Origin of the sequence: Paenibacillus sp. 2TAB23, from assembly GCF_052115165.1 — a bacterium.
GTDB lineage: Bacteria > Bacillota > Bacilli > Paenibacillales > Paenibacillaceae > Pristimantibacillus.
The window spans coordinates 403329-518671 of the sequence record NZ_JBFRGD010000001.1; the positions used below are offsets into that span (position 1 = coordinate 403329).

107 protein-coding genes and 2 pseudogenes (2 of these 109 cut by a window edge) are annotated in these 115343 nt (G+C 49.5%); 25 read left to right on the top strand and 84 right to left on the bottom strand.

Features of this window, described 5'->3' with window-relative positions:
• Both AB4Z29_RS01795 and AB4Z29_RS01800 read right to left on the bottom strand, forming a co-directional pair.
• Positions 1 to 1264 carry the 5' portion of a B12-binding domain-containing radical SAM protein gene (locus AB4Z29_RS01795; RefSeq protein WP_441941439.1) on the bottom strand. It extends 629 nt beyond the left edge of the window, so the window shows 1264 of its 1893 coding nt (coding positions 1-1264); its start codon is at positions 1262 to 1264; its stop codon lies beyond the left edge, outside the window.
• Positions 1265 to 1420: 156 nt separating this feature from the next.
• A complete protein-coding gene (locus AB4Z29_RS01800) occupies positions 1421 to 2968 on the bottom strand; it encodes a stalk domain-containing protein (protein ID WP_441941440.1) in 1548 nt (515 codons plus the stop codon).
• 187 nt (positions 2969 to 3155) lie between these two features.
• Here AB4Z29_RS01800 and AB4Z29_RS01805 point away from each other — a divergent pair, with 187 nt between their 5' ends.
• Together AB4Z29_RS01805 and AB4Z29_RS01810 are read left to right on the top strand one after the other, a co-directional pair.
• Positions 3156 to 4094, top strand: coding sequence for an RluA family pseudouridine synthase (locus tag AB4Z29_RS01805; protein ID WP_441941441.1), 939 nt, complete (start codon positions 3156 to 3158; stop codon positions 4092 to 4094).
• Positions 4095 to 4186: 92 nt separating this feature from the next.
• Positions 4187 to 4522, top strand: a complete 336-nt coding sequence (locus AB4Z29_RS01810; protein ID WP_441941442.1) for a DUF1904 family protein — start codon at positions 4187 to 4189, stop codon at positions 4520 to 4522.
• 99 nt (positions 4523 to 4621) lie between these two features.
• On the opposite strand, the gene AB4Z29_RS01815 is transcribed toward AB4Z29_RS01810, so the two are convergent.
• The 3 genes from AB4Z29_RS01815 to AB4Z29_RS01825 form a co-directional block, all read right to left on the bottom strand.
• Entirely contained in the window at positions 4622 to 6592 is a 1971-nt protein-coding gene (locus AB4Z29_RS01815; protein WP_441941443.1) for a glycosyltransferase family 39 protein, read from the bottom strand.
• Complete coding sequence (locus AB4Z29_RS01820) at positions 6592 to 7884, bottom strand: MFS transporter (protein WP_441941444.1); 1293 nt, start codon at positions 7882 to 7884, stop codon at positions 6592 to 6594. Before AB4Z29_RS01820 ends, AB4Z29_RS01815 begins: the two co-directional genes overlap by 1 nt.
• 107 nt (positions 7885 to 7991) lie before the next feature.
• Complete coding sequence (locus tag AB4Z29_RS01825; RefSeq protein WP_441941445.1) at positions 7992 to 8528, bottom strand: GNAT family N-acetyltransferase; 537 nt, start codon at positions 8526 to 8528, stop codon at positions 7992 to 7994.
• Between the two features lie 70 nt (positions 8529 to 8598).
• On the opposite strand from AB4Z29_RS01825, the gene AB4Z29_RS01830 reads away from it, so the two are divergent.
• Positions 8599 to 10833 carry a UvrD-helicase domain-containing protein gene (locus AB4Z29_RS01830; protein WP_441941446.1) on the top strand — a complete coding sequence of 745 codons (2235 nt, stop codon included), beginning with the start codon at positions 8599 to 8601 and terminating at the stop codon, positions 10831 to 10833.
• Positions 10834 to 10850: 17 nt separating this feature from the next.
• The gene (locus AB4Z29_RS01835) at positions 10851 to 11849 is read left to right on the top strand and encodes an HD domain-containing phosphohydrolase (protein WP_441941447.1); all 999 of its coding nucleotides are present in this window, start codon (positions 10851 to 10853) and stop codon (positions 11847 to 11849) included.
• 116 nt (positions 11850 to 11965) lie between these two features.
• On the opposite strand, the pseudogene AB4Z29_RS01840 reads toward AB4Z29_RS01835, so the two are convergent.
• The 4 genes and pseudogenes from AB4Z29_RS01840 to AB4Z29_RS01855 form a co-directional block, all read right to left on the bottom strand.
• Positions 11966 to 12453: pseudogene (locus AB4Z29_RS01840) on the bottom strand (DinB family protein).
• 124 nt (positions 12454 to 12577) lie between these two features.
• Positions 12578 to 13081, bottom strand: a complete 504-nt coding sequence (locus AB4Z29_RS01845) for a ferritin (protein ID WP_183567685.1) — start codon at positions 13079 to 13081, stop codon at positions 12578 to 12580.
• 95 nt (positions 13082 to 13176) lie between these two features.
• Positions 13177 to 13398, bottom strand: coding sequence for a DUF1450 domain-containing protein (locus tag AB4Z29_RS01850; protein ID WP_183567629.1), 222 nt, complete (start codon positions 13396 to 13398; stop codon positions 13177 to 13179).
• Positions 13399 to 13466: 68 nt separating this feature from the next.
• Positions 13467 to 14891, bottom strand: a complete 1425-nt coding sequence (locus AB4Z29_RS01855; RefSeq protein WP_441941448.1) for a S41 family peptidase — start codon at positions 14889 to 14891, stop codon at positions 13467 to 13469.
• Between the two features lie 332 nt (positions 14892 to 15223).
• Here AB4Z29_RS01855 and AB4Z29_RS01860 point away from each other — a divergent pair, with 332 nt between their 5' ends.
• Positions 15224 to 16030, top strand: a complete 807-nt coding sequence (locus tag AB4Z29_RS01860; protein ID WP_441941449.1) for a Cof-type HAD-IIB family hydrolase — start codon at positions 15224 to 15226, stop codon at positions 16028 to 16030.
• 186 nt (positions 16031 to 16216) lie between these two features.
• Entirely contained in the window at positions 16217 to 16426 is a 210-nt protein-coding gene (locus tag AB4Z29_RS01865; protein WP_441941450.1) for a cysteine-rich CWC family protein, read from the top strand.
• Between the two features lie 31 nt (positions 16427 to 16457).
• Here AB4Z29_RS01865 and AB4Z29_RS01870 read toward each other — a convergent pair whose 3' ends face one another.
• From AB4Z29_RS01870 to AB4Z29_RS01895, 6 genes are all read right to left on the bottom strand, one after another.
• Positions 16458 to 18908: a bifunctional diguanylate cyclase/phosphodiesterase gene (locus tag AB4Z29_RS01870; RefSeq protein ID WP_441941451.1), complete on the bottom strand. Its 2451-nt coding sequence runs from the start codon at positions 18906 to 18908 to the stop codon at positions 16458 to 16460.
• A gap of 133 nt (positions 18909 to 19041) precedes the next feature.
• Positions 19042 to 19263: a hypothetical protein gene (locus AB4Z29_RS01875; RefSeq protein WP_441941452.1), complete on the bottom strand. Its 222-nt coding sequence runs from the start codon at positions 19261 to 19263 to the stop codon at positions 19042 to 19044.
• Between the two features lie 32 nt (positions 19264 to 19295).
• The gene (locus tag AB4Z29_RS01880; protein ID WP_441941453.1) at positions 19296 to 19475 is read right to left on the bottom strand and encodes a hypothetical protein; all 180 of its coding nucleotides are present in this window, start codon (positions 19473 to 19475) and stop codon (positions 19296 to 19298) included.
• Positions 19472 to 19945, bottom strand: coding sequence for a hypothetical protein (locus tag AB4Z29_RS01885; RefSeq protein WP_441941454.1), 474 nt, complete (start codon positions 19943 to 19945; stop codon positions 19472 to 19474). The genes AB4Z29_RS01880 and AB4Z29_RS01885 overlap by 4 nt, the downstream gene beginning before the upstream one ends.
• A 122-nt stretch (positions 19946 to 20067) precedes the next feature.
• Positions 20068 to 21267: a GTP-binding protein gene (locus AB4Z29_RS01890; RefSeq protein WP_441941455.1), complete on the bottom strand. Its 1200-nt coding sequence runs from the start codon at positions 21265 to 21267 to the stop codon at positions 20068 to 20070.
• Positions 21268 to 21397: 130 nt separating this feature from the next.
• Positions 21398 to 22204 (bottom strand): AAA family ATPase, encoded by an 807-nt coding sequence (locus AB4Z29_RS01895; protein ID WP_441941456.1) that lies wholly within the window; start codon positions 22202 to 22204, stop codon positions 21398 to 21400.
• 112 nt (positions 22205 to 22316) lie between these two features.
• On the opposite strand from AB4Z29_RS01895, the gene AB4Z29_RS01900 reads away from it, so the two are divergent.
• Positions 22317 to 22556 (top strand): ester cyclase, encoded by a 240-nt coding sequence (locus tag AB4Z29_RS01900; RefSeq protein WP_441941457.1) that lies wholly within the window; start codon positions 22317 to 22319, stop codon positions 22554 to 22556.
• A gap of 277 nt (positions 22557 to 22833) precedes the next feature.
• Here AB4Z29_RS01900 and fur read toward each other — a convergent pair whose 3' ends face one another.
• The gene (fur, locus tag AB4Z29_RS01905; RefSeq protein WP_441941458.1) at positions 22834 to 23313 is read right to left on the bottom strand and encodes a ferric iron uptake transcriptional regulator; all 480 of its coding nucleotides are present in this window, start codon (positions 23311 to 23313) and stop codon (positions 22834 to 22836) included.
• 227 nt (positions 23314 to 23540) lie between these two features.
• Between fur and AB4Z29_RS01910 the strand changes: the two genes are divergently transcribed.
• Entirely contained in the window at positions 23541 to 23789 is a 249-nt protein-coding gene (locus AB4Z29_RS01910) for a type B 50S ribosomal protein L31 (protein ID WP_183569118.1), read from the top strand.
• An 80-nt stretch (positions 23790 to 23869) separates the two neighbouring features.
• Here AB4Z29_RS01910 and AB4Z29_RS01915 read toward each other — a convergent pair whose 3' ends face one another.
• The 9 genes from AB4Z29_RS01915 to AB4Z29_RS01955 all read right to left on the bottom strand — a co-directional run bounded on the left by AB4Z29_RS01915 (position 23870) and on the right by AB4Z29_RS01955 (position 32794).
• Complete coding sequence (locus tag AB4Z29_RS01915; RefSeq protein ID WP_441941459.1) at positions 23870 to 24652, bottom strand: SDR family NAD(P)-dependent oxidoreductase; 783 nt, start codon at positions 24650 to 24652, stop codon at positions 23870 to 23872.
• Positions 24653 to 24683: 31 nt separating this feature from the next.
• Positions 24684 to 25094, bottom strand: coding sequence for a hypothetical protein (locus tag AB4Z29_RS01920; RefSeq protein WP_441941460.1), 411 nt, complete (start codon positions 25092 to 25094; stop codon positions 24684 to 24686).
• Positions 25095 to 25134: 40 nt separating this feature from the next.
• Entirely contained in the window at positions 25135 to 25431 is a 297-nt protein-coding gene (locus AB4Z29_RS01925) for an antibiotic biosynthesis monooxygenase family protein (protein WP_441941461.1), read from the bottom strand.
• A 158-nt stretch (positions 25432 to 25589) separates the two neighbouring features.
• The gene (locus tag AB4Z29_RS01930; protein ID WP_441941462.1) at positions 25590 to 26456 is read right to left on the bottom strand and encodes a sugar phosphate isomerase/epimerase family protein; all 867 of its coding nucleotides are present in this window, start codon (positions 26454 to 26456) and stop codon (positions 25590 to 25592) included.
• On the bottom strand, positions 26453 to 27460 hold the full coding sequence (locus AB4Z29_RS01935) for a DUF6005 family protein (protein WP_441941463.1): 1008 nt from the start codon (positions 27458 to 27460) through the stop codon (positions 26453 to 26455). Before AB4Z29_RS01935 ends, AB4Z29_RS01930 begins: the two co-directional genes overlap by 4 nt.
• Positions 27457 to 27750 (bottom strand): petrobactin biosynthesis protein AsbD, encoded by a 294-nt coding sequence (locus tag AB4Z29_RS01940; RefSeq protein WP_441941464.1) that lies wholly within the window; start codon positions 27748 to 27750, stop codon positions 27457 to 27459. The genes AB4Z29_RS01935 and AB4Z29_RS01940 overlap by 4 nt, the downstream gene beginning before the upstream one ends.
• On the bottom strand, positions 27744 to 29018 hold the full coding sequence (locus tag AB4Z29_RS01945) for an AMP-binding protein (RefSeq protein ID WP_441941465.1): 1275 nt from the start codon (positions 29016 to 29018) through the stop codon (positions 27744 to 27746). Before AB4Z29_RS01945 ends, AB4Z29_RS01940 begins: the two co-directional genes overlap by 7 nt.
• Entirely contained in the window at positions 28996 to 30906 is a 1911-nt protein-coding gene (locus tag AB4Z29_RS01950) for an IucA/IucC family protein (RefSeq protein ID WP_441941466.1), read from the bottom strand. Before AB4Z29_RS01950 ends, AB4Z29_RS01945 begins: the two co-directional genes overlap by 23 nt.
• Before the next feature lie 31 nt (positions 30907 to 30937).
• Entirely contained in the window at positions 30938 to 32794 is a 1857-nt protein-coding gene (locus AB4Z29_RS01955) for an IucA/IucC family protein (RefSeq protein ID WP_441941585.1), read from the bottom strand.
• Between the two features lie 302 nt (positions 32795 to 33096).
• Between AB4Z29_RS01955 and AB4Z29_RS01960 the strand changes: the two genes are divergently transcribed.
• Positions 33097 to 33444, top strand: a complete 348-nt coding sequence (locus AB4Z29_RS01960; RefSeq protein ID WP_441941467.1) for a hypothetical protein — start codon at positions 33097 to 33099, stop codon at positions 33442 to 33444.
• Positions 33445 to 33577: 133 nt separating this feature from the next.
• Here AB4Z29_RS01960 and AB4Z29_RS01965 read toward each other — a convergent pair whose 3' ends face one another.
• Complete coding sequence (locus AB4Z29_RS01965) at positions 33578 to 35689, bottom strand: transglycosylase domain-containing protein (protein WP_441941468.1); 2112 nt, start codon at positions 35687 to 35689, stop codon at positions 33578 to 33580.
• A 245-nt stretch (positions 35690 to 35934) separates the two neighbouring features.
• Positions 35935 to 36168, bottom strand: a complete 234-nt coding sequence (locus AB4Z29_RS01970) for a hypothetical protein (RefSeq protein ID WP_441941469.1) — start codon at positions 36166 to 36168, stop codon at positions 35935 to 35937.
• Between the two features lie 234 nt (positions 36169 to 36402).
• Here AB4Z29_RS01970 and AB4Z29_RS01975 point away from each other — a divergent pair, with 234 nt between their 5' ends.
• Positions 36403 to 36564 (top strand): hypothetical protein, encoded by a 162-nt coding sequence (locus AB4Z29_RS01975; protein WP_183569095.1) that lies wholly within the window; start codon positions 36403 to 36405, stop codon positions 36562 to 36564.
• A gap of 266 nt (positions 36565 to 36830) precedes the next feature.
• On the opposite strand, the gene AB4Z29_RS01980 is transcribed toward AB4Z29_RS01975, so the two are convergent.
• A complete protein-coding gene (locus AB4Z29_RS01980) occupies positions 36831 to 37976 on the bottom strand; it encodes an MFS transporter (protein ID WP_441941470.1) in 1146 nt (381 codons plus the stop codon).
• 152 nt (positions 37977 to 38128) lie between these two features.
• On the opposite strand from AB4Z29_RS01980, the gene AB4Z29_RS01985 reads away from it, so the two are divergent.
• The gene (locus tag AB4Z29_RS01985; RefSeq protein ID WP_441941471.1) at positions 38129 to 39286 is read left to right on the top strand and encodes an acyl-CoA dehydrogenase family protein; all 1158 of its coding nucleotides are present in this window, start codon (positions 38129 to 38131) and stop codon (positions 39284 to 39286) included.
• 4 nt (positions 39287 to 39290) lie between these two features.
• On the opposite strand, the gene AB4Z29_RS01990 is transcribed toward AB4Z29_RS01985, so the two are convergent.
• From AB4Z29_RS01990 to AB4Z29_RS02025, 8 genes are all read right to left on the bottom strand, one after another.
• Positions 39291 to 40019 carry a PIG-L family deacetylase gene (locus tag AB4Z29_RS01990; protein ID WP_441941472.1) on the bottom strand — a complete coding sequence of 243 codons (729 nt, stop codon included), beginning with the start codon at positions 40017 to 40019 and terminating at the stop codon, positions 39291 to 39293.
• Positions 40016 to 40327 (bottom strand): DUF1806 family protein, encoded by a 312-nt coding sequence (locus AB4Z29_RS01995; protein ID WP_441941473.1) that lies wholly within the window; start codon positions 40325 to 40327, stop codon positions 40016 to 40018. Before AB4Z29_RS01995 ends, AB4Z29_RS01990 begins: the two co-directional genes overlap by 4 nt.
• A gap of 528 nt (positions 40328 to 40855) precedes the next feature.
• A complete protein-coding gene (locus AB4Z29_RS02000; RefSeq protein WP_441941474.1) occupies positions 40856 to 41926 on the bottom strand; it encodes a sulfate ABC transporter substrate-binding protein in 1071 nt (356 codons plus the stop codon).
• A gap of 34 nt (positions 41927 to 41960) precedes the next feature.
• Positions 41961 to 43025: a sulfate/molybdate ABC transporter ATP-binding protein gene (locus tag AB4Z29_RS02005; protein WP_441941475.1), complete on the bottom strand. Its 1065-nt coding sequence runs from the start codon at positions 43023 to 43025 to the stop codon at positions 41961 to 41963.
• Positions 43026 to 43028: 3 nt separating this feature from the next.
• Positions 43029 to 43826 carry a sulfate ABC transporter permease subunit gene (locus AB4Z29_RS02010; RefSeq protein WP_183569143.1) on the bottom strand — a complete coding sequence of 266 codons (798 nt, stop codon included), beginning with the start codon at positions 43824 to 43826 and terminating at the stop codon, positions 43029 to 43031.
• On the bottom strand, positions 43826 to 44587 hold the full coding sequence (cysT, locus tag AB4Z29_RS02015) for a sulfate ABC transporter permease subunit CysT (RefSeq protein ID WP_441941586.1): 762 nt from the start codon (positions 44585 to 44587) through the stop codon (positions 43826 to 43828). The genes AB4Z29_RS02010 and cysT overlap by 1 nt, the downstream gene beginning before the upstream one ends.
• A gap of 288 nt (positions 44588 to 44875) precedes the next feature.
• Positions 44876 to 45508, bottom strand: coding sequence for a YigZ family protein (locus AB4Z29_RS02020; RefSeq protein ID WP_441941476.1), 633 nt, complete (start codon positions 45506 to 45508; stop codon positions 44876 to 44878).
• A gap of 36 nt (positions 45509 to 45544) precedes the next feature.
• Complete coding sequence (locus AB4Z29_RS02025) at positions 45545 to 46894, bottom strand: glucose-6-phosphate isomerase (RefSeq protein ID WP_441941477.1); 1350 nt, start codon at positions 46892 to 46894, stop codon at positions 45545 to 45547.
• A 168-nt stretch (positions 46895 to 47062) separates the two neighbouring features.
• Here AB4Z29_RS02025 and AB4Z29_RS02030 point away from each other — a divergent pair, with 168 nt between their 5' ends.
• A complete protein-coding gene (locus tag AB4Z29_RS02030; RefSeq protein ID WP_441941478.1) occupies positions 47063 to 47968 on the top strand; it encodes an NAD(P)-dependent oxidoreductase in 906 nt (301 codons plus the stop codon).
• A gap of 93 nt (positions 47969 to 48061) precedes the next feature.
• Here the strand turns inward: AB4Z29_RS02030 and AB4Z29_RS02035 are convergent, their stop codons facing one another.
• The 11 genes from AB4Z29_RS02035 to AB4Z29_RS02085 all read right to left on the bottom strand — a co-directional run bounded on the left by AB4Z29_RS02035 (position 48062) and on the right by AB4Z29_RS02085 (position 62157).
• A complete protein-coding gene (locus AB4Z29_RS02035) occupies positions 48062 to 48562 on the bottom strand; it encodes a DUF420 domain-containing protein (RefSeq protein WP_441941587.1) in 501 nt (166 codons plus the stop codon).
• Between the two features lie 236 nt (positions 48563 to 48798).
• Positions 48799 to 50250, bottom strand: coding sequence for a family 43 glycosylhydrolase (locus tag AB4Z29_RS02040; protein ID WP_441941479.1), 1452 nt, complete (start codon positions 50248 to 50250; stop codon positions 48799 to 48801).
• Positions 50251 to 50260: 10 nt separating this feature from the next.
• Positions 50261 to 51892, bottom strand: a complete 1632-nt coding sequence (locus tag AB4Z29_RS02045) for a response regulator transcription factor (RefSeq protein ID WP_441941480.1) — start codon at positions 51890 to 51892, stop codon at positions 50261 to 50263.
• Positions 51885 to 53633 (bottom strand): cache domain-containing sensor histidine kinase, encoded by a 1749-nt coding sequence (locus AB4Z29_RS02050; RefSeq protein WP_441941481.1) that lies wholly within the window; start codon positions 53631 to 53633, stop codon positions 51885 to 51887. The genes AB4Z29_RS02045 and AB4Z29_RS02050 overlap by 8 nt, the downstream gene beginning before the upstream one ends.
• Positions 53634 to 53723: 90 nt before the next feature.
• Positions 53724 to 55424, bottom strand: coding sequence for an extracellular solute-binding protein (locus AB4Z29_RS02055; protein WP_441941482.1), 1701 nt, complete (start codon positions 55422 to 55424; stop codon positions 53724 to 53726).
• A gap of 40 nt (positions 55425 to 55464) precedes the next feature.
• Complete coding sequence (locus tag AB4Z29_RS02060) at positions 55465 to 56346, bottom strand: carbohydrate ABC transporter permease (protein WP_441941483.1); 882 nt, start codon at positions 56344 to 56346, stop codon at positions 55465 to 55467.
• Between the two features lie 14 nt (positions 56347 to 56360).
• Positions 56361 to 57218 (bottom strand): ABC transporter permease, encoded by an 858-nt coding sequence (locus tag AB4Z29_RS02065; RefSeq protein WP_441941588.1) that lies wholly within the window; start codon positions 57216 to 57218, stop codon positions 56361 to 56363.
• Between the two features lie 307 nt (positions 57219 to 57525).
• Entirely contained in the window at positions 57526 to 57843 is a 318-nt protein-coding gene (gene ppnP / locus AB4Z29_RS02070; RefSeq protein ID WP_441941484.1) for a pyrimidine/purine nucleoside phosphorylase, read from the bottom strand.
• 49 nt (positions 57844 to 57892) lie between these two features.
• Positions 57893 to 59911: a transketolase gene (gene tkt / locus AB4Z29_RS02075; protein ID WP_441941485.1), complete on the bottom strand. Its 2019-nt coding sequence runs from the start codon at positions 59909 to 59911 to the stop codon at positions 57893 to 57895.
• A gap of 157 nt (positions 59912 to 60068) precedes the next feature.
• On the bottom strand, positions 60069 to 60971 hold the full coding sequence (gene purU, locus AB4Z29_RS02080) for a formyltetrahydrofolate deformylase (RefSeq protein WP_441941486.1): 903 nt from the start codon (positions 60969 to 60971) through the stop codon (positions 60069 to 60071).
• A 55-nt stretch (positions 60972 to 61026) separates the two neighbouring features.
• Positions 61027 to 62157 (bottom strand): deoxyribonuclease IV, encoded by a 1131-nt coding sequence (locus tag AB4Z29_RS02085; RefSeq protein WP_441941487.1) that lies wholly within the window; start codon positions 62155 to 62157, stop codon positions 61027 to 61029.
• 100 nt (positions 62158 to 62257) lie between these two features.
• Between AB4Z29_RS02085 and AB4Z29_RS02090 the strand changes: the two genes are divergently transcribed.
• The 3 genes from AB4Z29_RS02090 (at position 62258) to AB4Z29_RS02100 (ending at position 64283) form a co-directional block, all read left to right on the top strand.
• Positions 62258 to 62695: a DUF2621 domain-containing protein gene (locus AB4Z29_RS02090; protein ID WP_441941488.1), complete on the top strand. Its 438-nt coding sequence runs from the start codon at positions 62258 to 62260 to the stop codon at positions 62693 to 62695.
• A 158-nt stretch (positions 62696 to 62853) separates the two neighbouring features.
• On the top strand, positions 62854 to 63354 hold the full coding sequence (locus AB4Z29_RS02095; RefSeq protein ID WP_441941489.1) for a hypothetical protein: 501 nt from the start codon (positions 62854 to 62856) through the stop codon (positions 63352 to 63354).
• A gap of 26 nt (positions 63355 to 63380) precedes the next feature.
• Positions 63381 to 64283, top strand: coding sequence for a TIGR01777 family oxidoreductase (locus AB4Z29_RS02100; protein WP_441941490.1), 903 nt, complete (start codon positions 63381 to 63383; stop codon positions 64281 to 64283).
• A gap of 2 nt (positions 64284 to 64285) precedes the next feature.
• Here AB4Z29_RS02100 and AB4Z29_RS02105 read toward each other — a convergent pair whose 3' ends face one another.
• The 16 genes from AB4Z29_RS02105 to AB4Z29_RS02180 form a co-directional block, all read right to left on the bottom strand.
• Positions 64286 to 65956: a DUF6382 domain-containing protein gene (locus AB4Z29_RS02105; protein WP_441941491.1), complete on the bottom strand. Its 1671-nt coding sequence runs from the start codon at positions 65954 to 65956 to the stop codon at positions 64286 to 64288.
• Positions 65957 to 65987: 31 nt separating this feature from the next.
• Positions 65988 to 66266, bottom strand: coding sequence for a hypothetical protein (locus tag AB4Z29_RS02110; RefSeq protein WP_441941492.1), 279 nt, complete (start codon positions 66264 to 66266; stop codon positions 65988 to 65990).
• Position 66267: 1 nt separating this feature from the next.
• Complete coding sequence (locus AB4Z29_RS02115) at positions 66268 to 66501, bottom strand: prepilin peptidase (RefSeq protein ID WP_441941493.1); 234 nt, start codon at positions 66499 to 66501, stop codon at positions 66268 to 66270.
• A gap of 33 nt (positions 66502 to 66534) precedes the next feature.
• Positions 66535 to 67506, bottom strand: a complete 972-nt coding sequence (locus AB4Z29_RS02120; RefSeq protein WP_441941494.1) for a TadE/TadG family type IV pilus assembly protein — start codon at positions 67504 to 67506, stop codon at positions 66535 to 66537.
• Positions 67472 to 69733: a hypothetical protein gene (locus tag AB4Z29_RS02125; protein WP_441941495.1), complete on the bottom strand. Its 2262-nt coding sequence runs from the start codon at positions 69731 to 69733 to the stop codon at positions 67472 to 67474. Before AB4Z29_RS02125 ends, AB4Z29_RS02120 begins: the two co-directional genes overlap by 35 nt.
• A 21-nt stretch (positions 69734 to 69754) precedes the next feature.
• The gene (locus tag AB4Z29_RS02130) at positions 69755 to 70489 is read right to left on the bottom strand and encodes a TadE/TadG family type IV pilus assembly protein (protein ID WP_441941496.1); all 735 of its coding nucleotides are present in this window, start codon (positions 70487 to 70489) and stop codon (positions 69755 to 69757) included.
• An 18-nt stretch (positions 70490 to 70507) separates the two neighbouring features.
• Positions 70508 to 70693 (bottom strand): Flp1 family type IVb pilin, encoded by a 186-nt coding sequence (locus AB4Z29_RS02135; RefSeq protein ID WP_183569043.1) that lies wholly within the window; start codon positions 70691 to 70693, stop codon positions 70508 to 70510.
• 26 nt (positions 70694 to 70719) lie between these two features.
• Complete coding sequence (locus AB4Z29_RS02140; RefSeq protein ID WP_441941497.1) at positions 70720 to 71604, bottom strand: type II secretion system F family protein; 885 nt, start codon at positions 71602 to 71604, stop codon at positions 70720 to 70722.
• Between the two features lie 16 nt (positions 71605 to 71620).
• A complete protein-coding gene (locus AB4Z29_RS02145; RefSeq protein WP_441941498.1) occupies positions 71621 to 72490 on the bottom strand; it encodes a type II secretion system F family protein in 870 nt (289 codons plus the stop codon).
• Positions 72487 to 73725: a CpaF family protein gene (locus AB4Z29_RS02150; RefSeq protein WP_441941499.1), complete on the bottom strand. Its 1239-nt coding sequence runs from the start codon at positions 73723 to 73725 to the stop codon at positions 72487 to 72489. Before AB4Z29_RS02150 ends, AB4Z29_RS02145 begins: the two co-directional genes overlap by 4 nt.
• Entirely contained in the window at positions 73715 to 74878 is a 1164-nt protein-coding gene (locus AB4Z29_RS02155) for a hypothetical protein (RefSeq protein WP_441941500.1), read from the bottom strand. The genes AB4Z29_RS02150 and AB4Z29_RS02155 overlap by 11 nt, the downstream gene beginning before the upstream one ends.
• A gap of 207 nt (positions 74879 to 75085) precedes the next feature.
• On the bottom strand, positions 75086 to 75484 hold the full coding sequence (ndk, locus tag AB4Z29_RS02160; protein ID WP_183569034.1) for a nucleoside-diphosphate kinase: 399 nt from the start codon (positions 75482 to 75484) through the stop codon (positions 75086 to 75088).
• A gap of 34 nt (positions 75485 to 75518) precedes the next feature.
• Entirely contained in the window at positions 75519 to 76319 is an 801-nt protein-coding gene (locus AB4Z29_RS02165; protein ID WP_183569032.1) for a pyruvate, water dikinase regulatory protein, read from the bottom strand.
• Entirely contained in the window at positions 76316 to 76987 is a 672-nt protein-coding gene (locus AB4Z29_RS02170) for a CBS domain-containing protein (RefSeq protein WP_183569030.1), read from the bottom strand. The genes AB4Z29_RS02165 and AB4Z29_RS02170 overlap by 4 nt, the downstream gene beginning before the upstream one ends.
• Before the next feature lie 87 nt (positions 76988 to 77074).
• Positions 77075 to 77968, bottom strand: coding sequence for an NAD(P)-dependent oxidoreductase (locus AB4Z29_RS02175; RefSeq protein WP_441941501.1), 894 nt, complete (start codon positions 77966 to 77968; stop codon positions 77075 to 77077).
• A 129-nt stretch (positions 77969 to 78097) separates the two neighbouring features.
• Entirely contained in the window at positions 78098 to 79882 is a 1785-nt protein-coding gene (locus AB4Z29_RS02180) for a M3 family oligoendopeptidase (protein ID WP_441941502.1), read from the bottom strand.
• A 113-nt stretch (positions 79883 to 79995) separates the two neighbouring features.
• Here AB4Z29_RS02180 and AB4Z29_RS02185 point away from each other — a divergent pair, with 113 nt between their 5' ends.
• Together AB4Z29_RS02185 and AB4Z29_RS02190 are read left to right on the top strand one after the other, a co-directional pair.
• Positions 79996 to 80166, top strand: coding sequence for a YycC family protein (locus AB4Z29_RS02185; RefSeq protein WP_441941503.1), 171 nt, complete (start codon positions 79996 to 79998; stop codon positions 80164 to 80166).
• Positions 80163 to 80393, top strand: a complete 231-nt coding sequence (locus tag AB4Z29_RS02190) for a hypothetical protein (RefSeq protein ID WP_183569022.1) — start codon at positions 80163 to 80165, stop codon at positions 80391 to 80393. Before AB4Z29_RS02185 ends, AB4Z29_RS02190 begins: the two co-directional genes overlap by 4 nt.
• A gap of 8 nt (positions 80394 to 80401) precedes the next feature.
• Here the strand turns inward: AB4Z29_RS02190 and AB4Z29_RS02195 are convergent, their stop codons facing one another.
• The 3 genes from AB4Z29_RS02195 to AB4Z29_RS02205 form a co-directional block, all read right to left on the bottom strand.
• Entirely contained in the window at positions 80402 to 81142 is a 741-nt protein-coding gene (locus AB4Z29_RS02195; protein ID WP_441941504.1) for a DUF2225 domain-containing protein, read from the bottom strand.
• Between the two features lie 4 nt (positions 81143 to 81146).
• Positions 81147 to 81536: a globin domain-containing protein gene (locus AB4Z29_RS02200; RefSeq protein WP_441941505.1), complete on the bottom strand. Its 390-nt coding sequence runs from the start codon at positions 81534 to 81536 to the stop codon at positions 81147 to 81149.
• A 120-nt stretch (positions 81537 to 81656) separates the two neighbouring features.
• Positions 81657 to 82049: a hypothetical protein gene (locus AB4Z29_RS02205; RefSeq protein WP_441941506.1), complete on the bottom strand. Its 393-nt coding sequence runs from the start codon at positions 82047 to 82049 to the stop codon at positions 81657 to 81659.
• Between AB4Z29_RS02205 and ylbJ the strand changes: the two genes are divergently transcribed.
• Complete coding sequence (gene ylbJ / locus AB4Z29_RS02210) at positions 82033 to 83043, top strand: sporulation integral membrane protein YlbJ (RefSeq protein ID WP_441941507.1); 1011 nt, start codon at positions 82033 to 82035, stop codon at positions 83041 to 83043. The genes AB4Z29_RS02205 and ylbJ overlap by 17 nt on opposite strands.
• 99 nt (positions 83044 to 83142) lie before the next feature.
• Positions 83143 to 83940, top strand: a complete 798-nt coding sequence (locus tag AB4Z29_RS02215; RefSeq protein WP_183569015.1) for an NAD kinase — start codon at positions 83143 to 83145, stop codon at positions 83938 to 83940.
• 29 nt (positions 83941 to 83969) lie between these two features.
• On the opposite strand, the gene AB4Z29_RS02220 is transcribed toward AB4Z29_RS02215, so the two are convergent.
• Both AB4Z29_RS02220 and lipA read right to left on the bottom strand, forming a co-directional pair.
• On the bottom strand, positions 83970 to 84695 hold the full coding sequence (locus AB4Z29_RS02220) for a YutD family protein (RefSeq protein WP_441941508.1): 726 nt from the start codon (positions 84693 to 84695) through the stop codon (positions 83970 to 83972).
• Between the two features lie 26 nt (positions 84696 to 84721).
• Positions 84722 to 85666: a lipoyl synthase gene (gene lipA / locus AB4Z29_RS02225; protein WP_441941509.1), complete on the bottom strand. Its 945-nt coding sequence runs from the start codon at positions 85664 to 85666 to the stop codon at positions 84722 to 84724.
• A 234-nt stretch (positions 85667 to 85900) separates the two neighbouring features.
• On the opposite strand from lipA, the gene AB4Z29_RS02230 reads away from it, so the two are divergent.
• A complete protein-coding gene (locus AB4Z29_RS02230) occupies positions 85901 to 86905 on the top strand; it encodes a M23 family metallopeptidase (protein WP_441941589.1) in 1005 nt (334 codons plus the stop codon).
• 70 nt (positions 86906 to 86975) lie between these two features.
• Here AB4Z29_RS02230 and yunB read toward each other — a convergent pair whose 3' ends face one another.
• The 4 genes from yunB to AB4Z29_RS02250 all read right to left on the bottom strand — a co-directional run bounded on the left by yunB (position 86976) and on the right by AB4Z29_RS02250 (position 92311).
• A complete protein-coding gene (yunB, locus tag AB4Z29_RS02235) occupies positions 86976 to 88091 on the bottom strand; it encodes a sporulation protein YunB (RefSeq protein WP_441941510.1) in 1116 nt (371 codons plus the stop codon).
• A 393-nt stretch (positions 88092 to 88484) separates the two neighbouring features.
• Positions 88485 to 90011, bottom strand: a complete 1527-nt coding sequence (locus tag AB4Z29_RS02240; protein WP_441941511.1) for an S-layer homology domain-containing protein — start codon at positions 90009 to 90011, stop codon at positions 88485 to 88487.
• A 136-nt stretch (positions 90012 to 90147) separates the two neighbouring features.
• A complete protein-coding gene (locus AB4Z29_RS02245; RefSeq protein ID WP_441941512.1) occupies positions 90148 to 90840 on the bottom strand; it encodes a response regulator transcription factor in 693 nt (230 codons plus the stop codon).
• A gap of 10 nt (positions 90841 to 90850) precedes the next feature.
• On the bottom strand, positions 90851 to 92311 hold the full coding sequence (locus AB4Z29_RS02250; RefSeq protein WP_441941513.1) for a sensor histidine kinase: 1461 nt from the start codon (positions 92309 to 92311) through the stop codon (positions 90851 to 90853).
• 139 nt (positions 92312 to 92450) lie between these two features.
• On the opposite strand from AB4Z29_RS02250, the gene AB4Z29_RS02255 reads away from it, so the two are divergent.
• Positions 92451 to 92666 (top strand): hypothetical protein, encoded by a 216-nt coding sequence (locus AB4Z29_RS02255; RefSeq protein ID WP_441941514.1) that lies wholly within the window; start codon positions 92451 to 92453, stop codon positions 92664 to 92666.
• Between the two features lie 74 nt (positions 92667 to 92740).
• Here AB4Z29_RS02255 and AB4Z29_RS02260 read toward each other — a convergent pair whose 3' ends face one another.
• Positions 92741 to 99403: an S-layer homology domain-containing protein gene (locus AB4Z29_RS02260; protein ID WP_441941515.1), complete on the bottom strand. Its 6663-nt coding sequence runs from the start codon at positions 99401 to 99403 to the stop codon at positions 92741 to 92743.
• A gap of 544 nt (positions 99404 to 99947) precedes the next feature.
• On the opposite strand from AB4Z29_RS02260, the pseudogene AB4Z29_RS02265 reads away from it, so the two are divergent.
• Positions 99948 to 100085, top strand: a pseudogene (locus AB4Z29_RS02265) (YiaA/YiaB family inner membrane protein); the annotation flags it as partial.
• A gap of 84 nt (positions 100086 to 100169) precedes the next feature.
• Positions 100170 to 100370 carry a YiaA/YiaB family inner membrane protein gene (locus tag AB4Z29_RS02270; RefSeq protein WP_308997254.1) on the top strand — a complete coding sequence of 67 codons (201 nt, stop codon included), beginning with the start codon at positions 100170 to 100172 and terminating at the stop codon, positions 100368 to 100370.
• Positions 100371 to 100419: 49 nt separating this feature from the next.
• On the opposite strand, the gene AB4Z29_RS02275 is transcribed toward AB4Z29_RS02270, so the two are convergent.
• The 9 genes from AB4Z29_RS02275 to AB4Z29_RS02315 all read right to left on the bottom strand — a co-directional run bounded on the left by AB4Z29_RS02275 (position 100420) and on the right by AB4Z29_RS02315 (position 112622).
• On the bottom strand, positions 100420 to 101874 hold the full coding sequence (locus AB4Z29_RS02275; RefSeq protein WP_441941516.1) for an ABC transporter substrate-binding protein: 1455 nt from the start codon (positions 101872 to 101874) through the stop codon (positions 100420 to 100422).
• A 111-nt stretch (positions 101875 to 101985) separates the two neighbouring features.
• Positions 101986 to 102858 carry a carbohydrate ABC transporter permease gene (locus AB4Z29_RS02280; RefSeq protein WP_441941517.1) on the bottom strand — a complete coding sequence of 291 codons (873 nt, stop codon included), beginning with the start codon at positions 102856 to 102858 and terminating at the stop codon, positions 101986 to 101988.
• On the bottom strand, positions 102855 to 103778 hold the full coding sequence (locus tag AB4Z29_RS02285; RefSeq protein WP_183568997.1) for a carbohydrate ABC transporter permease: 924 nt from the start codon (positions 103776 to 103778) through the stop codon (positions 102855 to 102857). Before AB4Z29_RS02285 ends, AB4Z29_RS02280 begins: the two co-directional genes overlap by 4 nt.
• Before the next feature lie 105 nt (positions 103779 to 103883).
• The gene (locus AB4Z29_RS02290) at positions 103884 to 105221 is read right to left on the bottom strand and encodes a response regulator (RefSeq protein ID WP_441941518.1); all 1338 of its coding nucleotides are present in this window, start codon (positions 105219 to 105221) and stop codon (positions 103884 to 103886) included.
• A 31-nt stretch (positions 105222 to 105252) separates the two neighbouring features.
• Positions 105253 to 107055, bottom strand: coding sequence for a sensor histidine kinase (locus tag AB4Z29_RS02295; RefSeq protein ID WP_441941519.1), 1803 nt, complete (start codon positions 107053 to 107055; stop codon positions 105253 to 105255).
• A gap of 491 nt (positions 107056 to 107546) precedes the next feature.
• Positions 107547 to 108563 carry an HD-GYP domain-containing protein gene (locus AB4Z29_RS02300; RefSeq protein ID WP_441941520.1) on the bottom strand — a complete coding sequence of 339 codons (1017 nt, stop codon included), beginning with the start codon at positions 108561 to 108563 and terminating at the stop codon, positions 107547 to 107549.
• A 105-nt stretch (positions 108564 to 108668) separates the two neighbouring features.
• Complete coding sequence (abc-f, locus tag AB4Z29_RS02305) at positions 108669 to 110606, bottom strand: ribosomal protection-like ABC-F family protein (RefSeq protein WP_441941521.1); 1938 nt, start codon at positions 110604 to 110606, stop codon at positions 108669 to 108671.
• A gap of 233 nt (positions 110607 to 110839) precedes the next feature.
• Positions 110840 to 110983, bottom strand: coding sequence for an RAxF-45 family protein (locus tag AB4Z29_RS02310; protein ID WP_441941522.1), 144 nt, complete (start codon positions 110981 to 110983; stop codon positions 110840 to 110842).
• A gap of 79 nt (positions 110984 to 111062) precedes the next feature.
• On the bottom strand, positions 111063 to 112622 hold the full coding sequence (locus tag AB4Z29_RS02315) for an SMI1/KNR4 family protein (protein WP_441941523.1): 1560 nt from the start codon (positions 112620 to 112622) through the stop codon (positions 111063 to 111065).
• Positions 112623 to 113087: 465 nt separating this feature from the next.
• On the opposite strand from AB4Z29_RS02315, the gene AB4Z29_RS02320 reads away from it, so the two are divergent.
• Positions 113088 to 113618: a superoxide dismutase family protein gene (locus AB4Z29_RS02320; RefSeq protein ID WP_441941524.1), complete on the top strand. Its 531-nt coding sequence runs from the start codon at positions 113088 to 113090 to the stop codon at positions 113616 to 113618.
• Between the two features lie 185 nt (positions 113619 to 113803).
• Positions 113804 to 114904 (top strand): GerAB/ArcD/ProY family transporter, encoded by a 1101-nt coding sequence (locus AB4Z29_RS02325; protein ID WP_441941525.1) that lies wholly within the window; start codon positions 113804 to 113806, stop codon positions 114902 to 114904.
• Here AB4Z29_RS02325 and AB4Z29_RS02330 read toward each other — a convergent pair.
• Positions 114893 to 115123 carry a hypothetical protein gene (locus AB4Z29_RS02330; RefSeq protein ID WP_441941526.1) on the bottom strand — a complete coding sequence of 77 codons (231 nt, stop codon included), beginning with the start codon at positions 115121 to 115123 and terminating at the stop codon, positions 114893 to 114895. The two genes, AB4Z29_RS02325 and AB4Z29_RS02330, sit on opposite strands and share 12 nt — an antisense overlap.
• On the bottom strand, positions 115120 to 115343 hold the 3' end of the coding sequence (locus AB4Z29_RS02335) for a Ger(x)C family spore germination protein (protein WP_441941590.1). The gene runs 958 nt beyond the window's last position; the window shows 224 of its 1182 coding nt (coding positions 959-1182); the start codon falls outside the window, past its right edge — the gene reads right to left on this strand; its stop codon occupies positions 115120 to 115122. Before AB4Z29_RS02335 ends, AB4Z29_RS02330 begins: the two co-directional genes overlap by 4 nt.

Below are 115343 nucleotides of genomic sequence, written 5' to 3' on the forward strand. Positions count from 1 at the left end.
GAGTATGGTCCATCCGATGAGCATTCCAGTATTTCTCAAGCACATCCTCTACCCGCTTAATGCGAACGATATCGCCGAATGGCATGAGATCATTCCCAAGCATTTCGTAGGGCGAGCGGTCCATATAAATATAGCCCCATTTGTCTGCTTCCCGCCTCAAACCGGTGCCTCGAAGCATTTTGAGAAAGCCAAGCTGGAGCTCTTCCGGCCTTAGCTCGAACACATCGTTGAACGTGCCTCTGAACGTATCGTAGTTCTCAAGCGGCAAGCCTGCAATCAAATCGAGATGCTGATCGATCTTCTGCGAGTTTTTCACCTTCATGACTGTACGTACAAGCTTCATCCAGTTTTGGCGGCGCTGTACCGCCTCGTTTGTTGAATCGTTAGTCGACTGCACGCCGATTTCGAAGCGGAAGATGCCGGGAGGCGCATGCTCTGCCAGGTAGTCCAGCACCTCAGGGCGCATAATATCCGCTGTTATCTCGAATTGAAAAACACAGCCCTGATGGTTTTTGATCAGAAACTCAAAAATTTCGAGCGCGTAATCTCGTTTAATGTTAAAGGTTCTGTCTACAAACTTAATGAGCTTGGCACCTTTCTCAATCAAGTACAAAATATCTGCCTTCGTACGCTCCATATCGTAGTACCGAACGCCGACCTCGATGCTCGATAAGCAGAACTGGCAGCTGAATGGACAGCCGCGGCTTGTCTCGAAATACACCACACGGCTGCCAAGATGGGGAATATCCTCCTCGAAGCGATGCGGGGAAGGCAGCTCGTTCAGGTTCAGCTTCGGGCGTGGAGGGTTAATAAGCACCTCAACGCGATCCTCGCGCTGCTTTCTGTAGGTAACGCCGAATACCATATGGTACTTGCCGTCCCCCTCAATCTCCGTCAGCAGATGATGGAAGGTTTCTTCGCCTTCTCCAACCACGATAAAGTCGACTTCCTTCACACGTTCCATCCAATAGTCCATATCGTAGCTGACTTCCGGGCCGCCGAGAATAATTTTGATTTCCGGCATAATTTTGCGCAGCATGTTAATGACCGTTATCGTTTCCTCGATGTTCCAAATGTAACAGGAGAAGCCGACGACATCCGGCTTGCGCGAATAGATATCCGAGACAATGTTCATCACCGGGTCTTTGATGGTATATTCCGCGATTTCAATATCGAATCGGTCGCCGCTGAATGCCTTCAGGCATCGCAAGGCAAGCGATGTGTGTATAAATTTAGCGTTTAAGGTGGACAGTACCACTTTCATAGCATAACCTCTCTAACTTAAGCATTTGCTTTCTGTGCGGAATCACGTAACGCACTCCCGCATCGAGCAAGATGCCTTCTATTGTACCGAAAAAAAGAAAAAAAAAGAAGAGGCATCAAACGGGCGCTTATCTCGCCAGCTCATGCCTCCATCCTTTTACACGCGTACTTTAATAAATAACTCGTTTTTGAGCTGCATATCAATGACAGGGAAACGCACCTGCCACTTGTTCCCGCCAAGCGAGGTCACCTCGCCCGAGGCAAAGCCTCGCGGCTCGAAGCCGTATTCGCGCTCGTAGTTAATCAATACCTGAATTTTTTCGTCGGGCAGCATTTCATGGAATTCATGACCCAAATTAATGGCCCATAAGCGAAGCTCCTGAGCGGAGGCAGCGCCGTAATACATGTAGAATAAAGGATCAATCTCAGCCGTGAGCACCAGCCAGCCCGAGGAATCGCGTTTTGCCGCCCACTTCGTGAAGGCTGCGTCGCCCTCTGTCGTTGAGAGCAGGCCATAGTGATCCTTAAGCAGCTTCTCGATGTCGGTCAATGGCGCTCCTACTAGGGTTGCCGGCAAGCTCGAAGGCAGAAACTTCGCGTCTGCGATATCCGCGTCTGTAATTTCGCTGTTCAAGCTTGCCGCATGAATGACGGAAACGGCAAAATTGAGGTCAGCGCTTGTACCTGAATAGCCTAGCGTAGTGATCCCCACTAGATCTCCGAATTCATTAAACAACGCGCCGCCAGAGCTTCCGTGATCAATTGGTGCACTCGTTTGTATATATCTAATGCCATCCTGATACGTAATATTGCTGATCAAACCGTCAGAAACCGTGTTCTGCAGTCCAAGCGGGCTGCCGATTGCTACGACCTTTCCGCCTTTGTACGAATTGAGTCCGTAGCCTAGCGTGACAGGATCGATTCCGATCGCACCTTTCGTTCTAACGATTGCGAGATCGGCATCCTCATCATATTTCACAACGCCATCAATCGTAAGCTGCTTGCCATTGATCGTTACTGCTGTTGCGGATGCAGCATCTGCGATGACGTGGTAATTAGTGAGAATTAAGTTTTCGCCGATCACAACGCCGCTTCCCTGTGCTTGGTTCGTCATGATTAGAACGACGCTTTCATCGAATTTATCTACAATTTCTCTGCTTGTCAGCGTAGGCAGATTTTTCTGCGAATCCAGCCATTCCTCATATTCAGCATTCTCCGCGGCCTCTTGGGAAGTAATCCGCACCGCGCTTGTAACTTTATCCCATTTCACCGTAGCGTTAAGCGATTCTGCTATAAAGCGGGCCGGCACGAAGGTAACGCCCTTCCGAATGAGGGCAGGTGCATCCAGCTTAACCGTTTTGCCGTTAATCACAGCCGTCTTCTTGCCAACTTGAAGAGAAATAGATAGATACCCTTTTCGTGCGATAATCGTCTGTGTCTTGCTTTCCCAGGTAACCGATGCGCCTAGTGCCTTGAAAATATCGCGCATGGGAACGTATGTAACGCCATTCTCCGCATAAGCAGCCGCCGATAGAGAGATTTTCTTCCCGTCTACGATGACTTGCAATTGCTGCGCTGCGGCAGCAGTCGCTTTTGTCGTAACGCTTGCTGCTGCGGCATGGCCGCTTAATCCCGGAAGCGGAGCTAACAATAAGCCTGCTACCAGCAAGGGACTGAGCAAGGAATGAAACAGTTTTGTTTTCACGCGTTGATTTCCTCCAACCTTTTCCATTTTCACCATATGGTATATCTATGAATAATCCTACCATTCCTCATGATGCTTTGTCTATTAAACCGGAATTCATAGAATATGAGTTTAACGTAAATAGAAGATTAGAACAGAGCCGCTCACTCGTGGTATAGTAGGAGCATTGAATCTAGGAGGGTTTTACATGCAAAGAGGGAAAAAGCGAAGAGCTCCTCAAACACAAGCAGACAAGAGCAAGTCCTATCCGGTCACGGAACCGATGGAGCTGCTGCCTTTTCTCTTACAAAATATATCCGGTGCAGGCCGCAACGTCGTCAAATCCATACTTGCGCACGGACAAGTTTCGGTTAGCGGCAAATCAACCACTGCATACAATTATCAGCTCCAGCCCGGTCAGACCGTCACGGTAGGCAAGGATCGGCCTCAGGAGAAGCTTCCCCTTGAAGGCCTCGCGATCCTGTTCGAAGATGAACATATTATCGTCATTAAGAAAGAGTCCGGACTGTTGTCTATTTCATCCGACTCTGCGCCGGAGAATGAAGTGACCGCTTATCGCCAGCTTACCGCTCATGTCAGGCTTGAGAATTCGAAGAACCGCATATTCGTCGTGCACAGGCTCGACCGCGATACTTCAGGGGTTATGATGTTCGCCAAAAGCGAGGCCGTACAGCAGCAGCTGCAAAACAGCTGGCAGGGCACCGTTCAAGAGCGCATTTATGTCGCGCTCGTCGAAGGGGCAGTCAAAAAGGAGAAAGGTACGATCTCCTCCTGGCTTAAGGAAAGCAAGACGCTCAAAATGTATTCCAGCTCCTACCCGAATGACGGCTTGCACGCCGTTACCCACTATAAGGTGCTTCGTTCGAATAAAAGCTTCTCCTTACTGGAGGTTCAGCTCGAAACTGGCCGAAAAAACCAAATTCGCGTGCATATGGAGGATATCGGCCATCCTGTTGTTGGAGACAAAAAGTATGGCGCCAAATCACGGACCATCGGCCGTCTCGGCTTGCATGCCCGCGTACTCGCCTTCACGCATCCCGTTACAGGCAAGCTGGTCCGGTTCGAAACCGACATTCCGAAGCTGTTTCTCCGGCCGTTCCATGTCGTTGAGGGAGAAGAAAACTAAAAAGCATCGGCTGCTGGTCACAAAGCGGCCGATGCTTTTTTCTGATATACTACAAACAGCATTTATTCTAGCTCGTATTGGAGGAATAGCATATGCCTCATTTAGTTTTCCGCGGTGTTGCCGCTGATCAATTGGTAGCCGTTACTTCTACCCTTGCCGCAGAGCTTGCGGATATATGCGAATGCGGAACCGATAATTTCACGATGGCATGTCTGCACGCGACGAATGTTTATGGCGGAATGCCCGGCGAGCCTTCCTTCGCCTTTATCGAAGTAGGCTGGTTCGAGCGCGGTCAGCTCGTGCAGCGCCGGTTCGCAGAAACAGTCAACCGCCACGTCGCGCAGCTCGGGATTCAGGAAATCGAGATTGTATTCCATGCCTACCGCGAGGATAGCTATTACATTAACGGTAAGCCAGTAGTAGGTTAGAGACAGGAATCAGCCCGAAACGATCAAAGATACGGAATAAGCGTATGCATATCATTAACCAACCACTTGCTTACAGTGGTTCCGCATATGTTCATTCCGTTATTTCTGAAGCGTCCATTCCACGTCATCGATGTTCACCCAGCCGGAGCCACCCTGAACATATACCGTCACTACATCCTGTTCCGCAATCGAAACGGCGGGCAGCTGGATTTCCGCATATTCTTCTCGAACATCAATTTCCTGCTCCAGTATCTTTCTTCCGTTAACCAACACGCCTATTGCTCCACCTTCCGCATTAGCGCTTGCCATAGCCGACAACGTGTATTCACCTGCCGCGGGGTTTACGAAGGTCTGTGACGCACGCTGTTCCTTGCCTGGATCCAAGTACATCAGCTTCGTGCCGCCGAATGGCCGATTTCCAGCAACACCCGCGCCTATCGTAAACCTCCAATATGGCTGCCCTTCCTCGAAGCCGCCGTTCTGGAACGAAACGTGAGCATCCGTTTCCTCCTGCTTGCCTATTCCGCTCACAACCGTGTAGTTTTTGAACTTTTTGATTTGGTAACCTAATTGTTCGTCAGGAAGAGGCGCGCTGTTCGAAACAATATAGGCAGCTTCCACCCCCGATTGAATCGCAGGCTTCCCGAATTGATACCGGCCAAAGGAGCGGACAAACTGAAAGGCTCCACCCGGGTTAATATAGTCCACCGTATCCAAATACAGCTGTGGGGAGATTCGTTCATAAAACAACACATAAATATATGGCATCATGACCTCATCCGTCACGAAGACGGTACCCTCGGTCGCATCGGATGCATACTGAATCGCCTCCCCAAAGGACTCATAGAACATCGGACTGATCTGCTTTGAGTAGGAAGTGAAGTATTGCCCGCAAAACAAGCCGAAATACACGGAGAATGCGGCAATTGCAATAGCGAGTGAATGCTTGATATGCTTATGCAGCCAACCCAAGCCCGCTGCAGCCGCAAATACCGTCGGGTAAAAGATGATATTGATGCGGTTGATATTAACGTCTGTTATCAGCGTCATGAGCAGCGCCGTTCCGAGCCATAGTGCTATGACCGCGGTTTCCACACGGAATCGGACGAAGAGCCGATATACCCCATAAATGATCCCCATGCCGATAATCGGCAGAGCCAAAGGATACATATAACCGAATGTCGGAATCGCATTCCACAATAGTCCATCATTTTGCGTCAAATACAGCTGTAAGAACGACTTGAAATGATGCGAGAACATCGACAGCGGCTGACCCTCGAACGCGGATGAAACCTCCTCAACGCGAGGGACAGTCAGCTTCGGAATCGAAAATAAAAATTGCATCATCGGCCAATCCAAACGATTCACCAGCAGAAACAAACCGATCGGCACCGCGAGAACAAGCAGCAGTACACTGTTCCATACCAGCACACTCCGCTTGATCGTTTGTTTCACGGCAAGCAGCGCAAGCACGCTCAATCCAAACACAGGTACAAAAAAATAAGCGGTCCCGTATGCATAGAGCGAAAAGGCAAGCGTAATCGTAAAGCCAACGAGCCATCTTGGCTGCTCAAACGCCTTGAACAAGAAATAGACAGCCAGCAGCACAAGGGTAGGAAAAATATTGGACTCCAGCGCCCATCTGGACATCATAATATGCCAAGGACAAATGACAATGAGGAACGCTGACGATAAAGCAACTGCTTCCTTCTGAAAGACGCGTTTCGCAATGAGGTAAAACAATACCATTCCGATCAAGCCAAACAGCATACTGACCATTCGGACGCTTATCGGATTCAAACCGAACAAGTAAACAAACGGAATGGATAGATAGGCATATAGCGCGTTTTGTCCGCTCCCCCATGCGATCAAATGAATCGGCAGCGTTACACCGTTGCGATCCATTCCATAATGTAGAATCGAGTAGGCCTCGTAGCCTATCGATGCCTCATCCTGGTTTAAGCCGCCCGGTATCGCTCCTGCGTAAAGCACCCGCACGGCTGCACCAATAATAAATAATAAAAGAAGCAATCTATTTCGTTGGATCCATTCCTTAAGTCGAAGAAGCATTAGTTGCGATCACCATCTCCAACTATGGATTTAGTCTGTCTAATTGGATACAAGAAGAAGAATATAAGAGCGATTAGCAATGCGATAAACGGGATAATGCTCAGCATGGAGCGGATGCCCCATACAGCGGCCTCGGCTTGCACTGCATCCTTCACGTACCCGCTGGCCTCCAGAATTACGCCTAATACGACAGCCTGGAGCGACACTCCCCATTTGACGATAAATCCGTTCATTCCGAAATACATGCCTTCCCTGCGCACGCCCGTCCGCCGTTCATCCTCGTCAATGATTTCGGATAAAAGAACATCCAGCAGCACGAGAAGCCCGGCAAGACCGATCCCGATTGCTGCCGCAGCAACAGCAGCAGCTGCAACGCTTTGCACGAATAGAAAAGGAATCATAGCAAGCGCATAAATGCTGACCGCAACGATGACCGTTTGGCGCGGTCCCCATTTCTGTACCAATCTGCCCCATAAGTAGACGCAGGGGATAGCTGCTATAAAAATCGCGCCAAGCAATACCGTATTGCTCTCATCTCCTGCGGCAAGCACGTATTTGGTGAAAAACGGAATCGCTGCCGGCAGCATCGCAAACGTGAATTGCACGAAGAAGCTGCCGACGACAAACCATACGAACGCCTTATTCGAAAACGTGAATTTCAAAGATTGCACAAAGCCGATCTCTTCGCGCTTAACGACTCGCGTCTCTTTGCTTGCAGATACCATAATGATCAAGAATACTAACGCAATGCCTGCAAATATGGCTCCCATTGGCCCCCAGCCCAGCTTGCCGTAAACGAGCGGCGGCAGAGCCACGCCGATAATCATCCCGACAATCCCGAACATTTGCCGCCACGAGGATACGGAAGCACGCTCCTTCATCGTCGTGAACATCTCCGGGAATAGTGCAGAATAATTCAGTACGACCATAACGAACAAGATATCATATAGCAGCACGATCGTTAAAAAATACCAAAACAATGCCATTCCGGTTCCCACAGGAAACCAAATGGCCGTAAATAAGGCCGCGAGCGGCACCATGCCGAACAGCATATACGGAACGCGCCTTCCGAAGCGGCTTCTGGTCCGGTCCGAAATATGACCAAACAACGGATTTAATACTGCATTCACGATGCCATGAATGACCATTGCTGCGCTGATAAGCGTCGGTTTCACCCCAAGCACGTCTACATAATAGAAGACGATGTAGGAGGCAAAGGCTTGCGCAATCAGGTTTACCGATAAATTGCCTGAGCTGTAAGCCAATTTCGATTTAAAGCTTGTACTAGCCATGCACAACACGCCCCCGGTTACGATGAAAGTCTATTATTAATAAGGTTAATAACTCTCTCATCTTACCGTAAAAACCCTTATTATTCCATAATTAACTTTTGGATCAATTACAGCTGTTTAACCATGCGGATATAACGGCTGCCGCTTACCTGAATCGAGCCGTCTTCCTCGTAATTCAGCTTGTTGTACAGCGCGTAAGCTCTTGCATTATTCGGCTCGACAATGAGCGAAAGCTTGCTATAGCCTTGCTCCTGTCCCTTGCTCTCGAATGCGCTGATCAACGCTTTGGCGATGCCTTGCCCTTGATAATGCTCATCGACGGCGATCGAGTCCAAATAATACTCTCCCTCCCTCGCCTCCACCGCAATGGCATCTCCGCCACGCGCTGCAAAGGGCAAATCCAGCGCCGCAGCGCCATCTCCCGGATAGCTGAGCAGCATGCCGGCAATTTTATGTTCGCGCCTGTCTACGAGTACATGCTTATAGCTGATTCGGTTGTCTTCCCGCTTATAAAAGCCAATGAGAATGCGCCTAGCTTCCTCTAAATCCTCCGTACCTGCCAGCGTATAGGCAATATGGCCAATAGCAGCCAGCACCAGCGGCATTACCTCTTCTGCGTCTTCTATGTTGGCTGATTCTATCATGATGACATCCCTCATTCTGATTAAGGTTCTGTTATAATAAACAATTATAATTACTGAAGGTGATGAAGCAATGGGCAACAACTATTATACATTTCCTATCGGGGTCAAGGACAGAGAGGTTCCCTTCGCTCCAACCGCAGAGGCCAAGACGAGCCGCCAGCTGGTCGGGGCCGATGAGCAGGATGCCGGTTTCTTCCGCTCATTGGAGCAATACGGCATATCCCTCAACAGACCGCAGCTGGCTGCCGTTCGACATAATCATGGACCGGCGCTTACGCTGGCGGGTGCTGGATCGGGTAAAACCTCCGTGCTCGTATGCCGGACTGCTTACCTGCTCGCTGTAAGGCGCGTGCAGCCTCAGCATATACTATTAATGACCTTCTCCAAAAAAGCGGCCGACGAGATGCGGGGACGCATCCGTTCTCTTCCCGCGCTTAACCCGCAAGCAGCAAGCGGGGTTGAAGCACGCACCTTTCATTCCTTCTGCCTCCAGCTTCTAAGAGGACGAGGCTATCGTCAAGGCATACTTGGCGAAACCGGTCAGAAGCATATCTTTTTCAAAAGGCTGATGCGTGAGCTGATGCTGAAAAATGAATACGAACCCGAGACGCTGCTTGCCCAGCTCTCGGCAATTAAGCTGCAAATGATCAACGTCAGCGACCTTCCATCAGCGACAACGGAGGAACGTGAGCTGAAGCTGCTGTTCACCCGTTACGAGCAGTGGAAAAAGGACATGGACAAGCTGGATTATGACGATCTGCTTCTGGAGGCCTATAAGCTGCTGAAGGATGACGAGGCACTGCTTGCCGCACTCCAGAACCGATTCCGATATATCATGATCGACGAGTTTCAGGATACGAACCAGGTACAGTACGTGCTGGTGCAAATGCTGGCGGACAAGCATCGCAACCTGATGGTGGTTGGCGACGACGATCAGACGATCTATTCTTTTAACGGTGCCAAAAACGATTATATCTTGAACTTTGAGCATCAATATCCTGGAGCGGTTACCTATGTCCTTGATATTAACTACCGTTCAACGAGCACGATCGTAGGACTGGGCAATGCCATTATTCAATACAATAAGCTGCGCAAGGAGAAGACGCTGCTGGCGGTGAAGCCCAAAGGCGTTAACCCGGCTTACGCCCGGCTCAAATCCACGCAGGAAGAAGCCATGCTGATCGTCGACACGATTGCAAATCAGGTGAATACAGGAAAGCGCGCTTACGGCGACTTTGCCGTCCTATTTCGAACGGCAAGCAGCAGCCGGGCACTGACAGAACTGCTTCTGACAAAGGAGCTCCCGTTCATCGACTTTGGAGACGGCCAGCTCTTTTATGACCAATGGGCGATCAAGCCGCTGCTTGCGCATCTGCGGCTCGTGCAGGACCGCCGCAACTTCGATGCGATGGAAACGCTGCTGCCCTCCTTGTATGTCAATCGCGAGCAAGCCATGGCATTTATTTGGAACCAAGACAAGCAAAGGGCCAAGAAATGGCCGCTTATCCATTTGCTTGAATTCCCTCAGCTTAAGGAATTCCAGAAGGACAAGATCAAAGAGCGGATCAAGCTGATCAAATCGTTGACCGATCTTAAGCCTGCTGCCGCTATTATGCAGCTTCGCCAAGCATTTTATGACCAATTTCTTGAAACGAGCAAAAAACATGAAATGACCGAGCACAAAGAAGGCTTGAAGGAAGTGCTGGATGAATTTGAAGCAGCAGCCGGTACATACGACACCATCGAGGCGTTTCTTGCATACATTGATGATATTACAGACAAGCATGCGGCGCTGCAAAAGCTTCAAAAGCACGAGCATAACCGCAGCGCGATATCGCTTATGTCCATACACAAATCCAAAGGGCTCGAATTTCCCGTCGTGTTCGTCATCGGTGCCTCGGAAGGCATCCTTCCGCACAGCTCCGCGCTTGCCGCAGACAAGCATAGCGATCGGACCTCCATTCAAACAGGCGAAGACTCGCTTGCCGAAGCGCTCGAGGAGGAAAGACGCCTTGCTTATGTTGCGGTTACGCGGGCCCAAGAGGAATTGTATATAAGCTCTCCCGCGCTTTATCGGGGGAAGCCGGCGGAATTATCCCGTTTTATTCGCTCCGCTTTCTCCAATGGTGAGGAGGAGGAAGCAGATTCCGAATCTGTTCTCGCGTGGCTGTGTACAAGCTCCACTTGCCAAGTATGGCAACGCATCATTACGTATGAGGATTCTCAAACCGAAACAAGGTCTTGCCCGCTGTGCGAGGCACCGATGGAGCAAGGGACGAAGATACTGCCCAAGAAGAAGAAATAAGGAGAAGCGATCGCAGCATGAGTACCCTACACGAACATCTGATGCCATACCTCAAGCTAGCCGATGCCGTTATCATTACAGACATCAATCATGTCATCCTTGCCGTGAATGCTCCCTATGAGAAAATAACTGGATATGGAGAATCCGAAATTACCGGCAAAAAAGCAAGCGTTCTGCGAACGTCCTATACCCCCAAAGAGACGCATGACCAGATGAAGCGAGCGCTCAGTCTTGGTTTATCGTGGTCTGGCGTATTTACGAATCGCAGGAGAGACAGCAGCATTTGGCATTCGTCCATTACGATTACGGTAATGGAGATTGACGAGGTGTTCTACTACATCGGGATCTTCCGCGAGCTGGAGAAGCTGAAAAGCGGTTTTTATTTGCCAGAGGAGCGCATCGGCTCCATACAAAGCTCGATGCTGAAGGTACTCGCGATTTCATGCGAGATAAGAGATCCCGGCATTGAGCAGCATCTCGTACGCGTTCGCGAATTAACAGAGCGTCTGACCCATTTCCACAACGAACGGCTTCAGTTGAACTGGCCGGAGGAGCTTGTCAATCGGATCTCGCATGCCAGCATTTTGCACGATATCGGCAAATCGGGCATACCCGAAGGTATTCTGTACAAGCCGGGCACCTTAGCTTATTATGAGCGGCAGATTGTCGAGATGCACACTCAGATCGGCGTTGACATCATCGACAAAATTTATGCGGAGCTGAATGACGATCTCTTCCGCCAAGAGCTTGAAATGGGTAAAAACATCATTCTCTACCACCACGAGAAATGGGACGGAAGCGGCTATCCCCATCAGCTTGCAGGAGAGGATATACCGATTGAAGCACGAATTGTCAGCGTCGTTGACGTGTTTGATGCGCTTACCAGCATCCGGCCGTACAAAGAGAAGTGGTCCGAGGAGCATGCGCTGGCCTTTATTACCGAGCAGCGCGGTCTCCACTTCGACCCGGAGCTGGTCGATTCTTTTCTTGCACTCATTCAGAATCAATCCAACTAAAATAACGAAGCAGCAGCCCTTGCATATGGACATGCAGGGGCTGCTGCTTCGTTACACTTCTTTTATATGTGCCTATTTCCGACCAAAGAACAGCTTCAGTTCTGTCATATCCGCCTTCATTCAGCCGCTATTTCCATAAGACCTCTTCCAATAACGTTAGCGGATACCGGCTTCTTGCCCATCTCCCTTGCCCATACCGATAATTGTCCAGCGTGATGAATATGATGGGCAATAACATGACGCATAATCTCGCCCCAGGTGTCAACGGCTACTTTCCCATTCGGCTGGGGATCCAAGTGTGGGCGGTGCTCCATGCTGTTGTCCCAGGCGATTACGAAGCTCTCCACATCCTGTCTAAAGGCGCGGTCAAGCTCGCGTACCTTTGCCAAGCTGTCATTATCATTGAAGCTTTCTTGAAAATCCGGCTTTCCTTGAAGCGCACGAATCCAGTTCCATTCTACGTCGACCATATGGAAGAGCGTATGTAAAATTCCACCAACCCCGCCTGTCCGGGCACGCAGCAGTTCAGTCTCAGACACACGTCCTCACACCATCTGTACCAATCATCGCGCACCAACCAATTGTAACGAAACATCGTTTGCAAAAAAATCATTCCTCCCGCTTGCAAATCATGAAAAATTACGTCCTTGTCTATCGTGAGCAAAAAAGCCATCCGCACATTCTACTGTGCAAACGGCTTTCGGATAATGATAGTTGCGCTAATTATATTACAAAGCCGGCGCAGTAAAGGATCGTCCGGCAAACTCGGCATCCAACATGTAGAATGCGTTGCTGTCCTTATCGATACGCTTCAGCTTATGGATGATATTATCGAACAATGCTTCTTCTTCCACTTGCTCGTCAATAAACCATTTGAGGAAGTTGATTGTCGCGTGCTCGCGATCGCTGATGGCAAGGTCAGATAAATTGTAAAAACGTTTCGTATTTTGCTGCTCATGTCCGTAGCCTTGCTCGAATGTGTCCAGAATGGACGAATATTCGTTATTGGGCTCGCCAAGCGCCGATAGCGTGGCACGACGGCCGCGGTCGTTCAGAAACTTGTATATTTTCATAGCGTGAAAACGTTCTTCCTCAGCTTGCACGATGAAGAAGTTTGCAAACCCGTCCAGACTCTCGCCCGAACAATACGCTGCCATTGCCAGATACACATGCGCTGAATAAAACTCAAAATTCATCTGTTCGTTTAATGCTTCTGCTAGTCCATCATTCATGCTCATGCACCTCAGCTTTCCTAGATTGTACTTATTCTAACATAAAAATAAAGAACGGCAAATGCCGTTCTTGTAAATGTATCCAAATATAAGGGTTAACCGATCATTTTCTTCAATCGTTTGTAAAGCTTTTCTGCCGACGGCGCGCTTACCGTCTTCGACTTTATGACGACAAAGCATTCCAGCTTACAGGTTTTGCAATCGCCTAGGCAATCGCTCTTCTTTTGTTTAATATCCGGATATCGATTCTTCATCGCCTTATAAATCGGCTCTGAACCGTTCTTTAAATTCCGTCTGCAATATTTAATCTTCTTCAACCGATTCACCCCGCAGCGCAACGAAGGATTTGCTTCCTACTTGATGATAATGATTATCATCCCCGTTGTCAACCGCGATTTTTAAGGACATCCAATCCTTTCATCAGCTGGCTGTCTTCTTTGGCGAGCTTCTCCCGAAGCTTACTCAGCAGCTGATAGCCGGTTTTGTCATTGAAGCTGCCCGTAGCCTCCAGCTTTTCTGCCGTTTGGAATTTCCGCAGCGCTTCAGCAGTATCCTTATCGAACATGCCCTCTTGTCCAGTTGATGTATAACCTAGCTCCTTCAGCATCAGCTGCAACGTTTTGACATCCTCACCATAGCTGCCAACCTTCATCTCCGTTCCGATCGCGAGCGGCCGCAGCTGAGTATAGGCTGGAAGCTCCACTGCAAAATCAGGAGATACCCCTGTTTTATTGATCCAAGTTCCTCCCGGTGTTTTCCACTGTGCCTCCGTTAAGCTTAAGACTGATCCATCTTTAAATTGATTAAAAGCTTGAACGACACCTTTGCCGTAGGTTTTCTCCCCAATAACCGTTGCGCCTGCGGATTCCTTCAGGGCTGCGGTGAGCACCTCGCTCGCACTAGCGGACTGCCCATTCACGAGTACCGCAACCGGTACTGTCCATTCCTTCTCTTGCTTCGATTTGTAGGAAATCGTCTGCCGCTCGTTTTTGTAGACGACATTCAGAATGACCTTATCCTTCGGGATCAGCGTGCTTGCAATTTTAATCGTCGGCTGAAGCAGCCCTCCTGGATTAGAGCGCATATCGAGCAGCAAGCCTTTGAGCGGCTGCTTCTCTTGAAGCTCTTTGATCGCCGCCTCGAATTCATCCGCCGTTTTCTCTGCAAAGCGGCTGATCGTTACATGCCCGATGCCATCTTCCAGCAACTCGGATGTGACGGTATGTACAGGTATCGCTTCGCGCTTCAGCGTGATGGAGATCAGCTCAGCTTGATTCGCTCTTTGAACCTCAAGCGAGACGTTTGTTCCTTCCTCTCCTCTGACAAGTCCTAACAGATCATCGAAAGTCTTGCCGCTCAGCTTTTGATTATCTACGGAAATGATGATGTCCTCAGGCAGCAAGCCCCCACGTTCGGCAGGAGCTCCTTTCGTAAGCGCCGTAATGACGAACTCGCCCTCTTCTTCTCGCAGCTCAGCTCCGATGCCGAATATTTCACCTTCGTAGGACTGCGTGTAGGCATCTCCCTTTTCTTCCACCAAATAGCGGGAATAAGGATCCTCGAGCGAGCTGACCATGCCAACTGCCGCCCCGTTGATCAGCTTTTTCGGCTCGGCGCCGTTCAAATAATCTTTAATAATTTTGTTATAGGACACAGTAAATTGCTTAAACGCAGGCTCCTTGAGCATCGGATAGCGATTTCCCATCCATAGCACGCCTACCGTGAAGCCAATGGCCGCGAATAAAAAAGCCCCGAGTACGCAAAAGGAAAGAAACCGTTGTTTTGCAGCCGCTGATGTGAAATAGTTCATTTGTTCATCTCCTAAAAAGATTTGTGAAGCAAAACTTGCATCGTAAGCATACGCTCCGTTTTGTGAAGCAAAACTCACATCGTAAGCATACGCTCCGTTTTGTGAAACAAAACTTACTTCGGAAGCATTCACTCCGTTTGTGAAGCAAAACTTGCATCGCAAGCATACGCTCCGTTTTGTGAAGCAAAACTTACATCATAAGCATACGCTCCGTTTTGTGAAGCAAAACTTGCGTCTAAAGCGTGCGCGCTGTCTTGTATGTACGCGCCATTTTCGCTACAATCAACCTATTCTTAACTATAAAGAGCTTGGAGAGGAGCTTTACCGCTAGTATGTATAAACTTATCGCAATTGATGTTGACGACACGTTATTAACGGATGACCTTATCGTAACAGAAGGAACGAAGCGCGCGATGGAGGCTGCCATTGCAAAGGGTGTAACGGTTACGCTGGCAACTGGCCGCATGTTCGCTTCCGCTCAAAAGATCGCTAAACAAATCGAGCTCAATGTTCCTATTATTACTTATCAGGGAGCCCTCGTCAAAACGCTGCTCGACGGCCAAGTGCTGTATGAACGAAATGTCCCGATTGACGCGGCCAAACAGCTTCACGCCTTTGCCGAGGAAAACAGCCTGCATTTGCAGCTTTACGTTAACGACGAGCTTTACGGGACAGAGGATAATGACAAAATAAAAGCCTATTCCAAGCTCTCGAATATCCCTTACAAAATCGAGCCTGATTTCAACAAGCTGCTTGACTTTCCGATGAACAAAATGCTTATCATTGACGATCCTGCCCGCCTCGATATTATTGCCGAGGAGCTGAAGCTGCTGATAGGCGACCGCGTCCACATTACCAAGTCGAAAGCACATTACCTGGAGTTCATGCACAAAGAAGGCACGAAGGGCCACGCGCTTACTTTCATGGCTGAGCACTTGGGCTGTACAATGGAGCAGACCATCGCTCTCGGCGATGCATGGAATGACAATGAAATGATTCTGGCTGCCGGACTTGGCGTGGCTATGGGCAATGCGATCCAATCGCTCAAGGATATCGCTGATTATGTGACGCTATCCAACAATGAAGAAGGCGTTCGCCACGTCATTGAGAAATTTGTGCTCAATGCATCGGCCGAGTAATCGAATCGAATCATGCCTTGCACAAGAAGAAACGGCTTCGCCGTCCTCTGCAGGAGGGCATCCGTTTCTCGTAGAAATAGAAAAATAATTTATCGCGTGAAACATATAAAGTCTTATATTTAAATAAAAGCCAGCCCTTCGCTGAATGCGAATGAGCTGGCTCTTCAAGATAAGGAGGTTGTATGATTGAATTGTCCCCTATGCGGCCAACCGAATGCCTGCGGAATCAAAGCTGTCCAGGAAGTTCAATCCGATTGCTGGTGCTTTCACGAAAAATTCCCAGAGGATTTGCTCCAGCAGCTGCCGGAGGATTTGCGCGGCAAAGCTTGTATATGCAAATCATGCTTACATAACCATTTGCGCCTGCCAGTGCGTGAAGAGGAACAACCACACTAAACGTCCAAGCTTACTTCCAAGTAAAACCCGCTCATTTCGTAGAGCTCGATGCTTCCTTGCGCTCCGGTACAAAAAATGCCTGCTCTACGTCTAATGCGGGCAGCGGCTTGCTGAAGTAATAGCCTTGAATCTTCTGGCAGGAGTTATCCGTCAAAATATCAAGCTGGTCCTTCGTTTCAATCCCCTCCGCAATGACCTCCATGTTCAAATGCTGCGCCATGGCAATGATCGTCGATACGATTGCTCGATCATTATTGTTTTCTGTAATATCCCGAATGAAGGAACGATCAATCTTCACCTTGTGGATAGGGAACATTTTGAGATAGCTAAGCGAACTGTACCCCGTCCCGAAATCATCAAGGCTAATCCGAATGCCATATTCATTGAGCTGATTCAGAATGCTGCTGGAGATGGATGCGTCCATCATCATGCTCTCCGTTATTTCCAGCTCAAGAAACTCAGGCTTCAAGCCTGTTTGCTCTAGTATGGCCATAATATACTCCGCAAGCTTCGGCTGATGGAACTGCTGTGAAGACAGGTTTACAGAAATGGGGATAAGCGGACCGCCCTCATCATGCCATCTTCTCATTTGCTGACAAGCTTCACGCAGCACCCAAGTCCCCATTTCATAAATAAGGCCCGTTTCCTCGGCAATGGGGATAAAGAGACCGGGAGACAACAAACCTTTTGTCGGATGCTCCCAGCGCACGAGTGCTTCAATGCCGATCATCGCATGATCCTCCGTGCGAATCTGAGGCTGGTAATGGAGCAGCAGCTCGCCCCGTTCGATTGCTTTTCTAAGATCGCTTTCCAGCTCTATCTTTTCCAGAAGCTGCTCATCTAGCTCGTTCGAGAATAACAAATAATCGTTTTTCCCTTTTTTCTTTACCTCGTACATGGCCGTATCGGCGTTTCTCAGCAATTGGGCGGCATCCTGCCCATGTCTTGGGAATATAGAGATGCCTATACTTGCAGAGACATAGAAATCACTTTCTTTTAACCGATATGGCGCTTGGATTGCGATAATGATTTCTTGCGCCAGCTGCTCGATTTCGGCAAGCTCACCATAATGGCTGCATAGAAGTGTAAACTCATCTCCGCCTATGCGTGCAAGCATGGCCCTGCTTTCCATGGCTGCTTTTTGTATACGCTTGCTAACTTCCTGGAGAAATTGGTCGCCTACCGTATGTCCCAGCGAGTCATTAATCATTTTGAAGCGGTCAATATCGAGTACCATTACTGCAAAGGGCTCCTTAGTACTGCTGTTCGCTGAGATAGCCTCAGCTATGGCTTGGTTAAACATCCTGCGGTTTGGCAAGCCTGTCAGCTCATCATGAAACGCTAAGTGGTTAATTCTAAGCTTTGCCTGCTTCTCTTGCGTAATATCCTTGAAGATAATGTAGATGCCGACAACGCTTCCATCCACGACAACCGGAACGTTCGCAACGCTGAGCTCTACCCTCATTCCGTCATGCCTAATAATGGAGGTTTCGTGATTGAGCGTCTCGCCATCAAAGCATCGTTGAAACATCTGATATACGCGTTCCTGATCCTCGGATACGATAATGTCTTTCAATGTGGATATCGGTTGGTTCATAACCTCTTTGCTGCTGAAGCCCGTAATCTGCAAAGCGATCGGATTATGGCTAATGACATTGCGCTGCAGATCAACGGATACGATTCCATCCTGGCTGTTCTCGTACAATGACTTATACCACTTCTCGTTTTGCTCCATTTCCGAATCCTTGCGAGCCAGTCTTTTGGCGATGTATATGCCGAATAATGACAGCCCAAGCGTGAAGAAGATGCCTCCAGCAATAATATAGGCAAGCCACTTGTGATCCAGTGTCACACCATAGAACAAGGCTGATTTACCGCTGTTGTGGAAATTCGCAGCTGTCATTCCTGTATAATGCATGCCGGATATGGCCGCCCCCATAATTGCCCCGCTTCCTAGCTTCTTATAGAACTCGCCTTTCCGATCCCCTTTTCGGAAATAAAACGAAAGCCAAAGTGCGGCTATGGATGCGCCAAACGCAATGAGAACGGAGAGGATAAATATAAGCGGATTATAGGTAATAGGAACAAGCATCGCAGCCATTCCAACGTAATGCATGACGGATATTCCGATTGCAAGCAGTATGCCCCCAATAAGCAGCTGAGTACCTGTAAGCTCGCTTCTTCCGACTACGAATAAAGCGATAAATGCTGCCCCAATCGCAGCAAAGACCGAAAGCAGTACGATAACCAAATCATATTCGACCACAATTGGGAGATTCAATGCAAGCATGCCGACGAAATGCATCGACCATATTCCCATCCCCATCGATGCTGCGCCGAACGTCAGCCATCTTAATCGAGTCGTCCCTTTGGAAGTGCTTACTCGCCCTGCTAAATCAAGAGCCGTATAAGAGGCCATTACCGCAATAATGTATGAAAAAAGGACTAACAAACTATCATAAGACCCATGAACATGCTCCATTTAATCCCCTCGATCCTGTGTATATTAATGTTTTGTAAGAGCACATTTCTATTATACAGTATACGAGATTCATTTTTTAATAAATTATTGAATAATAATGGCAATACTTTTTTTGAAATAACGGCTATTCATTTCATCGTTTTCGATGCTTTAGCCCGCAGTCTCGATAAGGAAGCAGCAGGCTGCGCACCACAATGAAAAAGGAGCAGCCTGGCAGGTTCATAACGCCGGGCCGCTCCTTTTCATGCTCTTTCATTACGATTAAACGGATAAATACAGCAAGTAATAGGAAAGTGTCTGTCACTATGGCAAAGTTGGCGTCAGAGCCATAAATGATTAACGCTTTTTTATCCATTGGCGCTTTCTGCTTCGCTGCTTCGAGCTTGGCTAGGAGCGCATCACCAGCAGCCTTGCCTCATCCGTTCTGCCTGTCGGTTTTCCTACCGTTTCGAGAATGGCGATGGAATCCGCATATGTTATTGGTTGTGCCAGATAGATGGGAGCAACGCCGTTCATGCCTTCTCGCAGCGCATCATGTACACCCAATTTGCTTATTAACAAATTCAAACACGGGATTGCTCTGCGAACGCTTCAGCACAACGATGCATAAGCAGGCAAAAGGATCGGTTATGCCCAATAAAAAAAGAGGACAGATCATAGCGCTTGCAAGCAGGCTCATAGGTAACCAACACACGGTGCTTCATATAATTCGCCGCGAACTCGACGAACGACTCCGTCTGCTTACTCGCATGGAAAGTCATGTACGCATATACGGAATGATCGAATGGATCATCCAGAACGCTAACTCCTGCACAGCAATATTCTGTCGGAATCTGTATTCGTCTCAGCACGACCAAAGCCGGATACAGCTCCGCGTCGACAGAAAAGGAATCCAGCATCATCGCCAGCTTATCCTTCTTCTTCACTTTATCCCGGTCCGCCCATGCTTCAAGCTCCAACGCCCTTCGTTCCCATAAAGCTTCGCTCTGAGAACTGATTACCTGCTCATCGTCTTCTTCAAGCGTTATGTATCCCATTGCCCTTCCCTTCCTGCTCTTCAAGAAGAAACAGCTTTACCGTCCTCTGCAAGAGGAGCGTATCCGTTTCTCATAGAAATAGAACAATTCTTTATCACGTGAGACATTTAAAATCTTTTATGTTATGAAAAACTCGGAATCGGGTCTTTCAAATCTCGCCAATTTCCTGCCATTTCCTCCGGAGTCAGCAGCGCCATATCAAGTTTGCGAGAAATTTCATCCCGGTTCATCTCCATCCCGATGAAAACAAGCTTCGTCACGCGATCTCCCCACTTATCGTCCCAGTCAGCCGTTTTCTCGAATTCGCTTCCGAAATAAGAGAACCGCTCTTCTTCCGATAAGGCCGCGACCCATAGCCCCGCCGGAGACAGCTGCCTCGACACGCCTGCTTGGCTAAACGTGATTGCCATATTATTGCGTGTAGCGATCCATACCAGTCCTTTCGAACGAACGACAGCCTTAGGCCACTTGGCCAGCCACTTCAGGAAACGTTCCGGATGAAACGGAATTTTCCGCTTATACGTAAAGGTCGCTATGCCGTATTCTTCTGTCTCTGGTTTATGCTCCTCCTTCGCCAGCTCTTTTATCCAGCCTGCAGACTGGCTCGCTGTCTCGAAATCGAACAGCTGCGTGTTCAGAATATCCCGCGGGCTCACTGCACCATTGCTTGCTCTTACAATCCTTGCCCTTGGCTGTAAGCTTCTTAACGTCTGCTCAAGCTTCTCCAGCTCGTCAGCGCGCACCATATCGCATTTATTAATTACGAGGACATCACAGAACTCGATCTGTTCAATCAAAAGATGAACGACGCCTCTCGTATCTCCCTCGCCTGCTTCCTGTTCCCTGTCGGCCAGCGTTTCCTTCGTATGATAATCGTTCCAGAAATTAACCGCATCCACTACTGTAACCATCGTATCAAGCCTCGTCAGCCTCGATAAGTCGATGTTCTGCTCCTCATCCACGTAGGTGAACGTCTGCGCGACAGGGACCGGCTCTCCGATTCCCGTCGATTCGATTAGAATGTAGTCAAACCGATTCTCCAGCGCCAAGCGCTCAACCTCCTGCAGCAGGTCATCGCGGAGCGTGCAGCAGATGCAGCCATTAGACATTTCTACGAGCGATTCTTCTGTGCGGCTTAGTCCGCCTCCGTCACGAATAAGGTCAGCATCTACGTTTACCTCGCCCAAATCATTGACAATAACGGCGACCTTAAGTCCTTCTCGGTTGTTCAGAACATGGTTCAGAATCGTCGTTTTGCCCGCACCTAGATAGCCGCTAAGTACAGTTACCGGGATACGACGATCTTCTATTGCATTTTTCATCAGAAAAGCACCTCTTTGCCTTTTGATTTCCCTTAATTAAATCGTAATTATTACTATTAAACACTAGCATATAAATGTGCTTTTGGCTAATAAAGGTTAAACTACGCCTATCGATTTCACAAGTCAGCCATTATGCCATCACATGCGGCTTGTATTCCTCTAAAGAAAAATGAATGTGGCGAGCAGTCAGCATAGAGCCCTCAATGATTGCTTTCCGCTTCGCTTTCAGAACGATTTGCTCCATGTCTGCAAAGCTGCAGCCCTTTAATAACGCAGCAGCCTGCTCCTGCGTTCCTTCCTCCTGTCCGAATTCTCCAATGAGCAGGCGTATATATTCATTTCTCGTTGCATCATCCGGCATGCCGTAGGTCATCTTCGTATCAAATCTCCGCCATACGGCATGATCGAGCTCCTCCTGCAAATTCGTCGCCGCCATAAACACACTGCCGCATTCGAATTCGTCCAAGCACTGCAGCAGCGTATTAACGACCCGAGCCATTTCTTTCACTTCGTCGTTGTTTTCCCTCGTTCTTGCAATCGCGTCAAATTCGTCAAGAAACAAAACGCATGGCGATGCTTTTGCGTATTCGAATATTTTACGTACATTGCTCGCGGTTTCACCAAGATGGCTGTGGATAATGGTGTCCAGACGTACGAGCAAGAGCGGAACGTCAAGCTGCTGCGCCATATAGAATGCCGTCAAGGTTTTGCCCGTCCCGGGTGGGCCGTACATGACGATTTTGTTCGGAATCGGTACGTCATGCTCCTCGAATTTGTCTTTCATGGCGAGAATGATGAGAAACTCCTCTATAATCGTCCGATTCTCCGATTGAAATACGATACGCTTCACTTTGCGCGCGCAGTCCTTAGCTGTATAGTAGGTTGCCATCTCTAAGCCTTTTGCTCTCGGTAGGCGGTTATTATTGTTTTTGCTCATTGCTGATAAGACTCCTTTAGGTTTGTTTTTTAAACGTAATAATTACGGTTAAAAGTATATCATAATTATTACGATTTAAAAACCTAAAGCAAGGCGAAAAAAGACAACGATCTTGGAGGCATTTCCAGATAAACGCTATACCGTGGAAGAGATCATCGGTCAAGGGGATAAAGTGCTCGTGAGAATGATTGTGAAAGGGACACTTCAAGGTATGTTCTTTGGGACCGCGCCCAAGGGCAATATAATTGATGTCACGCTCTACCGTCAATATCGTGTCGTGGACGGTAAGATAGCCGAGCATCGGGGCTGGATCGATATGGTGACCATGTGGAGCCAAATTCAAGGCAATTAGCTACTTATCGAATGTTTGCGGAAATTTCTGCTGCCGTAGCTTAATGAAGCGTCCTTAATCTAATACTTTATGTTCTGCTGACACATGGCGAATCGATTACTCCATAAAAAAGCCCCTCAAGCTGCAGTGTTGAACTGTGACCCATAAGAAGGACACTTTGAAAAAAGTGACCCTCTTATGGGTCACAGTTCAGTGGTTGCCCAATAGGGCTTCGCAATGTTTGCTCTCGGGGGCTTAAACGATCCGTCGAAGCAAGCGTCCTTGTTTCCAGCTTAGCTTACGATACGGCTTTCCGGCCTCGCTTGCAGCCACCTTTGCTGCAGGACTTATACGTGCCCGTGAAATCCAGCCGGTGGTCCGTTACCTTAAATCCGAATTCGCGTTCAATGCGCTGCTCGATCTCGCAGAGCCAGTCCTCCTTGATTTCTGTGAGCGAGCCGCACTCGTCGCAGATAAGGTGGTGATGCATATGCTCATGCCCTTCCTCCCGAAGATCATAGCGCGCTACGCCGTCGCCGAAATTCATCTTCTCCACGACATGGAGCTCAGCGAGCAGCTCAAGCGTGCGATAGACCGTTGCAAGCCCGATCTCGGAATATTTCTGTTTGACGAGCATGAACACGCCTTCTGCGCTCAAGTGGTCCATTTCGTTCTCGAGCAGTACTCGCAATATAATTTCACGCTGAGTCGTAAGCTTATATCCATTTGCCATCAAATGCCGGTTTATTCGGTCCATTTCTGCGGTGACGTTTAACATGCAGAGATACCTCCTCATATTCAAAGCCTTGACATCATTGAGTTTTACCAATGAAAAGGCTTACTTTTAGAATGATTATAATTTAATGGTAGTATACTTTTGCGAAATTAGCAAATACCATATTTTAATACGTGTCGCAGCACGTTCCTTGACATGCCAAACGTTTATCGTCTATGATACAACTACAGTATTTCGTAAGTATTACTAATAAAGGACAGGTGAATATAATGAAGCAAGGCATACATCCCGCATATCATCAGGTTTTGTTTTTTGACGTGAGCAGCGGCTTCAAAATGTTGACGGGCTCGACCAAATCGTCGAATGAGAAAATGGAATGGGAAGACGGCAACAGCTACCCGGTTATCCGCGTAGATACTAGCTCAGCCTCGCATCCGTTCTATACGGGCAAACAGCGCAATACGGATAAAGGCGGACGCGTTGACCGGTTTAACCAACGTATCCAACAAAAGAAATAAGCATATCAACTTCAAAAAAGCTCTTAACGTCCGCTTAGCCATAAGCCGGCTCGTTAAGAGCATTTTTCTATTTATCGTTCTTATAAGACGGCTGATATGCCCCCATCAATATTCACCGAAGTTCCTGTAACAAAAGATGCGGCCTCCGATACTAGGAATCCGATGACATTCGCCGCTTCCTGTGCATGGCCGATTCGTCCGAGCGGTATGCCGTGACGCGGATCGGCGGCAAACGCTTCCCAGCTTAGCTCTGGTGACTTAGCTTGCCACATGCGCTCAATCTGCGCGCTTCGAATGAGTCCGATGCAGACGGCGTTCACTCGTATGCCAGCTCCAGCGAGATCCTTGCTCATGGCCTTCGTAAGCGCCAGTCCTGCTGCACGGCTGACAGAGGTCGGCAAAGACGATGCTCCCGGCGTTTTGCCGCCAATCGCAGTGACGTTGACGATCGCTCCTCCGCCAGCTTGCCGCATATACGGCAGCGCTGCCTGGGAGAATTGAACGGCACCGAGCAGCTTTAAATCCAGATCCGCTGACCAGGCTTCTTGGTCTACCTGCTCGAACGGCTTGGCTGCCGATGTTCCCGCATTGTTCACAAGAATATGTACGCTGCCAAATCTATTAACGGTTTCCTCGATCACGCGAGCCGCCTCACCTGTCTTCGAGACGTCCGCGCTAATAGCAAGCACTTCTTTACCCGTCTGTTCGTTAATCTGCTCCGCTGCTCTGCGTAGCGCTGCCTCTTCCCTTGCGACAATTGCAACCTCAGCACCCTCTGAGGCCAGCAGCAGTGCCGTAGTAAAGCCGATGCCTTTGCTCCCGCCTGTTATGACCGCAATTTTTCCTTTAAGCCCAAGCTCCATCTTATTTCCTCCCCTGCTGCCGCGCAGCTGTTTATTTCTGAACCGTTCGAATCACCTTCTGAACCTCTTCGTTAATATCCACTTCGGTATGCGCAGGCAAATTCACTATGAAGATGCCGCCGAACACTTGCTGGGATTTGCCTTGCCAATCACGTATTTTGTTTTTGAGCACCTTTAGCTCAAGCGAATAGATGACCTCTTTGCTGAGCAGCCAATTATGGCGCGTAAATGTCGATTTTTCAATGGTTTCGATATAGATGGATACATCCTCTAACGTTTTTACGCGAATGACATCCCCGAATGCTACATTTTCCGTAAAAACAGGATTTTCTTCTATTCGATAGATATCCGTATCAAGCTGAATGACATCTAGTACTTCAACCTCTTGGCCTGCTCCGTCGAAGCTAAGATGCAACGGTATAAAATCTTGAATGCTGCTCACCCTCTATATCTATTTTCAGTGAAGCTTCAATAAAACGGTTTTAGCTGATGGCCACATTGGCGAAATGCTCTACGGTTGGGAATGGATCGTAGTAATGATGCAAGTATTTCTTCCAAGTCAAATATTCCTCTGATTGGCGAAAACCTTCTGTGTGGTCCTCGAGCGTTTCCCATCTTACTAGCAATAGGTATTTATGGCTCACCTCTATACATTTCTGAAGCTCATGCCCCTGGTAGCCCTTCATACTCGAGATAATTGCCGAAGCGCGCTTGAAATCACGCTCGAACGCTTCTGCCAGGCCCTCTTTGACCTGCAGCACTGCAGCCTCCAGAATCATTGTACCAGCTCCTTTATATAAATCTAGCATATACGAATTGCCATTAAAACGCTACATGATGTCTATTGGACACGGCAAAGAAGCAACCCCCAGCGGAGCTTGCTTCTTTTTAGGCTATTGCGATGTCGTACAACAGAATCGTTCACCCTAATGGAAGATTATCCAATAGGCTGCACAGCATGTGCTTTTCGAATAAACGCGATATCTTGGGCCAATACTGCTTGGCTGTTCGCACCGAACCACTCGAGCGAGGCGAAACGGTCCGCTTGTGCGCCATTTGCATCCCTTTTTATTTGCTCCAGCACGGGTCGGTAATCGATGGCCCCCTCGCACAGCGGAACCATTCCGCTGCGGTCTCCGCTCGGCGAATACACATTATGCGGCTCAAACAGCTTGGCTTGCTGAAGTGAAGCACTATTTTTCAAGTGATAGTAGTCGACCCATGGGTTAAGCAGTGCTAGCGATGCTAGCGGGTCAGCTCCCGATTCCCACATATGGAATACGTCCAGGTTAAGCCGAATGGCAGGATGGTCAAGCTCCTCCATCAATCGCAGCGTGCTGTCCAATCGGTCGGCCAGCGTATTCGGATGGGTCTCTAGCAGCAGCTTTTTGCCTGCACTTGCGCACAAATCGCCGATGAACCGCAGCCGTTCGAGATATTGCGTCCATTCCGCCCTTCCTGCTTCCCCGCTTGGCCGTTCGCCTGCAAACGTGCGGATACGGCTCACGTTAAACCAATTAGCGAGCGCAATCACTTGCTTGGTCTGCTCCGCAATCCGGGAATAGTCTACATCAAGAGCAATATTCAAGTAATCGCTTAGCATCGATACTTCCAGTCCGTGCTTTGTGATCTGCGCTCCCGGATCTTCCATTCGGCCATAGCTGCCCTTAGCCTCATAAATGCTGCGGGCATGCGTTCCCCATAGCTCGATGCCGTTAAACCCATTCGCAGCAGCGAATGCAATCAATTCATTCATAGAAATTAACTGATGGCGGAACGAGATCGTGCATAACGCGATTTTCATATCGGACCTCCTGCTTCGACAGCTGCATGCTCGCGCCATCGGAAGAAAAACTGCTCAAGTCCCTGTTTAATCTGTTTTTCAACGTCGTCAAGGCGGTCCAAGTGTGTGTGAATGGTTTCAACAAGCTCCATTCGGTACGTAGTGGCCAGCTTAATCGCTAAATACTGGACCGTCGTATAGCCCTGCACCAGCTCCTCGACCAGGTCACTGTAGCGAATGAACGCAGAATCACTTGGATCCCGCTCCGGCATCAAATACATAAAAGCATGCTCATAGCCGTATTTTCTTATGGCGAGCACCTTCAGCTGGCGCAGCGAAGGCGTAAGGCGACGCAGCTGTTCTGCTTCGCCGCCTGCCGACAGCCTTGCGACAATGCCTCTGATTTGTGCGGTCAGTTCATTACGGTCCCCCTTGAAGGTGGCCAAAAACAGCTGCTCCACGTTCTCCCTGGCAGGCTCTTGAATACGGATGGCGTCTATATAATAACCACCGCCGAATGCATTGCCTCTTATCGCCTCAAGCACGCGCTCGCGGCGCACGATGCCCTCCCAGCGAAAATCCGGATCGCACATGAACCATTCGTCCTCATTATCTGTTTTCTCAATCATGAGAAAATGCGGAAACGGCTTCTGGTGAAATTTATTTTCACGCTCCGGCATAAGCGCCATGTCAATGTGAACGATAATGGACCGATGCGCAGGCTTCTCCTCCAGCAATTGGAGCAGCACCTCGACATTGTATGCCTTGCTGCGCGAGAAATCATACCATTCTTTTACCGGCAGTCCGAACAGCTGCGTGTACCAATTCAAATAAGCCTCATGCGTGATGTCCTTCGAGAAATAAGACAGCTCCTCGTTCTCATTTACGACAAAGTCCCCGTCCCATACTCCAAAATAAAATGGCCTGTAATCAACAGAGCTGTTTCGTTTCACAATTTCACATAAACAGCTGATTAAGCAATGGACCTTTATCGACTCTTCTCCCTCAAGCGGCTGATTCATCATCGTCCAAGATCACCTGCCACGTTCAAGTCGAGTGATTCCAGCTTCATGATAAAATCCAGCAAAGAGCCAACCGTCCCAAACACGCTTGGGTCTACCTCGTCCTCCGGCACAAAAAGCCTCATATCTTCTTCGATAAATACGATAAGCTGCAGAATCATGACCGAATCCAAATATAAATCCTCATTTAACCGAATGCTTTCTTCCAAGGGCTGCAGCTTCCTTACCGTTTCCGATTCCAAACGATGGATGAGGAGCTGCTCCAGCTTTTCCTTGGCCTCTGCTCTTAACATTGCACAACCTCCTCCAGCTCCAATTGACGCCTGCTTATTTTACCGGTAGCACCTTTTGGGATTTCGCTCACGAGAGCAATATCAAGCGGAGCCTTGTAGGCAGGAAGCCGCTTCAAGCACCATTCCCGCACCGCCTCAGGCTGTATCGTCTCCTCGGCGACAGCCAGGCATCTGACCTTATCGCCTGCAATCGGATGGTTCCCGCGATAAATGACATTCTCTTTGATCCCTGGCATTAAAGCGATAACCGCCTCTACCTCGAGAGGGTACACCTTAAGGCCGCCAACGTTGATCACATCATCAAGCCTCGATACATAGGTAAGCGTTCCATCGGCATGTACAAGTCCGAGATCGCCCGTTCTCACCTTTAATTCGGAAGACTCGGCAACGAGTTCAGCTGGCGTCCCCTTCATCAGCGGCTCACCGTCAGCCGAAGCAGCACTAACCTTCCATTTGCGAAGCGGCAATCCTAAATCATGCACCGATTTCATTCTCGTGCTCAAGCTGATGCAGCCTGCCTCCGAGCAGCCATATTGCTGCAGCAGGGTGCTTCCCGTTTGACCGAGCTGCTCGAATTGGCGGACAGACATAGGCATCCCCGAGCTCATCAGCCTATTCAGCTTCACTTGCGCATGGCTTAAAGCGGCAATGGTTTGCAGCTGGGCCGGTACGCCGTATACGATATGATCCGGAAAGTCGCGTATGAGCCCTAGCGTAAGCTTCGGATTTGCATTCGTCACGACAATAGGCTCTGCTCCTCTGGATAGGGAAGCTAACACACCGCATAATAAGCCGTATGAATGGGTGACAGGCGTCAATACGATCGGCGTGGTTTCGGCACTTAGCCCGATTGCATCGTTGTAAGACGCGATTTCATCCTGTATCATGTGCCAGCTCCGGCCGAGGAGCTTCGGGTAGCCCGTCGTCCCCGAGCTGAACTGGTATACCATCGCTTCGTTGTCCGTGATAACGGCTGCTGAGCCATGATTGGCGAAATATGTTGCCGGCTCCTGATAGATCAATCCCGCGCATCCAGCTTCCTCCATCGTTGAGAGCGCTGCTTCAAACGGCGTACCGCCATGCATGAGCAATATGGAGCCTCCATATTCCTTCAGATACAGCACTAACGATATCAGCTGCGCGGCATCGGAGATGCATAAAGCGAAACGCTTCCCCTGCGGTTTTTGCAGATGCGGCAATCTCAAATAGGCATGCCAGTTCCGTTCATGCTCCGCCACGGATATTTTATTTCGATTGACCTGAAGCATAGCTGTGCAGCTCCTCTCTATTTTTTTTCTCACCAAGCGCTATCCGTTCTTCGCGTACCAGCTCTTCCATCGCCGAATACAACGGATTCTCAACCATATGGCAGTGCTCGATTGCTTCCGATTGCAGCCTGCTGTTCGCGAGCTGCTCGACGGGACAGCTTGGCACGAAAAGGTCGAATTGCTTGAAGCGCTCGCACTCGTCTTGATATTGCTTCTGATGCGCGGAGAGAACCTTAACGGCAAGCTTCCAGAAATCTTCCTCCCTGAAGCCGTACCGATCATGAAGCAGGAGTGCCAGCTCGCCTAAATTAATCATGAACAAAGCGTCAAGCGTCATTGCGACAAGCGATGAGCATTCCTTCATCTCGTAGTAATCATCCAGCTTCCCTTGGGCGTAGACGGGATGGATTTCTGTGAATCGAGGAGGCGGAACGATGGAGCTTGCCCAAGCCTCGCAATATTCGACGCCTTCATGGAAATCTTTGAGCGCTACCCTAGCCGGCAAGCCGTTTTGATGCACAAGAATCATGTTCTGCGCATGTGATTCTAGAGCTATTCCGTGCATAACGAGCAAATGAACGACAGGCAGCATCGCGACTTCAAGCAGCTTCTCCAGCCATACCGTAATGCCGATTCGCTGTATCCACGGATCGATAAACGGCGTCCCGTCAGATTCAAGCGCATACAAGGCGTGGAATGGAACTGCTTGCTCATCGGCTGCCAAATACCTATGCACGCTCTCTCGCCAAATCGTTCCCAGTGCTCCGTAACGCTCAATCTCCCGTGGATCGCTGCATTCCGCCTCTGCGTCAGCTTGAAAGGTCACACCGGCGAATTCCTTCAAAATAATGACGCGTGCCTCGTTATTGAAATAGCTGTCTGCCTGGGCGATTCTGCTCAACCATTCTGAAACAGCTGGCGCGCTGACGACTGAATGAGGAGTAAGCGAGCGAACGGATGACGTGTTTCGGATATGCAAGGAAAGCTTCACGCTGGCCTTTTGGGGATGGGATGCATTGGATAGCGTTCGTATCGACTGCTGAGCCAGATAAGCGTCCGTGCCGCTGCCCAAGAGGACAATTTGCTTATCATGCAGTTCATTTATGAAAGCGGGGACAATTTTGTTTCTCCATTGCCAGGGGTGCACAGGCAGCCATATGTATCGCAGCGGATCGCAGCCAGCCTGCACCAGCCGATCGCGGAACGCAGCCATTTGCTCTTCGCCCAGCTCTTCAACAAGCAATTGCTCAAAGCTCGCCCCGCCTATGATCGCTGATTTAGCGATCTTTTTGTCGATAGCCACCCACAAGGGGCGAAGCTCTTGCTTGTACTCCGGGCCGTAAGCATAATTGTCCTCATAATGAAAGCCCATCCTTGACTTGTAGCATGGATGGTATGGATGTCCGTCCATCACTTCCCTCTCCAGCTCATCAAAAGATAAACCTTTTAACGGTAAGAAGCGCATCGCTCGCTCATATTGCGCGAGAACGTCCTTGAGCCGCGTTTGTTCGAGCTCCTCAGCCATCGCCCTAAGATTGCCGCTGCCGTTTCCTTCTCCATTGCCTGCTAGAAGCTCGAACAGCACCTGTCCTGGCTGCAAATCCTGATATACAGCATTGTTCACTGTCCGAATGACAGAATCTCGTTCAAGTTTAATTCTCCCGAACGTATAGGCCCTTCTGCCTGAGCAGCTGTAGGTCACCATTTGCCCGAATGCATCCTTGCCATCCATCCTAAAGACGAGCTTTTCCCCGTTTTTTTCCTGACGAGGCATAACAATCTGTTCGTAGAGCAGCGATTCCAACAGCTGCCTAACGATTCTTTCCGTAACCTGTTTGTAAATAGGCGAAGCGATTGCCTCGCTAACCTGATGCGCCTGCCGAAGCAATGTTGCTCCCTCCTTTTGCTTGCCTATTGGATCATAACGCAGCTGTCAGCTTTCGTGAGGCTTCCAGGCTTGAGTCCTGAACGGTACGATAGACGGGATTATCTATTTGAACATAGATAGCCGGGGTCTCATGGCTTCCCGCAAGCTCATCCACGTCATGGAAGCGAGTCAGCAGATTCGCTTTGCAGGGCAGCTTATCATTCTCCAGCAGCATCTCAAGCAAAGCGGAGCCGTCACGGCTGAGCGGAAGATGGGCAACAAGCACAGTGACTAGCTCCATCAGAAGCTCGCTTTCCGCGATTAAGCCTTCTGAGCCAAAGCCCTGTATCAAGCCAAACATATGATTTATGATGACGTAATAGCAAAATCGCTCATCGACGACTTGATCTTCATAGAAATTGCCTGTCGCATCCCCAATACCCGGTAAAGCCTGCTGCAGCACCGCCCTCATCGATTCGCAGAAATAATAGCCTTGATTATCGCGGTAATAATAATGAGCCGGGTAGCCTTCCTCTAGCCGAATCACGCTATTCTGCTGATGAGCTTCTAGCGCCACTCCGTATTTCATGTATAGCCACAGCATTGGGCAAAGGGAGAGCTTCAAATAGCGTTTGAACCAGTCCTTGCTTACTTCGGCAGCCGATCTTCCTTCACGCAGTGCGATTGCTTCAATGATGTTCGCCAATCGTGATCTGCTGCCAGGCATGGCCTGCTGCACAAGCGCCGCGATTAACGTGACTTGCTCCGCTTGCTTATTCATGAATGGGTTCATGCGAAGCACGACCTCAAAGCCGGATTCAGCTTTCAATTGTGACTGAAGCGTAATGAATGCAGGATCATGAACGATGGTAAAGCCAGGATAATGCCTGCTCACATCACCAACCGCGGTGCCAAAGAGCCTCATGACTTCCCCGCCGCAGCCAAGCTCCCTTGTTTTGTTGATCCGAAGCGAATTCGTTACTTTTATGGGGGCAGATACCTTTATCATGAATGGGGCTCTCGCATGATAGAGCGTGCGTATGGAAGAGGTAGCATAATATTCCTCGCCCAGCTGCCCTAGATTGAGCAGCATGCCGGAATCCAGCCAGCCATGAACCTCCGGCGCGCTCAGCATATGTTCTGCTTGCAAGGGATGCACGGGGAGGATTGACCACTCGTTAGAGCGGACATAGTTTTGAATCGGATGGGACTTCAATTGTTCCTGCTCGGATAGATGCTTTTTGATCCAAACCGTTGCTGATTGCTCTAAACAAGAGCCTTCCTTGACGATCTGGGTTCTAGCCGCAAAATAATGCATGCGCAGCTTTCCCTTCAGCTCAGGGGAATAATCTATTTTTCTTGTATCGGGAATGCCTTGCCTGCTTTTGGGAGTCGGATGCATTGAATGGCCAAAAATCAATGATTGCTCCGCGTCGATGAAAGTGAACAATGTTCCGTAAAGGCTATCGCAATCGTCTAACCTCGCTTCGATGAATGACTGAATATGATGGCAGCTCTGGATAACCCGATAAACGAATTCCCCGGCGAATTGGCCATTCTCATAAATGATGGATAGCTCCTTCACCAGTAATGCCGTTAACGTCAAATAATCAGCCTCTAGCATCGTCCCTTGCGGAGAGTTGCGGTAGAACAGAGGAAACTCGTATCGATGCACTCCGGTAGCGGATACGTATTGGACTGCGGCATACACATCAACTTGCTGGCGGCACAGATGAATGTGCAAATAATGGATCGAATCGAATCGATTCCTTTTTACAGGAAGCTCAACAGAAAGGAGAGGCCCGATGCAATGATCAATACCCGTCTCACGCAAATAACAGTTGAGAACATTCGTTATAGTAGCTTCTTCGGCGAATCGCTTCGCATCGGAATGAGCTTGATCATGTATCGATAGCTTGCGAGTCTTTCCCTTCGCCTCATCACTCGTTTGCGACGTGTTAACGATAAAATTACCTCCCTGTTCGAACGTTTGTGTGCTGCGGCATTTACTTCATTTGATATCGTAAATGATTATCATTATCAATACAACCATCTGGATAAAAATGGTTCTTTTTAACTACGAAGCCTTCTTCCCTTGTTTTTGTTCGTCACCATTCGACATAAATCCGTTTTGTTTTTTTTGCTCATTCATAAATATGTTGCTGTGTGGAAACATTATTTACATAAGACAAAAACGGTTGGAGGCCCTTCTTGCATTACATCTACAGCTCAGCTCTGCTGCTTACGGGATTGCTTGTCGTCAATGCGGTATATTCGTATCAGAACAAGCACATTGATCCCCATTTCTGGACAACCCTCAAATTTCAACTGCTGGCTTTACCGTTGTTTCTCATCGCTAATCTATGTATTGGCTATGGCATTAAATGGGGGTATAAGGCGATAGGTAGCTTAGGCTACGTGTTGCTTGCCTCCAAAGGAATTGAGCTGTTTGTATCACTGCTTATGGGCTTCATCTTTATGAGGGAAACGCCTTCGTGGCGAACATGGACAGGGCTTGCTATTATCCTGATCGGTTTTTTTGTAGCCAAAGGAAAATAGCCGGCAGGGATCTAGGAAAAACCGCTCAAGCCAAAAGAACGGTCTCCCGTTAAGCTGCGCTCGGGGAGACCGTTCTTCTCTATCTATAGAACTATGACGTTAAACCTTTGTCTATTTAGTCGTTTTCCTAGTCTTAATCCCTGCCCCTATCCCTATCCCTATCCTTCTGTTCGCCATCCCTGTCTCTCTCTTTGTTCTCCCTACTTTTTCGGTCCTTCTTCTCTTCTCTTTCACGTTCTTTTTTTGACTTCTCATTTTTTTTTTCTTTTTCACGCTTTTCCTTTTCGTTCTTTTTTTTGTCCTCAGCCTTATCGTTGTCTTTATCCTTATTGCTTTCTTTCTTCTTATTCAATATAAGCTCAGGAGTGTCCGGGAAAGAAAGTACCGGCTCATTCTTCAAAGCTGCTGTAAACAACGCTTGGAATACGGATGCTGCCGCTTTAGAGCTTGTGGACAAATAATGGCTGCTGTCGGTCTGATCGTAACCTAGCCACACCGCCCCAACCAGCTGAGGCGTATAGCCTACAAACCAGTTATCCTTCGCGCCGTAGCCTTCAGTCCCCGGCATTTGCGTCGTTCCGGATTTGCCTGCAAGCACGCGACCTTCTAAAGCTGCCGAAGTCCCCGTTCCCTCCCCAATAACGCCCTGCAGCATGGCAGTCATCATGCGGGCAACGGCTGGCTCTGTCACCTTCGAGCTGCGCTTATCCTGCTCGAATAAACCTAATACCTCGCCCTCTGCGGATTCGATACGAGTTATCGCATGCGCGTTGATCCTTACGCCGTCATTGGCAAACACACCGAATGCCTCAGCCATATGGACCGGTGCCACGCCTTCGTGAAGACCGCCAAGCGCAAGTCCCAATGATTGATCTTCCTTTGACAATGGAATGCCGAATCTGTCAGCAGCATCCATTCCTTTTTGAATTCCCATTTCATTCAATAGCTTCACGGCTGGAATATTGTAGGAATGAATAAGCGCTTCGTACAATGATACCTTTCCGTGAAAGGAACCGTCTGCATTCTGAGGCTCATAACCGTTTATGTTGACTGGTTCGTCTACCAGCTCATCCGCAGGCATATATCCAAGCTCCAATGCAGGCGTATAGACGACTGCCGGCTTAATCGTAGAGCCTGGCTGACGCTTCAACTGCGTGGCTCTGTTAAAGCCTCGGAAGGGCTGCTCGCCTCTCCCGCCAACAAGCGCGCGAATGCCGCCGTTTCGCGGATCTACAAGGACAGTGCCGCTTTGGATAAGCTGATCCTTCGCGCTCTCGGGAAATAGTGAATTCTTCGCATATACCTGCTCCGCTGCTTGCTGCATGTCCGTATTCAATTCCGTATAAATGCGCAGACCGCCCTGAAGCACCTCATTCTCTGATAGGCCATACTCAGCCATTGCTTCACGGATAATTTGATCGACATAATATGGATAATGGATGTCATCGACCCGGTTAGGCTTCGCGCTCAATAGGACAATCGGCTCTTCCAAGGCGCTTCTGTAAATCGCTTCGGTAATCAGTCCCTGCTCCTTCATAAGCTGAAGCACAACATTTCGCCTCTCCAGTGCCTTCTCTTTATGCTTATAGGGGGTTAGTGCGGATGGAGCTTTAATTAATCCCGCCAGCAAGGCTGCCTCTGCTACGGTCAACTGCTCGGCCTCCTTGCCGAAATACGTGCTAGCAGCCCGATTAATTCCCCATGCGCCTTCCCCATAATAAATTTGGTTCAGATACATCTCCATAATCTGCTGCTTGCTGTAATGCTCCTCAATTTTTTGCGCCAGCAGCAGCTCGTTCCACTTCCTCGACCACGTCCGCTCCTGCGACAAGAAGACATTTTTGGCTAGCTGCTGCGTAATCGTGCTTCCGCCTTGAACGGTTCCGCCCGATGTAAAGTTGGTCACGACAGCTCGGCTAATGGCGCGCACATCCATGCCGTCATGCTTGAAAAACCGCTTGTCCTCAACCGCCACAACGGCATCGACCATATGTTTTGGAATATCCGAATAATTCATTTCTTCTATTTTGTTGAATGCAATGCGTGTTGCTTCTTTACCATCCTTGTCATATACGACCGTCGCAGCCGGCAGCGGCACATCGAGCCGCTTGATGTCCTGTGCGTCAATCATTAGCCGAAAGGTCGTCCAGCCGCCCAGCATCATAATGAGCAGGACCGCTGCAGCCAAAATCATTAACATTTTTATTGTTTTTCTTTTCTTTGATAATCCAGATTTCTTTTTCATGCTGTTTCCCCCATGTTGATACTATTCTTCTTTTTACACTATTCGCAGGCTGCACCATTTTTCAGCGCATGTGTGTCCACTATGCAACCCGCTCATAAAAAAATGCCAGAGCGCAGCAGCCTGCTCTCTAGCATTTCTTAGACCATTTCAAACAAGTATAAACATTCTTCTGCCGCATATAGGTCCACTTCGAAGCATCAAGCTGCGAAGCCTGTCCTTAAAGTCGTCATCTTTGATCTATTGGATTACGCCTGCATCATCAGATGAGTAAACTCCCCATATGCCTCCGCCAGCAGCAGATTGTAATTGGCCCGCTTGTTCAGAAATTGCTTGTACTGCACCCATGCAATTTCATCCTCCGGGTTCGCTTCCAAATAGGTTTCAAGCTCCTCGATCGTCTGCTCAATTTCATAGTATACTTCGCCGTTTATCACATTTGCTTCGCCTCTCCTGCTCAACTGATTCCAATCCTCAATCAACTTATTGGCCTCCTGCCGCCCAATTCTATGATTTTGCAAAGCTACGTGCGAACTTGCAGCAATAGGGCTTCGTTAACTACTATATGCAGCCATACACCGATGAGAACCTTTTTTCTAAAAAGCTGGTTTTCGATTATTTCCCAAGAAATGATCGAATTCTGACTAATCTTGCTGATTCACAATCGATTCATGTGGGTATTTGAGACTATCCAAATCACTAAAGGAGTGGTTCAAATGGCAACGGGACATCGCAATGTGGAAATTGAAGAACGTCATGTTGAGAAAAAATCCGATTCCAGCTTGGTCGCGTCCACGTTTATTAAATACGCAGCTTACATCATTATATTTTTTGGGGCGTTATACTTCCTTGTACGGTACGTCTTCCCCATGTTCTAAAAGCATCATCATGAGCTGTTTCAAAAGCAGCGCTTGAAAATTTCAGCCTCTACGTTGTACGAACTATGGGATAAAAAATAACCTTCAGCTCCACTCTAATGATATGCTCCCATCAAGTTAGAAGTAGAATTTTTGTTTTTTCTACTGTCTACTATGATGGGAGCACTTCACTAACGTGGCGTCGAAGGTTATTTTTTGCTTTTTGGAGGATTGGCCGATACTGTTTCATCCTTTTGAGAAACCCATTCACTTGAAAAATATGTCCGCTATATTTCAACCTTGCTCTCTTGCGCAAATTTTCTCGTTACGGCATAGAGAATGGAGGCTGTCGCGCAGAATATGCCAAGAATGAGATACAAGGACTGGACGCCAAGATGATCCACCATTACTCCCCCGGCTGCATTGCCGACAATACCGCCTAATCCCCATGTAATCGCCGCAAATACGGTTTGCAGCGTTGCTCTTGTTCGCTCGCTGGAATAGCTCTCCACCACTTCGACTGCCGTCCCTGCCACAAAGGCAAACGCTATACCGTCCAGCAGCTGCAATACGAGCGTTAAATAAACATCCGCAAATGCAAACAGCATCAAGTATTTGAGCGCATAGATGGCTGCGGCAATGCATAGCACCTGGTAATGCCCTATTTTTCTGCTGAGTCTCGCCGAAACCCAGAACATCGGAACCTCGATAATAGCCGCTACCGCAAAAGCACTGCCGAGCAAGCTTTTATCAAATCCAAGCTCCTTGAAATAAATCGGAAGAAACGAGAAATTTATCGATACGGACATAAAAGCCAGCATGCTGATTCCGACAAATATGAGAAAAGGCTTGTTTCGGCTTACCTCGCTAATTTGTTCGATAATGGTTGCTTTTTTGAAGACAGGCTTCGCTTTGGGCAGCAGGAATATGAATAGCGTCAGCACGGCATTCACTCCGAGATAGTACCAGAAGATATGCTCGTAGCCGTATCGTTCATATAAGAAGCCTGTCACAAAGGCGCCAATCGCATAGCTGAGCGCACCCCAAAGCCGCACGCTGCCGAATGAAAAACCTTCTCTATTCCCGATATCGACCGCTATGGAATCGCTAAGCGGTCCCATCGAGGATTGGAACCATACGAAAAAAACAGAGATGACGATAATGGCACCGAGACTATCAAAGTAGAGAAAGCCAATTCCAATAAGCGGTGCCGCAATCGCTGACACGAGCAGAATTTGCCGCGGATTGCTGAGCCGATCGTTAAGCATGCCCATGATCGGCTGCGATACTACGCTAATCAGCGCCCATAACGATAAGATAAGCCCCACGACTGTATTGCTAAATCCTTTTTCGCTGAAAAAAAGACTCGTATAAGGCATTACGACCGACACGGCCAGATATAGCAGAAAATAATAGCTTGCTAGGCTTCTCACGGCTTTTCTCCCCTATGTCATAGAATCATGCTGTCTTTCCAAACGTCGATTACCTTTAACCTCCGGAGCTATGGTACTATTATTTCTATCCGCACACTATCGTCTATTCCTATACAATAAGCATTTATCGAAAATATAAGGAGTGCATATAGATGGGACGATTAATCGACCAATACATACGCAGCGCAGAAGAACAGCATCTGGCCGATAAAACGGCTGAGCTTGCTGCACGTTTTGCCGCAAGAGCGGATAAACATGACAAGGCAGGCAGCTTCCCACATGACAATTTCGCCGACCTGCTGGAGGCCGGATATTTGAAGCTCACGGTTCCTGCCGAGTATGGCGGTGGCGAACTATCACTGCACGAGCTCGTCACGCAGCAAGAGCGACTCGCCTACGGCGATGGATCTACGGCACTCGCCGTTGGCTGGCATCTGGGCCAGATGCTCCATCTCCGAACAACACGGAAATGGCCAGAGCCGCTATTCGCAGAGCTCTGCCGAGACGTCGTCTCGAAAGGCGCCATGATCAATACGTTCGCCAGCGAAGCAGGATCTGGAAGCCCAAGCCGCGGCGGCAAGCCCGAAACGACGGCCATCCAAGCGGAAGGAGGCTGGCTCATCTCCGGACGCAAAACGTTCAGTACACTTTCGCCGATACTTGATCGCTTCGTCGTAACGGCCTATATACCCGAGGAGGAAACGGCAGCTGATTTTCTTGTTTTCAGGAACGAAAACGTAACCGTTCATGAAACCTGGGATACGCTTGGCATGCGCGGCACAGGCAGCCATGACGTCGTGTTAAGCGAAGTTTTCGCCGCGGACGAGCATCGACTTACAGGCAAAGGGGTAGATGACGGAGGCGGCTGGCTCCTGCATATTCCGGCTTGCTACATTGGCATTGCGCTTGCCGCGCGGGATTTTGCAATTTCCTTCGCGCAATCCTATCGGCCTAACCACCTGCAAGGTCCCATAGCAGAGCTTCCGACCGTCCAGCAATCGATCGGGCAGATGGAAGTCGAGCTGCGGACGGCTCGTTCTCTACTCTACGAAGCAGCTGGGCGCTGGGATCGTGAACCGGCAAATCGTCCCCATCTGAGGCCAGAGCTAGGCGTAGCCAAATATGTAGCTACCAATCATGCGATTAAGGTAGTGGATATCGCCATGCGAATCGTAGGCGGATCAAGCTTATCCAGGAGCCTGCCGCTTGAGCGCTATTACCGCGATGTGCGGGCTGGCCTGCATAACCCGCCTATGGACAATACCGTGCTGCATACACTCGCAACGAGTGCTTTGAACGAGCAGCGTTAATCCGTTAACGACCTTGCTGCGCTTGGAATAAATCGCCTGAGACAAGCGGCTCATGGCTTCGATTGCCTGCTATGAAGTATTCATACGCGCCGAGCCTTGCAAGCGCATCGCGATCAGGCAGCCAAACCCACTCATCGATCTCCGTCTGGCAGCGATGCGCCCTGAAAGCGGCAAGCTTGGCCGGCAAATTCTCTCGGACATCGATTCGAATGATATCCTGCTTCGTATAGCCGAATAGCTCCGGTGTTTTCATCGCATCGCCGAAGCTGATGTAAAAAAGTGACCCCTTCTGCTGAGTTCGGCGGAATGCCTCGGACGTTGCTTTCCCGATCGCGCAATGGTCGGGATGGCCGCCCAATGTTTCATGAAAAGTCAGAACGACATCCGGTTTATTAGCGTCCATAAGCTCGCCAATCCGCGCAGTCAAGCGCTCCGAATCGTAAAACTCGACCATTTTGTCACGTATATCCAAAAAGATCAGTTGTTGAATCCCTAGTTCTTCGCAAGCCTTCCTCAGCTCGTTCTCGCGAATATCCGGCATCGTTTCCCGATTGACATAAGGCGGGTTTCCCATACGCCGCCCCATTTCACCGCGAGTAGCGCTTACGAGCGTGATCTCGGCTCCCAGATCCGCATACTTCGCCAGTGTACCTCCGCATATAAACGACTCATCATCTGGATGAGCGAATACGGCAAGGATTTTACGTTTTGCTGCTTCGGTTGTTCTGCTCATTCCGGAAACGGCTCCTTTCCAAGCTGCAAAGCGACATTCATTCTGCCTCTTTCGTCATATCCGGCTAACAGAAGCTTTCCGTCAGCCGCTAGCTCGTAATGGGTAAGGCTCACGGCTCGCAGCCAGCCTGCTTGATCGAAGCGCAGAGCTACCCGATAAGGGCCATCGCCTGCAATCATGGCCTCTTCCAGCCTCACTTTGAAATTCCGAACAAATACGAATGATGTCGCTTCGCTATGCAAATAGACGTCTTGAGCTTGAAATAATGCAAATGCCGCTTGCAGCTTCTGCTTGTCTATAGGGTTCATATTCGATTCATACTCCTTCTACTAAATAGATAGCTTCTTTATATTTTAGCATGGGTATTCTGTTTTCACCAAGGTGAAACGGCTGTCGACGTCCTTTGGCGGCGCAGCGCGTTTCATACCGAGAAATATAGAGAAAGGATGGCGAAATCCTATACTTTCCTATATTTCAAGGTGAAACGGCTGTCGACGTCCTTTGGCGGCGCAGCGYGTTTCATACCGAGAAATATAGAGAAAGGATGGCGAAATCCTATACTTTCCTATATTTGAACAAAACCTTACAATATGGTAATCTATCGTCATTCATGAGAATCTGCTGTTCGACAAGCAGGCGCTCGTATTCGCCAAGATAAAAGACGGCAACGATGTCTCCGACATAACCTCGGCCGGCACAACGACGAACCGTCTTTGGGTTAGAGCTGTAAACCTGGAAAAGCAGTATCCGCAGCACGATAAACTGTTTTCATTCCGCTGTTATGCAGAAAGCTCCTCGGGCCATGGCCCGAGGAGCTTTCGTATAGTGACGCATCATTATAAATCAGCCAGCACCTGATACCAAATCCCTTTTTTCGAATATAAATTTTTTCTAACCTCAGGCCATCCGCCCAAATACGAAATATCAAACAGCCCTTCCGGTTCCGTGTAACGATCCTTCGTTTCTGCCGCAATCTTCTCGTCCACCGCGCGGAAGCCATTCTCGACAAATATCCGCTGAGCCTCTTCGGTGTGCAAATAAGCAATAAATGCTTCGGCAACCTTGCGAGTACCATGTTTATCCGCATTCTTATCTACGATCGCTGCCGGATTCTCGATAAGAATCGTGCTCTTCGGCACGACAATATCGTAATCAACGCCTTTTTTAATACGTGCAAGCAGCTCGTTCTCATAGGTCACAATGACATCGCCGACTCCATATTCAAAGGCAGCCATGGAGGCGCGCCCGCTTTTATCGAGAGACTCTACGTTCGCATGAACCGATTTCAGGAAGCTTTTGGCGTACGCCTCGTCCTTAGTTCCGTTCTTTGCTTCCGACTGCATCAGTCCGGCGCCGTATATCGCATTAATGTCCCACTGCGCTCCGCCCGAGGTTTTGGGATTGGGATAAAGCACCTTAACGCCCTTCCGCGTCAAATCGTCCCAATCCTTTATCCCAAGCGGATTGCCGCTGCGAGTTCCGAGCACGACGATTGAATTCGTAATCATGCCGCCGCTCTCAGAAGCTCTCCAATCATGCGAAATAAACCCAGCATCTGCGATTTTGTCCAAATCGCCTTCCATCGCTAGAATTGCGACATCCGCCTCAAAACCTCCGGCAATCGCGCGAGCCTGTGTACCTGAAGCTTCGTAGGACTCCTGAAATGCGACCTTCTGGCCTGTTTCTTCGAACCAGTAGGCTCTGAAAGCAGGCAGCAGCTCGGCAAAAGCATCCTTAACTACTGAATATGCACCGATTACAAGTGTTACATCGCCGTCCTGTACGGTAGACCCGGCCGCATTGCCATCCGTCTGCTCATCCTTGCCACAGCCTGCTGCGAGCAGCAGCAGTGCAGAGACAAGAAGCAGCACGAATATGCGCCGACTTGTTACCAGGTTGATTTTCATGTTCGCATACAACTCTTTCTACGTCGCTTATTGGTTAGATATGAATAGGCATCGGGTCAACCTTTAATGTATTCTCTGCAATCCAGCTTTCATTGTCGTTGAATAGATAGGCACGGTGCACAAGCACGCTCACATCATCGCCTGGATGAAGCACTTCCTTCTCTAGTGAACGGTACGTAATAAGCTTCGTATCGCCAATAAGCAGCTCCACCATCCACTCGCTGCCTCGGAAATGCAGATGCTTCACTTTTCCTGGAAGCGTTGCGGAAGCCAGCCTAATTTCCCCCGGCTTGCCGATTTCAATATACTCGGGACGGATGAGCGCCTTCGTGCCGGGACGGCTCGCCGCATCCTCAAAGCCCTTAAGCTGCGAAATATTGTCTACGATCGTGGATTCGCCGATAAAGCTCGCGACAAACGGCGTTTCTGGATTTTTGTAAATATCCCAAGGACTTCCCTTTTGCTCCAGCTTGCCCTTGCTTATAATCATGATTTCATCCGCTACCTCAATCGCTTCCTCTTGGTCATGCGTTACGAAAATAGAGGTGATGCCCACGCGCTCGATCATTTCCTTCAGCCAAGTGCGAAGCTCGGTTCGAATCTTGGCATCAATCGCAGCGAATGGCTCATCGAGCAGCAGCAGCTGCGGTTCGGGAGCAAGCGCTCTTGCAAATGCTACGCGCTGCCGTTGTCCCCCGGAGAGCTGATGGGCATACCGGTGCTCGAAGCCCTTAAGACCGGTAAGCTCAACCAAATACATGACGCGTTCTCTAATCTGTTCTTTCGACTGCTTCTTCACCTTTAATCCGAATGCGATGTTGTCGTATACCGTCATATGTTTGAACAGCGCATAGTTTTGGAATACGAAGCCAATGCCCCGCTCCTGCGGAGGCAGGTCGTTTACGCGTTTGCCATGGAAAATGATATCGCCGGAGGAAGGGGACTCAAGCCCCGCCAGCATACGAAGTATGGACGTTTTGCCGCCGCCGCTCGGTCCGAGCAAGCCGATCAGATGACCTTTTTCGATTTCAAAGCTAACGTCCTTAACGGCATGAAAGTCGCCAAAGTTTTTGTTCAGGTTCCGTACTTCAATATGCATGGCTTAATGCACTTCCTTTCGTTTTTTCGCCCATTCCATCAGCAGCAGCAATCCTACGGAAAAAGCCGCAAGCACGAGCGCCACGCCGTTGGCGGCAACCACGTTGAAATTTTCCACATCCTGATAAACAAGCGTTGTAGCCGTTTGTGTTTTATTCATAATGTTGCCCGATACGACGAGCACCGCGCCAAATTCCCCAAGCGAGCGCGCTACCGTTAATACAACGCCGTAGATGACGCCCCATCGGATCGATGGCCATGTCACCTTCCAGAATGTATACCAGGAGTACGCACCTAGCGTAGATGCCGCTTCCTCCTGCTGCGCGCCGATCTCCTGCAGCACGGGCATCACCTCGCGCACCATGAGCGGGAATGTCACGAACAAGGTAGCCAGAATCATGCCCGGCAGCGCATAAACGATTTTGATGCCTGCATCCTCAAACATTGTGCCGATAATCGTGTTTGGACCCAGCATTAGAACGATCATCAGACCGCCGATAACCGGCGAAACGGCGAAAGGCAAGTCGACCAAGCTGTTAAGCAGGCGCTTGATGCGTCGTCCTATCCACTCCGCCCGAACGAGATACATGGCCAGCATGATTCCGAATACCGTATTCAATACGGTAACCACAACAACGATTATCCCGGTCATCATCAGCGCATGCAGCGACTGCGGCCTCGTAATGCCTTCAATAAAACCATTCCAGCCTTCTGCCCATGAGCCTGTGAAGATTTTGATAAGCGGGGCAATGAGCAATAAGCCAAATACGATATAAGTTAACGTAATCCATAGCCTTCTCATCATTGGCCGCCCCTCCTGCCTTGAATGAGGTTGACCGTCCATAGAATAAGAAAGGATAACGTAAGGAGCATAACCGATACGGCGGCTGCGCCCTGTGGATTACTGCTTTCTATTTCTCCAAAAATATAAACGGATGCGATAAGCGTCTTACCCGGAATATTGCCTGCAACGAGTACAACTGCGCCAAACTCCGCAATACCGCGAGAGAAGGCGAGCATCGCTCCGCTCAGAATACCTGGCAGCATCGTAGGAAAGATTACGCTAAAAAATGTCTTTGCCCGGGTAGCGCCTAGCGTATAAGCTGCTTCTTCTTCCGATTTGTCCATTTCCTCCAGCAGTGGCTGAATGGCACGGATAACGAAAGGAAACGTTACAAACAGCATCGCTACGATAATCGCCGGCTCGTGGAACACGATCTCGATGCCGATTTTCTCTGCCAAACCTCCTACGAAGCTGTTAGGCCCCAGTAGCAGCAAAATCATAAGCCCGCCAACCGCAGTCGGCAATGCAAACGGCAGATCAACCAAGCTATTAAGAAAGCGTCGTCCCGGAAATCGGTAACGAATGAGAACCCAGCCGATCATGGTGCCTAGAAACACATTAAGCAGCGTTGCGATAACGGCTAATTTCACGGTCAGCAGCACAGCTTTCCAAGCGAGCGGATCGGAAATGCTTTCCCAAAAAGGGGTCCATCCAAGCGAAAAGGATTGCGTGTAAATACCAAGGATAGGTAATACGATTAGAATAATAAAGTAAAGCATAATGGCGCTCCGAAAGCCGAAGCTCCATCCTTTCCCGCGAAACAAAGCATTCACTGTGACTTAACCTCCAGACCATCGGCTCGTGCCGTAGGTGTAGCAAAACAAGTAAAAACATAATTCCTATTATATTACTAGGTATTAATAATGTAGCATCCATACTGGGATTAAGTCAATCAAAAATTTAGAAATTCTAATCGCTTTCATAGCATTTTTTTATAGCTTTTTCATTTCGTCTTGACCAGTATGCAAAAAAAAGGAGACCAGCTGATGCTGATGCTCCTCCTCCGTTTATTCGCCTTCAATATAATATACGTTTTCACCTTCGGAAATAATCGCTTGCCCTTGGGTGAGATCCGTAATCCAAGCTACAAATGCTTCTGCATCAGGCTTCTCAGGCAGACAGCGGACGATAACCCGATCCGTGAAATCCGTCCCGCCAACGCGCGTGCCCTTGCTGTGCAGCTCATTTTCCAGCTTTCCATACCACGTATAGTCCACGTCGACAAAAACTTCTCGATGAAGCACGTTGACGATCTCGTCAGCCGCTTCGATACCGGCAACCGCGCCGTCCGTATAGGCACGCACGAGACCGCCTGCCCCGAGCATAATGCCGCCGAAATAACGGGTTACGACGACGGCGACATTTTTGAGCCCCTTGTGCTTGATGACCTCAAGAATCGGTTTACCCGCCGTTCCGCTTGGCTCTCCGTCATCGGATGCCTTCTGGAACTGATCGCGCTCGCCTATCAGATAAGCCGAGCAATTATGCGTCGCCTGCTTATGCAGCTGTTTGATTTCATTAATGAAGGCAACGGCTTCCTCTTCCGTCTCGACCGGCTTCGCATGCCCGATGAAACGGGATTTCTTAATGACGTTCTCGGCGTTAGCCTGCTGCCTGACCGTCCTAAATTTCTCCAGCATAAGCGATGACTCCCGCATGCCGATGGGAGCGGCCTCCTACAGCCTTGCTTCCAATTCGGCTTTTTCTTTCTCGAAGCCCGGTTTGCCAAGCAACGCGAACATATTCTTTTTGTACGCTTCTACACCCGGTTGGTCGAATGGGTTGACGCCAAGCAGGTAACCGCTGATTCCGCAAGCTTTCTCGAAGAAATAAACAAGGTATCCGAACGTGTATGGCGTCATGTCGGCAATGTTCACGATGAAGTTCGGCACCTGGCCATCCGTATGCGCTAGGAGCGTGCCCTCGAACGCCTTTTTGTTAACGAAGTCCATTGTTTTTCCCGTTAGGAAGTTCAGACCGTCCAGATCCGCATCGTCATGCTCGATTGAAATGTGCTCAGCCACTTCTCTGACTTGAATAACCGTTTCGAAAATGTTCCGGTTGCCCTCTTGGATAAATTGGCCCATGGAGTGCAAATCCGTCGAAAAGTCGACTGCCGCCGGGAAAATGCCTTTGAAATCCTTGCCTTCGCTTTCGCCGAATAGCTGTTTCCACCACTCCGACACGAAATGCAGGGAAGGCTCATAGTTAACGAGGATTTCCGTTGCCTTGCCTTTGCGGTAAAGCGCGTTGCGGGCTGCCGCATATTGGTAGGCTTCATTCTCAGCAAGATTAGGATTGCTGTATTCTTTGGATGCATCGGCAGCGCCCTGCATGATTGCCTCAATGTTAATGCCAGCAGCTGCGATTGGCAGCAAGCCTACAGCCGTAAGCACCGAATAACGGCCGCCTACATCGTCAGGTATAATGAATGATTCGTAGCCTTCTTCCGAAGAAAGCTTCTTCAATGCGCCTTTCTCGCTGTCTGTTGTCGCATAGATGCGTTTGCGTGCTTCTTCTTTGCCGTATTTCTTCTCAAGCGCAGCACGGAATACACGGAATGCGATAGCCGGCTCAGTCGTTGTTCCCGATTTGGAAATCACGTTGATCGACCAGTCGCGGCCTTCAACGAGCTGTAGAAGATGAGTGACGTAAGTCGAGCTTATATTGTTTCCTGCGAACAATACCTGCGGCGTTTTGCGCTGTTCTTGCGGCAGAATATTATAGAAAGAGTGGGACAATGCTTCAATTGCTGCGCGTGCGCCTAGGTAGGAACCGCCAATTCCGATCACGATCAGTACCTCGGAATCCGATTTGATTTTCTCGGCAGCTTGTTGAATGCGGGCAAACTCTTCTTTATCATAGTTAGTAGGAAGGTCGATCCAGCCCAAGTAGTCCGAGCCAGTGCCTGTCCCGTTATGTAATTGCTCATGCGCCAGACGAACGGATTCCGTCAAATAATCGATCTCATGCTGGCCAATGAAAGTCAGCGCTTTGCTGTAGTCAAACTGAACTGTTTTGCTCATGTAAGTGTAAACCTCCTAAAATGTTGTGAACCAAAGCCTTGATAATGCTTTTCAACTTAGCCTCTACAATATCGGATTTACCTTATAAAAACAAGCAACAAAGAATGAAATATTGATGAAGAATCTGTATAATCAATTAAAAAACAAGATGGAGCGGAGGAATTCTTTATGAAAAAGGTCGGATTTATCGGATTGGGCGTTATGGGGCTCGGAATGGCTGCGAACTTATTGCGCAAGGGCTTCGAGGTAGCCGTCTATAATAGAACCGCTGGCAAGGCTGATTCCTTGCTGGCGCTGGGGGCAACGGAGCTGGATTCGCCATCTGCAGTCGCTGGCTCGGTGGATGTAGTCATTACGATGATTAGCAACGACTCCGCTATTCGTGAGGTTTACTTTGGTCAGCATGGTATTTTCGAAGGCGTTCGCAGCGGCACCACCCTCATTGACAGCAGCACGATATCACCCATGCTGGCAAAGGAGCTCGCGGCTGAAGCAGAGGCGCAAAACGCAGCTTTCCTTGATGCCCCTGTCACGGGCAGCAAACCAGCGGCAGAGGACGGAACGCTCGTTTTTATGGTAGGCGGGAATGCGGATCGACTTGGCGAGGTGGAGGAAATATTGCTTGCTATGGGCCGCAAGGTCATCCCGATGGGGCCAAACGGCAGCGGGTCAATTGCAAAGCTTGCGCATAATACGATCGTCGGCATTAACGTAGTTGCACTTGCGGAAGGGATGGCCATCGCAGCAAGCGGCGGCATTGACGGCCATGCGTTCGTCGAGCTCGTCCAATCCGGCGGTGCGGCAAGCAGAGCAGCAGAGATGAAAGGGCCCAAGCTGCTAGAGGGTAATTACGACGTCCAATTTTCGCTTGAGCTCATGCTGAAGGATCTTCGGCTCTCTTCCGTGCTGTCGGACAGCCTTAACGTGCCTACGCCACTGCTTGAAGCTTCCAAAAGCTTATTCCAAGTAGGTGATGCGATGGGCCTAGGCGCGCTCGATATGTCCAGCGTTGGCCAAGCGTACGAGCAGTGGATCGGCCGCAAGCTGAGCGGGAAAGCCGATCAGGTGCACTAGAAAAATTAACGAATGATTTATTTGTAGTTTTGATACATGATTCACTCCAATTAAACCGCCAAAAGCCGACCACAAGGTCGGCTTTTCATCGGATTATGAATAGTAAGGAGAAATCATCAAATATACGATCACTCCCGTAAAGCTAACATACAGCCAGATCGGCATCGTCCATCTCGCGATTTTGCGATGCTTGTCCAGTTTCATCTGCAGGCCGCGTACAGCTGACAGCAGCGCAAGCGGAACAACGACGATCGCAAGCAAAATATGCGTGAGCAGAATAAAGAAATAAATCGAGCGCAGTGCGCCCTCCCCGCCATATTTCGTTGATTCCGTCAAATAATGATACGTCACATACGAGACAAGAAACAGCGTAGTTGACGTAAAAGCAGCACCAATAAATGCACGATGAAGCTTAACGTTCTTCTTCATAATGGACACCAAAGCAACCACTAGCGAAACAAAGGTGAAGCAATTGAAAATCGCATTCAGCAGCGGCAACAGCTTAACATCAAATCCGATTTCTCCGTCATAAGCAGGCAAAAAGAACAGCACCGTTATGATGGCAACTAAGACGATGGACAGAATGGCTACCATAGGTCCGACGTTTTTTTCCTTCAAGCGAATAACCTCCTAATCAAACGCGTCAATGCTTTAATCACAGGCGTTTTCTACTCTCTTAACATAAATGATTTACATCATCCAAAGCAATCGGATTTCCACTCTATTTATCACAAATAATCGAATTTTGTTAAGACCTCTACATACAAATACCGCCATAGAAAAGCCAGTGCCCGGCTCTCCTACGGCGGCAATCTATTTCAGCCTATTTTCTAATAAACGTTCAAAATCTCGAATCGCTGCGGATCGCGTCCCTTGCGAGGGTCATGCTCGACCTCGTCTGTAACATGAATATGCGCGTTTCTGCGGTCTTCCGTACCGAAACCCGCGCTCAGCACTTTACCCGTCGTTCGGTTGCGAATCAAAACGCCGCTCTCGGCATTCCTATCATCCATCAACCATTCGCTGCAACCGGAGGCATCGCTTCCCTCTAGTACAAACAGCTCATCGCGCAGCAAACCACCGTCTGATAATCGTTTTACGGCAAGGCATCTGCCGTCTGTCCTGCTTCTGATTCGAATATATCCCTCTTCCTCAGCAGGCTCAACCATCCATTTTTGCGCTTCCGAAGCGTACGAAAGGATATGTCCACCCACCTTAGCGTTCCCTCCATTTCCTATCTCCACGGCTGCATACCGCTCTGTTCCGCAGCTTTTAATCCGGTGCAAGCCGCTCGGAGTCAATTGCGGTTCAATCTGTCCGGTTGTAAGGTCAATCGTTATCCGATCCGCCCATTCCAGCTTTAGCTCTTTATCCGAAGGAAAGCTTATTGGCAGAAATACATAGGAAGAATGATGATAATGGGACGGGTCCCAGCGGTCTCCCACATACAAATAGCTCGTTTCTCCTTGCGACTGCAGCGGCACTATGAAAGCTGGCTGCGTATCGTAAGTGGTAGTATCCCCGAAAGGAATAAGCTGCGACCATCTGCCTGTCAAGCTGTCGGAATAGGCATACGCGCCTTGATTCGGCAGCCATCCCGTACAAGCCGATGTAACGAGGAAATAGATCCCATTTCGCTTCATTACAGCCGGTGCTTCCCTATATTGCCCGGGCCATAATGTTTTGACATGCTCTTCGATGCTCAAATAATCGTCCGACAATCGGTAAACAAGCAGGTCTGCATTATCCCTTGCAGCCGAAATAAAATAGGCGCTGCCGTCGCTATCCTGAAATACCGTGCAATCCCTCGACATATGGCCTATCGGGTTAAAGCTCCCATGATAGACATATTCGCCGTCAATCGTATCGCACGTCGCAACCGCGCAGCGGGCATCGCTATAATTGCGGCCATTTTCCCAGTGCATCCACATGACATACTTGCCTGTTCTCTCGTTGCGAAGCACCTTTGGCCGCTCAATGACGGCGCCTTGCCCGAAGCCGTTGTCTTCCTGGTCAACCATAACAAGTGCAAGCGATGTCCTGTAATACACCGGGCTTGCCTTGGATGCAAGCGTAAGCACCGCGCCTCTGCTCTCCCAATGATATAAGTCTCTCGAACGGTAACAGGACACCTTCTTGCCGTCCGTTCGATCCTCGCCAAACCAATAAAAATAACCGGCTTCCTGCAGCATCCAACCGCCGTGCGCTCTTATCGGCTCTCCGCTATTGTCCATCCATGCCGTTCCGTTACGAATCGCAGCCCCGTTTTCCATCTCATTCATCCTCCTTCGATTAGACCGAATGCTGGTCTCTGTAGTCCTGAGGTGTCATCCCGTACAGCTTTTTAAATTGCTTTATGAAATAGGTCGCGTTCTGATAGCTGAATTTATTTCCGATCTCGTAGATTTTAAGATTCGTAGTCTTCAACAAATGAGCCGATTTCTCCATTCGAATGCGAAGCATATAATCGGTCAAGCTTTCCCCTGTTACTGCTTTATACATTTGGGATACATAGACGGGATGCAAGTGAACACGCTCTGCAATCATCTGCAGCGAGATCGCCCTGTCCAGATGCTCCTCGATAAATCGCTGTACCTTGTATATCAGCTTGCTATGCCCGTCAGCTGCTTCTCTTTCAAGCGATGAACGCATAATCGCTGCCAGTCGGAATAGACCATCCCGAAGCTGTCCGAATGTCTCGAACGACTCGAAGTTCAACGATGCCCGATCGCCCGATTCAAGAAACTCGAATAATCCGTATCCGCTCTTATGGGCAATAAAGGACAATGCGCCTGTCACAGCGCAGAACGTTTCGAAGGCATGCTCAGCAGAGTCACCGAATTGTGTCTCAAGCTCCTCAAAGATAAGACTAAGCTTTTTTTCAAAATCGTCCCAACGTCCGGCTTCCAGCAAATCCGGAAGCGTAGGGGGCTCATATAGCCGCGAGAGCGTTTGCACTGCTGCTTTCTCTTGATGCTCTCCTAATGACAGCAAGTAGCCCTTGCCTCGCGCGATATGTTTGCGGAACGCGGCCAGCGCACCGCTATACGAGGCACCCAAGTGGGCTGGAAATGCCCCCTCCTCGCCAATTACGACCGAGACCGTGCCCTTTAGATAGGTTTCAACTTGCCGCTGAATCAACTCGCCAAGCCGCATAAATTGCTCCTTCACGGCGGGCTTGGTCCATTCACGCGACTTTGCATGATTTCTTTTTATTACAAAAGCTAAATATCCATGTGCTTCCTTGCCAGTCCAAACCTGGCAGCTCTCCCGCAGCACTTCCTCCGCTACGTTGCTGACGGCGTATTCAAGGAGAGTACGGTCTTTATAACCGTAATGAACGAATGGCTCCTCCAGTCGAATGAGCAGCAGTGCAACTCTGTCATGCTCAGATATTGGAATCAGAAGCTGTGACAGCTTATCGGTTAAAGCCTCAGCCGGAATCGAATGCCCCTGCAGCAGCTCCATTAATAAGTCTCTACGCAGCAGCGGCAAGTTGTCTCGCATCGTTTTCATCGTATTATCACGGGATACGAGCTCCTCCCACTCTCTCCGAACGGTTCCAAGCGCTTTGCCGACAGCTTGAATCAAATCTTCGTCATCAACCGGCTTCAGCAGATAGTCGGATGCCCCGCCAGTAATCGCACGTTTGGCGTATTCGAATTCAGCATGCCCTGTCAATAAAATACACTGCGTGGATGAGGAAAGCTCATGCACTCTATCCATTAGCTCCAATCCGGATATCCCCGGCATGCGAATATCCGTAATCACAAGATCGATAGGATGCTGCCTAATAATCGCGAGTGCATCCGTTACAGAGAATGCCTTATGCACCATGCCGATTTTCAGATCATCGCAAGGCAGCGTCGCGGCAACTCCTTCGACAACCGATCGCTCGTCGTCCACGATCAATATCTCATGCACGTTCGTCGCCCTCCTTCCACCGCACAATCACCCTTAAGCCTCCCGCTGGAGAATGCTCAAGCTCAAGCCCCGACCCGCTGCCGTACTTATGAACAAGCCGTTGATGTACGTTCCTCATTCCGCAGCTACCGCTTGCTTCACCAGGCATGCTTATCGTTTCCCTCAGCACCGTGAGTGAATGGTCGTTCATGCCGATCCCGTCATCATCGATCATAATGACGTATTCGTTCGCCGCTGCCATGCCTTTAATGCTTATCTCTCCAGCCTTCTCCTTCTGCTCGATGCCATGAATAATGGCATTCTCAACAATGGGCTGAAGCAGCAACCGCGGCAGTGCAATCTCCTCCATCGTCTCCGGAATATCAATTTTGAATTGGATACGATTCATGCGCATGTTTTGGATGGATAAATAATTGCGAATCAGGTTCATTTCATCCTTGACCGTCGTATTCTGCTGGTCCACATGCGTGGTATAGCGGTAATATTCGCCCAGCTTAACCGCCATAGCCATAACGGCCTCCTTCTCGCCAAGACGCGTCATATTTTTCACAAAAAACAAGCAATTGTATAAAAAATGAGGATTGATCTGGGATTGAAGCTGCTTTAATGTGGCTTCTCTAGAGCGCAGCTTCTCCTCGTATACGCGTTCAATAAGGTCTTCAATCTGTTCGCTCATTAAGTTGAACTGGTCGAATAAATAACCGAATTCATCCCTTTTGCCGCTGTCAACGCGAACCGTATAATCCCCTTTCCGCAGGCGCTTGACGGCTAAGAAAAGCTCCCGTATCGGCACCTGCACATGTTTATAAAGCAGGAAAGCAGCAAGCACGCTTATGATGGCAATCACGCTCATCGACAGCCAAAACCAGTTTCTGCTCGATGTGATCGGATACAAGATGCTTTCGAGCGGCACATATTCAATTAAATACCAGCCGATAGTTTCTGATTTAATAAAATTGACCATGTAACGCGCGTCCTGCAGCGAGGTGATAAACGTGCCTTGCTCTTCTTTCAATTGACTTCTTGCCTCAATTGAAGGAATAAGCTCATGTATGCGGTCCATGTTTGCCGTTCGCGTCACGATCGGAGAATAATCCGGATGATACAGAAACGGATCGCCTGAGCTGTCCGACTTGAATGAGGTCAGCATATCCCCAATATTTTTGACATCCACTCTTATTTCACCGATAAGGTCCGCTTCATCCGTTTGATCGTAAGCCGACAAAGGCTCTATCGTCCGAAATACGAACGAGTCGGGTACGCGGGAATTATCCATAGAGTTAAATTTCCAAATGAAAGGATCAACAGGTTTGTTCACGATTTCATCTCGAAACAGCTTCTTAAACGTTATTGAGTCGTGGGTGCTCACAACCTGATCCGACATAGGTGCATAAAGCGTATACGAATGGGACCAGCCGCCCGTGTTGCCGCGTCTTTCAAGCTCCTCCTGGAGCTCCAGCTTCAGCTGGAAGGAATCGTAGCCGCTTGACTCCGGGTCCATTTCAATAAAAGAAATCACTCTCGGCTCTATGCCTAAGTTGTTAACTGAGGTCATGAACTGGTCGAATTCATCATCGATCTGCTGAACGAGGAAAGAGAGCTTATTTCGGTTATTTTGCTGGATCTCCTCCTGCACGACCTGAACGCTGACTTGGTTGGAATAGGTGTAAAGCGCCACGAACGGAATGAGCAGCAATCCCAGAATGGCCAATATTTTTTTGAAAATATTCGATTTTTCCATTAGGTATGCCGCCTCTCCGACAAGGAAAAGCACCGATTCCCCCTGTAGGGGGAACGGGTGCCAGCCTTGAACCCGATGTTGCTTATTCGTTTATTTCACAGAATCGTACCATTCATTAATCTCATCCGTAATCGTATCTCCGCCGGAGGATTTCCATTGTGCCACGAACGTATCAAAGGCATCGAGCGGGCTTTCTCCGTAGATGATCTTATTGAAAGTTTCCTTCTCGCTCTTGTTCAGGAAATCCCAGCGTTTCTTATATGTCTTCGTGGGAGAGCCATTATATAGGTTCGGTATCGCATACTGAATCTGGCTAAAATTAACGGCGCCGCCATGTATGTTTTTGTCCATATCCATTGAAGATCTCTTCTCGAAGGCAGTAGCCGGCTCTTTGCCGCTGTCCAAATCGTTCAACGTCTTCATAACGAGCGATGGAATACGGGCGCCGTCAAACAGCAGTGTATATTTACCCACGTTCATAATAGGCTTGTCTTCAGGGAATTGTGCAGGATCCCAAGTTGGCTGCCCATCTTTAGTCAAGTAATCATAACCCTCTTCAAACCCATATTCAAGCGGACTTCCAGCCTGTGGATCACCTTGATTATCGTAGAGATAGTTGGCATATAGGAAAAATGCTTCCGGATGCTCGAAGTTTTTGTTGATCAAAACAACCCCGTTGCTCACGCCCGACTGGCTCCGGCCAATATGGCCGTCTGGCCCTGCTGGCAGCGGATAGGCGCTGTAGTCCGCATTTTTGTCAACCTCCTTAACCGCTGGAAGCGGCCAGCCCCCAGCCCAATATGGCGCAGCAACGATACCTGCTTTGCCTGATGAGAACAGCTCTGCTGCTTTCCCTTCGTCATGCAGCCCTGCTTCCTTATGGATATACCCCTTATCCATCCAATCCTTCAGCTTGCTGAGCACCGTCTTCACCGCTGGTTGAATAGAGCCGTAAGCAAGCTTCCCGTCGCTATCCGTATTCCACTGAGCCGGCATGACACCATAAGCGCCAAAGAGGAAGTCGGCATCTGCAAGGCCCCATGTGTTCATGCCATTTTTCAAGCCTACCGCGAGTCCTACCGTATCCTTTTTGCCGTTACCGTCAGGATCCTCGTTCGCGAATAGGTCCATCATTTTCTCCATGTCTTCAATCGTAGCAGGAGCCTGCAACTTGTACTTCTTCATCCAGTCATCTCTGATCCAGAGGACCGTATCATTATTATTGGAGTAGTCCAATACCGGAATCGCAAATTTTTTCCCGTCACGCACGTATGGATTCCAGACGCTTGGATCCTCAGCCATCGCAGACTTATACGTTTCGCTGGCATACTGTTCAAACAATTCGCCGACCTCAACAAATTTACCCGAGTCGATCAATGCATCGACTACATCCTGCGAGCCTCGGTATTGCACGATATCCGGCAGATCCTCATTCGCAGACAGCAGCAGTCTAATTTTTGTATCAATGGAGCTGCTGTCAGCCGTCCACACATAATTCAAATCGATATTAAACGTTTCTTTTGCCCAGGTGACATGCGGATTATTGTTGATGTCCTCTCCGCTTCGGAACTTAACGTCGCTGGTCATCTGCCGAACGATATCCATTTTGACTGGCTCGCTGAATTTCCCCGTCTCCAATACGTTTTTCACCTCAGCCTGCTTCTCCGGATCGGCCGAAGCTTCACCTGCGCTGCCTTTATTTTCATTTGAACCTGCACATGCGCCCAGCAGCCCCATGCAAATAATGAGTGCCGTCATTACGGCAACAAACTTCATCCAACGTTTATTCAAAATGAGTTCCCCCTTAATATTCTTCAATGTCTAACAAGTCTTATTCCTTTACGGAGCCGAGCACGATCCCTTTGACAAAAAACTTTTGCAAAAATGGATAAACCGCGATAATCGGCAGCGTTGCGATAAAAATTTGAGCCGTCTTCACCGTACGGTTGGAGAGCTCCTTCATCTCGTCAGCATTCACGTTCATGCTGCTCAAATCACGCTGTACCACCAGCGTCTGCAGCAGGGTAGACATCGGGTATTTATCCGTTTGCGTCATATAGATAAGGCCGTCAAACCATGCATTCCAATGCCCAACCATCGTAAACAAAGAGATCGTGGCAAGCGAAGGCAATGAGACCGGCAGATAGATGCTCCATAGCGCCCGGAAATGTCCTGCTCCGTCGATAAAAGCGGCTTCCTCCAACGCTTTCGGAACTGAGGTTCGGAAGAAATTCATCAACAAGATGGTATTATACACGCTAACCGCGCCCGGAAGCACCAGCGCCCAGATCGAGTTCAGCAAACCTAGCTTCTGAACGATCATATATCCGGGAATGAGGCCGCCGCTGAACAGCATCGTGAAAACAAAAAACCAAGCATACATATTGCGGCCCTTGAATTCATTCGTTTCCTTGGATAAGGAATAACCAATCAGCACGGACAAACCAACGGCAACGGCCGTACCAATCACGGTTCTCAGAACGGAGTTCACAAACGAACCTACGAAATGCTCATTTGATAGTGTTACCTTATAAGCCTCCAATGAAAAGCCGATCGGCCAAAGCTTCACGATATTCGCATCTGCGGCCGCCGATGAGCTGAATGATACCGCAAGCACGTGAAGCAGAGGAGCAATACACAGGAATGACAGGAGTGCTAGAAACACGCCATTCCATACTGAGAATATCCGATATGTTAATGATCGATGATGCATGAGGCTCCTCCTTTTCAGAAAATGCGGTAATTGGCCAGCTTGTAGGCGAGCCGGTACGAAATAACGATTAGTACGAAGCTGACAAGTGACTTGAACACGCCTACTGCGGTACCGAAACCAAAGTCTCCGCCAATCAAGCCTACGCGATACACATAAGTATCAATAATATCGCCTTTTTCATACACTAACGGATTGTACAGATTAAAAATTTGATCAAAGCCTGCGTTTAAAATATTTCCGAGCGACAATGTCGCAACAACAATCGTGATCGGAATGAGTGACGGAAGCGTAATCTTCAGCATTTGCTGCCAGCGATTGGCTCCGTCAATAAGCGCGGCCTCATAAAAATCAGGATTAATGCCAGAAAGAGCTGCCAGAAAAATGATGGTCGAAAATCCAAAATCCTTCCATACATCACTCACGATAACCGTAAACCGGAACCAATCGCCGTTGCCTAGAAAAAAAATCGGCTCGATGCCCAGCCAACCAAGCGCTTGATTGACCAGACCGCCGTCTGTCGAGAGCATATCCAGCAAAATACCGCCGAGAATAACCCATGATAGAAAATGCGGCAGGTAAACAAACGTCTGTACAAAACGCTTGAACAACATTTTCCGAACCTCGTTAAGCAGAAGCGCGAACACGAGCGGAACGATTAGATGAGCAATGATTTTGATTACCGCGATAAGCAAGGTATTCCATATCACTTGTCGGGCATCCGGATATTCAAACATCAGCTTAAAGTTTTCAAACCCAATCCAGTCCGACCGGAAGAAGCCGAGCTGCGGCTGGAAGTCCTGGAAGGCCATGACCAGTCCCAGCATGGGCAAATACGAGAAGATGAGGACCAGCACAATACCAGGCACCAGCATCACATGGAGCGGCCAGGTAAGCTTTAAATTCCACCTCCGTGCAATCCGTTGCTTCAATAGGTTCTCCCCCTTTCACCCTTTTCGATCTGTCTATGTTAGCGGTTACAGGAGTAATTGTAGCCTTCTCTGGCCCCATCCTTATATGACAATGTTTTAAGATTGGTAGCACGATATTAGGGAATATGAAGCGTGTAGCTTTAACGGCGTTCAAAGGCCTCTACCTCTATGGCAGAAACAAAAAAAGAGGCCTTCCCTTAGGCGATGAATCGCCGCTATCGGGAAGGCCTCTTCGTTAATCAAATCCAGCTTATTCGTAGATATACGAACAGCAATAGTCAGATACTTCAGCAACCTGAAGCTTGAACTTCGTGTTCGCAGGCACTGTGAATTCACCTTCGCCTTGAATGTGAATCCACTCCGTCTCGCCAGGTAGAAGCACTTTCAAATCGCCTGCGAGAATCTCCATGATTTCTACGCAATCCGTACCGAACTCATAATCGCCCGGCAGCATAATGCCGAGTGTTTTTTTAGTGCCGTCCGCGAATAATACAACGCGGCTTGTCACTTTACCGTCGAAGTAGACGTTAGCCTTCTTGACGATGGATACATTATCGAATTGAGACATGGTTGTCGTGATCTCCCTTATCTGTCAGATGTTAAGCTGTAAGTCGTTATTACAGCAATGCTTTCACTTTGCTAACAACGTTCTCAACGGTAAAGCCGTATTCTTTGATTACGCGATCGCCAGGTGCGGATGCGCCGAAACGGTCGATGGCAAGAATATCGCCTTGATCTCCCGTGTAACGCTCCCAGCCGAACGGATGAGCCATTTCGATCGCAAGGCGAGCTTTAACCTCAGGAAGGATCACGGAGTTTTTATATTCCTTCGATTGCTTCTCGAACAGATCCCAGCTTGGCATGCTTACGACACGAACTTGAATGCCCTCTTCAGCCAAAGCCTTCTGTGCGGCAACCGCAAGTTGAACCTCAGAGCCTGTAGCAAGGATTTGAGCTTGCGGCTTGCCGCCCTCTGCATCCGATACAACATATGCGCCGCGGCGAATATTTTCATGAACGCCTTCAACCGTACCTTCAAGAATCGGAAGGTTTTGGCGAGTCAAAACAAGGGCAACCGGGTTGCCTGTGTTCTGGACCGCATAAGCCCATGCTGCGGAAGTCTCGTTCGCATCGGCAGGACGAATAACCGTAAGATCAGGGATAATACGGATCGAAGCAAGCTGCTCGATCGGCTCATGCGTAGGGCCGTCTTCGCCTACAGCGATACTGTCATGCGTAAGTACGTATACGACTGGCAGCTTCATCAATGCGGCAAGACGAACAGCAGGACGAAGGTAATCGGTAAATACGAAGAATGTACCGCCGAATACTTTCAAACCGCTATGAAGGGCAATACCGTTCATTGCAGCAGCCATACCGAATTCACGAACGCCGTAGTACAGGTTGCGGCCATCGTAGCTGCCTGGCTTAAATTGCGTCAAGCCTTTCAAGTGAGTCATAGTCGAGCTTTCAAGGTCAGCTGATCCGCCGAAAATCGTAGGCACGTTTTTGGCAAGTCCGTTTAGCGCGTTGCCGGAAGCGACACGAGTTGAAACCGCGCTGTCTCCTACTTTGTATGCAGGAAGGTCAGCATCCCAGCCCTCTGGCAATGCGCCGGAGATGGCTAGCTCGAATTGAGCAGCAAGCTCAGGGAAAGCTGCTTTATAGGCTGCGTATGCCGCATCCCAAGCTGCGTTTGCTTGCTCGCCACTGCTTTTCACATCTGCGAAATGAGCGCGAACTTCGTCAGGCACGTGGAATTGGTGCTCTTCCGACCAGCCATACGCTTGTTTCGTTAATTTGGTCTCGTCAGCGCCAAGCGGCGATCCGTGAGGACCGGCATGTCCGCCTTTTCCGCCTTTGTTCGGGCTTCCGTAACCGATAACCGTTTTAACTTCGATCAATGTCGGTTTGGACAAATCAGCTTGCGCTTCCGCAACCGCTTGGGATAGAGCAGCAAGATCGTTGCCGTCCTCTACGCGAAGAACCTGCCAGCCGTAGCCTTCAAAGCGTTTTTGAACGCTTTCGGAATACGAAAGGCTCAGTTCGCCATCAAGCGAGATATCGTTTGAATCATATAGAACAACCAATTTGCCAAGCTGAAGGTGACCTGCGAAAGAAGCTGCCTCGTGGGAAACGCCTTCCATCAGATCTCCGTCGCCGCAAATCGAGTATGTGAAGTGGTTGATTAGATCATGGCCTTCTTTGTTGTAAGTAGCGCCAAGCTGAGCTTCTGCGATCGCCATACCAACAGCCATTGCGATACCTTGTCCAAGCGGACCCGTTGTCGCATCTACACCAGCAGTGTGGCCGAACTCAGGATGTCCCGGAGTCAAAGAACCCCATTGACGGAAGTTTTGAAGCTCTTCAAGCGGAAGATCATAGCCCGAGAGGTGAAGCAGGCTGTAAAGCAGCATGGAACCATGTCCTGCTGACAATACAAAACGGTCGCGGTTAATCCATGTCGGATTTGCCGGGTTATGCTTCATATTTTTTGCAAAGAGCTGGTAGCCCATTGGAGCAGCTCCCATTGGCATGCCAGGATGTCCTGATTTTGCTTTCTCGATCGAATCGATCGCAAGCGTACGGATCGTATCGATGGATAGCTGTTCAATTGATTTTTGTGTAACCGTCATTCCTATTTCCTCCTATAGTCTAATCTAATTTCGGCTCGTTATATGGTTTCTCATTAACGATACAACGTCATACCAGTACGCAATAACTTTGAATATTGTATCACTCTGCATGCTTGTTTTCCATCATAAAAATTAAGTATACCGCATAAAAATACAGCTAATTGAATACAACCGTTTTATTATTATGCACGATTACGCGATCTTCAATATGCCATTTCACCGCACGGGCGAGTACGACACGCTCGATTGTCCGGCCAATCCGCTTCAAATCATCCACATTGTCGCGATGGCTGACACGTTGAACGTCCTGCTCGATGATTGGTCCGCCATCCAGCTCCTCGGTTACGTAATGCGCGGTTGCGCCAATGATCTTTACGCCGCGCGTATAAGCCTGCGCGTATGGCTTTCCTCCGACAAATGCAGGCAGGAAGGAATGGTGGATATTAATAATGCGGTTTGGAAATTGCTCAATAAACTTCGGAGAAATGATCTGCATGTAACGGGCCAAAACAATGATATCCGCTTTGTCCGCCACAACCTCCATTTGTTTGCGTTCTGCTTCTGCTTTCGTTGAAGCAGTCACCGGAATATGGTGGTATTCGATACCGAACGATTCCACGAGCTCCCGCATGTCCGGGTGGTTGCTGATAACCATGGAGATATCCGCATCCAGATCTCCTGCTTTCCACTGCCACAGCAGCTCGAGCAGGCAATGATCCTCTTTGGATACGAACACGGCAAGCCTTTTCTTGCGGCTCGCGCGGAAGGTATGCCATTTCATATCGAATCGATCGGCTACCCGGGCGAAATCTTCAACCAATACCGGAAGCTCCTTCTCCAAATCATTCAGGTCAAACTCAAAGCGGATAAAAAACATGCCGCCCTCCGGATCCATGGTATATTGGTCCGATTGTACGATATTCGCACCGTGTTCATATAAGAAGTGGGAAACAGCCGCTACGATTCCCGAGCGATCCGGGCACGAGATAAGCATTCGTGCGCGACCGCCTTTTCCGCCGGCCCCGTTTTGAACCTCTGGCGGGTTGGATTGTGATGACATGGACTCTTAACTTCCTTTCAGCGCAATATAAATGAATGTACGTACCTCTTTATAATTAGATCTTAGCCAGCAGCTCTTTGCCGCCAAACCAAGCTGTAATACGTTGGTTGATTTGTTCTTCGGTGAGACCCTCAGGCAGCGCTTCGCCTGCCACGATAAGATCGTACAGTCGCTCCATCGGCTCGCGCGGATCTGCCTTCTTGGCCTTCGCGTCTGTTCTCAGGACATCCCAAGCAGACAATACGAATGCTCTCGGATCAATGTCCTGTTTACCAAAGAAATGATGAAGGCGCTCTACGTCCTCAAAGAACGGTTCTCCAAGTCGGCTTCTGCCATTGTCGCTCAGCAGTGCAATTTCTACTTCATACATAGGCCGTTCCGTTTTGTCTTCTTTGCCAATCCATGGCGTTTCAAGAATGAACGGACGCCCTTTAAGCCCCTCATGATGCACGATACGTGAGATCGCGTCATGCCCCAGCCAGCCGGCTCCGATCGGAGCATGCCTGTCTTTTCCCGCGCCGCGAGCGTTTTTGCTGTCATTGACATGAACCACGGCTACGCGGTCAAGTCCCACCAGACGGTCAAACTGCTCTAGAACGCCATCCAGGTCATCAATCAGATCATAACCCGCATCATGCATATGGCATGTATCCATACATATAGTCAGGCGATGGTTGTCCTGTACCTTGTCAATGATAGCTGCCAGCTCTTCAAAGCTGCGCCCAATTTCCGTCCCTTTGCCTGCCATTGTCTCAAGCGCGATGTTCACATTGGTTTCTTTTGTACCCGCTAGTACTTCATTCAAGCCCTCAGCAATGCGAGCTATGCCAAACTCGGCATCCTTGTCCGTATAAGCGCCGGGATGAAGGACAATATTACGAACACCGATGTAATCGGTTCTGAGAATTTCTTCCTGCAAGAAAGAAACCGCAAGCTCGAATGTCGAATCCTTATAGGAGCCCAAATTTACAATATAAGGCGCATGGACGACAATCTCATTGATGCCCGATTGCTCCATAAGCGCCTTGCCTTCTTCAATATATAAGCTATCGATCGGCTTTCTTCTCGTATTCTGAGGTGCGCCGGTGTAAATCATAAATGTACCTGAGCCGTAGGATACGGCCTCCTGTGCTGCCGTTAGCAGCCCCTTGTCCGAAAATGATACATGGGAACCTATTTTCAACATAAATTTTACGCCCCTTTCGGTTATCAAACCTTATTTTACAAGGAATGTCGAAATAAATCTAGGAATACGGTATAATTCATTATTGAGGTGAAAGACAAGTATGAAAGTTGCGCCCGATTGGTTTATGTACTTTATCGTTTTTTGGGCGGTCGTCATGGTTGGCGCCATGTCGATTGGCGGGTTTTTCATGTTTCGCAAATTTCTCAAGGTGCTTCCGATGCGGGACGGCAAGTCCAAGCTCGATTGGCAGAACTATTGGGTGGAACGCAGCCGCAGCATGTGGAACGATGATTCCAAGGCGCTGCTCGACGAGCTTGTATCTCCGGTTCCGAGTGCATTCCGCGATATAGCCAAGCATTCAATCGCTGCCAAAATCGGCCAGGTTGCGATCGAGCACGGTGCTTCATCCGTTACTCGCGCGCATTGCATCGAAGGCTACATACGAGCCACTCCAAAACGTGATTACCGCAGCTTAGTTACCTTTCTTGACCGTCAAGGGATTGACTACGCTCCCTATAAGCATCTACTTAATAAATGAGTTTAAGCCGCGGTTTTGCGGCTTAAACTCATTTATATTTTTTCAGACCGACAGACATCCTTTCCTTACAATTGCTTCACGCTGCAGCATTAAGGTTAAATATAAATATGTAACCTAACCAGCATCCATTTCGTTATAACAAGCAGGAGGTGGTTCTCATGATGAACTCATCAAGACGCAAAAAAAGCAAAAAAGCAGCAGCAGGAGCCGTTCTTTTAGCAGTGATGCTCGCGACAGCAGCATGCGGCGGTGCGAATGATAACAAGCCCGCTGCCGGAAATGATCAACCAGGAAACGTGGAGGAATCTCCGATTGTAACGGATTTGCCCGAAGAAAGCGGTGTGCTCGATCCCGATGTATCGGCACCCGAACCAACAGCAGAGCCAACTGCTACAGCAGATAACGAAAGCCCAACTGAAGCACCGGCTGGCCCGGTAAAGGTGAATGAAGGCAAATACAGCGGTCTAATCGACTCGCACTCTATAGAGATTGAAACAGCGGCAGGCGCCATACCTTTGCAAATAACGGATGAATTCAAAAGCCAACTTGAAGCATTGCCAGATAACGCGAAAGTCAAGTTTGAGTACACGGAAAAATCGATTGAAGGCGATGCTACCGTTAAGCAGAACTGGCTTGTGAAAATCGAGGAAGTGAAGTAACGGGGTTAACAAAGGAGCGAGTGGGAATGCGGGTTGCAATTGCCGGAGGGACTGGCTTTATCGGTAGCGCTCTGAAAGAAGCGCTGCTTAATAGAAATGACGAGGTATGGATTATATCGAGAAGCCATTCGAAGAACGAACCAAAACGCCCAGGTCTGAACAGGTTGACCTGGGACGAGCTTGAGGCTGTACCTTCTTTATTGGAAGGACTCGATGCGATTGTTAATCTCTCAGGCGAATCTATTAATCAACGCTGGTCAACCGCTGCCAAGCAGCGGGTAATGGATTCGAGAATTACGGCAGCAGCCCGCGTCTCCGAGCTTGCTCAATCGCTAAAGCATAAACCGCCGCTCGTTTTGAATGCTTCTGGCATATCGGCTTACGGTATTTCTGCGGATGGAAGCTTCGATGAAACAAGTGCTACGAACGTAACGGACTTCCTGTCTGAGGTGGTGCAGAAGTGGGAACTTGCTGCAGACAGCATCCCTGCTAAACGGCTGGTAAAGCTCCGGGTAGGCGTTGTGCTGGATAAGAAGGAAGGAGCTTTCCCGTTAATGGCTATGCCTTACCGCTTATTCGGCGGTGGCAAAATCGGCAGCGGAAAGCAGTGGCTTTCTTGGATTCATCTAACTGATATGACTAGAATGCTCTTGTTCATTCTTGACCATGAAGACATAAATGGCCCGATAAACGGTTGTTCGCCAGATCCCGTGACGAATGATACGTTTGGAAGGGCAATTGGCAAGGCCATGGGCAGACCTCACTGGTTCCCTGTTCCCGCTTTTGTGATGCGTACCTTGTTTGGCGAGATGTCGACGCTATTGCTGGATGGCCAACGTGCCTACCCCCGAAAATCCGTTGATCACGGCTTTACCTTCCGTTATCCAACAGTAGACAGCGCGATGAATGAATTAGTCGGAGGCGGGTAACCTCACTTCCCAGCTTTCAGCTCATAAGCAGGCCCTTGCTCGCCTGCTAATTGGACAATATCTCCTATATTCAGCTTGTAGCTTTTATAGGGGACCATAACTTGTCCATTCAGCAGGCTTCCATTTCTTGACCCCAGATCCTTTGCCATGTAATGACCTTCCTCATACTCAAATTCCATATGAAGACGCGATATTCCGTTAGCGTGATCCGCATAGCTTACCTTCTCGCCAATACGGCCGATTTTAAAACTGCTTTCAGTCAGTTCCAGCCTTGTTCGTTCACCAGCCAAGCTTCTTTCAAGCCACAAAGCAGATGAATGTTGAGGCTCAAGCTGCTCTTGGTCCGGACTCAGCCATACAGTAGGGTCAACGCTAGGGTAAATCGGTTTGGCAGCAACGACATGAACCGACGCAGCTTGTTTAACCACGCTTGCTTCAATAGGAGTATCCATAACGTCTATTATGTTCGAGCTCTCATACTCCCTCGCTATGTCTAAATGATCAGAACCATTAAACTTCCCCTGCTCATAATAAGGCTGCTGGTTCGCATCCTCCATGTCTTCCGGGCCAACCTTCCGATCCCATCCATTTCTCCATAACCATAAAGAAACTGCCAGCAGGAGCAATGTTATTCCCGCGCACAGAAGCAAGCTTTGCTTGGTTGGTGAGGCGAGGTATACAAAGCGCCAGATACAAGCTGCCGCAACAAGAAGCGCAGCCGTTCCTATCCATTTCCCCTTCCCTTTTGACTCAGAATCGGACTCGGTCTCCGAATCCTTCATAAATTCCAAATCAAATTCTTTCGAAACCTCATGCGGTTGATAGGAATCCATGTATAGATTTGGCTTAAGCAAGGGATCTGCGTACATTACGGCTGGCTGCTTCTGTTCTTGCGCTCTATCAGAATGCCCTTTCGGATGAGAGATACTCTGCCCGTACATCTTTTGTGTTTGCTTTTCTGGCAATAGCGCTTTCCCTACAAGCTGCCTTTCTCGCTGTTGCGCTTCTCGATGTTGTACTTCTTGATGTTGCACTTCTCGCTGCTGCACTTCTCGCTGTTGCGCTTCTCGCTGCTGCATAGCTCCGTCTTGCTTTAAAGGAACATCCCCAATTAAATCGAGCAGCGTGTGACGAAGCTCCTCCAAGGGCCATTTCTTCCCCGTTAAATGATGCAGAACCCGCTTCAAGCCTTCGCCATCTATTTGATCGATATAGGAAGTGAAGCGTATAACCAATGACAAAAGATCACCTGCTCCCATTGCCTGAGTGTTCGTGTCAGCCTTAATCGGCACGTAGGTAAGAGCAATGTCATGGAGCTTTTCTCCTATAAAAATAAACTGCTCATCAAGGAGACAGCCTTCCGGACGCAGCATATAGTCTCTGCATCCAAAGAGCGCATCCACAACGCCAAGAAGGAGAATGTAATACTCCTCCATTGTTAGCTGCTGCTGTTGCAGCCGATGTAGTAGCATTCTTTTGCCAGAAAGCCTATAACGAAAAGTGACTCTAGCATCCAGCTCAAACCAATCGATGTGCAGTAAATAGGGAATCTGTTCATTCCGAAGCATTTGGAGCTCTATATCGTCCAGCTCACTTCTGTATATCCCGCTTTCACGGTCAATCATCATTTCATGTCCTTGATTCATTGCAAAATCAATGCGAAAACGTTGCATGGCGATATTCTCTCCTCCCAAGCATCCAGCTTTAATTGATAATCGTCCATACGGTAACAGCAGCTGGCGCCACCGCCAGCATGAAAGGAAACTTTTTGCCTGAGTTTGCCCATCGCAGCCATTCAGGCTTTCTCCACCCCGATGCAGGTGTGAGAATGGCAGTGACCCCTGCCGCCACCCGCTTCCCAAAAGCACGATTAACTGCGAGAACAATAACTCCGATTATTCCCGCGTACAGAATCGCATAAAACATCAGCTGCAGGACCAATACCCCTCCCGCCCATGCGCCTAATGCTCCGAACAGCTTCACATCACCTGGCGCCTATCCCTTTGGCGATATGAAGGAGCAGCAGCGGCACAAAGCCAGCAAGCGTTCCGACAGCAGCCGTACCCGCTCCGGCCATTCCGTTTGAGGCGATATGGTAGATAAACGCGCCGATAAAAAAGCTCAGCGTAAGATAGTTAGGAATAATCTGAGACTTCAAATCCGTAATAAACGCCCACACTAAAAGCAGGGCAATTGCTGTTGTCGGAACTAGGTCCATTCATGCCCCTTTCTGCAGCAGCCTATCATTCCGTTAGCTGCTGCCGCTGTTTTTCTCCACGACGAAATGCATAGATATACGGTTATCTGCACGACCAGCCTCTGATGCGGCAAGCTCCCATATACCAGGCGTTGTATTCCCAGAAACATGCCAGGTCCATTTGATATATCCTTCTGAGTCAGCAACGGCCTCCCCCAAATGCTTCGCTTTGCTAGAACCGCTTTTATAGGTAACCTCCAGAGAGATTGCCGCTCCCGGCGCTGTTTTTACGATTACGGAGGCTTTCCTGCCGGGTCGCAGCGGTGTAGGCTCAATCGCCACGATTTGGATCGGAACGGCTGCTTGATCCCCATTTTCAACGCCATATCTTGCTGGCGCGGCATCACTTAACCAAACACGCTCCGCTGCTTGCTCTTTCAGTACGATTGGCTTTCCCAAAAAAGGTAGCTTTAAAGGAAAATCATATTCCACCTCGATGGATAAATACGGCTCATTGCTCTTGGTTAAATCGGGCAGCGACAGCCAGCTTAGCTTTAATCGAGCCGGATCTATAATAGCACCGTCGGTAAAGCTCCTGATCAGCGGTGCAATGACGGCTTGCCCGATTTGCGTAGCCGCCATGTTCTGAAGAGGTTGAAAGTCTCCTCGAAGCGTAGAGGCTATTAAAGGGCCTGCCGGAGATGGCAGCCATTCCGACGCCTCCGCTGCTACATCGTTCCAAGGAGCCAGAGGAACCAATGTTTCGGGTAGAGAAGGGGCCTGGGCAGCAGCTTGCTGCCAAGCCAAATCTACAGGATGAATATGGGCCGCAATCTGCCTGACCGATTGCGAGGCTGCCGAGTGGAGAGCCATTTGCACCGCACATAAACGGATGAGCATCACAAACACCAGCAGCACTACAATAACCATCGGCATCACCAAAGCTGCTTCTACAACGATTGAGCCCTGCTCTTCCCTTAACTTGCGAAGCCTAATATGACCAGCCGATTGTTTGCGAAGTCTCATAGCGGTTTCCTTCAACCTTTCCATCCAGAAGTCCAAGATTTCCAAGTGCGCCCATTAAGCCAGGCACAAACCAGAGCTCCGCAGACAGCTCAGCCTCTCCCGTTACGCCGCTCGGAACAGCTGACAATATCGTCCCGCTATTATGCTCGATGACTGCAATCATCCGCGCTAGGCTAGAGCTGTCATTTGCACCATGCAATAGTATAAAGAGCCTTAAATAGTCCTGGTAAGAAAGCTCCAGCTTCACATATTTGGACAAAGGCGCTGACCCCCGTTCGGTGAACGCTATCAGATCCTCTATCGATTTCTCCAAGCCGTAAACAAGAGCCGCAGATAGAATGAGCAAGGGATGCCCAAGTGTCCTGCTTTCCATTAATCCCTCCATCGTTCGCACAGACAGCCTCGCTGCAAACAGCTCCCCATATGCAGCAGCAATGTTCCCCAACGGATTGTGGAAGCCATAAATGATGTATTCTGCCTCTTGGTTATTGAATGAAACAGCATGCGACAGCTCAGACAAATCCCCACCGGTCAACATCGCCTTTAGATGCTGAGGCGCAAACGAAGCATACCTGCCCAGAACATATTCACCGAAAAACAAATCGTCTCTCGTATCCGCCAGCATACCGGCCATGCCCGAAAACAAGCCATCCATTAACGCAGCAGATTGCTCGGAAGCATCATGTGCCCCTCCTGCTGTTCCAGCTGTATCTGGGAAAGAAGCTTCTTCCTCTTTCTCGTTAAAAAGAAGATTGGCATTGTACAGCTGTTTGATCTGTTCAAAAACAAGCTGATGCTCTTCCGTTTGCGGAATTGCAGTAAGTCCGTGAAGCAGGCTGCGAGCCTGTTTCCACAATGACTCCGACTGCTTCTCTTGCTGCTTTAGCTTTTCTTTAATCTCGCCGTGTTCAAGGGCATTTCTTCTGCTTGCCACAATAGCGGCGGGCTGAATATATTTTTCATTGTAGCTGCCGTATGCAAGGCGGAGACTCGCTGCACCCTCTAACAAGGTATCTGCCGCCTGAATTTGGACTGGCTTCATCAGTGAAGCCAAAGCACTCGTCTGGAAGCTGCCTGTCTCCATATCAACCGCAGCGGCGGATAATCCTTGGGCCTCAAGCTCCTGCCGGTATTCCGCAAACCACTCATCGTTCAAAACCAGTTCATCCGCTTTTTTTCTTATTTGTTCCAGATCAGATGCCGCATCGGCAGGCACCTCATGCTTAACCGCTCCCGGCACTTCCATTTTCGTAACCGCATCATATCCGCCTTGACTCGCTTGCTGGTTCGCTTCCCTGGCAAGCTGCTGCATCTGCTCATTCAGTATCCTAGCAGCATCTAGCTCTTTAATGGCATCCTCCTGCAGCCTCGCATGGCGTTGAAGCATGTCTCTGCCGACTCGTCTAAGTGTTGATGCAAACCCTCTCACTAACTCTTCATAGGCTTCCATTTGCGTTGTCACTTCCTGATTTCCTTCCAATTCAGACAGCTGACTCTGCATAGCTATCGCTGCAGAACCTGGATATGCTCCGGCGATGCCTAAGGCAGTATCAGCAGGTATCGCACCCGTGCTTGTTTGAACCGGAATCATCGCAGCTACTCCGCTGTCCCTCATTGCCGCTGCAGCAAGCTCTTGCCCTTGAAGAACACGGGTTAGATGCGCTTCGCGCTGCTCATAAAGCTTGCGCATACGCTCGAGCAAGCCGATGGTTATGGACGACTCCTTCATTGCTCCCGCTATCGGTATAAACTTGGCAGCAAGCTCCAACGTAAAATCTACGGGTGCCTTATATTTCATTTCCTCCAATACCTGCCTTGCAAAGATTTCATGGCTTCCCAAAAACGAAGCAGGATGCAAGGCAGCTTGGTCTACCTTCATCCGAACCAGCCTCATACCAGGCTCCGTAAACCGAGCCGACTCATCCGTATTGGCTATCAGTGCATCTGAGAATATCGTCTGACCCTCAGTGCCGCCTCGGCCAAACAATCCGTAACGCTCGTAAAGCGTAGAATCATAGGCGGAGAGAACAGACCGCACACCTGAACGAACGGCATCCTCCGCCAGCTTGTGCATAACCGCAATGCGCGCATAATCAATAAGCAAAGAAAAAAATAACAGCAGGGAGGATAATACAATGACAGAAAAAACGGTTACCGCTCCATTTTCTTGAAAGAAAAAACCGCTATTGCAGTCTGTTTTCTTTAATGACTTTATTTTGGCGGCCAATGCCTTTCTACACCTCCATCGTTACGTTCCTTTTGGCTTGCCAGCATTTGAAGCCTCGGCATAAGGAGCAAGAACCTTACCCGCTTGCTGCTTGGCCTGGCCCGCACCGCCTGTCCGGTTAGCGAATCTTGCTGCATAATAACGCGTCAAATCAATGCTTCTTATAAATTCAACCGGATCTATGATAGAGGCCGCTGCTACGGTTTTGGGCTCCCGTCTCAACCAGCTTGGCGCGGCTCTCCCATTCGAAAAAGGAGACTTAAGCTTAACCTCAACCATTCGCTTCAGAACGTCCCGCGAATAGCTCATTTGCCCTTCATAAGCCAAAGAGGCTTCTCCCATCCACTTAGCCGACTTCGCCAATTTACGATAATACAATTCATCATTAACGGTATCGGCCTTTCCTTCAACCGGGAGCGCGACAGATGCCGGCGAGCCTTCGCTGCCGATACTGAACAAGCTGCTGAGCATTTCGTCATCGCCTACCCGCCAATATAAGCCATCATAGGCAGGCTCGCTCAGCATTCCGCTTCTAACCATTCGGAAGCTGTTATCCCAACTAAAGGCAGCGCGCTCCGCAGTGGAGGACGCAGCGTAATATAATACAACCTTCTGGTACATATACATACCGAACAATATAAATAACAAAATAAGACCGAGCAGCATCGGAAAAACAATCGTGGCTTCCAGCGTAAAGCTGCCCTGTTCCCTTCTTAGCCCCTGCAGCAGTCTCTCCCGAAACCTTTGCTTCCCCATACGCTTGCACCTCGCCTGCTAACTGAAAATTTTATCCGCCTCATCGTCCGCCTTTCCCATCAGACGCTCGATTAATTCGATGATCCAGTCCTTAAACAGCAGGGCAATGATAATAACAACAGCAATAATCAGAATAATTTCCAGCGTGCCAAGACCCTCTTCCTCTTTCCAAAACGATCGAACGGATTTTGCTAATGAATTCATTTGTTCTCTTCCTCTCTATTTTCAAATTAAGACATGAGCAGAACGGCTGGCGCGGCAACCAGAATCATAAGCACCAACAAAATGCCAACAAGCGGAAATACAAGCTTCGAAGAAGCTTCCTCCCCCCGAGATCTTGCAATTGCCTTGCGCTTCTCCCAAAGAGTATAAGACAGCTCCCGCAAAGCGAGCACGAAATGCTCTCCCCCCCTTCGGTAATTGAGCAGCAGTACTGTAGTAAAAACGGATACCTCCTGTACCGAGCAGCGCCGGTTAAAGCGTTCCATCGCCGTATTGAACGACTGGCCATTCTGCAGCATCGAAACAGCCTCGCTCCATTCCTTATATAAGGGATGATGGTTCGCTTCCTTTCCTTCAAGAGACCTAGCCAGCGCCTGCTGCACAGTCTCTCCCGCGCCTACAAGCAGCATCAGCTTGCTCAGCATGTCCGGCAGCTCGATAATCATCTGCTGCTTGCGCTGCTCGACCTTTCTTCCCGCTTCCACGAATGGCCGAAGTGTAAGAACGATGCCGAATATGGCTCCTACCACGAGCAGCAAAGGCTCTTGTCCAAGAAAACTAAGCCATGCACAAACCGTTAATGCGGCGTAGCCCATGCCTAATGCACCTGCAGCCTGCTTTTTCGATTGCTCTATTGTCCAGCCGTTTTCCATTAACAGGAGTAGTCTCATATGGAAGCTTCCCATTGGCAGATGCAAGGAATCAAATACCTTATACCGCTCCAGCATACGCATAAAGGGATCAATCATACCTAGCTTTTTCCATGCCTCACTCGTCATTCCATTTCGCTGCTTCTTCCCTGCAAGCTGCTTCCAGAATGCACGCAGCGTGCCCACTCCCGCCCAATAAACCCAAATTCCGATAAACGTAAACGAAGCTATCGCCGCAGCCATTTCTCCCTTCCTTTCCCTACATTTGAATCCGCATCATTTTTGCCATTAGCCAAAAGCAAGCCAGCAACAACACCAGCGCACCTGTCAGCAGCAGGTATCCTGCTCCCTCATATAAAGGTGCCATGTAGTCAGGCGCAGCTAAGCTTAAAAAAGCGAGGAAAACAAAGGGCACAGCCATCATAATCCGTCCCTCTAATCTCTTCTGGGCAACCATAACGGCTATTTCTTGTTCAATCTCCAATTTCTCGCCAATAATAACCGCCGTCCGCTTCATGATCTCGAGCAAATCCCCTCCTGAACGCTTGCAGGCACCGAGCGCATCAACGAATTGGGTGATCTCATCTATCCCCGCCCGATCCGCAAAATTTCGCAAGGCATATTCAATCGGCTCCGCGTTTTCTAAACGAAACCGTATGATCTGAAATTCTATCAATAGCTCTGTTCTTGCATTCGGATACAAAAGCATCAAATCATCAAGGGATGCTAGAAAAGCATTCTCAATCGAGCGTCCCGCTGCAAGCGAGGAGGTTAGCGAGAATAATGCTTCCTTGAATTGCAGCTTCAATCGTTCTTTTCGCTCACGCAGCAAAGCTCCGCGCCGATAGCGCGGCGCGATTATGCCAAATGCCGATACCGCAAGCGACATCGAAACGGAATGATAGAATAGATAGATCGCTACGTACAAAAGAAAAGATGCTGCCGTTGCTGTCAGAAAAAACTGTTTTCGGCTGAGATGATATTGCGCGTAGTTCGTCAACACTCTGCCCGTGCGAATATTCGCCAAAATTTGATCGCTTTCCCAGCCGCACCAATATAGAAAACGCTGCTTTCTCCCAGATAGACCCTGCTGAATCGCAGACTTGGAGATGCCATTAGCCGTACTCATAGCGCTGCCTCCCCCTTGCCCTTTCTCCCAGCCATAATCAGCTTGTCCTGTCTAACAATGGCGTTGTCCGTTCGTTTCAGCCCGCCTGCCACCTTCCCCTCATGCTCATCCTTCTCTTCAAAATAAAACAAAGGATTAAGCAATACTTCACCGTCAGCCATTCCCACGACTTCGCATATTTCCGTTACCCTGCGCGATTTATCACGAAATCTCGATAAATGAATGATAATATCAATAGCTGAAGCAATCTGCTGCCTAATGACCGTTACAGGCAGCTCCGCTGCGCTAAGTGCCATCGTCTCAAGCCGGGCAAGCATATCCTTCGCACCATTCGAATGGCCGGTAGACATGCTTCCGGCATGGCCACTATTCAAGGCTTGCAGCATATCCAGCGCCTCTCCGCCCCGCACCTCCCCCACGATGATCCGGCTCGGCCGCATGCGCAGCGAAGCCCGAATCAGATCGCGTACGGTAATCTCGCCTTTGCCTTCCGTATTCGCATTCCGCGTTTCCATCGACACAAGATTCGGAATGGAGCGAATTTGCAGCTCTGCCGAGTCCTCGATGGTAACGATCCGTTCATCCGATGGAATGAACTGCGACAAAGCATTAAGAAAAGTCGTTTTGCCAGTCCCCGTTCCTCCGCTAATAAACACATTGTATTTCGCCCAGACGAGCTCACTCAAGAATGCAGCCGCTTCACCGGATAATGATTCAAGCCCCACCAGCTCCTCCATCGCAAGCGGCTTATCGGGGAACTTCCGAATGGTCATGCATGGACCCTTTAGCGCAACGGGAGGAAGCACGACATGCACCCTTGAGCCATCCTTCAGCCTCGCGTCTACGATTGGCGACGACTCATTGACTACGCGGTTTACGCTGGCCACCACCGTCTGGATCAAATCCTCAAGCCGCTCCCTGCTTTCAAAAGAAACAGGCAGCAAGGACATTTCGCCTCTCCTTTCCACAAAAATTTCCGCATGATGGTTGATCATAATTTCACTGATTGAAGCATCCTCCATAAGCGGCTGTAAAATATCGAGTCCGCGAAAGGAGTGGAACAGCCTGCGCACCAGCTTGACTTTCCCAGTTGCCGTTAATGGATTGCTTGCACACCAGTCGAATACAGTCTCCTCCGCGATTTGCAGCAAGCTTTCGTCGGATAAAGAACCGCTGAAATCAATCTTTGACCGGATTTTATCCCTCAGTTCCAATACGGTTTCATCATTCGGCAATCATTCCCTCTCCCTCCAAGAAGAGCTGCTTGAACAGCTGATCGGCCGCTGCCCGGTATAATGGCGATGACAGCAGCTTTACGTCGCTCGCCCCTCGCCAATCCGCAATTTCTGGCAGATGGAAGCTGACGGGGTCTCTCTCTGCCATTTCCCGAAATCCAACCGTTTGATTGCTGACAGCTTGATTATTCACATATGTGAATTTCCCAAGCATCCGCGTGAAGCGTTCATCCCATTTCTGCTCGCCGTAGCGCAGAACCATGTTTTGCTTTTGCCTCGCGGATGCAGAGCCGTTCGATACCCATAGAACAAGGTTCGATTTCTCGAACACACTCATATGCGTGCCGTCCAGATCACTGTCCATATCGACGATAATCAAATCGTATTGCCCGCTTGCAGAGATCGCCTCAAGCAGCCAAGCCGTATCCTCCTCGCTCAGCGTTAATCGATCCTCCAGATTGGTGCAGAGTGCCAAATAATCCGCACCCAGAAGGGCATCGCGTTTCCGATGCTCCAGCAGCCACTTCCCAGCTTGGCCAGACTGTGTCTTAATGCAGTAAAGCAGCTCTGATAAGCCTTCCTCCTTTCGTGCCTCTTGCTTTTGGAATTCCTCGCCTCGATTTGGACCAAGCCATGATTCCGAGGAATTCCAACGCTCCAGATTCAGATAAAATGCTCGGAAGCGATGCATGCTTGCCGCATGCGCGATATGAAGCGCAAGCCCCGTCTTCCCGGTGCCGCCTGAAGCGGAGTATACCGCGAGCACCTGCGTTCCACCAGCCCTGTCCTCAATTGTTGGAGCTTGAGCGGACAACACTGTCGATCGGGCATGAATCTCCGACATGCGCTGCAGCAGCCGCGGGAGCGGCTGGTATTGCTGAAGCTCATGCTCCTCCGTACTTTCACCAAATGTAAGTACGAGCGCAATAACGGTCAGCCGCGGAAGCACCGGCTTGATCTCTGCTAGCAGCACCGGCTGAGCAATCAGCATATCCAGCTTATAGCCTTGCCCCATGTACCGTTTGCATGCCTCCGCATGAGTAAAGGCGGTAATCTGCCAATGCTCGCTATACTTGCTGTCGCGGATGTAATCGGCTAGCCGCCGCAAGTATTCAGTGTCGCTTACGGCTACTCCCAGCTGGTATTTCATCATCCATGCATTCCTCCCTTCCGCTAAGAAAACACAAAAAAAGCACCGTAGAAGGCGCAGCTAGCTGCGTCCTTATACGGTGCTTCCGTGTGTGATCTTTAACTTTGTATAAAATTTACCATACCCTGATTCTATTCGTCAACCAAGGATTTCACTTCTGCTTCTCCCAATCGTTAAGAAACTGCTCGATTCCGATATCGGTACTTTGTTTTATTGGAAAAAAAGTTTGATTTCCCGCTCCGCGCTTTCGATTGAATCCGAGCCATGAATGATGTTGCTTGCAACGTCGATCGCGAAGTCCCCGCGAATCGTTCCCGCAAGCGCATCAGAAGGGTTCGTTGCTCCAATAAGCGAACGCGCATTTTTAATCGCATCCTTGCCTTCCCATACCATTGCGAATATCGGACCTGACACGATAAAATCCACCAGCTCATCAAAAAAGACCTTTGCCCGCAAATGCTCATAATGATGCTCCGCATGCTCTCTGGAGAGCTGCATAACCTTTGCATCCACTAGCTTAAAGCCCTTCTCTTCGAAACGCGCGACAATCCGACCTACTAAGCCCCGAGCATAACCATCGGGCTTAACCATTACAAACGTTCTATCCATTTAGAATCCCCCTTGTCTCTATCGGTATAGCCATTTATTTGTTAAGCCATTCAGTAATAATGCCTGCAGTTTCTTCAATAGCGCGATTGGTGACATCAATAACTGGACAATTCAATGATTTCATAACGGCTTCCGCGTAATCCAGCTCCTCTTGAATCCGCTCACGCGTCGCGTATTGGGCGGAAGCCGGAAGCCCCAGCGTCTTCAAACGCTCGGAGCGAATTTCAAGCAGGTGCTCAGCCTGCATCGTGAGCCCGATAATTAACCGGCCCGGGGCTGGTTTCAGCTCCTCTGGCGGATTGACCTCCGGCATCAAGGGCAGGTTAGCCGTTTTGATCCCCTTATGGGATAAGAAGATGCTTAACGGTGTTTTCGACGTCCGCGATACGCCGATCAATACAACCTGCGCCTGCACAAAACCTCGTGCGTCTTTGCCATCGTCATATTTGACCGCGAATTCAATGGCGTCCATCCGGCGGTGATAGGCATCATCTATCGAATGCAGAAGTCCTGGCTCGCGCTTCGGAAAACTGCCAAACGTGTCCACATAAGCTTGCATCATCGGTCCCATCACATCGACGGCCCGCACGCCGACCCTAAGCGCTTCTTCCTTCATCAGCTCGCGCAGCTCTGGCTGTACGAGCGTATAGCTGATAAAGCCGCCTGTGCTTACAGCCTCAGCGACAATGCGCAATATTTCATCCTCCGACTTGATATGGCCGTAGCGCTTGATCTTCACCTGCTCGGAGGCAAATTGGCGCAAGGTCGCCTTAGCTACCGCTTCCGCAGTTTCACCGACGGCATCGGAGCATACGTAAATAATTTGCTGTGTCATAACTCTGGCTCCCCCAATTCCCCATCCATCGCAATGTCCGCCATCAGACGTATGATATTCGACTTCGACACCCATCCGGTAACCTCTGGATCGGCCGTTTGCTCCTCCCTTGGAACAATGACCGGCAGACAATCTACCTGGTGGAGCGACATTTTTCGAATCGCGTCCATAACGGAGTCATCAGGCATTAGCGTCACGATATTGGGATAGCGGGTCATCACCATACTGACGGGAATTGCTGCAGCGCCTGCGTTTCCTAGCGTTATTTTGAGCAAATCCTTAGGCGTGACGATGCCGACAAACCGCTTCTGTTCATTGACGACAAGAAGCGTATCCGCATTCTCCGTAAATAACGTAATGACGGCGTCATGCACGGACAAGTAGTCAGGCACGTTAACGGGAACGCCCTGTACCTCCCTTACCTTCATCGTGTTGAGCTGCTGCAGCGGCTCTCTGTTCGTTCGGTAGGAGTTGCCTAGGAAATACCCGACCTTAGGCTTCGCGTCAAGCAAACCCAACATGACGAGCAGCGATAAATCCGAGCGCAGTGTCGGTCTGCTTACGCCCAGATTGTCTGCTAATTGTTCACCGGTAATCGGCGCATGCCTCTTCACAAGCTCAAGAAGCTCCAATTGCCGAGAAGATAATTGAATCGGACTCTCCTCCATTCTATTTATGAGTCATAATTGGTTTATGTAACACTTTTATTCGTTAAATAATATATCATATTAAAAGAATGTGTACAATAAATAGGATTACTCTTCTTTAAAAATCACTTTATAAAGCGCCTGCGTACCATTGTTCTCATTTCCTTGCGCGATTACCTGCTCGTACAACGAGCGCGCCAGCGCAAGCCCAGGCAGTGTCAGCCCCATTTCTTCAGCGGACTCGATTGCAATTTTAATATCCTTCATGAAATGTTTAACGTAGAAGCCCGGACCAAAATCCCCTTTAATGATGCGCGGCCCCAGATTCGAAAGCGACCAGCTGCCAGCCGCTCCTGTCTCAATGCTCTTCAGCACCTTGTTAGGATCTAGCCCAGAGCGCTTAGCATATGCGAGCGCCTCGCTTACCCCGATCATATTGGATGCGATCGCGATCTGATTGCACATCTTGGTGAATTGTCCAGAACCAGCTCCGCCTTGGTGCACGATATTTTTGCCCATTCGCTCAAACAACGGAAGGACCGCTTCAAAGGTTTCCTCCACGCCGCCAACCATAATGGAGAGCCTTGCTTCCCGCGCTCCGACATCACCGCCAGAGACTGGCGCATCGAGCACTCGCAGCCCTTTGCTTAGAGCATCGAGCTCCAATCGCTTCGCAAGTGATGGACTGGATGTCGTCATATCTATCAATACCGTATTTGGGCACGCATGACGCAGCAAGCCTGCTTCTCCCAGAAAAATCTCCTCCACATCCGCTGGATAACCAAGCATCGTAAAGATAATATCCGACTGCTCAGCTACCTCCTTAGGCGACTCCTGCCAAACAGCTCCCTTGGTTACCAACTCGTCTGCTCGTGATTTCGTGCGGTTATATACGTTTACGCGATAACCGGCATCCAGCAAATGCCCCGCCATGCTAGCCCCCATAATGCCTGTCCCTATAAATCCGATGACGCTCGCTTGATTAACCGCTTGCTCCGTCATTTCAACTCCGCCTCTCGTTTGTTTGGTTTAATGACTTCATTGTATCCATTTTATCAAAAAAAACAGCCTGAGGCAGGATTGCTCCTTCGCCTCCGGCTGTCCGGTTGATTGCTTGTCATTCAATTACGCTCATTCATTCGTCATGGCAATAAATTGCTCAACGTCAACGGCGGTAAGAGCAACCGCATCGCGCCAAAAATCCTTTTCTTCCACATTTACGCCAAGATGCGCCTCAGCCAGCTGTTCAACGGTCATTCTGCCTGTATCGCGGAGCAAAGCAACGTATTGTTCTTTGAAATCCGGTCCTTCTTTTAGCGCCTTCGCATAAATGCCGGCGCTGAACAAATATCCGAATGTGTATGGAAAGTTGTAGAACGGCACATCCGTTAAGTAGAAATGCAGCTTTGATGCCCAGAAATGAGGATGCGCCTCTCCAAGCATATCGCAATAGGCTTCACGCTGTGCTTCCTCCATCAGCGTGTTCAATTCTTCAACGGATACCAAGCCTTGGCTTCGCTTTTCATAGAAACGAGTTTCGAATAAAAATCTCGCATGGATGTTCATGAAAAAAGCAACCGAGCGTTGTATTTTGTCTTCGAGCAAGCCCAGCTTCTCTTCCTTTTCCGTTGCTGCCTTGAACGCGCGGTCGGATACGATAAGCTCTGCGAAGGTTGAAGCCGTCTCCGCAACGTTCATCGCATATTCCTGAGATAATGCAGGCAAGTCATTCATCACATGCTGATGGTAGGCATGCCCAAGCTCATGCGCAAGCGTGGAAATATTCGAGGCGCTGCCTGAATAGGTCATGAATATGCGGGTTTGGCTGCTTTTGGGAAAGGAAGTGCAGAACCCGCCAGGACGCTTGCCAGGTCGGTCCTCTGCTTCAATCCAGCCGTCTCGGAAGGCCATCTCCGAAAATTCTGCAAGCTCCGGGCTGAACGAACGAAACTGTTCTACGATAAAAGCAGCCGCTTCGTCATACGGTATCGTCTTCGTTGCTGAACCGATAGGAGCCTCTACGTCATGCCAATCAAGCTTCTCCACGCCGAGCAGCTTCGCCTTGCGAGCCAGATAAGTTACAAGCACCTGCTTGCTCTCCTGGATCGCCTCCCACATCGCTCCAAGCGTCGCATCACTCATGCGATTCATCTGCAACGGTTCTTTGAGGACCGAGTCCCATCCGCGCTTATCATAAAGCTTTAGCCGGAAGCCGGAAATACGGTTCAATGTTTCCGCGCATAAATCCGCTTGCTCCGACCATTCGCGTTCCCACTCTTCGAATGCTGCCTTACGTACCTCGCGGTCTCCGTCAGACAGACGGTTATGCATTTGACCGGCAGATAGGATCGTCGTTTTCCCTTCCTTATCGGTATCCTTGAACTTCGCCCGCGAAACGATTACGTTGTAATAATCACCCCAGCCATGATACCCGTCGACTGCCAGATCTCCAGCCAATGCCTCAAGCTCAGGAGCCATCTTTTGCTTGGCCAGCTCACGTCGTTCGGCCAAGTTAAAAGCAACCTCTGCCAGCTTTTCATTCTGAAGCAGCGCCGACCATGCTCCCTCATCCAGTCCGCGCAGCACATTATCGAACCGTGTAAGTACGCCAAGCAGCTTCGCGCCCAGTGTCTTCACGCGGTCGCCTCGCGCATTGGCAGCGGAATCCTTGATGTCTTGCGCCAGTAAGCATGAAACAAATGATTCCGATTCCCTTAGCCTAATAATCACGCTTTGCAGGAGCTCCGTCATCTCGGCAATAAGCGGTATCGCTGAGGCCGCGCCATCCAGCAGCATCGCGTCCAGCTTAACTATATCCTCGTCAATGCCCTTTAGTTCCTGTTGAAAAGCAGCAGAGCTTGAGCCGCCTTCGTATAACACGTCCAAATTCCAGCTTTGCGGATAACCCTTATTCATTTAATCCCATCCTTTCCTTCACAAAAAAAGCCAAGCGACGGCTGCGTTTTTATTTGCGCAAACCTTCTTGGCAGTGTATAACTTAATTATATCCAGATTGGAGGAATTTCACCATGTCTAAACCGTTGCAAATTTCCGCTGATACCGCTGTGAAGTTATCTGAGCAGCTCGGCGTACCGATTGAGCACTTAATGCATATGCCTCGCCATATCTTGCTGCAGAAGCTTGCCGAGTTGGCCAAGCCTGATGCGGAAGCAGCTCCCGAGAGCGATAAGAACGTATGATTCCGTTCGAAAAAGCATGGCCATACGACATCATAATGGGTGATCTTTACGTTTCAAGCTGCCCCTTCTGCTCCGCCGAGAATGTGCTTCTTCCCGTTAAGCCCGCTGAGATTCCAGACATTCAAGGCGGCATGAAACGTTTGCTCGTATTCCCATGCTGCAGAAACAAAGTGACGATCATCGACGCAGACCGGGACTATTTGTTGACCGACCGCGTACTACGCTAGCAGCCCTTCTAAGCCGATGTGTATACCGCATGCTCTGATAGGCTTTGATGATCGCTTGGAGAATGGTCTCCGGATGGGTTTTTCGATCTGGCTTCCATCTCCTCGCGAATCAGCTGCCATTGCTCGCGGCTCGCACGAATCATCGCGCCATCCACAATTCTTTTATCGTTCACAACGCGCGAAAACCATCTTACCGCATCGTTAACTTCGCCAATTCTGCGATTCAGCTCCCCGATTAAGAACATCAGCTTTGCATTGTTTAAGGCGACACCTTCTGCCTCATAGACCCGTATGTAAGCTTGAAGCRCAAAGCGCAGAAAACGCTTCTCATCGCTTTGATTTCCTTCATAACGATAAAGCCAAGCAATATGGTGCAAAATCCCCGCAAGAACGCGGTCTTTCTCTCCGATAGCCTGAGCTGATAGCAGCGCAAGCTTATAGGTCGCCATTGCTTGGCTTGCATTACGCTCACCGCAGTAATCATGATTTTGCCAGCGCACGCCAATCTTCTCGTGGTATTGCTTCTTTTGTTGATCGTTCAACCGCTCAATCCCGTTCTCCGTCGTAGCAAAGCCGCAATTCGGGCAAACCCTTACAACATAGTAGTCCGGGTTCACTTCCGATTTATAATATCCGCAAAAGTCAGAGTCCACGCTGGCTGCTCTTTTGAAGCTTGGTCTTACGCGAGATGTCATAAATATGTTCTCACAGCAGATGCATTCGATCTTGGATTGGTAGAGCGGTTCCATACGATCACGTCTCCTCTTCAGATGTGTTAACAAAATGATGTGCTGGTCCGGATAGTCTATTTATGACAACGAGCTGAAGCTCTTCTTGTATGCCTACCTCTTGCAGCGCTTTCCGCATGCAATCCAGCCATGCTTCCGCACGCTCTGGCGTAATGGGAAAAGGCAAATGCCTTGCTCTCATCATCGGATGCCCATATTCGTCTGAATATAAGGATGGCCCTCCGAAAAATTGAGTTAGAAATAAGTACTGCTTGTCCATAACCGGAAGGATGTCTTCCGGGAACAAAGGCCCAAGCAAGGGATGCGCTTGTACTCTCGGATAAAACGCTTCTACAACTAGTCTTAAAGTCTCAGCCCCACCTATTGCTTCATAAAGGCTTATATTCCTATTCATCGTCAAAACCATCTCCAATTTGTAGGTAATTAGTATTATATCATAAAAAAATTTTTAACGGGAATAAAAAAAAGCCCGCAATTTTAAATGCGGGCTCCATCATATAGTGCGTATTACCCATCAACCCTCATAGTCCTCTTCCCCAGGCGCTGTAAGAGATTCTCGAATGACATAGACGAAAGCACATACCAAGATGCCAGCGATTATACTCATACTCATCACTCCAACCGTTTCAAAGGTAATTCTATTGTACCATAAAAATGACAGGAATCCAGTGTTTTGCAAGCGTTTTCTTTCGAACGGCATTTTATTTTCATCCGCCTTAAGTGATGGATGTCCATCTTCGGACATATAAGTGTAAGAGGGGTTGTACCGTCCTTGTCTTTGAAGGAGGGGCATCTCTTTTACAGTCCAATAGGAGGCGGTCAATCTGCTGCGAACCTTCATCCACCCATTATCCGTTACCGCCTTTAGCGCGTTCGTTATCGCATTGCTTATGACGATCTTTCCCACCGAAACGCTAGGCGCCTCGCTTCGAGGCTTATCGATTTGGTGGCAGGTGCTTTTCCCGGCTCTATTTCCTTTTTTCGTCATATCCGAGCTGCTGCTTGGGTTCGGAATCGTCCATTTTTTCGGAAAGCTACTGGACCCTTATATGCGCCCTTTGTTCCGTCTTCCAGGCATCGGCGGTTTCGTGGTGACGATGGGTTATATTTCGGGATATCCCGTAGGAGCTAGGCTTGCTGCTCAGCTTTGGGAGCAAAAACTGATCAACCGAGCGGAAGGCGAGCGGCTTGTCGCATTCACTACGACATCCGATCCTATCTTTCTGATCGGCGCCGTTTCCGTCGGTTTTTTTCATAACGTCGCACTTGCTCCTGTGCTTGCTGCCGCTCATTACGGCGGAGGGCTGATCATTGGCTTGCTCATGCGATTCCATGACCGAAAGGCACTCCCGTCCTCCCCCCAAAAGAACGTCGATACGGCTGCCGGCATACGTAAGCGCAAGCCATCCATGGTATCAGAAGCGCTAAAAGCGATGCATGAAGCCAGATTGCTCGACGGCAGGGATTTAGGCAAACTCGTGCAGGACTCTATACAATCCGCGCTTCGGCTCATGATCGTTGTAGGCGGCCTTGTCGTTTTCTTCTCTGTTGTCATGGAAATGCTCACCCACGCTGGAATCGTAGAGGCGTTGGCCGAAGCTCTCCGATTCTTATTTCAAGCGGTTGGGTTGCCTAGACTGCTTGCCGATGCGGGCATTTATGGCTTATTTGAAGTTACGCTTGGCGCGCGTTCCGCAGGAACAGCCGGTACTGGACTTTTGCATCAGGCTGCAATAGCCGCATGGGTGCTGTCATGGGGCGGTCTTTCCGTTCATGCCCAGATCGCTAGTCTGCTTAGCAAAACCGATCTTAGATATCGCCCTTTCCTGTATGCCCGGTTTCTGCATGGGTTGATCGCGATGGCACTTGTATATGTGCTTTGGGGATGGCTCGGTCCTTGAAACGGAATGATTTCACTGTCGAAGCACCGCAGCGCATTGAATTTATAGACAATTTCCTTTATCATCAATAGTACTATGGTGCTCGGAAGGAGATTTATTTTGAAGTATGCGGTAATTGATCGAGGCGACGCTTTATCCAAATCGTTGGCAGAGAAATTTCATACATTGGCTGCGGAGCGCGGCTTCGCTCGGAATGACGATGCACCCGAAATTGTCATCTCCATCGGAGGCGATGGTACGCTGCTTCTCGCTTTCCATAAATATGTCGACCAAATAACGGATGTTGCTTTTGTTGGCGTTCACACCGGACATCTTGGCTTCTACGCGGATTGGCAAGCAGATGAGCTTGATGAGCTTGTCAAGATGATGGCGGAAGAAACTCCGCATATTGTCAGATACCCGCTTGCGGAGATTGAACTGGAGACGCCGACCGAATCTCGTCATTACCTATCTTTGAACGAATTTACACTCAAAGGCGTAGACGGAACCCTCGTTGCCCAAATTAATATTAATGATGAGATGTTCGAGATGTTTCGTGGTGACGGCATCGTAATCTCCACTCCTTCGGGAAGCACAGCTTACAACAAAAGCTTGGGCGGTGCTATCGTCCATCCGTCCATCGAATCGCTGCAAATCGCTGAGATTGCTTCGATCAACAATCGCGTATACCGTACGTTAGGCTCATCCGTGCTGCTGCCGCAGCATCATCATTGCGACATCATCTCCAAAAAAGAGCAGCGCCTTCAGCTAACCATTGATCACGTCAGCATTATGCGCAGCGATATTCTCTCCATACGCTGCAGCGTATCAAGCCGTAAAGTCAGCTTTGCCCGTTATCGTCCATTCCCGTTCTGGAACCGGGTGCGTGAGGCGTTTCTCGGTTACGATGTACGTTAAATCAAACGAAAAAGACACGAAGCGCCGTATTAATGGCGTTCCGTGTCTTTTTTGTTCGGTCGATTCGGTTCGGTAGAAGTCGAAGCCGCCGCGGTTTCGTTGGCTGCAAGCCGGAACGGCTTTTTAGCACGGTGGTCATTTCCTTTATAGCCGCCCTTCCGCTGCTGCTCGCGCTTGCCGCTGCTCTGCTGCTCGTTGTTCTTTCCTTCACTTGCTGCGTTTGCAGAATCGCCTTTGCTCTCGTGGCTGCTGCGGTTAGAGCTTCTATGACGATTCTCACGGTTATGGTGGCGGCTATGACGCTCATGCGTAGGATGCGAGACCTCTTCCTTCGCGGTTGCGACTTCTGCGTTGTCGAGATCCACGCCGCCCTCTGCGTCCGCCATGCCCGCAACTGCTGCGAGAAGGTCAGCCGCATCGAGACGCGGCCGATGATCATCGGCATCCAGATCGTAATCCTCCGGCTCCCGCTGCGTGCTAATCGTTTTCTCGAGAATAAAATACGCGCAGCCAAAATTGCAATATTCATTAATATAATCCGGCATGCTGGATAGATTGCTATCCTTCGTGGCTTTCTGGTGGTTGTCGCGGAAGAAGCCTTTCAGCCTCAACTGGCTATAGCCCCAGTCGCCTACGATAAAATCATAACGCTCCAGTACTTCACTGTATCGATCTCGAAAGGCCTCAGGATTCCAGCCATTTCTATTTTCTTGTACGATTTCATATGATTTTCCGCCGATATGAATCAAAGCCATGGTTTCCACCTCATCTTGAGCGTCAGTTACAAGCTGCTCGAGCAAGCACCGGAGGGAATCTCACGGTCGTATCCCGCTTCTACGGTATCTGCAGCAATTGCTGCGTGTGCCGAATCGGTCTGCTCATGTGCATGATAAGAGCTGCGTACTAATGGTGCGGATTCAACATGCCTGAAACCGCGCTTCAGCCCTTCTTCTTTTAGTTTTGCGAATTCATCTGGGTGGACATAACGTACGACCTTCAGATGGCTCGGCGACGGCTGCAAATATTGACCCAATGTCAAAATATTCACGTCGTTCGCGCGAAGATCATCCATCGTCTGCAAAATTTCATCCCATTCTTCGCCTACGCCAAGCATAATGCTTGATTTCGTAGGAATTTTGGGCTTCATTTCTTTGGCACGTCTTAACAGTTCCATGGTACGGCTGTATTTCGCTCTTGCACGGACACGATCCGAGAGTCTCTCTACCGTTTCCACGTTATGGTTCAGAATATCCGGATTGGCATCCATGACGATCTGAAGCGCATCCTTATTGCCAAGAAAATCGGGAATCAATACCTCTACGCGGCAAAATGGCATACGCTTGCGAATCGCGTGAACCGTAGCTGCAAAAATAGAGGCGCCGCCATCCTTCAAATCATCGCGAGCAACCGAAGTAACTACGCAGTGCTGCAAATTCATCTGCTCCGCCGCTTCCGCCACGCGTTCCGGCTCGTCAAGATCCAACTCAGTCGGCATACCGGTTTTGACGGCGCAGAAACGGCATGCGCGCGTGCAAATATCACCCAAAATCATAAATGTAGCCGTACGGTTCGACCAGCATTCATAAATATTCGGGCAGCGTGCTTCCTCGCATACCGTATGTAATGTTTTGGTGCGCATCATATTTTTAATTTCGGCATAGTTGCCGTCTGTCGCTAATTTTATGCGAAGCCAGTCAGGCTTTTTAAGAGTTTCTTGTTGTTTCATAAGGGATTACCTGCTTTCAAGTTCATTTATCGATCCTAAACTCATGGGGTTATTATAACATGTTTCCATAATAAATAGCACTTTCTCGGCATTTCGTTTCCAATGCGAACCGATTTCGCATAAAAACGATCCATTTGCAAACGATAACGTCATAACCGTCATGCTTTTGGAAGGGTGAGACGTTTGAAACTGACTATACCTATTGCCGCAGTGTTAATCGCAGCATTGCTGCTCATGGCTCTTCCGGTCAGCAACGCTAAAGCCTCTCCTGCGATCATGAGCCGGATTGGAGCGTCTGCTGATCGGATGGCAGCTGCCGAGGCAGATCCTTTGCCTATAAGAAAATCGTTATATGAGAAATTAAGTTTGTTTACGGATGTACCATGGTACTGGATCGCCGCAATCGATCAATATGAACGCTCGATGTCCAAGGTAAAACCGAAGGCAAGGCCTATGCTCGGAAACACGGTTGGCGTATTTATCGATCCGGAGCGCTGGGCAGGCGTGTTGAATCCGAACTCGGAGGACAGCTCACCCGCTTCAATTCGTTTTTTCAACGGTATCGGCCGCGACGGAGACGGGAACGGCCAGGCAGATCGTACGAGCGACGACGATCTGCTGTATTCACTCGTAAGTCGTGTTGCCGCTTACGGCAGCTCCGATGACGACTTTTCGATAGGCTTATGGGAATATTATCAGAATAACCGTGCCGTGCAGCGCATCCAGCAGTTTGCCCGTATATACTCTGCTTTCGGGAAGCTTGATTTGTTCGAGCACGCTTTTCCCGTTCCAATCGGCACCCATTATTCGTACAACAGCACATGGGGAACGGGCCGAAGCTGGGGCGGCAGACGAACCCATGAGGGTACCGACATATTCGCAGACCATGGGCTGCCTGTCCGGAGCGTATGTTACGGCATCGTCGAGGTAAAAGGCTGGAATCCTTACGGTGGCTGGCGTATTGGCATCCGCGATCTCAACAACTTTTATCATTATTACGCGCATCTTTCCGGCTTTGACAAAACGATCAGCATCGGCGATGTAGTGAAGCCAGGCCAGGTGGTAGGCTGGGTCGGAAGCTCTGGATACGGAAAGCCGGGCACCTCGGGGAAATTCCCGCCTCATCTGCATTATGGCGTGTACAGCGATCGCGGCCTTATGGAGTGGTCGTTCGATCCTTATCCGATGCTGCGCCGCTGGGAGCAAGCTGAACGCAAACGGATTCGCTCAGGGAAATAATCCGCAACGCCAAAACGACTTTATCGTCCGCCCTTCACAGCGGATAATAAAGTCGTTTTTTAATAAACGGCTATTCCCCGCCGCCTGCCGCATTGCCTGAGTTGCTTTCGACATTTCCCGAGTTATTGGAATGCCCCTCCGACCCGTTAGATCCTTCTTCCGCGCCTTCGGCACCAGCTGCTCCCGAGTTAGAATTCTCTTCATTTCCGCTGTTCTGAGGATTCGCCGTCACGCCGCTGCCGTTTCCTTGGCCTAGTGGAACGGAAATATTGGGAGCCTGCGCAGCCGAATCGCCAACTGGCTTGCCCGTGTTGTCGTAATAATACATAGGCACGTCGCCTACAACAAGGAGATAGGAAATCGGTATATCCGTTTCGACGATTTCCGGCTCGGTGTCAAACGGGATAATAATCGTGACCTCTGCTATGATCCGAATGAACACCTCAACCAGAATCATGTTGATGCCTGCATCCTTTTGACGCGTGCTGAGGTCTACCTTTACGGCGCCAACGGGCTCGAATTTGACCGGGACCCGCGGTCCGAATGAAGATATAATGGCACTGTTCAGCGCATGGCCGATCGGGATATGTTCTGGAATATCCTTCATGTCGTTCAACGTCGCTTGCACCGTATTGATCGTTTGCGAGGTGATGCTCATATGCTCAGCGTAATTCAGCATGAAGCCGGATATTTTGCCATTGCTGTTCATTTTCCAATCAATGAGCTTATCTGTATCTGAGCGGCTTGCCACCTGCTCCGTTATCGCTTTATTGATAGCCTGCGTTGCTACCTGCTTCACTCTAATTTTCGCGATGTTCATAAGCGGAGGACGCAGGTTACGTTCGATATAAACAAAAGATTGTATGGTAAACACCATCATCACGACCAATGTAATGATGAAAATCGTCCTGCGCCTGATTCTAGGTCTTGCCGGTCTCGCTCCCCATGCTCCGCCTGAGCTGCCGCTGCTCTTGCTTTTGGAGCCGCCAAAGTTAAGCACGGGCCGCCTGCTGCTGCTCGAACTTCCCCTTGTGCCCCATTTCTTCGGTGCGGGGCGCGATGCGGACGTGCTGCCGCGGCTTCCCCAGCTCACTGCCTTAACCCGTGAGAACGGTCGGCCTGATCCGAGCATCCGGCTTCCGCCAAACGGTCTGAACCGCCAGCCTCTCCTTCCCCATTTCGCCAATCCGATCCCCTCCCGCATTCCGGCTCGCAGCCATTACCCATACTTATGCGGAACTTGGCCAAAAAAGAAGATAAGCAGGCAGCCATCATGTGAACGGATTTCATCAAAACGGACATGATGAGCGCAAACGGCATGAGATCTGAATCATAAGTACTCACATAGTGAGAGCTTACAGCATGAGAACCGAATTCAGGAGAAATCACATTATGAGAGCTTACAGCATGAGATCTGAATTAAGTACTCACATAGTGTGAGCTTACAGCATGAGAACTGAATTCAGGAGAATTGACAGACTGAAATCTGAATTCATTAATTACTCACATTGTGAGAGCTTACCACCTATATCTGCACAAAAAAGGCAAGCCGCAATCGGCCTGCCTCGTTAAATCACCTTTAATTTAATTCGGACAATGTGACAGTAATATTGCTGCCCGTTGCCCAGCCCGAAACGGCACTCACTTTATACGCCATGCCCGCTGCCAGCTTCGATCCGCTTGCAAGCTCAAAAATACCCGTTGCCCCTTTGCGTGATGTCAGCTTATAAGTCGCGGTCAGCTTGCTGCCATCCGTACCCGTCAGCTCAATGCTCCGAACCGCAAACAGCTCGTCTTTCGGATCTTCCTTCAGCGTGAGCTCAAGCGAGCTGTCATTCAACGCTTTTGTCGAAGCCAGCTCCAGCGGTGCGATCTCTTTGGCAACAAAAGTGCCGTTCGCGATATTCGACCATTCCGAGGTTACCGTATATTTAACGCCCGGTGTCAATACAGAACCTGCAGGCAGCCGGAATTTAGGCGCTTGGCGGCCATCGGTCGCTTGCGTGAATAAGACGTATGTCGCCTGCATCGGCGTACCGCCCTCTGGCGTAATCGTTACCTGCTTGGCTCGCATGGAGGAAATAATCTCATACGAATTCCCGTTGTATTGGTTATTCTCATCCAGTACGAAGGCAATGGCTGCTCTGCCAACCGAATACGCCGAAATGACATTTCCGTAATCCGTAACGCCTTTGGACAGCTCTGACACCACCTCAAACGTATCGAACGAAACTTGGCCGGCGCTGCTCATCTCGATTTTCTCGCCGCTGCCCTCAAAATGGCCTGCGGATTTGCCTTTGTAGGTCAGCTCATAGGATGCTCCTGCCTTCTGCGGAGAGGTTGGCACGATGTAGGTTGAGATAGAGCCCGTTTTCAGCTGCGGCACGTTAAGCATGGTGAGTCCATTGCTGAAGCTGAAGTTTTTCAATGCTTGATCAAGCGCCGCATCCTCCGGCGTCAATGGCTCCGAGAAGGTAACCTCAAGCGTAATCGTGTTTAGCACGTTAATCTTTGTAACGGATGCATCCACAGATGCAATGGCCTGTTGCGATGTGACGACAAGCTGCGCCAGTTCGCCGCGCGTCACCGATTCAGCCTTTACGCCCACATTCTTCGCCCAGTACTGAACGGAAGCAGCATCCCGCTTCAACGCCTTCGAGATTACGCCTGCAAGCTCCGCTGCGGTTGCCGGCTCATTTGGCTTCAGCAATCCACCTTCGTGTTGCATCGCGCCTAGGTTAACAAGCGTTGCAACGTAATCATAGTACCATTTGTCCGCCGCCAGATCCGCAACTCCCGCAGGCTGAGCCGCGTTAACCGGCAGTCCCAGCGCTGTCACGACCAGCTTGGCAAGCTCCGCACGCGTTACTGCCGCATTCGGCTTGACCAGACCATTGCCATAGCCGTTCATTACTCCTTGCTTCACTAGCTCTTGAATGGCTGCCGAAGAAGCGCCGTCCTCATTTATATCCTGAAAGCCAAGCCCTGCGGCCGTTGCCTGCGCTCCGCCGCTTGCCCATACATTCACAGGTCCCGTTGCAAGAGCCGAAGCCCCAATTGCTGCTGCCAATACGATTGCTGCCATCTTATTCGAAACGAAATTCATCTTTGTTTCCTCCTCATGAGTGCTGTTGTTTAACTAAAACTCATGATAAATCACAAAAATAAACCCCGAGCAAACAGAATATTAACAAAAGATAAACAGCCGCGAAACTTTTCCGAAACGAATGCCTCAGCTCCGTCTAAACAGTCAGGCGGTAGCCTGCCCCCCATATGGTTTCGATATATTGCGGGTTTGAAGGATCTGCTTCAATCTTTTCCCTCAGCCTGCGAATATGAACGGTCACGGTAGCGATTTCTCCCAGTGAATCCATGTCCCATAGCTGTTCGAACAGCTCCTGTTTGCTGAATACATGATTTGGATTTAGMGCTAGGAAAGAGAGCAAATCGAACTCCTTCGCTGTGAATTGTACCTCGCTGCCGTTCACATAAACACGGCGTGAGCCGGCATCAATCTGCAAGCCGCGAATGCTGATTTTCTCCGATCCCTTCGTCTCGCGCTTGCCGATCAGGCGCTGATAGCGCTGTAAATGCGCCTTCGCGCGAGCGACAAGCTCGCTTGGGCTAAACGGCTTCGTAATATAGTCATCGGCGCCGAGACTTAAGCCGCGAATTTTATCGATCTCTTCCTTCTTGGCGGATACGATCAGGATCGGAACCTCCTTCTCGGCCCGAATCTGCCTGCATAGCTCATAACCGTCTATCCCTGGAAGCTGCAAATCAAGCACGATGAGATCATACTGGCCGTTTATCGCGGCACGCAGGCCATCTGTTCCATTTAAGCAAATGTCCGCCGAAAAGCCGTGCAGCTCGAAATAATCCTTCTCGACCTCGGCTATAGTCACTTCATCTTCCACGATTAAAATCTTCGTCATTGGCGTCCTCCTATTGCTTGGCAGGCGGTAATAGAATAATGATCGAGGTGCCTGCCCCAAGCTTGCTTTCCGCGTATATGGAGCCGTCATGTCCTTCAATAATCTGCTTTGCAATCGCAAGTCCAAGCCCGCTTCCTCCGGTTTGGCTGCTGCGGGACAAATCCTCGCGAAAGAACCGCTCAAACACAAACGGAACGGCCTCCTCCGAAATGCCCGGCCCGTTATCCCGGATCGTTAGACAGAGCTGCCCCTGCTCCGGCTGCAGCGTAATTGAGATTTTTTTCGGCGATTCCTTCATATATTTCACGCAGTTGTCCATGATGTTCACTAAAACCCGTTTCAGCTTATCGCGATCGGCCAGCACGCTCGAATCAGGCGAAGTATCGATGCTCCATTCCAGCTGTATGCCTTGTTCTTGCAGGTCGAATTGCAGGTCCTCCGCATAATCCTGAATAAAGTGTCCCAAATTAATCGGCTCAAAGGTAAATGGCAGCTGCTTCAAGTCCAGCTTAGAGTAGAGAAACAGCTCATCAATGAGCTGATCCATGTCATCAGCCTTCGTCAGAATCGTATTCACGTACCGTTCCATCTTCTGCTTCGTATCCGGCACGCCGTCCCGAATGCCTTCAATGCTCGCTTTAATCGAGGTAATCGGCGTTTTCAGATCATGTGTAATGTTCGCGATCAGCTCCTTGCGGTTGTGCTCATATTGCAATTGCTTCTCCACGGACTGCTTCAACTTCCCGCGCATCACCTCAAATGCTTCACTTAGCCTGGCGATCTCATCGTTCCCTTCCGCATGGAGCTCAAAGGACAGATTGCCCGCTGTGATTCGCTCCGTGGATTTCCGAAGCAGCTCAAGCGGCTTGACGATGCTGCGCGTCAAGACATAGTAGAGCAGCACATTCATGAGCAGCAGGACGATAAACAGCACGCCTAGAAAAATAGGAAGCAGCGTACGCACAATTTCCGCGAACGGGCTTCGCTCGCGTACGACCAGCACGCTGCCCTTCGAGCGGTCAGGAAAATAAAAATCGAATTTGGCATACGCATAGAAATGCTCGCCGATTTGGAGCGTATTCCGAATCGCGTTATTTTCCATTTCGTAATCAGGCAGATGCTCCATAAAGGCTGGCTGCTTCACGGATAATGAGGAATAGAGCTGCTTATCCTCTTTCCGAATGAACAGCTCCGCCTGCTCCGCGCGAAGCTTGTAATTATATTGATCAAGCAGCTCCGGATCAAGCAGGGAATCCGGCTCGTTTTTGGCCATATACTTGAGGTCGAGAAAGATGGTCTCCTCCTGCTCCGTGAGCGGGTTTACGGAATAATGAATATTGTAAAAGTCCTTTACGCTCCGTACATCACCGGTTATTGCAACCACGAAAAGAAGCGCGGCAGCAAGAAACAACACGATTGTTACGATGAGAATGCACGTGTAGGACAGCAGCAGCCGAATACGTATAGACATGCTTGTCGCTCCTTCTTGGTGTTCATCTTTCGTGTTTACAATGTAACATAGGATAGGTCGGGGCGACAAAGAGACTTTGCAACACCTGTCCGCATGCGATAGACTGATAGTATTATTTCCTTGACAAAGGAGCTTAACGATGGCTATCAACCGACGACTGAGCACCGACCTTGATTTTGAAGAGGTTCTTGAGCAGCAGCAGCGTATTCGCGTGTTTCAGAACAACCAGCTCATCGACGCAAGCTCGCTTGTCGTGCGATTTGACGATAGCCTAATCGTAACCCAGTCCGGGGTTAGCGATATCGCCTATCACAACCGCAAGGAATGCGAATTTTTCGTACTGAGAAAACGATGAACACAGCAAAAACGGTGTCAGCCCGCTCGCATTAGCGGAATAGGCTGACACCGTTTTTCAATTAGATCTCGCTGTTATTTGTCTAACAATTGCACGAATTGCAGCAAACGCGCAATGATCACTGCCGCTTCCGCGCGGCTTGCTAGATCAGCAGGCAAGAACCGATCGTTGCCCTTGCCCTTCAGCACTCCTGCGGCAGCGACCGTCTTCACCGCCTCGATTGCCCAGCCGTGAATGTCTGATTCATCGGCAAAGCTCACTGCTTGCGGAGCGTCTAAGCTCACGTTCGCCCCCGCCTGCTTTGCGAATCGCAGCGCATTCGCTGCCATTACAGCCATTTGCTCACGCGTAATCGTCTCATTCGGACGGAAATGGCCGTCCTCGAAGCCTTTCATTATCCCGTGGCTCGCAGCCGCTTTAATTGCATCTGCATACCAAGCAGCTGCTGGTACATCTGCAAAGGTCTGAGCCTTAGAACCATCGCCTGAGCCAAGTCCAAGCGCTCTCGCCAGCATGGCCGTGAATTCCGCGCGTGTAATCGTACGATTGGGTACGAATTCCGAATCGGAAACCCCGCTGACGATTAGCTTGGAAGCAAGCAGCTCGATATTCGATTTGGCCCAGTGCTTGCCAATATCCTTGAAGGATAGCTTATGAACGGCAACGGCATAAATGCTGTTGCTAAGGCTTATGATTGCTGCTGTCGTTTTTCCGCCCGCTGTTGTAAACAAAGAAGGCACGTAACGGAATTGACCAGTTGCGGCGTCATATACCAGCGCTACGGCAGAGTCAGTGTCAAGCACACCTCCCACGGTTACGGTACGCTTCACGTACCTGCTCCCAAAGCTATGCACCTCTGACGAAGTATTGCCATCTATGAGCGCAAGCGTAAAGGCTACTTGTTCGCCAGCAAGCTCTAAGCCAGCCGCTTGGGCTTTCGCTTTCAGCTCTGCCGACTGCTCCTCGCTTACCGGCTGTATCTTGAAGAGGAAGCTGGCTTTCTTGCTCACAGCTGGTTTCGATTGCTCCAGCAAGCCTTCGGTCAGCGCAAGAGGAAACTCATACGTCGCGCTTCCATGCTCGATGACAATTACCGCATTGGGGCTGCTCTTTGCAGCTTCCAGAAGCGCTTCAGCCGAGAAAGCGAGCTCGCCTTTTGCCGTCAACGCAGCTTTGTCAAATACAATTCGCTGCTGCTTGTTTCCGGCTGCCGCTTTCAGCTTGTCGTCGTTCTGCTGGGTCGTAACGCTGCTTCCAGCCCCTCCCGAGCCTCCGCCGCCTGTTTCTCCGCCAGTCTCAGCAGCTTCCTTCACCTCTACGGAGTAGACTCTGCTCTTCCCAGCCACCGTCACAGTAAGCCGCGTCAATCCAGCTGTCAATGCAATCAGTTTCTGATCTGCCCCAATCGACGCAATGCCTTGATGCTCAATTACGAGGGCTGCATCCGCCGTCAGATCAACACCTTCCGAATCAAGCACACGAAGCGCCACCGACTCTCCTGCCGTCAAGACGAGCGGGCCTCTGTCCCCATCAGCAGTCGTCATTCGGAACGGCTTCGGACGATTCGCAAAGCCCTCGTTCAGCTCCGTGAACGAAAGCTGCTCATTCGCATCCGCCAGCATCGCAATCTTCTCTCCCCGTACAATGATGTTATCCGCCTCGATATTGCCTGACACGTTGCTTGTAACGTCGATCCCGTTCGTTCCCATTCCGTCGAGCACGATGTTCTGCAGCGACAAATTGTCGATATTGAAGCCGCCGCCATGAACGATCAAACCAGCATACGTGCTGTCCAGCGCTACGTTATCACGCACGATAACCTTACCATTCAGGTCCTTCTCTCCAGCAAATATCCAAATCGCGCCCAAATTGATATTGTAGGCCGAATCCGCGCTGCCCGTACGAATCAGCGTATTGCGCTCAACGATCGTCGTCCCGCTGAATGCTACGGGATTAAAGCGCGTCGACACAGCAATTCCCGCGCCATTCGTAATCGTATCCGTACCGATGCTGTCCTGAAGCTTGTTGCCTTGCCCGCCGAATATGACGAAGTTATCGGCCAGCCAAGGCAATGCTACCGTGTTAAAGCGTGCCGTATTGTTCACGCTCGCGCGTCCTTCCGCCGACCACATCGCCAGTCCGTCATCGCCCGGGTAACGAATATCGGATTGCTCCATGAGACTGTTGCTTGTGCCCACGGAGAAGTTGATGCCATCCGCCATCAGATTGCGAAGACGCAGATTAACCATATGCAGGCCATCTGTGATCTCATCGCTGCCTCTGACCTTCGAGAGCCAAAGCCCGGTTTTGGAATGCTCCACCCACACGTTTTGAATAACAGAGCCCGAGCCAAAGCCGCCGTAAAAAGCGTGCGTCAGCGCCTCATCGTCGCGGATATTGAGATCGCCGTCGATAAGCAGATCGTATACGCCAATCTGTGCGCCTTTCCCGATAAATCTGGCTCCGATCAGCGTCGTATGCCACATGCCCGCTCCGCGAATCGTAATGTGGTCCAAATCAATAACATCCGCCTTGAGCTCAAATTGACCGGCAGGGAACCATACGCCCTTTCCTTGCTCCTTTGCTGCGATAACAGCGGCATGGTACGCTGCAGAATCATCGATGCCATCAGCGGATACCGCTCCATAATCAGTCACCGGCAGGAAGCCGTCCGGCATAGCAATCGGACCCTCTACCTGCTCCATATCCACAAGATCAATCACATAATAATCTGCTTCATTTCCTTGATCCTTCTGCAATCGAATCGTAGTGCCTGCCGGCAGTTCGCCAATTAGCGCGTGAATGTCATCGAAGAACCGGTGCGCGTTGCCTTGCTTCGGATCATTCGACCACGGATAGCTGCCGTATTCCCAGCCATGCTTCGAGCTGAGCGCTATATTTTGCTTAAACTCTCCGTTCACATAAAGCGCTAACGTCTCGTTTAGTCCTTCGCCGTCCAAGCTGTCCGGAATAACATAGCGCAGCACGAGCGAATTGGCTGGCTTCGCCAGCGTGAATTCTACATAATCGCCATCGTTATTCAGCTTTACGGCTTGGCGGCCCGAAGCCTCTGCGGCCATCTCGCGATAGCTGCGCGACGTTCCGATGAGCTCACCGTTCGTCGCACCATGCTCCGCTTCATAGGTGATATATGGAACCGTAGCTCCGCGATAGGCGATGCCGACGCTGTTTTTGACAACCAAGCTGTCGAGCAACACCCCGCCTGAATCCGCTGCATCCCTTTGCAGCGCAATCGTATTAATACCGCTGCGAAGCTCGACTGAAATCGCTGCTGTCGACCAGCTTGCCGAGCCTTCCGCTGCCGCGAACGGCACCTGCTCGGTTCGAATCCCGTTTACATAGAGACTGAGCTGCTTCACAGAATCGGAGGCATTCAAATAACGAAGCTCCGTCTCGAAGCTGCCAGCAGCCTGAGCGTGAACCGTGAAGCTGATTTTGTCCCCCGTATCCGCGAAGCTTCCGGCATAGCCGTCGCCTGTGTACCCTTTGTGCGAGGCTCCTGCTTGAATACCTGTCGATACAAAAGCCTTCTCAGCTTCATAGCGTTGATGCGATGCTACCGGCTCAAGCTGCCAGAGCGTCTCCTCGATCGCATTCGTTATACCATAAGCCGTTTGGCCCCCTGCTTGAACAAGAGTGCCTGTCTCTGAAGCATTCAACAGCTGCTTGTAGCCTGCCCGGCTCTCGATCGTCCACTGGGCAGCATCATATCCTCTAAGCTCACCCGAATATCCAATGAGGCTGGACGCCTCGGCATCCCAAGCAAGCAGATGCCCCGTCGCTTTGTTCTTCAGCAGCCGGCGACCGTTGAAGTCCTGCAGCAGCCAATGCAAGCTGGCGCTGTCAACAGCCGATGGCATGGTTAATACGGCACCATCAGTCTCATACAAGTAACCGCCTTGTTTCGCCTTGATACGGACATATCCCGTGTCATCAAATATTGGAGTGGCCGTGTCATTCGTTTTCTCCTCGCCCATCACTGGCGTCTCGAACTGCTCGGGTGCATCCTCGAAGGTCCACTGCACCGATCCGAACGAAGCGGGGTACAAGCCGCGCTCCGCGTACCCAGCATTATTCTGTACGTGGATGAGCTCATCATTGTAGATCCCGTTTAAGCTGCGTATCCAATATTCAGAGCCGCTAGGCGTGCTTTCGACCGACCACTGCGAGGCTTGCTCGGCTGCCTCCGTTTGCTTGCTTTCAATAAAAGCATAATCGCTCGTCATCGCCATATAATGACCGGTCGCCCGGTTTTTCAGCCTTTGCGAGCCGCCATCAGACTCAATGATCCAGTGGCTGTAGCCATTGTTATCCGCCAAATCGCCATATAGAACAATACCGCCGTTATTCTCATACAAATATTGGCCGTTTGCCTTATTGCGAATGCGCACTGGATCTTCCGAAAGCGGCTCCGCAGCTATCGCAACGGGCTCCACCGCGAATTGGGCGCTGTCCTCTCCGGCAACCGCCTTGCTGACCTTCGTGAAAGACTCGCCATCCGCATAAAGCAAATGGCCCGCCCAGCCGCTTTTGAATACGACAAGGCCCTCCTCTGCTCCCGGCTCCATCAGCCATTTCGCACTGCCCCAGCAGGTGCAAATATCGCCCTGTGCGACGATCTGCTGCGTCGGTGCCTCTAGCTCAACGTCTCCTCCTACATGCTCCATCGAAGCATAATGGCCGGTTTGCATGTTTTTCAAGCGTACGGACGTCGGCCCATCACCCGTTCTCTCCAAATACCATATCGAGCTCATATCCGATTCTGGCAGCTCACCATACTTCAGCTTCCCTATATCCTCGCCTTCGGCAGTCACTTCATAGAGATAGCTGCCCGTTGCTTTGTTTTTGAGCCGGACATTCGTTAGCGCCGCGTCGGCAACCGGAATGAACTTCCATTTCGGGCTGCCCCAGGTCGGATTAATGACGCCGTATTCCGCATATTTGGTCAGGTTCTGCAAGCTAATATACTTCTGCTGGCCTGCAACGTCATTCGGATCCTGAACGCTGTGAATCAGCTTCGAGCCGCTAACGTCCTCGATGACCCATACCGCACTCGTCCACTCATCCGCAACCTCGGACACAGCAATGCGGCCGTCCTTCATATCCTGCAAATGGATATAATGGCCCGTTGCTCTGTTCTGAATCCGTTTGCGACCGTTGAAGCGCTCGACCAGCCATTGTCCCTTGTGATCATTCTCTGCAACGTTGCCGTATTTCAGTTGGCCCGCCTCATCCTCGTATAGCACAAAGCTTTGCCAATCATTCTGGATCCGAACGTATTGAGGGGTACCGTCGCCGCTGAAAGCTGGATCCTCGAACAGCCATTGCGCCGCATTCTCGTTCGGATCAATTGTGCCCGCCTGCGCGGCTCCCGTGCTTCCTTGAATATGCAAGTAGTGATCAGCTCCTGCCTCGCTCTTCACCACTTTATAATCGTCATACAGCTTGGAGCTGCTAATCGACCATTGATCGTCAGCCGAGCTTGCCGCTAGTGCCAGGACCTGGATTGCGTCACTCTGGTTTGAAGCGCCAGCCCTACTCATGTAATGACCAGTTGCCAGATTGCGYAGCCGTTTCTTCCCGTTCAAGTCCTCCTGAACCCACTGGAAGTAAGCTTTTTCTCCAGCTGCGGCAGTCAGCGGCCCATATTTAACTACTCCCGCCACTTCGTGCAAGTAAGTGATTCCGATAGGCTCATTTGTAAAATTAACGATTCGGTAGGGCTGTACGTCCGGTGCCAGCTCAACTCGCCAATGCGCGTTGTCCCTCTCCAGTACCGACCAATTGTTCGATCGCACATGAATGTCATCAAACTGCGTGTTCAGCACGAATGGCTGCGCAGGGTCTGCCTGGTAGGCCTCTACGTTCTGAAAGGTGACGTAGCCATTCCCCGCTGCTGGTGCCACCATCCATTCGCTTTTGACCGTGGAATCCAAAGCAATGGCTTTGATTGGCTCCCATAAAACGCCTTGCGTAATGTAATGGCCGGTTGAGCGGTTTTTGATCCGGTAGGATTCCGGGGTTGCCCCAGGTACCAGCACCCAATGCGAAGCGCGGTCCACAGCCGATATCTGGCCGTAATCCACGGAGCCGTCGGCCGCTTCATACAAATACTGACCTGCGCGGAACTTGTTCGCAAGCCGAATCGGAGCGGCAGGCTCTACGGGCTCAAGCGCCCACTGCGGGCTTTCAAACGTAATATTAATATCATTGCTTGCTTCCGCAAAGCCGAGCTGATCCTCCTGATGAATAACGAGATTCGCGTTTGCCGGAACGGTAGCGCTCTTAATGACCACGTAACCCGCACGATTGGAATCATGAATCGTCCATTGGTCAGCAAGCGAGCTCTCTTCGATCGCACGGCTTGTCAGCGCGTCCCTTCTCTGCGCAACTTCCGCAATCGTCATGTAATGTCCGGTGGCGCGATTTTGAAAACGTTTGTTGCCGTTGTAATCCTCTACGAGCCATTGCGAGGACTGATCCTCGTAGCTCGTAAAGCCGTAACGGACAATCCCGCTCTCATCCTCATACAAATAATTGTTCTGCCATTTGTTCTGTATGCGTACATAAGTAGACTCGGTTACCGATATGGCCGCCGTCTCCGGCGGAGAAGCGCCTTCCGTTTCCGGTGCTGCCTCATTCGCATAGACTGGCACTGCCGTAAGCAGAAGCAGCAGCGTGAGCAGCATTGCCATAATGGATCTTGCTCGTTTCATTGCACAGACCTCCCCAAAGATTTGCAAGTGCTCCCGGGGTTCGAAAGCACTCGTTTATGTCATGCGATCATTCCTTTTTATCATAATTTGGAATCGCTTACATAACGATGTGCATTTCTAAATAAAATAGGTGTTATATTACGGATACGAAGAACAAGCCCCTTCCATCCGGCAGAGGCTTGTTCTTTGTGAATCCAGCTATCGTTAGTTCGCTCCTGCCAGCCAATCAGCCAATTCGTCTGTCTGGGACAAGGTCGCAATCGGGACAAAAATACCACGAACGGTCTTGCTTCCAAACATATTCGCAATCATTTTTAACCGTAATTTTAAGTTCGGGCCTGCTTTCAGAATGAGCAGTGCTCAGTTTTCTAGCACCTGGTACTACAATAAGTTGGTACTTTCAGTCATAGGAATATGCTGTAAACTAAAGACATCAACAACAACTCGATTCGGGAGGCTTTCACAAATGGAAAAAATGGAAACGACGCATGTACGCAAACCCGCTAACTTTTACCGCCGCCGCAATACCCCTACCTACACGTTCATGGCTTGGGCAGCCTTTCTTATCGCTTGCGGCTTCGAATTTATCGGCATCTATACGCTGAAACAGCCGATGTCCGTTCAAGGCTATTACGCCGTAACCGGCGTTCTCTTAATCATCACGTCCTTCCTGCTCCAGAAGGTAGCACGTGACAACGACGAGGATAAGTTTCTAAAGGACTACAATCCCGGCTATAGAAGCCGTAATACCTCCGCATTCACATTCATGGCTTGGGCCGGCTTTATCCTTGCTGTTCTCGCCCAATACATTGGCATATATGTGCTTGAGGAGCCGCTTTACGTGAAAGGCTACTACGCCATTGCCGGTGCATTCCTCATCGTCGCCTGCCTTGTGCTTCAGAAAACGATCAGAGACAACGAGGAAGACAGCCTGCATGCGAATGCGGCCGAGGATTTCGAAAGCTAGTCAACATAAAAGGCCTCCCTTCAACTTGCGAAGGGAGGCCTTTCGATTGCTATTCTACTTTAATTGAATCAAAAAACTTTTCTTGAACGACCTTTGCCGATTTATCAAGCAAAGCCTGCAAGTCTGACCCTTTATTCGAGAATACTTCCTGCAGCACGTTCGTTACTTCGCCATAGTAATCCTGCGTGTTGTATTGCGCTTCCGGCTTGCCGTCAAGCAGCGCATCGGACTCCGGATTGTATTTGTAGACGTTATCGTATTTGTCAAAAATCGCTTGAGCCTTCTGTCCGTATTCCGAAGACGGGCTGTAGTAGTTCATTTGCGGCGGAATAAAGAATTTGCCTTCCGTTTGGCGCTTCTGGATATCCGCTTCGATCGACTCTAAGCCTTTATCCGTGAAATAATCGAATGTGATGTAGCGGAATGCCATTTCTTGCTCATCCTTCGTTGCATTCGGGTTGATGACCAGGTAATCGCCGCCAAGCACGCCAGTGTGCTTGCCGCCTTTCTCTGCTGCCGGCATTGGGAATGTCAATACATCCTCCGGCTTCAAGCCGCCTTGGTTAAGCGCTTGCTCGAGAACGCCTTCTGCTCCTGCGATAACCATAGCGGTACGGCTTTGACCGAATGCGCCAACCGCGTCTCCCCAGCCAAGTGCCCAGTCCTGCGGAATCGCATTGGCTTCCCATCTCAGCTTATTGTAGAATTCAAGCGCCTTCAGGCCAGCGGGAGAGTTGAATGCTGCCGTTACTTTGCCGTCTGCTACAGTCTGGATTTCGCCGCCTGCTTCGAACAGGAAGTTGGTCCAGTTCCAGCCTGCTTCCGTTCCTTTGCCCATCGGAGCGATACCCGCGATCCCTTTTTTCGGATCAGCGACCGCCTTGGCCGTGTTGTACATATCTTCCCATGTCCAGTCATAAGACGGAACGGCTACGCCTTTCTCATCCAGCATCTTTTTGTTAACGACCGTTGTCGTTACATAAGCCTTCTGAGATACCCCGAACACCTTGCCGTCAATAATGAATTGGCTTTGCAGAACGGGATTGATTTGATCCTTATATTCATAAGCATCCCATAGCTCCGTAATATCGGCTACCCAGCCGCGCTCCTGCAAGAACTTTGCTTCTGTTGCCCACGTATTGAAGAAGGTCGGCGCTTCGTTGGCTGCCATTTTGATGCCGATTTCGCTCGGGTTGTAATGCCAGTCGCTCTTCACGATTTCTACGTTAGGATATACTTCGTTGAAGCGTTTGATTTTGTCGTCTTCCAGCTTGCGGTTCTCGACTTGGTCAGGCAGCGGATAATAGATGCTGATCGTAATTTTTTTGTCTTTGATATCTTCCTTCGGAGGATCTGTTTCTGCTGCTGGCGTATTATTTGTCGCTGCATTCGTCGGCTTTTCCGTTTCCTTCGGATCGTTCTTACCGTTGCCTCCGCTGCATGCTGCCAGGATGGAGCATAGCATAACCATACAAATGAGGATTGCTACATTTTTCTTTACCATCGATATTCCCCTTCTCAACTCATATTTTCGCTACATCCCCATCATAAAGGAGGCGTTTTCATTTGGGCGAGGTGTATTCCTATTCCGATCATGTGTATGTTTACGAACTGCTTATCCCTTGACCCCGCCAAGCTGAAGTCCGCGCATAATAAATTTCTGGAACGTAAGAAATACGAGAATCGGAGGCAGCATGACCATTGTCAAGATGGCGAACCTAATGTTCAGATTCAGCCGCTGCGCGCTGATAACGTATTTGTAGACCGCAGTTGCGAGCGGATATTTGCTGTCGCTGTGCATGACGAGAGAGGGCCAGAACCAATCATTCCATGCCGTCGAGAACACGAAAATAGCGAGCGTTGAGAAAATAGGAATGGACAGCGGCACGGCGATCAGGCTGAAGCATTTCCAATCGGATGCGCCATCAATGCGCGCAGCCTCGAACATCTCATGATGGATGCCGTCAATAAAATTTTTGAGAAGGAGCAAATAAAACGCGCTGGCGCTGGCAGGCAGCCAGAAAGCGGCATACGTATTCAGCAGGCCAAGATCCTTCAAATTAAGAAAGTTCGGAATAATATACGTGCTCGGCGGTATGAACAGCGTAATCATGAAAAAGAAATAGATCGCCCGCTGATACGGAACATTCAGCTTCGACAGGCTGAAAGCCGCCAGCCCGAGCACAACTACCGTCATGACCATGTTGCCGCCAAATATCATGAGTGTGTTTTTCAGAAAAACAGGCAGGTTCATGAAGTTCCAGCCCGCTTCATAATTGTCGAAATGCCATTCCGAAGGCAGGAAGCGCGGCGGGAAGGAATTAACCTCCGTATTCGCCTTCAAGCCGTTGAACAAGGCGGTCAATACTGGATAAAGCATCGAGGCCACCATTGCGACGATGACGGCAATCACGACTAGGAAGCCGAGCTTGTTTGTTTTTTTGCGGTAATCATAGCTGGATAGAATGCCTCTGTCTATGCTTTTCATGACTTCGCTGCCCCCTTGTTGTTCAGTTTGAATTGCAGCAGCGCCAATCCGCCGAGGACAAGGAACATCAGCACGCCAAGCGCAGAGGCGACCCCGTAATCCAGTCTTGTGAACGCGTATTTGACGATGAGCAGCGAGTACGTTAGCGTCGCTTTATTCGGGCCGCCGTCAAGCAGCGCCAGCTGCGATTGGAAGCCTTGGGTTGTCGCGATAAGCTGCAGGAGGAACAGCAGCAGCACAAGTCCGCGAATCGACGGCAGCGTAATATGCCAAATCCGGCGGAAGATGCCTGCACCGTCAATCTCAGCCGCTTCATACCAATCACGCGGAATGCTAAGCACTGCCGCCAAATAGATGAGCATGCCTGATCCGAATTGCTGCCACGTCTCCATAATGACTAGCGAGATCATCGACCAGCTCTTATTGGTGAGAAAAGCAATTTGATCCGAGCCCGCCTGCGTCAGGACACCGTTGATAGGCCCGACCGGATCATAGAACCACCGCCACAAACCGTACAGCACGACCGCCGGAATGACATTCGGCAGATAAGCTGCCACACGAACGAAGCCTTGAAAGCGGCGCAGCTCGGAGATCGCGATTGCGAACAGGATCGGTACCCAAAAGCCGATGATGAGACATAAAAACATGTAATAAAGCGTGTTTTTCACGCCGATCCACACGTCGGGATCATTGAAGATCGTCTTGTAATTGTCCAGCCCGACGAATTCATTTCCTTTGACAAAATCAATCGTATAGAAGCTGTAAATAATCCCCTTTGTTATCGGCACCCACAAAAACAAAATAAATATGATGGCTGCCGGCAACAGAAACAAATAGCCCGAAACATGCTTTTTCCACCTGCCAGCCTTCCTCTGCACCTGGGTATCGAGCGGCTTGCTAACTGCTGCTGGTTGGTTCATCTGGATTCCCTCTTTTCTTTTCTATCGCTCTATCTCATTTTAGAAGGAAGACGGCTGGCTGGTAATGTGCATATCTAAGGCAATGATAGCTATTTTTACTTCATCTTATCTCTTATCTTCCTTCTTCAGTTCGCTCGGACTCATCCCATAATATTTTTTGAATATTTTGCTGAAATGCTCCGGTGATTCATACCCTACCCGCTCCGATATTTCATATCGCCGCAAATCCGTGTGAAGAATGAGCTTGCGGCTCTCTTCCATTCGGAGCTTGATGACGTATTCCCATAGGTTATAGCCCGTGTCCTTTTTGAACAAATAGCTCAAATAATTGGGACTGACGTGGTTTTTCTGGGCTACCTCATGCAGCGTAAGACCCTTCTGCGCGAAATTGCGATCGATATATGCCTTGGATTTCTCCACGATCAGGCTGTTCTGCTCATTCAGCTCCTCAGCCGTCGGGTCTTGCGTGTAAGTGCTCCAGTTAAAATCGCCATAATAAAACACATAATGGTCACGGTGCTCGCGGTTCCATAGAATGGCCTTGCGGGCCTGCTCGTCAAGCATGCTTAAAAATTCGATCCCGCGCACGATTTGGCTGATTCCGATAACCCCGTGCAGCCCCAAATATTTGTGGATATTGTAATAGAGGCTGCGCCCGATCATATCCAGCTGATTGATTTTGTTCACGCTCGATTCGCCGAATTCACTCTCGTCCCACTGAATGAGAATGCTAATTTCCTGGTTCGGCGAATAGAAGGCTGCATGGTTCCATTCCTTATCAAGCAGCTCGTTGGCAATATTAAGGGCAGCATACTGCAGCAGCAGCGCATCTCTTGCCGGTATGGCGCGATCCTTCACCGCCAAATGCAGACGCAGCTTGATCACTGCGAAATACGGTCCCTGCAGCTTCACGGCATACCGGTCATAAAGCATTCTCGCTACCTCTCCAGCACTCTCCTGCGGGCTTGACAGCAGCTTGTTGAAGAGCTCGGTCCGCTGCGGGAGCGGCTCCTCCATGTGGAAATGCTCCTGCAGCTTCGATAGGAACTGGTCCTCCGAGGCCGCGGGCTTATCCATCTTAAGCAGCACATTCCGTACGGAATCCAAAAACTGCTCATTGTTAAGCGGCTTGATCATATAATCCTTTGCGCCAAGGCGGATAGCCATCTGTGCATATTGGAACGTCTCATACGCCGAAATAATAATGGTCTGCACCCATGGCTTGAGCAGCTTGGCCTGATGCATCAGCTCGATCCCGTTCATGGAGCCCATCTGGATGTCGGTAATCAACAGATCTATCTCTTCAATCCTCAAATAATCAAGCGCTTCGTAGCCGCTGTGCGCCATATAGACATGGGCCAGATTAATGCCGGAAGAAGCGAGCAGGCTTGACAGCCCTTCGCAAATTAACGGTTCGTCGTCCACGATCAGTATATTGTACATGTAGCTTCCTCCCGGTTCTCTTTTCATTCACTTACTTTGGTTCATCATGGCTCGCTGGCAAAATAATCGTGGCGGCCGTTCCGCCATGCTCCCCGCGCCTGTAGCTCATTCCGTACATGTTGCCGAAATGGAGCTGGATCCGCTGGTGGATGTTCCGTATGCCGTAGCCAGAAGCATGATCCGGCTTGTCGCTGCTTAGCAGCCGGTCCAGAGCGATATAATCCACTTCCTTATGACCGTTGTCCTCCACTTTTATCGTTACCCGCTCGCCCTCAACCACAGCGGATACATGGATTTCGCCATCCTCGCCCATGTACTTAACGCCATGTATAATGGCGTTTTCGATGAGCGGCTGCAGCGATATTTTGGGAATAAGAATGCCCCTCGCGGCATCCGGAATGCTCCACAGCACCTGAAACTCATATTTGTACCGCTTCTGCTGCAGGCTGACGTAGGCCGATGCGTGCTCCAGCTCCTCTTCGAGCGGAATTAGCTCCCGTCCCCGACTGAGGCCGATCTTCATGAGCTTCGACAAATCCTTAATCATTTCCGCCGATTCCGTATTGCCCTCAAGCGAGCTTTTCCAATAGATACTCTCAAGCGTGTTATAAAGCAGATGCGGGTTAATTTGTTGATAAAGCAGCTGCAGCTGCGATTCCTTCTGTTTAATATCCATATTGTATTTGTAGTGAATGAGCACATTCAGCCTGCGGGCCATGTCGTATAAAGCGGCGAACAGCACGCCAATCTCATCGTTCCGCCCTTTGCCGGGCGTCTCCGGCACGAGCTTGCCCGGCTCGTACGTATGCACGAATTGAGCAAGCTTCTGAAGCGGTGTCATGAGCGACCGCCAGAAATAGACCATGACGATGCAGCCGAACAAAATATACGCAATCGAAATGAGCTGAATGACATTCTTAAGCTCGCTCTGCTGCTTCAATAGCGAGCTGACCGGGATTTGATAGACGAGCTTGTGGCTCATGATGCGATTGTAGTTGACTACATATATGAACTCATCGGTCATAATGTCAAAGCTTCCCTCAGCCTCCATCGTATCCGCGATCGCCATCTCGGGCGGCAAATCGAGCTGCTCCCCCATCAGCTTGGAATCCGTCGCTGCCAGAACACGATTATCCCAGTCCGTGAACATAATTTTGCCGTCAGGCAAGGAGACCGAACGAAGCGACTCCGCGATCTTCATATCCATTTTGGTCGCTACCAGCACGCCTATGATACCGTTTCCAACTGTCACGTTATTGACTGCTCGAATATAGGCAAGCGTATTAATTCGCGAAAGGCCTACGTTCGTATAGATGATATCCATATAGCCTTTGCTCCTGAGATCCACCGCCCTGTCGAACCATTCGGGCTTATCTGCATCAGAGAAGAAATAGACGCCGGTCTGCATCAATTGGCGCTTCGGAGCGAAAAAGTAATAGTCATTCGGATCATAAATGTATAACGAATAATATACCGCTTCCCCGCCGTTTAACGGAATGGAGTTGCCCGCAAGAAGCTTATCGACCTTGTCGTATTTGCGTACCCGCTCAATAACGGGATCGCTCTCCAGCGGAATGAGCTGCTGCGTAATCGGGTTTTGAATGATTGTTGTCGTAATTTTGCTAATCGTATCCATATCGCGTTTAATGACCGTATAGTTTTGTTTGCTCAGCTCCACATACGCGCTCGTCACATGGTTTTTGAGCAAATGCTCTGCCTTCATGTTCCCGTACCAATGAAGCAGAAAAATCGGACTTACCATTAAAAGAAACAACAGAATCAACTGCTGCTTTACGTTCAGCTTCGTCATCGGATTGCTTAGACCCGTTCTCATGCTCGCACCTCCGGCTAATAATTGTACTATAGCAAAAATAACTGGCGAATCGTGTGGCTATTTCTACCCGTTTCGGCTGCTGCCGGAAGTACAATCGTAGAAATGCACATACTTTGCACTCAGATGCTCATTTACTCGCACAAGGTGAAACGGCTATCGCCGTCCTATGGCGGCGAGGCGCGTTTCATTCCTAGAAATATAGAGAATGTATAGCCTAAGGATATACTTTCCTATGTTTTAAGATGAAACGCCTGACGGCGTCCTTTCAATAGTCGCCATCGTTTCGACGAAACGTATAGAGAAAGGATGAGCAAGCTCATATCCTTTCCTATACGTCAAGCGTAAACAGCTGTCGTCGTCCTCTGTGGCAAAAGCAGTCGTTTCGCAGAGATATATAAGCGCATTTATATGTGAAACATATATTTTCCTATATATTAAAAAAAGCTGCTAATCAACGTAGGTTGGTTAGCAGCGCTTCGGAGTTTCTACTTTCAAGCAATGACGGACTTGATATGAATGTCCCGCTCCTGGCTAAGATCCAGAAAATAATCGGCGAGCTTAATTAACGGCGTCTCGATATTATGCGGGTTGAGATAAACGACTTCTCCGGCTCGGCCATCCGTCAGCATAACCTGTCTGCCTACCAGCCGCTTCATCATATTCTCGATAAACACGGATATAATCTGCGGGTTTAAAGCGCCGAACTTTCCTTTGCTCATTTGGCTGACAATCTCATGAAAAGACAGTGGCTCATGGTAAGGCCGCTTGGATGACATCGCATGAAAAATATCTGCAACCGATACGATGGAGCTGAATAAATCTATGTTTTCTTTCTTTAATCCGAGCGGATATCCGTTGCCGTCCTCGCGCTCATGATGCTGCAGCGCTACCCTGGCAATGCGCAAGCTTAAGCCGGTTGTACCTTTAAGCAGCTCGTATCCATATATCGTATGCTTCTTAATGAGTTGAAACTCCACCTCGTTGAGCTTGCCTGGCTTATTCAGAACCTCAAGCGGAAGCTTCACCTTCCCGACATCATGCAAGGTTGCTGCCAGCGAGAGGATCGACAGCTCCGAATCATCCAGATTCATCCATCTGCCTATAAGCGTCGATATGACCCCTACGCCCACATTATGCTGATAGACGTAATCATCCTTCGCTTTCACCGCTTCGAACAATTCGAATATATCCGGGTTTTTGGAAAGCTGCAAGATCGCAGGCAGCACCTCGTTGCGAATCTCCATTAACGGAACCTTGCGAGAAACGAGGATCGATTCGAACAGTTCCTTCGAAACGCTGACCGTCTGCTGGACGAGCTCGCCGATTTGTATCGTTGTTTCTAGTATTGGTTTATGATGTTCAGCAATAACAATAGAGTCTAGGTCTATCCGATGATTGACCATTAGCTGTAGGGATTCTCTCGTTAGGATAGCGTTAGCCGGTACTATCGTAACGCCATATGCGTTCAAAATATCTTGTTTCATTATTTTCCCGATTAACTGCTCCATTGCTACACTCCCCCGGACTTGGCGCTTCCAACATTTAGTTTACCATATCTATAACAGGAAGTAAGCGTTTATATGAGAAAAATGAAAGAAAGTGAAGAACGCACGCTACTCTTTTCCAGCGATACTCATCCACTTGTCAAGCAGCAGCTCTAGCCTCGCCTGATCCTGCTCCTGCAGCTCCCACAGCTCATTCAGCATCGCCGGATCGTTGGCAGCGGCAAGCTGCTCCAGCTCTTGGCTGACTGCCGCCATTTTCCGTTCCAGCTCTGCAATCGTACGCTCAAGCTCAAGGCTCTCTCGCTTTAGCCGATTCTCTGTTTCCTTAATCGCGATAGGCTTGCCCTCATTCCGATCCCTCGTCATGGGTGCTGCTGTCCTTCTATCCGAAGCTTGTTCTACCGGAATAGCCTGGTTCTTATGCAGCTTTTCTTTGCAATCGTCATAATTGCCAAGATGCACATGCAGTCGACCCGCGCTTAATTCCCATACCCGTTCTGCTATTCGGTTGATGAAATAACGGTCATGCGAAATCGCGAGAATCGTCCCCTGATATTGCTCCAAAGCCTCTTCCAGCGCCTCCCGTGAACGAATATCCAGATGGTTGGTCGGCTCGTCAAGCAGCAGCAGGTTCGGCTTTTTTAGAATAAGGAGCGCGAGGCGCAGACGTGACCATTCTCCTCCGGACAAGGCATGAAGCGGCTTAAATACATCGGTGCCATAGAACAGATAGCTGGCTAGTATATGCCTTGCTTCACCTTCCTCCAGCCTGCCCTCTGCTTTGAAATATTCAAGCACCGTCAGCTTCCGATTTTCTTCCTTTTCCTCCTGAGCCAAGTAGCCAATAGTCAGGCTTGCCCCCTGCATAAGCTCTCCGCTATCCGGCTTCTGCTGGCCGAGCAGCAGCTTGAACAAGGTCGTTTTTCCCGAGCCATTATCGCCCATCAGCACGACTTTCTCTCCATATAGCAAGCTTCCAGCCGCATTGTCCAGCAGCTTGCGCTCCCCGAATTGCTTCATCACCTTCTCGAAGGAAATGACTCTGCGTCCGGAACGGTCATGCTGAGAGAGCTCGAAGTCCGCTGTTTTCCGCTCTAGAATCGGCCGTTTAACCCGCTCCAGCTTCTCCAAGGCTTTGCGAATCGAAGCTGCCCGTTTGAAAAACTTTTCATTGGAGCCGATCCGTCCCCATTCCTCCAATTGCTTGATCGTCTCCTTCATCTTCTTGATCTGTTTTTGCTGCTCTTGATAGTGGGCGAACTGCTGAAGCAGCAGCTCCTCCTTCTCCTTCACGTAACCGGTATAGCCCGTGTGGAAAGTATGAGCCTCGCCGTCCTCCAGCTCTATCATTCGCGAGCATGCGGCATCCAGAAAATAACGGTCATGCGATACGATCATGCAGGTCCCTTCATACTGCATAAGAAATTGCTCCAACCACTCAATGCCCCGCAGGTCCAGATGGTTTGTTGGCTCATCGAGCAGCAGCAGAGAAGGTCGAACGATCAGCTGCGAAGCGAGTGAAATACGGGTTTTCTCTCCTCCGGACAGACTGCTGAACGCTCTAGCGTAGAGTGATCGCTCGATTTGCAGGCCGGTTGCGACTTGATCAACGGCTGCATCGAGCACATAGCCGCCGTCTCTCTCGAACCGCTCCTGCGTTTGCGCGTAATCGCTAAGCAAGCGCTCCATTGCTTCTGGATTCGAGATCACTTCGGGGTCCGACATAAGCTTCTCCATTTCGGACATTTGTTTTTTGCTGCTGATCAATTCTCTGCAGCCGTAAGTCAAAACCTCGTAAACGGTGAGCTTGTCGAAATCAGCTGGCACTTGCGGCAAATATCCGATCATGAGATCCTTCTTCACGGCCAGCATACCCTCATCCGTATGCTCGGCACCTGAGATCATTCGAAGCAGCGTTGATTTGCCGCTGCCATTGGCGCCGATTAGCCCAATCCGTTCTCCCTCGTGCACCTGAAGCGATAAGCCGTCGAATAGCAGATTAGCGCTGTAGTATTTTTTCACATTCTGTATATTAACAATGATCATGTAAAGAGCCTCCTAATGGATGAAGACCCTAGCTCCCCATTACCTTAAGCAACATCTCGGAACCGTTTCCGGCATAATAAGAAGAAACGCCTCACGGCGTTCTTTCTATAGACGCCATCGTTTCGTCGAAACGTATAGAGAAAGGATGAGCAAACTCATATCCTTTCCTATACGTCAAAAAGAGCCGCAGCAACAAGCCTGCGACCCTTCGGAATGTAAGCAATCCGTAGTGGTTAAAGTAGGCGTCTTCTCGCGAATGGTTTAATCGTTTGTGCATAATTGGACAGAGCTATCCCGTTCGCGGAAAATGCATGAACAATGCCAGCCATAGCAATCGGCAGCTGGCTAATACGGTTATTGACCATTTCGTGATTCACCTACTTCACCTCCCTTTTCGTTCAATTTCTAAAATAACATAAAAGGATCTGCTCGCGCAACCGCCTATTGCAAAATATGCTATCGGTTCGAGCTTAAATACTGATGCCAAAGCTCCGACTGTTCATCTGTCATTGCGCCTGTGATACTGGAGAAATCTACCTGCTGCGCAAATTGGTTTTTAAGCAGGTCAAACTGCGCGTATGAGCCCGTAAACCTGCTCAAGGCCGGAAGTCTCGCTGCCGCAAGCAGCTGGCCCACCTGCTCGCTTCCTTGCAGCTCTAAGCTGCGGAGGCTGCCAATCTCTGCAATTGCCGAGAAATCTGCTACAGACACTTGCTCCAGCTTCAAATGCTCCAGTGCCCCGCAGCCCTTCAGGAACCCGACGTCCGGCAGCGACACATTTTTCAAATGCAAGGACTTCAGACGGCCTAACCTTCCGATTGTATGAAGCTCCGGCAAGGCATCCGCTTCAATTCCTTCAATCGTCAACTCTTGCAGCTGCTTGACATGCTGCAGCGCTCGAAGCTGCTCTGCTTCGATGCCGGAAACGGAGAGTATGCGAAGCGCTCTCATCCGGCTAAGGGGAGAATAATCTCGCACGGCTGTTCCCTCAAGCTGCAGCTCCTTCAGCTTCGGAAGCTCTTCCAGAGGTGAAAGATCAACTACATTCGTCTTGGTGATATTCAGGAACTGCAAATGCTGAAGACTGGCAAGCGGTCTAATATTCGATACGGGGTTTCCTGCTAAGTAAAGCACCTTCACTTGCTTGCAACCGCGCAGCGGTTCGATATCACCAATATCATTTGCGGTCAGAACAAGCTCGCGCACTTCGGTGCAACGGCTAAGCGGAGCCGCGTCCGTTATGCCTTCACGGATCAGATAGAGCTGCTTTGCTTTGACGAATGCTTCGATTGAAGCCGCCTTCTTGTTCACGCGCACTCTCCAGTCCTCGCTCAGCGATTGCTCCCATGCCTCAAGCGGCGTCTGCGAAGGATCTGCTTGCTCTTGTGAATGATAGAGAGGCAGCTCGAAGGAGCGAATTGCATCAAAGAAATGACCGACTCCCTGCTCGCCATACATCCAATAGACATAATCCTCGTCGTTGTCTACCTTATAGTTGCCGGCCTTGACCGTGTCGCACATAAACCGAAGAAAATCCGCGAGACGGTGGGCAATCACATATTTCATTTCCTCATCCCGACCGAAATTAATGACCTGACCGCTGATCCCCTCAGCATCAGGGTCCACATCGATGCCAAGATGATTGCCTCCCCCATCCTCGGCGATCGGCAGCCATCCACGGTTGATATATTTCTCTTTGATCCATCCGGTAGGTATAGAGTAATGATTGCCCTCCTCCCCATAGTCCGCGTCTAAATCCGCCCAAACCTGCCACTCCGCTTCAAGCTCATCCAAGCTTAGAAAGCGAAGTCCAAAAAACAACCCGGCTCCCATTTGTTTCTCGCCGTTGAAGGCCAAATATAGCTGCCGAAGGTCATCTGGAAGCGTTAAGCCAAGACGCTGCTCAGCCTCAGCCAATTCCAGCGGGGTTGCAGGCGGATTCAAGGAATCGGTTAACGAAGGGAACTTTTCCTCCAATAAAGCTAAAAGCTCTTTCATATATGACGCAATCATCATCGTATTCCCCTTTCCCGATCAATAGAGTTAGTCGAAAAGATTCGTTCCTTCATCGCCTGATTCTAGCATTTGGAAATACAAAGCTTGTGAAACTGAATGTACCGAAAATAGCGGGCAGAAGCAAGTTTCACGAGTAAGAAAGAATCTTCATACATGCGTATGGAATGCAAAAAGCGGCGATCGTCTAGGACTTCTAATAGAGTCCAATACGATCGACGCCAATGCAATCTAGTACGCATCCATAGACACAATGCTTCACTTATTGTATATCATCAAGCAGCCGTATTGCATATCATCAAGCAGCCATTTACTCGTTCTCCGAGTCCTACCCTCCAACGATTTGTTGCATTGGGAAGTTTGAATGGCACCACATCTGCCTACGACATATATTTTTTTCCTTTTTATGCATAAAAGAAAGAAGTCTGCGCATCCTATCCCCAGATTGTCATAACCTAGGAGGATACGATGAAAAAAATCATCATGTTTGTTTGTTTGCTGCTTCTCACGCAAGCTGCAGGTGCAGCAGCGGCTATGTCCAACTCCGAGCCAACTGCCCTGCTTATCCCGATCATCAATGGCGAAGGAAAGCAGATCGGGTCGGCCCAGCTTGTACAAAAAGCGGATAAAGTGTTTGTACATATCGAAGCAGAGAAGCTTGCCCCCGGCAAACACGGCGTTCACTTTCATAGCGTCGGCAAATGCGATACGCCTGACTTCAAATCGGCTGGCGATCATTTCAATCCCGCAGGCAAGCAGCATGGCTTCAACAATCCTAAAGGCTATCACAACGGGGATCTTCCGAATATTGAAGTCGGCGCAAATGGCAAAGTCATTGCCGATATCGCCAGCGCGGACGTCACTTTGCTGAAAGATAAACCCAATTCCCTGATTAAGGATGGCGGAACGGCGTTGATCATTCACGAGAAAGCCGATGATTATACGACTGACCCATCAGGAAATTCAGGCAACCGCATAGCATGCGGGACAATTAGTTAAGCGAAGGAAATGGATGAAGGCGCGAAAAAGGAGAGAGCAGCGGCCGCTGCTCTCTCCTTTCATTTGATTATCTATTTCATCTCTGATCCATAATGCCAGCTTCTACTCCTACTCGGCGTATAAATGGATAAGGGGAAGTAAATACTTGGAACAACCTCTATGAGGCAAGGAGAGAATATACGAAAATGCAGGAAACGGAAAAAATTTCGGGAACCCAGCTCGGCTTTTTACTGATTACGTTTGTTATTTCCACGATCATCTTAACGGTTCCCGGAATCATGGTGATGTTCGGCATGCAAGATTCTTGGATATCGATTATTCCTGCATCCCTAACCGGCTTGCTAAGTATTTATGTGATGATTACGCTCTCCAAACGTTATCCCGGATTGACTCTGACACAATACGGATCCAAAATCGTCGGTAAATGGTTAGGTAGATTGCTAGGGATCAATTACATTTATTATTGGTTTGTATCGATCTCGACGATTATCATGCAGCATTCCGGATTTGTAAATACGCTTCTATTGCCAAAGAGCCCCCCGATCGTAGCGAGTCTGACATTCTTGATTTTATGCAGCATTGCCGTTATTGCGGGAATTGAGGTTATCGCGAGATGCAATGAATTTCTTACCGTCATCATTCTGTTTTTTTTGATCCCTCTATTGATTCTGTCGGCCGTGCAAGGAGACGCCAACCAACTAAAGCCTATTTTAGGTGAAGGCATGATCCCCGTATTGCAAGGTGCTGTGAGCCCAGCAGGCGGATTTATGAATCAGCTCTTTATACTCGGATGGCTCCTTCCTTACTTGAATCAACCTAAAAAGGCTCGCAAAGCTTCGTTAATTGCGCTTGCCAGTATTTCTGTGCTTATTATCACTGTTATTTTGCTAACGATTACCGTCCTCGGTCCGTTGACGGGCAAACTGACCTATTCCTTCTTAAGCGTAATCCAATATATCGGTATTGCCGGCTCTTTTGAACGCTTGGAAGCACTCGCTGTTTCCATTTGGGTGTTGGGATGCTTTGTTAAGGTATCGGTATCTTTGTTTATTTTATGCTTGTGCGTTAGCCATCTTTTCGGAATCCGAAATTACCGAGATATCGTATTGCCCGTAGCGCTGTTGTCTCTCATTGGCTCAGCATGGATATTTAAAAACGCATCGGAGCTTCTGAACTATCTCGCTTTTACTTTCCCGCTTTTGGCTTTTTTTAATCAAAGTCTTTTACCGTTGTCACTTCTATTGATCGATACCATAAAAAGAAAAATGCGCCAATCACTGCTTTAATAGCATTTTTCCGATAGGCTCCAATATCATTTTGGCTGGTTCCGTAAAGCTTGGCAGATCCATTCGAGCAAGCAATAGAGAACCCAATACAGCGGATACGCCCATTAAACTACCGTAAACCGCTGCTTCCTTATTTTTCTTCTGACTTACCAGGGCTTTGATGCGAATAACGGACCATACCGCCAAACCAAGTAAATACCCCGCTATTTCTATGATCATTTTATGGTCTCCTTTTCTTTCAATTGCAGAGGAGGACCTGCCATCCCAGCTCCGTTAATGCTTAGCCTCACATCGATCGAAATATCCAGCTCGGGATACTTGCTATCCCATTGATCCTTCAGCGCTTTCCACTGCTTCGGCTTATTTCGGTGTATTTCTTGTCCGAAACCGGTACTGTCTACTTGATATCGCTTTTGGATCTTGGTTAATGCTTTCCTGA

Coding starts and splice junctions, on each gene's coding strand:
- AB4Z29_RS01810 (WP_441941442.1), top strand. CDS start 4,187: ATGCCTCATTTAGTTTTCCGCGGTGTTGCCGCTGATCAATTGGTAGCC.
- AB4Z29_RS02255 (WP_441941514.1), top strand. CDS start 92,451: ATGGCTATCAACCGACGACTGAGCACCGACCTTGATTTTGAAGAGGTT.
- AB4Z29_RS02220 (WP_441941508.1), bottom strand. CDS start 84,695: ATGGCTTTGATTCATATCGGCGGAAAATCATATGAAATCGTACAAGAA.
- AB4Z29_RS02295 (WP_441941519.1), bottom strand. CDS start 107,055: ATGAGAACGGGTCTAAGCAATCCGATGACGAAGCTGAACGTAAAGCAG.
- AB4Z29_RS01925 (WP_441941461.1), bottom strand. CDS start 25,431: ATGATTCTGGAGGCTGCAGTGCTGCAGGTCAAAGAGGGCCTGGCAGAA.
- AB4Z29_RS02315 (WP_441941523.1), bottom strand. CDS start 112,622: ATGATGATTGCGTCATATATGAAAGAGCTTTTAGCTTTATTGGAGGAA.
- AB4Z29_RS02025 (WP_441941477.1), bottom strand. CDS start 46,894: ATGAGCAAAACAGTTCAGTTTGACTACAGCAAAGCGCTGACTTTCATT.
- AB4Z29_RS01855 (WP_441941448.1), bottom strand. CDS start 14,891: ATGAACTATTTCACATCAGCGGCTGCAAAACAACGGTTTCTTTCCTTT.
- abc-f (WP_441941521.1), bottom strand. CDS start 110,606: ATGATCATTGTTAATATACAGAATGTGAAAAAATACTACAGCGCTAAT.
- AB4Z29_RS02090 (WP_441941488.1), top strand. CDS start 62,258: ATGAAAGTTGCGCCCGATTGGTTTATGTACTTTATCGTTTTTTGGGCG.
- AB4Z29_RS01965 (WP_441941468.1), bottom strand. CDS start 35,689: ATGAAAAAGAAATCTGGATTATCAAAGAAAAGAAAAACAATAAAAATG.
- AB4Z29_RS02020 (WP_441941476.1), bottom strand. CDS start 45,508: ATGCTGGAGAAATTTAGGACGGTCAGGCAGCAGGCTAACGCCGAGAAC.
- AB4Z29_RS02005 (WP_441941475.1), bottom strand. CDS start 43,025: ATGCATATTGAAGTACGGAACCTGAACAAAAACTTTGGCGACTTTCAT.
- tkt (WP_441941485.1), bottom strand. CDS start 59,911: ATGACGGTTACACAAAAATCAATTGAACAGCTATCCATCGATACGATC.
- AB4Z29_RS01875 (WP_441941452.1), bottom strand. CDS start 19,263: ATGGATAAAAAAGCGTTAATCATTTATGGCTCTGACGCCAACTTTGCC.
- AB4Z29_RS02065 (WP_441941588.1), bottom strand. CDS start 57,218: ATGCTGGTGCCTGGTATTGTGCTGGTCCTCATCTTCTCGTATTTGCCC.
- ylbJ (WP_441941507.1), top strand. CDS start 82,033: ATGACGATCTTTCCCACCGAAACGCTAGGCGCCTCGCTTCGAGGCTTA.
- AB4Z29_RS01820 (WP_441941444.1), bottom strand. CDS start 7,884: ATGGCTAGTACAAGCTTTAAATCGAAATTGGCTTACAGCTCAGGCAAT.
- AB4Z29_RS02330 (WP_441941526.1), bottom strand. CDS start 115,123: ATGATCATAGAAATAGCGGGGTATTTACTTGGTTTGGCGGTATGGTCC.
- AB4Z29_RS01995 (WP_441941473.1), bottom strand. CDS start 40,327: ATGAACCCTATAGACAAGCAGAAGCTGCAAGCGGCATTTGCATTATTT.
- AB4Z29_RS02040 (WP_441941479.1), bottom strand. CDS start 50,250: ATGAATGAGATGGAAAACGGGGCTGCGATTCGTAACGGAACGGCATGG.
- AB4Z29_RS02200 (WP_441941505.1), bottom strand. CDS start 81,536: ATGAATAGGAATATAAGCCTTTATGAAGCAATAGGTGGGGCTGAGACT.
- AB4Z29_RS02285 (WP_183568997.1), bottom strand. CDS start 103,778: ATGAACCAACCAGCAGCAGTTAGCAAGCCGCTCGATACCCAGGTGCAG.
- AB4Z29_RS01930 (WP_441941462.1), bottom strand. CDS start 26,456: ATGAAAATCGCGTTATGCACGATCTCGTTCCGCCATCAGTTAATTTCT.
- AB4Z29_RS01985 (WP_441941471.1), top strand. CDS start 38,129: ATGGGACGATTAATCGACCAATACATACGCAGCGCAGAAGAACAGCAT.
- AB4Z29_RS02115 (WP_441941493.1), bottom strand. CDS start 66,501: ATGGACCTAGTTCCGACAACAGCAATTGCCCTGCTTTTAGTGTGGGCG.
- AB4Z29_RS02000 (WP_441941474.1), bottom strand. CDS start 41,926: ATGAAAATCAACCTGGTAACAAGTCGGCGCATATTCGTGCTGCTTCTT.
- AB4Z29_RS01990 (WP_441941472.1), bottom strand. CDS start 40,019: ATGAGCAGAACAACCGAAGCAGCAAAACGTAAAATCCTTGCCGTATTC.
- AB4Z29_RS02190 (WP_183569022.1), top strand. CDS start 80,163: ATGATTCCGTTCGAAAAAGCATGGCCATACGACATCATAATGGGTGAT.
- AB4Z29_RS02185 (WP_441941503.1), top strand. CDS start 79,996: ATGTCTAAACCGTTGCAAATTTCCGCTGATACCGCTGTGAAGTTATCT.
- AB4Z29_RS02035 (WP_441941587.1), bottom strand. CDS start 48,562: ATGGTAGCCATTCTGTCCATCGTCTTAGTTGCCATCATAACGGTGCTG.
- AB4Z29_RS01940 (WP_441941464.1), bottom strand. CDS start 27,750: ATGTTAAGAGCAGAGGCCAAGGAAAAGCTGGAGCAGCTCCTCATCCAT.
- AB4Z29_RS02250 (WP_441941513.1), bottom strand. CDS start 92,311: ATGTCTATACGTATTCGGCTGCTGCTGTCCTACACGTGCATTCTCATC.
- AB4Z29_RS02290 (WP_441941518.1), bottom strand. CDS start 105,221: ATGTACAATATACTGATCGTGGACGACGAACCGTTAATTTGCGAAGGG.
- AB4Z29_RS02145 (WP_441941498.1), bottom strand. CDS start 72,490: ATGAGTACGGCTAATGGCATCTCCAAGTCTGCGATTCAGCAGGGTCTA.
- AB4Z29_RS02240 (WP_441941511.1), bottom strand. CDS start 90,011: ATGAATTTCGTTTCGAATAAGATGGCAGCAATCGTATTGGCAGCAGCA.
- AB4Z29_RS02030 (WP_441941478.1), top strand. CDS start 47,063: ATGAAAAAGGTCGGATTTATCGGATTGGGCGTTATGGGGCTCGGAATG.
- AB4Z29_RS02120 (WP_441941494.1), bottom strand. CDS start 67,506: ATGAGACTTCGCAAACAATCGGCTGGTCATATTAGGCTTCGCAAGTTA.
- AB4Z29_RS01870 (WP_441941451.1), bottom strand. CDS start 18,908: ATGGAGCATGTTCATGGGTCTTATGATAGTTTGTTAGTCCTTTTTTCA.
- AB4Z29_RS01835 (WP_441941447.1), top strand. CDS start 10,851: ATGAGTACCCTACACGAACATCTGATGCCATACCTCAAGCTAGCCGAT.
- AB4Z29_RS02280 (WP_441941517.1), bottom strand. CDS start 102,858: ATGAAAAGCATAGACAGAGGCATTCTATCCAGCTATGATTACCGCAAA.
- AB4Z29_RS01860 (WP_441941449.1), top strand. CDS start 15,224: ATGTATAAACTTATCGCAATTGATGTTGACGACACGTTATTAACGGAT.
- AB4Z29_RS01845 (WP_183567685.1), bottom strand. CDS start 13,081: ATGAATGATGGACTAGCAGAAGCATTAAACGAACAGATGAATTTTGAG.
- AB4Z29_RS02135 (WP_183569043.1), bottom strand. CDS start 70,693: ATGAATTCATTAGCAAAATCCGTTCGATCGTTTTGGAAAGAGGAAGAG.
- AB4Z29_RS02320 (WP_441941524.1), top strand. CDS start 113,088: ATGAAAAAAATCATCATGTTTGTTTGTTTGCTGCTTCTCACGCAAGCT.
- purU (WP_441941486.1), bottom strand. CDS start 60,971: ATGTCATCACAATCCAACCCGCCAGAGGTTCAAAACGGGGCCGGCGGA.
- AB4Z29_RS02105 (WP_441941491.1), bottom strand. CDS start 65,956: ATGCAACGTTTTCGCATTGATTTTGCAATGAATCAAGGACATGAAATG.
- AB4Z29_RS02170 (WP_183569030.1), bottom strand. CDS start 76,987: ATGGAGGAGAGTCCGATTCAATTATCTTCTCGGCAATTGGAGCTTCTT.
- AB4Z29_RS02095 (WP_441941489.1), top strand. CDS start 62,854: ATGATGAACTCATCAAGACGCAAAAAAAGCAAAAAAGCAGCAGCAGGA.
- fur (WP_441941458.1), bottom strand. CDS start 23,313: ATGTTAAACGTCACCGCAGAAATGGACCGAATAAACCGGCATTTGATG.
- AB4Z29_RS02010 (WP_183569143.1), bottom strand. CDS start 43,826: ATGAGAAGGCTATGGATTACGTTAACTTATATCGTATTTGGCTTATTG.
- AB4Z29_RS02165 (WP_183569032.1), bottom strand. CDS start 76,319: ATGACACAGCAAATTATTTACGTATGCTCCGATGCCGTCGGTGAAACT.
- AB4Z29_RS02140 (WP_441941497.1), bottom strand. CDS start 71,604: ATGGCTGCGGCGATAGCTTCGTTTACGTTTATCGGAATTTGGGTTTAT.
- AB4Z29_RS02060 (WP_441941483.1), bottom strand. CDS start 56,346: ATGCATCATCGATCATTAACATATCGGATATTCTCAGTATGGAATGGC.
- AB4Z29_RS01830 (WP_441941446.1), top strand. CDS start 8,599: ATGGGCAACAACTATTATACATTTCCTATCGGGGTCAAGGACAGAGAG.
- AB4Z29_RS02275 (WP_441941516.1), bottom strand. CDS start 101,874: ATGGTAAAGAAAAATGTAGCAATCCTCATTTGTATGGTTATGCTATGC.
- AB4Z29_RS01945 (WP_441941465.1), bottom strand. CDS start 29,018: ATGCTTCAGGTCAATCGAAATAAAATATCCGTGGCGGAGCATGAACGG.
- AB4Z29_RS02050 (WP_441941481.1), bottom strand. CDS start 53,633: ATGGAAAAATCGAATATTTTCAAAAAAATATTGGCCATTCTGGGATTG.
- AB4Z29_RS02180 (WP_441941502.1), bottom strand. CDS start 79,882: ATGAATAAGGGTTATCCGCAAAGCTGGAATTTGGACGTGTTATACGAA.
- lipA (WP_441941509.1), bottom strand. CDS start 85,666: ATGAAACAACAAGAAACTCTTAAAAAGCCTGACTGGCTTCGCATAAAA.
- ppnP (WP_441941484.1), bottom strand. CDS start 57,843: ATGTCTCAATTCGATAATGTATCCATCGTCAAGAAGGCTAACGTCTAC.
- ndk (WP_183569034.1), bottom strand. CDS start 75,484: ATGGATAGAACGTTTGTAATGGTTAAGCCCGATGGTTATGCTCGGGGC.
- AB4Z29_RS02085 (WP_441941487.1), bottom strand. CDS start 62,157: ATGTTGAAAATAGGTTCCCATGTATCATTTTCGGACAAGGGGCTGCTA.
- AB4Z29_RS01935 (WP_441941463.1), bottom strand. CDS start 27,460: ATGATGAATCAGCCGCTTGAGGGAGAAGAGTCGATAAAGGTCCATTGC.
- AB4Z29_RS01915 (WP_441941459.1), bottom strand. CDS start 24,652: ATGGAGCTTGGGCTTAAAGGAAAAATTGCGGTCATAACAGGCGGGAGC.
- cysT (WP_441941586.1), bottom strand. CDS start 44,587: ATGCTTTACTTTATTATTCTAATCGTATTACCTATCCTTGGTATTTAC.
- AB4Z29_RS01825 (WP_441941445.1), bottom strand. CDS start 8,528: ATGATAGAATCAGCCAACATAGAAGACGCAGAAGAGGTAATGCCGCTG.
- AB4Z29_RS02155 (WP_441941500.1), bottom strand. CDS start 74,878: ATGATGAAATACCAGCTGGGAGTAGCCGTAAGCGACACTGAATACTTG.
- AB4Z29_RS01910 (WP_183569118.1), top strand. CDS start 23,541: ATGAAGCAAGGCATACATCCCGCATATCATCAGGTTTTGTTTTTTGAC.
- AB4Z29_RS01885 (WP_441941454.1), bottom strand. CDS start 19,945: ATGGGATACATAACGCTTGAAGAAGACGATGAGCAGGTAATCAGTTCT.
- AB4Z29_RS01890 (WP_441941455.1), bottom strand. CDS start 21,267: ATGAAAAATGCAATAGAAGATCGTCGTATCCCGGTAACTGTACTTAGC.
- AB4Z29_RS02100 (WP_441941490.1), top strand. CDS start 63,381: ATGCGGGTTGCAATTGCCGGAGGGACTGGCTTTATCGGTAGCGCTCTG.
- AB4Z29_RS02230 (WP_441941589.1), top strand. CDS start 85,901: ATGGCTCTTCCGGTCAGCAACGCTAAAGCCTCTCCTGCGATCATGAGC.
- AB4Z29_RS01975 (WP_183569095.1), top strand. CDS start 36,403: ATGGCAACGGGACATCGCAATGTGGAAATTGAAGAACGTCATGTTGAG.
- AB4Z29_RS02130 (WP_441941496.1), bottom strand. CDS start 70,489: ATGGGGAAGCAAAGGTTTCGGGAGAGACTGCTGCAGGGGCTAAGAAGG.
- AB4Z29_RS01895 (WP_441941456.1), bottom strand. CDS start 22,204: ATGAGCAAAAACAATAATAACCGCCTACCGAGAGCAAAAGGCTTAGAG.
- AB4Z29_RS02175 (WP_441941501.1), bottom strand. CDS start 77,968: ATGACGGAGCAAGCGGTTAATCAAGCGAGCGTCATCGGATTTATAGGG.
- AB4Z29_RS01815 (WP_441941443.1), bottom strand. CDS start 6,592: ATGCTTCTTCGACTTAAGGAATGGATCCAACGAAATAGATTGCTTCTT.
- AB4Z29_RS01805 (WP_441941441.1), top strand. CDS start 3,156: ATGCAAAGAGGGAAAAAGCGAAGAGCTCCTCAAACACAAGCAGACAAG.
- AB4Z29_RS02325 (WP_441941525.1), top strand. CDS start 113,804: ATGCAGGAAACGGAAAAAATTTCGGGAACCCAGCTCGGCTTTTTACTG.
- AB4Z29_RS02300 (WP_441941520.1), bottom strand. CDS start 108,563: ATGGAGCAGTTAATCGGGAAAATAATGAAACAAGATATTTTGAACGCA.
- AB4Z29_RS02270 (WP_308997254.1), top strand. CDS start 100,170: ATGGCTTGGGCCGGCTTTATCCTTGCTGTTCTCGCCCAATACATTGGC.